The sequence below is a fragment of the Acinetobacter marinus genome, from assembly GCF_900096915.1.
GTDB lineage: Bacteria > Pseudomonadota > Gammaproteobacteria > Pseudomonadales > Moraxellaceae > Acinetobacter > Acinetobacter marinus.
This window is the reverse complement of record NZ_FMYK01000001.1, coordinates 1-115343: the sequence shown is the minus strand read 5'-3', so window position 1 is coordinate 115343 and position 115343 is coordinate 1. Positions and strand designations below refer to the sequence as shown.

Annotated in this window: 117 protein-coding genes (1 of these 117 running past the window's edge); 39 read left to right on the top strand and 78 right to left on the bottom strand. The window is 42.6% G+C overall.

The features are described from left to right. From ppk1 to rpsB, 7 genes are all read right to left on the bottom strand, one after another. Positions 1-447, bottom strand: the 5' end (the start) of a protein-coding gene (ppk1, locus tag BLQ60_RS00580) for a polyphosphate kinase 1 (protein WP_092614505.1). The gene continues 1656 nt to the left of window position 1, outside the view; 447 of the gene's 2103 nt are visible here — the first part of the coding sequence; its start codon is at positions 445-447; its stop codon lies off the left edge, out of view. Positions 448-626: 179 nt separating this feature from the next. Further along, a complete protein-coding gene (locus BLQ60_RS13940; protein ID WP_143005161.1) occupies positions 627-1022 on the bottom strand; it encodes a hypothetical protein in 396 nt (131 codons plus the stop codon). Between the two features lie 23 nt (positions 1023-1045). Then, positions 1046-1723, bottom strand: coding sequence for a monofunctional biosynthetic peptidoglycan transglycosylase (mtgA, locus tag BLQ60_RS00575; protein WP_092614502.1), 678 nt, complete (start codon positions 1721-1723; stop codon positions 1046-1048). A gap of 242 nt (positions 1724-1965) precedes the next feature. After that, entirely contained in the window at positions 1966-2355 is a 390-nt protein-coding gene (locus BLQ60_RS00570; RefSeq protein ID WP_092614499.1) for an Mpo1-like protein, read from the bottom strand. 46 nt (positions 2356-2401) lie between these two features. Then, on the bottom strand, positions 2402-2572 hold the full coding sequence (locus BLQ60_RS00565; RefSeq protein WP_092614496.1) for a hypothetical protein: 171 nt from the start codon (positions 2570-2572) through the stop codon (positions 2402-2404). Positions 2573-2728: 156 nt separating this feature from the next. Next, the gene (tsf, locus tag BLQ60_RS00560; RefSeq protein ID WP_092614493.1) at positions 2729-3604 is read right to left on the bottom strand and encodes a translation elongation factor Ts; all 876 of its coding nucleotides are present in this window, start codon (positions 3602-3604) and stop codon (positions 2729-2731) included. A 183-nt stretch (positions 3605-3787) separates the two neighbouring features. Beyond that, positions 3788-4540 carry a 30S ribosomal protein S2 gene (gene rpsB / locus BLQ60_RS00555; RefSeq protein ID WP_092614490.1) on the bottom strand — a complete coding sequence of 251 codons (753 nt, stop codon included), beginning with the start codon at positions 4538-4540 and terminating at the stop codon, positions 3788-3790. A gap of 302 nt (positions 4541-4842) precedes the next feature. Between rpsB and map the strand changes: the two genes are divergently transcribed. The 3 genes from map (at position 4843) to BLQ60_RS00540 (ending at position 7629) form a co-directional block, all read left to right on the top strand. Next, complete coding sequence (gene map, locus BLQ60_RS00550; protein ID WP_092614487.1) at positions 4843-5670, top strand: type I methionyl aminopeptidase; 828 nt, start codon at positions 4843-4845, stop codon at positions 5668-5670. 349 nt (positions 5671-6019) lie between these two features. Continuing rightward, entirely contained in the window at positions 6020-7120 is a 1101-nt protein-coding gene (locus tag BLQ60_RS00545) for an OmpW/AlkL family protein (protein WP_378235157.1), read from the top strand. 104 nt (positions 7121-7224) lie between these two features. Beyond that, positions 7225-7629, top strand: a complete 405-nt coding sequence (locus BLQ60_RS00540) for an NUDIX hydrolase (RefSeq protein ID WP_092614484.1) — start codon at positions 7225-7227, stop codon at positions 7627-7629. A gap of 40 nt (positions 7630-7669) precedes the next feature. Here BLQ60_RS00540 and BLQ60_RS00535 read toward each other — a convergent pair whose 3' ends face one another. The 9 genes from BLQ60_RS00535 to prpB form a co-directional block, all read right to left on the bottom strand. Continuing rightward, a complete protein-coding gene (locus BLQ60_RS00535; RefSeq protein WP_092614481.1) occupies positions 7670-8107 on the bottom strand; it encodes a 2-amino-4-hydroxy-6-hydroxymethyldihydropteridine diphosphokinase in 438 nt (145 codons plus the stop codon). After that, entirely contained in the window at positions 8076-8459 is a 384-nt protein-coding gene (gene folB / locus BLQ60_RS00530) for a dihydroneopterin aldolase (protein ID WP_092614478.1), read from the bottom strand. Before folB ends, BLQ60_RS00535 begins: the two co-directional genes overlap by 32 nt. Positions 8460-8507: 48 nt before the next feature. After that, entirely contained in the window at positions 8508-9812 is a 1305-nt protein-coding gene (locus tag BLQ60_RS00525) for an ABC1 kinase family protein (protein WP_092614475.1), read from the bottom strand. Between the two features lie 166 nt (positions 9813-9978). Beyond that, positions 9979-10749 carry a HesA/MoeB/ThiF family protein gene (locus tag BLQ60_RS00520; protein ID WP_092614472.1) on the bottom strand — a complete coding sequence of 257 codons (771 nt, stop codon included), beginning with the start codon at positions 10747-10749 and terminating at the stop codon, positions 9979-9981. A gap of 31 nt (positions 10750-10780) precedes the next feature. Further along, complete coding sequence (locus BLQ60_RS00515) at positions 10781-11260, bottom strand: tRNA (cytidine(34)-2'-O)-methyltransferase (RefSeq protein ID WP_092614470.1); 480 nt, start codon at positions 11258-11260, stop codon at positions 10781-10783. A gap of 170 nt (positions 11261-11430) precedes the next feature. After that, a complete protein-coding gene (gene cysG / locus BLQ60_RS00510; protein ID WP_092614468.1) occupies positions 11431-12804 on the bottom strand; it encodes a siroheme synthase CysG in 1374 nt (457 codons plus the stop codon). Between the two features lie 135 nt (positions 12805-12939). Next, on the bottom strand, positions 12940-14211 hold the full coding sequence (serS, locus tag BLQ60_RS00505) for a serine--tRNA ligase (RefSeq protein ID WP_092614466.1): 1272 nt from the start codon (positions 14209-14211) through the stop codon (positions 12940-12942). 171 nt (positions 14212-14382) lie between these two features. Next, complete coding sequence (gene prpC, locus BLQ60_RS00500) at positions 14383-15510, bottom strand: bifunctional 2-methylcitrate synthase/citrate synthase (RefSeq protein ID WP_092614464.1); 1128 nt, start codon at positions 15508-15510, stop codon at positions 14383-14385. Positions 15511-15630: 120 nt separating this feature from the next. Beyond that, a complete protein-coding gene (prpB, locus tag BLQ60_RS00495; protein ID WP_378235125.1) occupies positions 15631-16509 on the bottom strand; it encodes a methylisocitrate lyase in 879 nt (292 codons plus the stop codon). Positions 16510-16880: 371 nt separating this feature from the next. Here prpB and BLQ60_RS00490 point away from each other — a divergent pair, with 371 nt between their 5' ends. Beyond that, positions 16881-17519, top strand: coding sequence for a TetR/AcrR family transcriptional regulator (locus BLQ60_RS00490; RefSeq protein ID WP_092614462.1), 639 nt, complete (start codon positions 16881-16883; stop codon positions 17517-17519). Between the two features lie 172 nt (positions 17520-17691). Further along, entirely contained in the window at positions 17692-18609 is a 918-nt protein-coding gene (argF, locus tag BLQ60_RS00485; protein ID WP_092614460.1) for an ornithine carbamoyltransferase, read from the top strand. Between the two features lie 69 nt (positions 18610-18678). Here the strand turns inward: argF and BLQ60_RS00480 are convergent, their stop codons facing one another. After that, positions 18679-19833 carry an FAD-dependent monooxygenase gene (locus BLQ60_RS00480; RefSeq protein WP_092614458.1) on the bottom strand — a complete coding sequence of 385 codons (1155 nt, stop codon included), beginning with the start codon at positions 19831-19833 and terminating at the stop codon, positions 18679-18681. Between the two features lie 87 nt (positions 19834-19920). Further along, a complete protein-coding gene (locus BLQ60_RS00475; RefSeq protein WP_092614456.1) occupies positions 19921-20574 on the bottom strand; it encodes a TetR/AcrR family transcriptional regulator in 654 nt (217 codons plus the stop codon). 348 nt (positions 20575-20922) lie between these two features. On the opposite strand from BLQ60_RS00475, the gene BLQ60_RS00470 reads away from it, so the two are divergent. Beyond that, complete coding sequence (locus BLQ60_RS00470) at positions 20923-21975, top strand: SDR family oxidoreductase (RefSeq protein WP_092615921.1); 1053 nt, start codon at positions 20923-20925, stop codon at positions 21973-21975. A 78-nt stretch (positions 21976-22053) separates the two neighbouring features. On the opposite strand, the gene pssA is transcribed toward BLQ60_RS00470, so the two are convergent. Then, on the bottom strand, positions 22054-22908 hold the full coding sequence (pssA, locus tag BLQ60_RS00465) for a CDP-diacylglycerol--serine O-phosphatidyltransferase (RefSeq protein ID WP_092614453.1): 855 nt from the start codon (positions 22906-22908) through the stop codon (positions 22054-22056). Positions 22909-22963: 55 nt separating this feature from the next. Then, positions 22964-23818 carry a 23S rRNA (adenine(2030)-N(6))-methyltransferase RlmJ gene (locus tag BLQ60_RS00460; protein ID WP_092614450.1) on the bottom strand — a complete coding sequence of 285 codons (855 nt, stop codon included), beginning with the start codon at positions 23816-23818 and terminating at the stop codon, positions 22964-22966. A 257-nt stretch (positions 23819-24075) separates the two neighbouring features. On the opposite strand from BLQ60_RS00460, the gene BLQ60_RS00455 reads away from it, so the two are divergent. The 3 genes from BLQ60_RS00455 to BLQ60_RS00445 all read left to right on the top strand — a co-directional run bounded on the left by BLQ60_RS00455 (position 24076) and on the right by BLQ60_RS00445 (position 26678). Then, a complete protein-coding gene (locus BLQ60_RS00455; RefSeq protein ID WP_092614447.1) occupies positions 24076-24687 on the top strand; it encodes a 2OG-Fe(II) oxygenase in 612 nt (203 codons plus the stop codon). 157 nt (positions 24688-24844) lie between these two features. Continuing rightward, positions 24845-26026: a hypothetical protein gene (locus tag BLQ60_RS00450; RefSeq protein WP_213030451.1), complete on the top strand. Its 1182-nt coding sequence runs from the start codon at positions 24845-24847 to the stop codon at positions 26024-26026. 124 nt (positions 26027-26150) lie between these two features. Then, a complete protein-coding gene (locus tag BLQ60_RS00445; RefSeq protein WP_092614445.1) occupies positions 26151-26678 on the top strand; it encodes a hypothetical protein in 528 nt (175 codons plus the stop codon). Positions 26679-26722: 44 nt separating this feature from the next. On the opposite strand, the gene BLQ60_RS00440 is transcribed toward BLQ60_RS00445, so the two are convergent. From BLQ60_RS00440 to BLQ60_RS00425, 4 genes are all read right to left on the bottom strand, one after another. After that, complete coding sequence (locus BLQ60_RS00440; protein ID WP_092615915.1) at positions 26723-27130, bottom strand: GFA family protein; 408 nt, start codon at positions 27128-27130, stop codon at positions 26723-26725. Between the two features lie 174 nt (positions 27131-27304). Beyond that, the gene (locus BLQ60_RS00435; protein ID WP_092614442.1) at positions 27305-27904 is read right to left on the bottom strand and encodes a YceI family protein; all 600 of its coding nucleotides are present in this window, start codon (positions 27902-27904) and stop codon (positions 27305-27307) included. 255 nt (positions 27905-28159) lie between these two features. Then, the gene (tkt, locus tag BLQ60_RS00430) at positions 28160-30145 is read right to left on the bottom strand and encodes a transketolase (protein ID WP_092614439.1); all 1986 of its coding nucleotides are present in this window, start codon (positions 30143-30145) and stop codon (positions 28160-28162) included. Positions 30146-30368: 223 nt separating this feature from the next. Next, the gene (locus BLQ60_RS00425; protein ID WP_092614436.1) at positions 30369-30803 is read right to left on the bottom strand and encodes an OsmC family protein; all 435 of its coding nucleotides are present in this window, start codon (positions 30801-30803) and stop codon (positions 30369-30371) included. 192 nt (positions 30804-30995) lie between these two features. Between BLQ60_RS00425 and crp the strand changes: the two genes are divergently transcribed. Next, complete coding sequence (crp, locus tag BLQ60_RS00420; protein ID WP_092614433.1) at positions 30996-31721, top strand: cAMP-activated global transcriptional regulator CRP; 726 nt, start codon at positions 30996-30998, stop codon at positions 31719-31721. Between the two features lie 129 nt (positions 31722-31850). On the opposite strand, the gene BLQ60_RS00415 is transcribed toward crp, so the two are convergent. The 4 genes from BLQ60_RS00415 to mtlD all read right to left on the bottom strand — a co-directional run bounded on the left by BLQ60_RS00415 (position 31851) and on the right by mtlD (position 37054). Further along, positions 31851-32450: a protein tyrosine phosphatase family protein gene (locus tag BLQ60_RS00415; protein WP_244515919.1), complete on the bottom strand. Its 600-nt coding sequence runs from the start codon at positions 32448-32450 to the stop codon at positions 31851-31853. Between the two features lie 97 nt (positions 32451-32547). After that, entirely contained in the window at positions 32548-33639 is a 1092-nt protein-coding gene (locus BLQ60_RS00410) for a 3-deoxy-7-phosphoheptulonate synthase (RefSeq protein ID WP_092614430.1), read from the bottom strand. Positions 33640-33821: 182 nt separating this feature from the next. Next, the gene (locus BLQ60_RS00405; RefSeq protein ID WP_092614427.1) at positions 33822-34706 is read right to left on the bottom strand and encodes a sulfite exporter TauE/SafE family protein; all 885 of its coding nucleotides are present in this window, start codon (positions 34704-34706) and stop codon (positions 33822-33824) included. A gap of 167 nt (positions 34707-34873) precedes the next feature. Next, complete coding sequence (mtlD, locus tag BLQ60_RS00400) at positions 34874-37054, bottom strand: bifunctional mannitol-1-phosphate dehydrogenase/phosphatase (RefSeq protein ID WP_092614424.1); 2181 nt, start codon at positions 37052-37054, stop codon at positions 34874-34876. A gap of 388 nt (positions 37055-37442) precedes the next feature. Between mtlD and lpxB the strand changes: the two genes are divergently transcribed. After that, a complete protein-coding gene (lpxB, locus tag BLQ60_RS00395; protein WP_244515918.1) occupies positions 37443-38672 on the top strand; it encodes a lipid-A-disaccharide synthase in 1230 nt (409 codons plus the stop codon). A gap of 58 nt (positions 38673-38730) precedes the next feature. After that, complete coding sequence (locus BLQ60_RS00390; protein ID WP_092614418.1) at positions 38731-39699, top strand: hypothetical protein; 969 nt, start codon at positions 38731-38733, stop codon at positions 39697-39699. 16 nt (positions 39700-39715) lie between these two features. On the opposite strand, the gene BLQ60_RS00385 is transcribed toward BLQ60_RS00390, so the two are convergent. Genes BLQ60_RS00385 through BLQ60_RS00375 form a run of 3 tightly spaced genes read right to left on the bottom strand, consistent with a single transcriptional unit; the run spans position 39716 to position 42366 of the window. Continuing rightward, positions 39716-40051 carry a DUF3325 domain-containing protein gene (locus BLQ60_RS00385; protein WP_092614415.1) on the bottom strand — a complete coding sequence of 112 codons (336 nt, stop codon included), beginning with the start codon at positions 40049-40051 and terminating at the stop codon, positions 39716-39718. Next, the gene (locus BLQ60_RS00380) at positions 40048-42006 is read right to left on the bottom strand and encodes a PepSY-associated TM helix domain-containing protein (protein WP_092614412.1); all 1959 of its coding nucleotides are present in this window, start codon (positions 42004-42006) and stop codon (positions 40048-40050) included. The genes BLQ60_RS00385 and BLQ60_RS00380 overlap by 4 nt, the downstream gene beginning before the upstream one ends. Positions 42007-42009: 3 nt before the next feature. Continuing rightward, positions 42010-42366 (bottom strand): DUF3649 domain-containing protein, encoded by a 357-nt coding sequence (locus BLQ60_RS00375; protein WP_378235156.1) that lies wholly within the window; start codon positions 42364-42366, stop codon positions 42010-42012. A 372-nt stretch (positions 42367-42738) separates the two neighbouring features. On the opposite strand from BLQ60_RS00375, the gene BLQ60_RS00370 reads away from it, so the two are divergent. Further along, positions 42739-43281 carry a DUF2059 domain-containing protein gene (locus BLQ60_RS00370; protein ID WP_092614409.1) on the top strand — a complete coding sequence of 181 codons (543 nt, stop codon included), beginning with the start codon at positions 42739-42741 and terminating at the stop codon, positions 43279-43281. Positions 43282-43387: 106 nt separating this feature from the next. Here the strand turns inward: BLQ60_RS00370 and BLQ60_RS00365 are convergent, their stop codons facing one another. Further along, entirely contained in the window at positions 43388-43903 is a 516-nt protein-coding gene (locus tag BLQ60_RS00365; RefSeq protein ID WP_092614406.1) for a chromate transporter, read from the bottom strand. Continuing rightward, entirely contained in the window at positions 43900-44541 is a 642-nt protein-coding gene (locus tag BLQ60_RS00360) for a chromate transporter (protein ID WP_244515916.1), read from the bottom strand. The genes BLQ60_RS00365 and BLQ60_RS00360 overlap by 4 nt, the downstream gene beginning before the upstream one ends. Positions 44542-44658: 117 nt before the next feature. Here BLQ60_RS00360 and BLQ60_RS00355 point away from each other — a divergent pair, with 117 nt between their 5' ends. Continuing rightward, on the top strand, positions 44659-45552 hold the full coding sequence (locus BLQ60_RS00355; protein WP_092614400.1) for a LysR family transcriptional regulator: 894 nt from the start codon (positions 44659-44661) through the stop codon (positions 45550-45552). A 48-nt stretch (positions 45553-45600) separates the two neighbouring features. Here BLQ60_RS00355 and BLQ60_RS00350 read toward each other — a convergent pair whose 3' ends face one another. Then, positions 45601-46197: a LysE/ArgO family amino acid transporter gene (locus BLQ60_RS00350; RefSeq protein WP_092614397.1), complete on the bottom strand. Its 597-nt coding sequence runs from the start codon at positions 46195-46197 to the stop codon at positions 45601-45603. A gap of 162 nt (positions 46198-46359) precedes the next feature. On the opposite strand from BLQ60_RS00350, the gene BLQ60_RS00345 reads away from it, so the two are divergent. Further along, positions 46360-47247, top strand: a complete 888-nt coding sequence (locus BLQ60_RS00345; protein WP_092614394.1) for a LysR family transcriptional regulator ArgP — start codon at positions 46360-46362, stop codon at positions 47245-47247. Positions 47248-47506: 259 nt separating this feature from the next. Beyond that, a complete protein-coding gene (locus tag BLQ60_RS00340; RefSeq protein WP_092615906.1) occupies positions 47507-47821 on the top strand; it encodes a DMT family transporter in 315 nt (104 codons plus the stop codon). A 114-nt stretch (positions 47822-47935) separates the two neighbouring features. On the opposite strand, the gene BLQ60_RS00335 is transcribed toward BLQ60_RS00340, so the two are convergent. The 7 genes from BLQ60_RS00335 to BLQ60_RS00305 all read right to left on the bottom strand — a co-directional run bounded on the left by BLQ60_RS00335 (position 47936) and on the right by BLQ60_RS00305 (position 55512). Then, positions 47936-48781: an SDR family oxidoreductase gene (locus BLQ60_RS00335; protein ID WP_092614391.1), complete on the bottom strand. Its 846-nt coding sequence runs from the start codon at positions 48779-48781 to the stop codon at positions 47936-47938. A 4-nt stretch (positions 48782-48785) separates the two neighbouring features. Continuing rightward, the gene (dmpG, locus tag BLQ60_RS00330; RefSeq protein ID WP_092614388.1) at positions 48786-49814 is read right to left on the bottom strand and encodes a 4-hydroxy-2-oxovalerate aldolase; all 1029 of its coding nucleotides are present in this window, start codon (positions 49812-49814) and stop codon (positions 48786-48788) included. Next, positions 49811-50770 (bottom strand): acetaldehyde dehydrogenase (acetylating), encoded by a 960-nt coding sequence (locus BLQ60_RS00325; RefSeq protein ID WP_092614385.1) that lies wholly within the window; start codon positions 50768-50770, stop codon positions 49811-49813. Before BLQ60_RS00325 ends, dmpG begins: the two co-directional genes overlap by 4 nt. A gap of 73 nt (positions 50771-50843) precedes the next feature. Then, on the bottom strand, positions 50844-51647 hold the full coding sequence (locus BLQ60_RS00320; protein WP_092614382.1) for a 2-keto-4-pentenoate hydratase: 804 nt from the start codon (positions 51645-51647) through the stop codon (positions 50844-50846). Further along, positions 51616-53463 (bottom strand): bifunctional 3-(3-hydroxy-phenyl)propionate/3-hydroxycinnamic acid hydroxylase MhpA, encoded by a 1848-nt coding sequence (gene mhpA / locus BLQ60_RS00315; RefSeq protein WP_092614380.1) that lies wholly within the window; start codon positions 53461-53463, stop codon positions 51616-51618. Before mhpA ends, BLQ60_RS00320 begins: the two co-directional genes overlap by 32 nt. 126 nt (positions 53464-53589) lie before the next feature. Beyond that, positions 53590-54588, bottom strand: coding sequence for a VOC family protein (locus BLQ60_RS00310; RefSeq protein WP_092614377.1), 999 nt, complete (start codon positions 54586-54588; stop codon positions 53590-53592). Between the two features lie 9 nt (positions 54589-54597). Continuing rightward, a complete protein-coding gene (locus BLQ60_RS00305; protein WP_092614374.1) occupies positions 54598-55512 on the bottom strand; it encodes an alpha/beta fold hydrolase in 915 nt (304 codons plus the stop codon). 278 nt (positions 55513-55790) lie between these two features. Here BLQ60_RS00305 and BLQ60_RS00300 point away from each other — a divergent pair, with 278 nt between their 5' ends. Then, entirely contained in the window at positions 55791-57089 is a 1299-nt protein-coding gene (locus tag BLQ60_RS00300) for an OmpP1/FadL family transporter (RefSeq protein WP_244515915.1), read from the top strand. A 56-nt stretch (positions 57090-57145) separates the two neighbouring features. Here BLQ60_RS00300 and BLQ60_RS00295 read toward each other — a convergent pair whose 3' ends face one another. Then, positions 57146-57649 carry a DUF2147 domain-containing protein gene (locus BLQ60_RS00295; RefSeq protein WP_342028121.1) on the bottom strand — a complete coding sequence of 168 codons (504 nt, stop codon included), beginning with the start codon at positions 57647-57649 and terminating at the stop codon, positions 57146-57148. Positions 57650-57836: 187 nt separating this feature from the next. Here BLQ60_RS00295 and BLQ60_RS00290 point away from each other — a divergent pair, with 187 nt between their 5' ends. The 3 genes from BLQ60_RS00290 to BLQ60_RS00280 all read left to right on the top strand — a co-directional run bounded on the left by BLQ60_RS00290 (position 57837) and on the right by BLQ60_RS00280 (position 61291). Next, positions 57837-58916 (top strand): amidohydrolase family protein, encoded by a 1080-nt coding sequence (locus BLQ60_RS00290; protein WP_092614368.1) that lies wholly within the window; start codon positions 57837-57839, stop codon positions 58914-58916. Between the two features lie 63 nt (positions 58917-58979). Further along, complete coding sequence (locus BLQ60_RS00285; protein WP_092614365.1) at positions 58980-59930, top strand: fumarylacetoacetate hydrolase family protein; 951 nt, start codon at positions 58980-58982, stop codon at positions 59928-59930. 407 nt (positions 59931-60337) lie between these two features. Further along, positions 60338-61291, top strand: a complete 954-nt coding sequence (locus BLQ60_RS00280) for a fumarylacetoacetate hydrolase family protein (protein ID WP_092614361.1) — start codon at positions 60338-60340, stop codon at positions 61289-61291. A gap of 83 nt (positions 61292-61374) precedes the next feature. Here the strand turns inward: BLQ60_RS00280 and tsaD are convergent, their stop codons facing one another. Then, the gene (gene tsaD / locus BLQ60_RS00275) at positions 61375-62382 is read right to left on the bottom strand and encodes a tRNA (adenosine(37)-N6)-threonylcarbamoyltransferase complex transferase subunit TsaD (RefSeq protein ID WP_092614358.1); all 1008 of its coding nucleotides are present in this window, start codon (positions 62380-62382) and stop codon (positions 61375-61377) included. Between the two features lie 166 nt (positions 62383-62548). Between tsaD and rpsU the strand changes: the two genes are divergently transcribed. From rpsU to BLQ60_RS00245, 6 genes are all read left to right on the top strand, one after another. After that, a complete protein-coding gene (rpsU, locus tag BLQ60_RS00270) occupies positions 62549-62764 on the top strand; it encodes a 30S ribosomal protein S21 (protein ID WP_087620690.1) in 216 nt (71 codons plus the stop codon). 63 nt (positions 62765-62827) lie between these two features. Continuing rightward, positions 62828-63274, top strand: coding sequence for a GatB/YqeY domain-containing protein (locus tag BLQ60_RS00265; RefSeq protein ID WP_092614355.1), 447 nt, complete (start codon positions 62828-62830; stop codon positions 63272-63274). A 482-nt stretch (positions 63275-63756) separates the two neighbouring features. Next, positions 63757-63921, top strand: coding sequence for a rubredoxin RubA (rubA, locus tag BLQ60_RS00260; protein ID WP_092614352.1), 165 nt, complete (start codon positions 63757-63759; stop codon positions 63919-63921). 153 nt (positions 63922-64074) lie between these two features. Beyond that, the gene (locus BLQ60_RS00255) at positions 64075-65268 is read left to right on the top strand and encodes an NAD(P)/FAD-dependent oxidoreductase (protein ID WP_092614349.1); all 1194 of its coding nucleotides are present in this window, start codon (positions 64075-64077) and stop codon (positions 65266-65268) included. A 189-nt stretch (positions 65269-65457) separates the two neighbouring features. Beyond that, positions 65458-66408 carry an alpha/beta fold hydrolase gene (locus BLQ60_RS00250; RefSeq protein WP_092614346.1) on the top strand — a complete coding sequence of 317 codons (951 nt, stop codon included), beginning with the start codon at positions 65458-65460 and terminating at the stop codon, positions 66406-66408. 6 nt (positions 66409-66414) lie between these two features. Further along, entirely contained in the window at positions 66415-67350 is a 936-nt protein-coding gene (locus tag BLQ60_RS00245) for a hydrogen peroxide-inducible genes activator (RefSeq protein WP_092614343.1), read from the top strand. 136 nt (positions 67351-67486) lie between these two features. Here the strand turns inward: BLQ60_RS00245 and BLQ60_RS00240 are convergent, their stop codons facing one another. The 3 genes from BLQ60_RS00240 to BLQ60_RS00230 all read right to left on the bottom strand — a co-directional run bounded on the left by BLQ60_RS00240 (position 67487) and on the right by BLQ60_RS00230 (position 70437). Next, the gene (locus BLQ60_RS00240; RefSeq protein ID WP_092614340.1) at positions 67487-69373 is read right to left on the bottom strand and encodes a SurA N-terminal domain-containing protein; all 1887 of its coding nucleotides are present in this window, start codon (positions 69371-69373) and stop codon (positions 67487-67489) included. Between the two features lie 170 nt (positions 69374-69543). Beyond that, the gene (locus BLQ60_RS00235) at positions 69544-69816 is read right to left on the bottom strand and encodes an HU family DNA-binding protein (protein WP_092614337.1); all 273 of its coding nucleotides are present in this window, start codon (positions 69814-69816) and stop codon (positions 69544-69546) included. 156 nt (positions 69817-69972) lie between these two features. Then, complete coding sequence (locus tag BLQ60_RS00230) at positions 69973-70437, bottom strand: phasin family protein (protein ID WP_378235155.1); 465 nt, start codon at positions 70435-70437, stop codon at positions 69973-69975. Positions 70438-70859: 422 nt separating this feature from the next. Between BLQ60_RS00230 and BLQ60_RS00225 the strand changes: the two genes are divergently transcribed. The 8 genes from BLQ60_RS00225 (at position 70860) to fdx (ending at position 77243) form a co-directional block, all read left to right on the top strand. Next, on the top strand, positions 70860-71504 hold the full coding sequence (locus BLQ60_RS00225; protein ID WP_092614331.1) for a hypothetical protein: 645 nt from the start codon (positions 70860-70862) through the stop codon (positions 71502-71504). A 183-nt stretch (positions 71505-71687) separates the two neighbouring features. After that, positions 71688-72176 carry an Rrf2 family transcriptional regulator gene (locus BLQ60_RS00220; protein ID WP_092614328.1) on the top strand — a complete coding sequence of 163 codons (489 nt, stop codon included), beginning with the start codon at positions 71688-71690 and terminating at the stop codon, positions 72174-72176. Position 72177: 1 nt separating this feature from the next. After that, positions 72178-73395, top strand: coding sequence for an IscS subfamily cysteine desulfurase (locus BLQ60_RS00215; RefSeq protein ID WP_092614325.1), 1218 nt, complete (start codon positions 72178-72180; stop codon positions 73393-73395). 106 nt (positions 73396-73501) lie between these two features. After that, positions 73502-73885, top strand: coding sequence for a Fe-S cluster assembly scaffold IscU (gene iscU / locus BLQ60_RS00210; protein WP_092614322.1), 384 nt, complete (start codon positions 73502-73504; stop codon positions 73883-73885). A 54-nt stretch (positions 73886-73939) separates the two neighbouring features. Further along, positions 73940-74260, top strand: coding sequence for an iron-sulfur cluster assembly protein IscA (gene iscA, locus BLQ60_RS00205; RefSeq protein ID WP_092614319.1), 321 nt, complete (start codon positions 73940-73942; stop codon positions 74258-74260). A gap of 102 nt (positions 74261-74362) precedes the next feature. Beyond that, the gene (gene hscB / locus BLQ60_RS00200) at positions 74363-74884 is read left to right on the top strand and encodes a Fe-S protein assembly co-chaperone HscB (protein ID WP_092614316.1); all 522 of its coding nucleotides are present in this window, start codon (positions 74363-74365) and stop codon (positions 74882-74884) included. Between the two features lie 100 nt (positions 74885-74984). Next, positions 74985-76901 carry a Fe-S protein assembly chaperone HscA gene (gene hscA, locus BLQ60_RS00195; protein WP_092614313.1) on the top strand — a complete coding sequence of 639 codons (1917 nt, stop codon included), beginning with the start codon at positions 74985-74987 and terminating at the stop codon, positions 76899-76901. A gap of 3 nt (positions 76902-76904) precedes the next feature. Next, positions 76905-77243, top strand: coding sequence for an ISC system 2Fe-2S type ferredoxin (gene fdx / locus BLQ60_RS00190; RefSeq protein ID WP_092614310.1), 339 nt, complete (start codon positions 76905-76907; stop codon positions 77241-77243). Positions 77244-77356: 113 nt separating this feature from the next. On the opposite strand, the gene BLQ60_RS00185 is transcribed toward fdx, so the two are convergent. The 22 genes from BLQ60_RS00185 to BLQ60_RS00080 form a co-directional block, all read right to left on the bottom strand. After that, entirely contained in the window at positions 77357-78826 is a 1470-nt protein-coding gene (locus tag BLQ60_RS00185) for an adenylate/guanylate cyclase domain-containing protein (RefSeq protein ID WP_092614307.1), read from the bottom strand. A gap of 39 nt (positions 78827-78865) precedes the next feature. After that, on the bottom strand, positions 78866-79300 hold the full coding sequence (locus tag BLQ60_RS00180; protein WP_092614304.1) for an HIT domain-containing protein: 435 nt from the start codon (positions 79298-79300) through the stop codon (positions 78866-78868). Positions 79301-79457: 157 nt separating this feature from the next. Beyond that, entirely contained in the window at positions 79458-82907 is a 3450-nt protein-coding gene (gene mfd, locus BLQ60_RS00175) for a transcription-repair coupling factor (protein ID WP_092615899.1), read from the bottom strand. A gap of 122 nt (positions 82908-83029) precedes the next feature. After that, the gene (pyrF, locus tag BLQ60_RS00170; RefSeq protein WP_092614301.1) at positions 83030-83710 is read right to left on the bottom strand and encodes an orotidine-5'-phosphate decarboxylase; all 681 of its coding nucleotides are present in this window, start codon (positions 83708-83710) and stop codon (positions 83030-83032) included. A gap of 62 nt (positions 83711-83772) precedes the next feature. Further along, positions 83773-84126: a lipopolysaccharide assembly protein LapA domain-containing protein gene (locus BLQ60_RS00165; protein ID WP_092614299.1), complete on the bottom strand. Its 354-nt coding sequence runs from the start codon at positions 84124-84126 to the stop codon at positions 83773-83775. 75 nt (positions 84127-84201) lie between these two features. After that, positions 84202-84507, bottom strand: coding sequence for an integration host factor subunit beta (locus BLQ60_RS00160; RefSeq protein WP_092614296.1), 306 nt, complete (start codon positions 84505-84507; stop codon positions 84202-84204). Between the two features lie 150 nt (positions 84508-84657). Then, positions 84658-86343 carry a 30S ribosomal protein S1 gene (gene rpsA, locus BLQ60_RS00155; RefSeq protein ID WP_092614293.1) on the bottom strand — a complete coding sequence of 562 codons (1686 nt, stop codon included), beginning with the start codon at positions 86341-86343 and terminating at the stop codon, positions 84658-84660. Between the two features lie 132 nt (positions 86344-86475). Continuing rightward, on the bottom strand, positions 86476-87159 hold the full coding sequence (cmk, locus tag BLQ60_RS00150) for a (d)CMP kinase (RefSeq protein ID WP_092614290.1): 684 nt from the start codon (positions 87157-87159) through the stop codon (positions 86476-86478). 47 nt (positions 87160-87206) lie between these two features. Continuing rightward, entirely contained in the window at positions 87207-87656 is a 450-nt protein-coding gene (locus tag BLQ60_RS00145; RefSeq protein WP_244515914.1) for an SRPBCC family protein, read from the bottom strand. Positions 87657-87699: 43 nt separating this feature from the next. Next, positions 87700-88230, bottom strand: a complete 531-nt coding sequence (tadA, locus tag BLQ60_RS00140) for a tRNA adenosine(34) deaminase TadA (RefSeq protein ID WP_092614287.1) — start codon at positions 88228-88230, stop codon at positions 87700-87702. Between the two features lie 21 nt (positions 88231-88251). After that, complete coding sequence (locus BLQ60_RS00135; RefSeq protein ID WP_092614284.1) at positions 88252-89370, bottom strand: enoyl-CoA hydratase/isomerase family protein; 1119 nt, start codon at positions 89368-89370, stop codon at positions 88252-88254. Between the two features lie 15 nt (positions 89371-89385). Continuing rightward, the gene (gene ung, locus BLQ60_RS00130; RefSeq protein ID WP_092614281.1) at positions 89386-90156 is read right to left on the bottom strand and encodes a uracil-DNA glycosylase; all 771 of its coding nucleotides are present in this window, start codon (positions 90154-90156) and stop codon (positions 89386-89388) included. A gap of 202 nt (positions 90157-90358) precedes the next feature. Further along, positions 90359-90955 carry a 6-pyruvoyl trahydropterin synthase family protein gene (locus BLQ60_RS00125; RefSeq protein ID WP_092614279.1) on the bottom strand — a complete coding sequence of 199 codons (597 nt, stop codon included), beginning with the start codon at positions 90953-90955 and terminating at the stop codon, positions 90359-90361. Positions 90956-91090: 135 nt separating this feature from the next. Next, a complete protein-coding gene (gene gspM, locus BLQ60_RS00120) occupies positions 91091-91579 on the bottom strand; it encodes a type II secretion system protein GspM (protein ID WP_244515913.1) in 489 nt (162 codons plus the stop codon). Between the two features lie 12 nt (positions 91580-91591). Next, a complete protein-coding gene (gspL, locus tag BLQ60_RS00115; protein ID WP_092614273.1) occupies positions 91592-92770 on the bottom strand; it encodes a type II secretion system protein GspL in 1179 nt (392 codons plus the stop codon). A gap of 61 nt (positions 92771-92831) precedes the next feature. Further along, complete coding sequence (gene sixA, locus BLQ60_RS00110; protein WP_092614270.1) at positions 92832-93290, bottom strand: phosphohistidine phosphatase SixA; 459 nt, start codon at positions 93288-93290, stop codon at positions 92832-92834. Between the two features lie 161 nt (positions 93291-93451). Further along, positions 93452-94555: an NAD(P)H-dependent glycerol-3-phosphate dehydrogenase gene (locus BLQ60_RS00105; RefSeq protein ID WP_092614267.1), complete on the bottom strand. Its 1104-nt coding sequence runs from the start codon at positions 94553-94555 to the stop codon at positions 93452-93454. Positions 94556-94701: 146 nt separating this feature from the next. Beyond that, positions 94702-95313 carry a nitroreductase family protein gene (locus BLQ60_RS00100; protein WP_092614264.1) on the bottom strand — a complete coding sequence of 204 codons (612 nt, stop codon included), beginning with the start codon at positions 95311-95313 and terminating at the stop codon, positions 94702-94704. A 215-nt stretch (positions 95314-95528) separates the two neighbouring features. Next, positions 95529-96782 (bottom strand): serine hydroxymethyltransferase, encoded by a 1254-nt coding sequence (gene glyA / locus BLQ60_RS00095; RefSeq protein ID WP_092614261.1) that lies wholly within the window; start codon positions 96780-96782, stop codon positions 95529-95531. 225 nt (positions 96783-97007) lie between these two features. After that, the gene (locus BLQ60_RS00090; RefSeq protein WP_092614258.1) at positions 97008-97580 is read right to left on the bottom strand and encodes a TMEM165/GDT1 family protein; all 573 of its coding nucleotides are present in this window, start codon (positions 97578-97580) and stop codon (positions 97008-97010) included. A 408-nt stretch (positions 97581-97988) separates the two neighbouring features. After that, positions 97989-99605 carry a phospholipase D family protein gene (locus BLQ60_RS00085; RefSeq protein WP_244515912.1) on the bottom strand — a complete coding sequence of 539 codons (1617 nt, stop codon included), beginning with the start codon at positions 99603-99605 and terminating at the stop codon, positions 97989-97991. 84 nt (positions 99606-99689) lie between these two features. After that, the gene (locus tag BLQ60_RS00080) at positions 99690-100172 is read right to left on the bottom strand and encodes a DUF6231 family protein (protein WP_092614256.1); all 483 of its coding nucleotides are present in this window, start codon (positions 100170-100172) and stop codon (positions 99690-99692) included. A 28-nt stretch (positions 100173-100200) separates the two neighbouring features. On the opposite strand from BLQ60_RS00080, the gene BLQ60_RS00075 reads away from it, so the two are divergent. Next, entirely contained in the window at positions 100201-101043 is an 843-nt protein-coding gene (locus tag BLQ60_RS00075; protein WP_092615890.1) for a DUF2797 domain-containing protein, read from the top strand. A 30-nt stretch (positions 101044-101073) separates the two neighbouring features. Here BLQ60_RS00075 and BLQ60_RS00070 read toward each other — a convergent pair whose 3' ends face one another. Beyond that, positions 101074-101838, bottom strand: coding sequence for a hypothetical protein (locus BLQ60_RS00070; protein ID WP_092614253.1), 765 nt, complete (start codon positions 101836-101838; stop codon positions 101074-101076). A gap of 121 nt (positions 101839-101959) precedes the next feature. Continuing rightward, on the bottom strand, positions 101960-103489 hold the full coding sequence (gene lysS, locus BLQ60_RS00065; protein ID WP_092614250.1) for a lysine--tRNA ligase: 1530 nt from the start codon (positions 103487-103489) through the stop codon (positions 101960-101962). Positions 103490-103663: 174 nt separating this feature from the next. Here lysS and BLQ60_RS00060 point away from each other — a divergent pair, with 174 nt between their 5' ends. Further along, positions 103664-104113, top strand: coding sequence for a universal stress protein (locus tag BLQ60_RS00060; RefSeq protein ID WP_092614247.1), 450 nt, complete (start codon positions 103664-103666; stop codon positions 104111-104113). Between the two features lie 73 nt (positions 104114-104186). Next, positions 104187-104570 carry a nuclear transport factor 2 family protein gene (locus BLQ60_RS00055; RefSeq protein ID WP_092614245.1) on the top strand — a complete coding sequence of 128 codons (384 nt, stop codon included), beginning with the start codon at positions 104187-104189 and terminating at the stop codon, positions 104568-104570. 39 nt (positions 104571-104609) lie between these two features. Here the strand turns inward: BLQ60_RS00055 and dusB are convergent, their stop codons facing one another. After that, positions 104610-105635 (bottom strand): tRNA dihydrouridine synthase DusB, encoded by a 1026-nt coding sequence (gene dusB, locus BLQ60_RS00050; RefSeq protein ID WP_092614242.1) that lies wholly within the window; start codon positions 105633-105635, stop codon positions 104610-104612. A 196-nt stretch (positions 105636-105831) separates the two neighbouring features. On the opposite strand from dusB, the gene BLQ60_RS00045 reads away from it, so the two are divergent. Together BLQ60_RS00045 and BLQ60_RS00040 are read left to right on the top strand one after the other, a co-directional pair. Next, positions 105832-107031, top strand: a complete 1200-nt coding sequence (locus tag BLQ60_RS00045; protein WP_213030450.1) for a DUF1615 family protein — start codon at positions 105832-105834, stop codon at positions 107029-107031. Positions 107032-107055: 24 nt separating this feature from the next. Further along, complete coding sequence (locus tag BLQ60_RS00040; protein ID WP_092614240.1) at positions 107056-107757, top strand: SIR2 family NAD-dependent protein deacylase; 702 nt, start codon at positions 107056-107058, stop codon at positions 107755-107757. Between the two features lie 26 nt (positions 107758-107783). Here the strand turns inward: BLQ60_RS00040 and BLQ60_RS00035 are convergent, their stop codons facing one another. The 7 genes from BLQ60_RS00035 to BLQ60_RS00005 all read right to left on the bottom strand — a co-directional run bounded on the left by BLQ60_RS00035 (position 107784) and on the right by BLQ60_RS00005 (position 114776). Beyond that, a complete protein-coding gene (locus BLQ60_RS00035) occupies positions 107784-109679 on the bottom strand; it encodes a sigma 54-interacting transcriptional regulator (protein ID WP_092614237.1) in 1896 nt (631 codons plus the stop codon). 38 nt (positions 109680-109717) lie between these two features. Next, the gene (locus BLQ60_RS00030; protein WP_092614234.1) at positions 109718-110485 is read right to left on the bottom strand and encodes an SDR family NAD(P)-dependent oxidoreductase; all 768 of its coding nucleotides are present in this window, start codon (positions 110483-110485) and stop codon (positions 109718-109720) included. A 77-nt stretch (positions 110486-110562) separates the two neighbouring features. Continuing rightward, a complete protein-coding gene (locus BLQ60_RS00025; RefSeq protein ID WP_092614232.1) occupies positions 110563-111726 on the bottom strand; it encodes an acyl-CoA dehydrogenase family protein in 1164 nt (387 codons plus the stop codon). A gap of 43 nt (positions 111727-111769) precedes the next feature. Next, positions 111770-112474 (bottom strand): histidine phosphatase family protein, encoded by a 705-nt coding sequence (locus BLQ60_RS00020; RefSeq protein ID WP_092614229.1) that lies wholly within the window; start codon positions 112472-112474, stop codon positions 111770-111772. Then, positions 112467-112811, bottom strand: coding sequence for a hypothetical protein (locus BLQ60_RS00015; protein WP_092614226.1), 345 nt, complete (start codon positions 112809-112811; stop codon positions 112467-112469). The genes BLQ60_RS00020 and BLQ60_RS00015 overlap by 8 nt, the downstream gene beginning before the upstream one ends. 2 nt (positions 112812-112813) lie before the next feature. Then, positions 112814-113800, bottom strand: a complete 987-nt coding sequence (locus BLQ60_RS00010; protein WP_244515911.1) for a phosphotransferase family protein — start codon at positions 113798-113800, stop codon at positions 112814-112816. Positions 113801-114437: 637 nt separating this feature from the next. Beyond that, the gene (locus BLQ60_RS00005; RefSeq protein WP_092614223.1) at positions 114438-114776 is read right to left on the bottom strand and encodes a hypothetical protein; all 339 of its coding nucleotides are present in this window, start codon (positions 114774-114776) and stop codon (positions 114438-114440) included. Between the last annotated feature and the right edge of the window lie 567 nt (positions 114777-115343).

The window sequence follows — 115343 nt, the reverse complement described above, 5'->3', positions numbered from 1 at the left end:
ATATCGTTTTAACCAGACCAACTGCTCATCGGTCAGCTCATCACGCTTGAGAAAACAAATATCTTCATCACGAAGTTGTGGCAGGATTTCTTCATTCAAAATACGATATTGGCGTTCGATCGCCGCATGCGCAGTTTGAGAAATACGATCCAGCACTTCACGTGGCGTTAACCCATCTGGGCTATGGCTTTCATTGCCCAAATACAATTGCTCAAGCACACCCGCCACACGGATTTCAAAAAATTCATCCATATTGCTTGAGAAGATCAACAGAAAGGTTAAACGATCAAGTAGCGGATGCGCAGGATTAACCGCTTGCTCCAAGACACGCAAATGAAAATCTAAAATGGAAAGTTCACGATTGATATATCGATCATGAAAAGTATAGTTATTGCTCGCTTCGGTCGCTGAATTTGAAGTCGCATGATTTGATGGAGTTGAATTCATTGAAATACTGCCTTAAATTTATCAATGAGAGTGTTTTGTTTATTATGCGACAGAATTATGACAATTCGGTAAAAATCGTAAAAACATTTCCTAATTTCGATCAAAAGAATTGTGTTTTACGCAATGAAATCATGCAATTCCTCAAATTTTAAAATGGAACTCAAAACTAAACATTGATCTCAAAATCTAGCTTCGTAATAAAAACTGATAAAACCAGCTGAAATTCCTCCAACAAAGCAATAAGCCAAAAAATCATGTGAGTATTGAATCAAGTAAAAGAAAAGCCCCAATACACAAGCTGTTAATAGTGAGCACATCACTGGCGCAATCCTTTGTTCAGCATGATTTAGTTTTCGATGTGCATACACAATATTTGGCTTTCTAATCACATAATATTTTCTAAAAATAGGTAATCTTCGAATGACCACTGGCATAAAAATGATGCCAAAAATGCAACACAAAATCAGAATGGCAAGATTTACCTCAAAACCTTTTAAAACAAAAAGATAGGCAAAGACACTACACAACAAAATATCCAATATAAGATAAACGAGATAGTTCTTTGCTCTAAACATCAGGACACCGAGTTTTCTATTTTTTATTCAGGCAATGCGCTATGCGACATATAGCGTAAAATCATACGCTTGCGTGCTTTAAACTTGGCATCAGGTGCATGATCTTGATAATAACGCGGATTCGGCAACATTGCCGCCAAATGTGCAGCTTGATCACGACTTAGATTTTTGGCACTTTTACCATAATAATGTCGTGTTGCTGCCTCCACCCCGTAAATCCCTTTTCCAAACTCCACCGAGTTGACATAGACTTCCAAAATGCGCTGCTTCGACCACATGCGCTCCATCATCCAAGTCGCTACAGCTTCTTGACCTTTGCGCACATAAGAGCGCTCGTTAAATAAAAATAAATTCTTCGCCAATTGTTGTGAAATAGTCGAACCACCTGCAACCACCTCTCCTTTTTTCTCATTTTTCTTGATGGCGTCCTCAATCCCTTCCCAATCAAAGCCATGATGCTCAAGGAAACGCCCATCTTCTGCGGTAATCACCGCACGCTTAAAGTTATCACTGATCTGATCATTGTCTTTCCACTCATGGATAATCTTGGCATTCGGCGTGGTCCAATAATAGGTGCGCATAAACATGGTCGATTCGACAGGAAAAAAGCGCCAATAGGCTAAGCTGGTAAAGATCCAAATTTGTACCAATAAAACGACACACACCAAACCCAATAGGCAACGTAAAATAAATTTTTTCATATCAATCTAAAACTGCAAAGTGAATGAATAATCAAAAAATAAGCCCACACATTGAGTAGGCTCAAATCATCAACTCAAACATTCTAACCAAAATTCATGACATAAAAACAGCCATTTGGCAAAACTGAGGACAGTTGTGTATCGGTTGGCACTAAAATCACAAGAAATGACAAGCAAGTTGAGCAAATCCCTGATTAATAGTTATGCATAATCTTGAGTTAAAAAAGTTTAGTGTGGGAAACTTAATGCGGAAATTTATCTTTGGCTTGATCCGTCAAACTAATCTGCCCTGTGGCAATGTGATAATACATGCGCCAATCTGAAACAAAGCTATACAACGGCTGTTTAAAAGACGCAGGTTTATTCTTTTCAAAGCCAAAATGCCCCACCCATGCGCATGCATAACCCGCAAAAAAACCCAAAGCGACATAACGCTTTTGACGTGTTTTGATCGCTTTACGAAATGCCAAAAGCCCCAAACTACTGCCAAGAAAGTGTAAACGCCGACAATTCAAATCATGATGCTCCGTCAGATAAAAGCGATAGAACTGCTGATAATCTTTGATCGGCATTTGTAGTTTTTCAAGCTGTATTGGCGCTGGATGTTGACTAAAATCCTGTTGCATATTCATCTGACTTTCTCCTTAAAATCATCATGCACGCTTAAATAAACGCAGCTTAGCGCTTACCCATAGAGCGACGTGTACCACGTGGTGGCATCCATGTCCGATCGGCATATTGCTCTGGTTTTGGGCGCACATGACTATGTGTATCTTGTGCATCAAGTGCTTGCTGGTCATCGCTTTGCGACGGCATTGGAAACGGTAATTTCACCGCTTTCTTTTTCATCACTGTTCACCTGTAATGCTTACTAACATAACGCTAGCATAGTTTGACTAGAAATAAAAAGGACTAAACATTCACAATGTTCAGTCCTTTTGGTCAAAATGAAACGATTTTTAGAAATTTATTTCGTCAATCTTTCCATTTTTAAAATCAGCGTGCTTATTTTGCAGCAGCTTGAGCAGCAGCAACTTCTTCAGCAAAGCTCATTTCAGCTTTCTTCTCAATCCCTTCACCCACTTCGAAGCGAACGAATTGTGCAACAGTTGTACCAGTCGCTTTAAGTACATCAGCAACTTTCTTGTCGTTGTCCATCACGTACATTTGACGATCAAGAGATACTTCGTTCAAGTATTTTTCAACTGAACCAGTCACCATTTTTTCGATGATGTTTGCAGGCTTACCAGATTCTTGTGCTTTTGCTTCTGCGATTTCTTTTTCTTTCGCAACAAGGTCAGCAGGAACATGTTCAGCAGATACTGCAACTGGGTTGAACGCAGCAATATGCATTGCCAAGCCTTTACCTGTATCCGCATCACCAGCATAAGATACCACAACACCGATTTTCAAACCGTGTTTGTACACAGCCAAGTTGTCGCCTTCAACGATTTTTGCACGACGTACTTGGATGTTTTCACCGATTTTTTGAACCAAAGCGATACGTGTTTCTTCAACAGTTGTACCGTCTTCAAGTTTAAGTTCAGCGATTTTCGCAGCATCAGTTTCGCCAGCAGCAAGTGCAGCGTTTGCAACTTTGTTTGAGAAGTTTGCAAAGTTTTCGTCTTTAGCAACGAAGTCAGTTTGGCAGTTTACTTCAAGAAGAATCGCTTTATTACCTTCTTGAACAATAGTAATTGCGCCGTCAGCTGCGATGTTACCCGCTTTTTTAGCTGCTTTTGCTTGACCAGATTTACGAAGGTTATCAATCGCAAGTTCGATGTCGCCATCAGCTTCGGTCAATGCTTTTTTGCATTCCATCATAGCAAGACCAGTACGGTCACGTAATTCTTTTACCATGCTTGCAGTAATTGCAGTCATGTCGTTCTCCTAATTCGGATGATTGATTTAACACAAAATCTTTGATGAATACTACATGCAAAAACACGTAGTAAAAAACGACCCATGGAGTCGTTTTTAAGGTTGCGCCGAGCTTGGCATATCAACATTGCATGCGCATGACATCTGATGATCACCATACGCTACAAGCTCAGCACATGTGCATTAAGCCTCTTGAGAGCCTTCTGCAGCTTCTTCAACTTTTGCTTGTGCATTTGATTGAGTTTGAGCGTACTCTTTACCCGCCAAGATTGCATCAGCCATTGCAGAAGCGTACAAAGTTACTGCACGGATCGCATCGTCATTACCAGGAATCACGTAATCAACGCCATCTGGATTAGAGTTAGTATCAACGATACCGATCACTGGAATACCCAAGTTGTTTGCTTCTTTAATTGCAATCGCTTCGTGGTCGACATCGATCACGAAAATCGCATCAGGCAAACCGCCCATGTTCTTCACACCGCCCAATGAACGCTCTAGTTTGTCCATTTCACGAGTACGTTCTAGCGCTTCACGCTTAGTCAATTTCGCAAATGTACCATCTTCAGATTGAGTTTGAAGATCTTTCAAGCGGTTGATTGATTGACGTAAAGTTTTCCAGTTAGTCAACATACCACCCAACCAACGGTGATCAACGTATGGTTGACCTGCACGTTGTGCTTGTTCACGGATGATGTTAGACGCTGCACGCTTTGTACCAACGAAAAGAACTTTGTTCTTTTTGCTTGCAAGACCGTTAACGAAGTTCAATGAATCATTCAATGCAGGCACAGTGTGCTCAAGGTTGATGATGTGAATCTTGTTACGTGCACCAAAAATGTATTGACGCATTTTTGGGTTCCAAAAACGTGTTTGGTGACCGAAGTGCGCACCAGCTTGAAGAAGGTCACGCATACCAACGTTATAATCTGCCATTTTCTTTACCTTAAAAGTTTGGGTTAGGCCTCCATATGTCCGCATTCTCCACTTTGTTCAATCTTGCATTTAGCAAAAACTAACTGCTTGATTTAATAAAAGCACCCAGAGGAATGTGTCGACATATGTGCGGATTTTTTAACTCATGATGATCACAATGTTCGTCGCTTTGCTTTGATCAGATCAAAACGCAATGTTTTGTCTTAAGCTGTGTTCTAAAAAACACACGAAAAACCATTTGATAAAATGAGGCGCTCTTTATACCATAGTCCTGTTTAAATTACCAAAAGTTTTTATAAATCATGAATAGTTATCAATCTGCTCCAAGTCGCCTAATTAAATCTCCCGAAGCCATCGAAAAAATGCGTGTTGCGGGACGACTGGCGGCAGAAGTGCTGGATATGATCAAACCCTATATCGTACCTGGTGTAACGACACTTGAACTCGACACTCGCTGTCATGACTATATTGTCAATGTGCAAAATGCCATTCCAGCATGCTTGGGCTATGGCGGTGGTCATGGTCGTCCAGCATTTCAGCACAGCATCTGTACCTCGGTAAATCACGTAGTTTGTCACGGCATTCCCGCAGACAATAAAGTCTTGAAAAAAGGCGATATTCTCAATATCGACGTCACGGTGATCAAAGATGGTTATCACGGCGATACCAATATGATGTATGTGGTCGGCGGTGAAACCACGATTTTGGCGGATCGTCTCTGCAAAGTTGCCCAAGAAGCGATGTATATCGGCATGGAAACGGTGCGTGCAGGCTCATTTGTCGGTGATATTGGTTATGCCATCCAAAAATATGTCGAGAGCCAACGCTTTAGTGTGGTGCGTGAATATTGTGGTCATGGTATCGGCACAGTATTCCATGATGACCCGCAAATTTTACATTATGGTCAAAAAGGCACTGGCATGCGCTTAGAGGCAGGCATGACGTTCACCATTGAACCGATGGTGAATGCAGGGGTTTGGCAAACCAAAACCCTAGGCGATAAGTGGACGGTGGTCACTAAGGATCATAAATTGTCTGCACAATATGAACATACCCTGCTCGTCACCGAAACTGGGCTGGAAGTACTGACCGCCCGCCCAGATGAAGATTTATCACGTTTTCATGGCTAATATAGAACCTGTTGGCAAATAGCGCATTACATTGGCAGTATTTTGCCAACAGCCGTCAAAAAGATCACTGAAAAGTGGTCTTTTTTTCATTGCAGTGGCTGTAGCGATTTAAATCACTTTACAATCTAGTCACTTACTTAAACATTATCTTAATATTATGTTTTTAAAACAATTATTTATTAATTACAAAACTACTTATTTCAAGATATTTCATTAATAAAACGCATAAATTTGATCACAGTGCATGTATATTTTTTTTCGAGATGATCACAGTGTAAACAAAATCACTTGCCAATAATGTCAACACAAAACAAATAACGACCTAATGAAATGGAGTTCGATCATGCCGATGATTTTGCAGCCGACTGCGATGTCTACACGTTATCCTTTTAACAAAACTTTATTGACTTTATCCACTAGCGCCTTGCTCTGTGTGCCGATCTTTGCCCATGCAGATTCACCCTATTTTAGCTTGAAAGATGGCGATGGCTTTAAGCGTTTTTCGGTATCCATCGGTGCACTGCACGTGATGCCGCAAGGCAAAGCCCAGCCAATCCGTGTCAATACCTCTGTCGAAGATGGTGAGGTTGCCGATGTTGGCGAGATTCAATCACAAACCGTCAAAGATAATCTCAAAGAAGGCTCTGATGTCTCTACCGTATTAGAGCTGGCGCTGAATACTTTGGATACCATTCCTGCGGGATTGAGTGGTACTGCGGAAATCTACGGCTTAGAACAGTGGGATAATCCCGGTACAGGGCTTGAAGCGGACGATGTCACCACACTCGGTATCATGACCAACTATTTCTTCACCGATAATGTCTCATTTGAACTCAAGGCAGGCGTTCCGCCAGAGGTCGATATTCAGGGTAAAGGTAAAATCTATGCACCATTTTCTGCAACAGCTTATCCGCTTGGTGGTGTTGCAGGTACGCTAGAGTTGGAAAATGACATACTGATCACCGACCTTGAAGCCTATGGACCCGTTGCCTCTACTCGTGCATGGACGCCCGCATTTGAATTTCAGTATCACTTTGGCAAAACAGGCGTGAATAAATTCCGCCCCTATGTCGGCTTAGGTTTGATGTACGCTTATTTCAATGAACTCGAACTCAATGATCAGACTGAGCAAGACTTAATCGCCGCTGGACACATGATCGCCAACATTAAAGAAGGCAAAGCGGGTGCATCACTTGAAGATAAAACCAGCTCGGCTGATCCAAAAGTGTCATTAGAAACTGAATCGGCGTTTGCCCCTGTTGCGACCGTTGGTTTTACCTATGATTTTAATGATAAATGGTTTGCAGTGGGCTCGGTCAGCTATGCGCATCTAAAAACTGAATCGACCATCACCGTCAAAGATGAAGAATTTGGACAATTGATTAAATCTACCAGTGATGTCGAAATCAATCCGCTACTGGCTTATGCTGGTGTTGGGATGCGTTTCTAAGTTTTTGCATCTTTCATCAAAGCATTCTTCGGAGTGCTTTTTTTGCACGTGTAAAAATTTAAGTTACTATAGAAATTAGAAAATAATACAGTTGAGCTAATATTATGGGCTATCACGATCTATACCGAATGAGTTCACATGCAGTGATCCTCAACGATCAACAACAAGTGCTATTACTGAAAGCCACCTATGGTGATAAGGCTTGGGGCTTACCTGGTGGTGGGCTTGACCCCAATGAAACGATTCATGATGCTTTACATCGTGAGTGCCTTGAAGAGCTTGGCTGTGCCATCGATGTGGACTATCTCAGCGGTGTCTACTATCACCAAGCACTCAATGCACATGCTTGTATTTTTCGTTGTCAAATCGAAGAAGATCAACAGATTCAACTCAGCGAAGAGCATTCTGAATATGCGTGGTTTAATCTTGGCGACTTAAGTGAAGTGCAGAAAATCCGTGTGCTGGATTGTCTAAGTTTTGAAGGGATCGTACAAAGCCGAATATTTTAAAGCGTCCTATCGATTCAAGCGACCAGCGTATTAAAGCGTATTAAAGCGTATTGATTTGTGCGAGATCAATGCATAAAAAATCATGTGTGACTTGTTTTAATCGTTGATCCTGCCAAATCTCAGCCAGCGGAATCACCACATCATCAGCCAGTGGACATTTCTTCGGATTGAATTGCATACTTTGCAAAGAATCTCCCCAAGCAATCAAATCTACATCCAGCGAAATGCTATGTGATGGACGTTTACGCCCTGCATCATTTTCAAGTTGTTTTAGTGCACTAAACACATGATCAAGGGGCATAGGCGATTCAAGTAAACAGGCGGCATTCCAATAATCTGCCCCAACTTGATCACGACATGGCATCTCATAAATCGAAGATACTTGGCAAGCACCCCAAGTTTTCAAGGTATCTAGACAAAGTTGGAGATGTTTGGCTTTTTCCAGATTAGTCGCTATGGCGATGGCGTAAGTAGTCACGTTGACGCTCGATTTGGATTCCGACGGATTGTGCAGCGGGAATGATAGCAGGCTTACGCACAGTAATGTTAATTTTTTCAATGGCTTCAAACTGTTGCATCAATGCCACCACCACTAAATCCGCAACATGTTCAATCAGTTTTGGTTTGGCATCGACAATGACTTGCTCGCAGATTTCACAAATTAGCGCATAGTTCAAGGTATCTTCAAGCGCATCGCTTCGACACGCTCGATCAAGATCACATGAGATTTTCAAATCTAACAATAACGGCTGTAAGATTTGCCGTTCCCACGTAAAACAACCGATCACGGTCTCGACTTTTAATCCATCAATGACGATCAGATCGGTCATGCTGTGTCCTTTTTCGTTCAAGTCAGTGAAATGAAAGTGAATTAATAATTAATGCATCAATTTTGAAGCAGGTTCGATATCGTGCAACATCTGTAAGCGGTTGTCTGCATAAATATCGGTATATGGTGCAAGCACTCGCATAAAGCGATCGAAATACAGCATTTGTTTGAATAATAAGGCAAAATCACGTGGGAATCGGATGCCGTGACGCTCCCCAACGCCAACAATGTCGAGCATAATATCGTTGAGGTCGGCAGGTTTGGTACTGAGCAATTCTTGCGGATCAGACAGGAGCACGCCACTAAATAGACGCTGTAAATCTTCTGATAATACTGCCGTATCAATATTTTGATCAGTCATACCCATTTGTAGCATGTACTTCGCCATGTTGTCGTAGTCAGTTTGTTGTAGCGCATCCATAAATTTCATGCACGCCGACCATACTTCAGGTTGCAACTGCCCGACAATCCCAAAATCAATAAAGCCAATTCGCCCATCACGCAGCAACATGAGATTGCCCGCATGCAAATCCGCATGAAAACTCGGACACATCATCAGACTACCAAACCATGTATTCATCGCGCCGATTAATACTTGACTTGGATCTTTGGCATATTTCTTCACGACGTCAAGATCGGTCAATGGTACGCCATATAGACGTTCCATCGTGAGTACCCGACGAGTTGAATGTTGATGATAGACTTTTGGCGCCGTGGCAATGGTGTTTTGGCTCGCTTGTAGATATTGCTTAAAATCTTCAAGGTTTTGCGCTTCTTCGATGAAGTCCACTTCACGCACCATGCGTACACGAATTTCATTGACGATGTCGGACAAGGACGCAAATTTAACTTTCGGCACGATACGTTCAAACATTTTTGCTGCAAAATGCACCACACCCAGATCGGTATAAAGAATGGTTTCTACATTCGGCTTTTGTACTTTAATCACCACATCTTCGCCAGTTTTTAGTACGGCAGCGTGGACTTGTGCAATAGAAGCCGAAGCCAGTGGCTTTTCTTCAATACTTTGAAAAATATCGTTTAAATCTTGCCCTGCAAATTCTTCTGCAAGCACTTGCTGAATATAGCTAAATGGCAAAGCAGGCGTTTGGTCTAGGCATTTTTGGAATTCTTCGACATACTCACGGGGGAATAATGACGGCGTACTGGCAATGAACTGACCGAGCTTGACGTAAGTTGAACCAAGCTCTTCAAAAGTTTCTCGCATCAACTGGGCTTGATTGGGTTGTTCGGTCGCATATTTAATGCCTGCTTTCGCCGCAACGACCGCTGTCTCGCCCATACGTGCGATCGAACGTAAGCCTGATAATAATTGTTTTTTTCTTTGATTCATGATTCATCTCAAATCGTTAGACCAAAAGTCTGGATATGAATAGTCCGACTGTGAAAGTACAACTGTATAATGGAGCGCTCAATCTATCACATTTTGCCGATGTTGCACTGTCAAAACCGTCCAACAATCATCAACAAATTGTAGGACTTTTTAAACGATGATCTGGTCATTCGCTGGATTGGCAAACAGGACAGCTTGGATCAGCACTGACCTTGACCAAACGCTGTTGCATGTTTATCCCATCCCACAACAATAATTTATTCAAAAGTGGTGACTTGTCTAGACCTAAATATAATAAGGCATGATGTGCTTGCAGACTTGCCATCACTGCTGGCGTAGTGGTGAGTACACCAGAATTGGCACAGCGCCGTTCATCAGGATTTTCATGCGAGGACTGCGGAAATACGCAGTGGTAGCATGGCGCTGATTTTAACATCATCAATTGCCCTTCCAAACCAATGGCAGCCGCAGTCAAGAGTGGAGTGTTACGTGCGACGCAGAACTGATTCACCGCATAACGCGTGGCAAAATTATCACAACCATCCAGCACTAAATCAAAATGATCTGAGAGCTGTGAAGCCAACTCATGATCAAACTTGTCACGAATCGCTGTGACCTTGACCAGTGGGTTGATGCTTTTTAAGTGATAAGTCAACACATCCACTTTGAGCTGACCGATTTGATAAGGATCAAAGGCAATCTGTCGTTGGATATTGCTCAGCTCGATTTTATCAAAATCAATAATCGTAATCTGTCCAACACCCGCACGCACCAACATTTCACTTGAGGTACAGCCGAGTCCACCTGCGCCGATAATCAACACATGACTATTTTTTAAATTTTGCTGTGCATCAATATCCCACTCATCGAGCAAAATATGCCGACTGTAGAGATGTAATTCTTCATCTTTAAGTTGCGCTGGTGCTGATTCATTCATAAAAAAATTGAATATCTTGAAAAATAAAAATTTAAGCTAAATTGGCAAAGCCTTGTTGACGCCACGCTTCATAGACAATCACCGCAGTGGCGTTGGATAGATTTAAACTGCGTGAATTTTCCGCCATAGGCAAACGAATCCAATTTTCTTGCGGGAATAATAAGCGAACATTTTCAGGTAAGCCACGTGTTTCAGGTCCCATCAGCAGTGCCACAGGACGATTCAAATTCACGCTATGCGGTGTAGAAAAGCCTTTGGTCGTGAGCGGAAAAATTGTATTTTCATCAATACCTTGTGCTTTCAATTCTGCAAGACAACTTTGCAAATCATCCCAAATTTTCATTCTCGCCCATTCGTGATAATCCAATCCCGCACGTTTGAGTTTTTTATCATCGAGTTCAAAACCAAGTGGCTTGATGAGATGTAACTGCGCACCTGTATTGGCACATAGTCGGATGATATTGCCCGTATTGGCAGGAATTTCAGGCTCAAATAAAATAACGTGAATCACGCAAACACTCAACGTTGTCAGACTAAAAACGAGGTTTATTGTACATGATTTTTAAGTCAAAACCCTATCTCAGCTTCTGAAAGTCCCCCTTTGCAAAGGGGGATTTAGGGGGGATTGACTATATAATTTTTGTTGAATCTAACCATGCTACTTCATTATTATTACATGAATCATTGCCACTGCAATTGTTCACGCAAATTCACCACTTCACCAATAATGGTCAAAGTCGGTGCAACAATTTCATGCTCAGCCACTTTCGAAGCAATATCGGCAAGTGTACCGACCACGACTTTCTGCTCGGGTGTCGTACCTTTAGACACCAACGCCACAGGCATACTGTCACGCTGACCATGTGCGATCAGCTCCTGACAAATCCGCTCTAAGCCAACCAAACCCATATATAAAACAAGTGTTTGATTCTCATAAACCAACTCATTCCACGGCAGTTCAGGCGAACCTTCTTTAAGATGCCCAGTCAAGAAGCGTACACTTTGCGCATAGTCCCGATGCGTCAGCGGAATCCCTGAATAAGCCGAACAGCCCGATGCAGCAGTAACCCCTGGCACGACTTGGAAAGTGACATTGGCTGAGAATAGCTCTTGAATCTCCTCGCCACCACGACCAAAGATAAACGGATCACCACCTTTGAGACGGCAGACTCGTTTGCCTTGCTGAGCAAGCTCCACCAATAACGCATTAATGCCATCTTGCGGAACGCTATGATCTGAACGTGCTTTCCCCACATAAATCTTGCTCGCATCACGACGGCATAACTCTAAAATTGGCTTCGACACCAAACGGTCATAGACCACGACATCGGCTTGTTGCATTAGGCGCAAAGCTTTTAAAGTTAAAAGTTCTGGATCACCCGGTCCTGCACCAACTAAGTACACTTCCCCTTTTGGTGCTGTCCATTCTGATAAGGCTTGTTGAATTAGGTCATTCGCCACATCGAAATTGTCATTAAAGACTTGTTCTTTCAGCGGGCTGGCGTAGAGATTTTCCCAAAAGATTCGACGCTCATCAGGATTTTGAATTTTGGCTTTGACACGCTGACGCCAATCGCCTGAAAATGCCGCCAACTTGCCCATACCGTGTGGGATGGATGTTTCGAGTTGGGTACGAATTTGGCGTGAAAGCACTGGCGATGCACCATTCGATGCAACAGAAATGAGTAGTGGCGAACGGTCAATGATCGCAGGCACCATGAATCGACAGTTTGGAATATCATCCACACTATTGACGAGGATGTTGCGTGCTTCGCATTGCTCAAATACAGTGCGATTGACCTCAGCATCATCGGTTGCCGCAATCACTAAACGATAGGTGGTGTACAAATGTTGTGCATCGAATGACGCTTGTAGATATTGCCCTGCACTGTTTTGCACCACTTCAAGCAATTGCGAATCAATTTCTGGCGCAACCACATCAATGATCGCCCCCGCTTTGTGCAAAAGTGTCGCTTTACGCAGTGCAATATGTCCACCGCCAACGATCAGACAGCGTTGCTGTTGCAACTTTAGAGAAATTGGAAAAATATCCACAATTCGCCTCAATAAATATCAATCTGATCGGATGAATGCAAAAACTGTGCACACTTTCGATGCACAGTTGATTTGTTGATTAAAATTTCATCCCAAGAAACATCAGCAAGAATATCTCAGAAAATCTTTCAAGGATTAGTCAATAAAGGTTAAACCGCCCATATACGGTTGCAACACTTTTGGAATCTCAATCGAACCATCAGCACGTTGATAGTTTTCCATCACCGCAAGCAAAGTACGACCCACTGCAAGCCCTGAACCATTTAAGGTATGTACCAATTCAGTTTTCTTTTGATCGACACGATAGCGAGCCATCATACGACGCGCTTGGAAGTCGCCCATATTTGAACATGACGAAATTTCACGATAAGTCTCTTGGCTTGGCACCCAAACTTCCAAGTCATAAGTCTTGGTCGCACCAAAGCCCATATCACCACCACACAATAGAATCTTACGATATGGCAATTCCAACGCCTGCAAAATGCCTTCTGCGTGGGCAGTGAGCTCTTCCAAAGCCTGCATAGAGGTTTCAGGCTTAACGATTTGTACCATTTCAACTTTGTCGAACTGATGCTGACGAATCAGACCACGCGTATCACGACCATACGAACCTGCTTCACTACGGAAACATGGCGTGTGCGCAGCATATTTCAGTGGTAGACGATCAGCATCAATGATTTCATCACGCACGAAATTGGTCACTGGCACTTCAGCAGTTGGAATTAAGTAATATTCCTTTTCACCTTGTAGTTTGAACAAGTCTTCCTCAAACTTCGGCAACTGACCTGTACCACGCAAGCTATCCGCATTGACCAAATACGGCACATAAGCTTCGGTGTAGCCATTATTCAAGGTGTGTGTGTCGAGCATAAACTGTGTCAACGCACGCTGTAGACGCGCCAAAGGACCTTTGAGTACGCTAAAACGTGAACCTGACAATTTAGTCGCCGTTTCAAACTCTAAACCACCCATCCATTCACCAAGATCGGTATGGTCTTTGATTTCAAAGTCAAATGTACGTGGTGTACCCCATTTTAGGATTTCCACATTGTCATTTTCATCTTTACCCGCTGGTACAGATTCATCAGGTAAGTTTGGAATATTTAAAGACTTTTGAGCGATTTCGTCTTGAAGCTCTGCCAAAGCGGTTTCTGCGGCTTTGATCTCATCACCGATGGCTTGCATGCGAGCCATGATTTCCGAGGCATCGCCACCTTCACGTTTAATCTGACCGACTTGTTTGGCACCTGCATTACGCTCAGCTTGTAGACTTTCGGCTTTGGATTGGATGTCTTTACGACGAGTTTCTAATGCCGTCCACTCGGCTGTATCAAGCTGTACGCCACGTTTTGCCAATGCTGCATTGACAGCGTCGATATCATTTCTTAAAAGTTTTGGATCAATCATGAGGTGCTAAAGTAGATAAAAATTTGAATGCGCATAGTGTAAGCGCTGTGAGGGGAAAAATACAGTGCTACGATGATAGATACCACATGGCTTAAATAGAAAAAATAAGCGCAGATTCCTCCACGCTTATTTCACTGCTTAATGACTTGGAATCAAATGAGTTAGAACCAATTAACGCTCAGCAATCGGCACCACTTTACGCAAATCATAGCCAGTATATTCCGCACTTGGGCGAATGATACGGTTATCTGCACGTTGTTCCATCACATGCGCAGCCCAACCCGTCAGACGACTCATCACAAAGATTGGCGTAAACAGTTTGGTTGCAATCCCCATAAAGTGATATGCCGACGCATGAAAGAAGTCTGCATTACAGAACAGCTTTTTCTCACGCCACATCACTTCTTCACAGCGCACAGATACAGGATACAGCACCGTATCGCCAACATCATTGGCTAGCTTCTCAGACCAAATCTTGATGATCGCATTACGTGGGTCGCTATCTTTGTAGATCGCATGACCAAAGCCCATAATCTTTTCTTTACGCTCAAGCATGCCCATCATTTCACGTTCTGCTTCGTCGGCAGATTTCCAATTTTCAATCATGTCCATCGCTGCTTCATTTGCGCCACCATGTAATGGACCACGTAATGTGCCAATCGCACCTGTAATGCACGAATGCATATCTGATAAGGTCGAAGCACAAACCCGAGCGGTAAAGGTCGAGGCATTAAATTCATGCTCTGCATAAAGAATCAATGACACATTCATCACTTGCTCATGCAAGGCATTTGGCTTTTTACCGTGAAGCAAATGTAAGAAATGCGCACCGATTGAATCATCATCGGTATTTTCATCAATACGCACGCCATCATGGCTAAAACGATACCAATAGGTAATGATCGACGGAAATACAGCAAGTAAACGATCGGTCGCATCGTGTTGCTGATCAAACGAGGTTTCTGTTTCGAGATTACCGAGCATCGAACAGCCTGTACGCATTACATCCATTGGGTGCGCATCGGCAGGAATGCGTTCGAGCACTTCTTTGAGTGCCTGTGGCAGACTGCGTAGACCTTTTAATTTTGTTTTATACGCATCGAGCTGTGCTTGCGTCGGTAGCTCACCGTACAGAATCAAATACGCCACTTCTTCAAACTGACAATGTTCTGCCAAGTCTTGTACGTCATAACCACGATAGGTCAGCCCTGCACCACTTTTACCTACAGTTGAAAGCGCAGTTTTCCCTGCGACTTGTCCACGTAAACCTGCACCTGATAAGACCTTTCCTTCAGCCATGTTTTACTCCAATTCAATTGTTCTATTGATGATTTTTAAGATCAGTTCAAGGACTTTTCCACATTGTCCTTGATTTAAAAACAATGATTTCACAATGAAATCACTTCATTCACAGCTTGATTATTTCTCTTGAAACAGCTTATCCAAAGTCTGTTCAAACTCATGATAATTCAAGAATTCATACAACTCTTTACGCTCTTGCATGGTGTCTAATACATTGACTTGCGTGCCGTGTTCACGCACCGAACGCATCACTTGTAATGCGGCTTTTTGCATGGCACGAGTTGCAGACAGTGGATAGAGCACCATTGAAATGCCTTGTTCTGCCAGCTCGTCTTTGGTGTAGTACGGTGTATCACCAAATTCAGTAATATTGGCAAGCACTGGCACCTTGACCGCATCGCAAACGGTTTTGTACATGGTGATGTCAGTCATTGCTTCGGCAAAGATCGCATCGGCACCCGCTTCCACGCAAGCGCAAGCACGGTCAATCACTGCTTGTAAGCCATCTTTTTGTAGCGCATCAGTACGAGCCATCAGGACGAAATCAGGATCAGTTTTGGCATCAGCCGCCGCTTTAATCCGATCAACCATTTCCTCAAGGCTGACGATTTCTTTATTCGGGCGATGACCGCAACGCTTTTGCGCCACTTGATCTTCGATATGCACTGCTGCTGCTCCCGCAGAAATCATCTGTTTGATGGTACGAGAGATATTAAAGGCACCGCCCCAACCTGTATCAATATCCACCAAAAGCGGGGTATCGACTTGACTGGTGATACGGCGTACATCCTCTAATACATTATCAAGGCTGGTCATGCCAAGATCAGGCAAGCCATATGAGTAATTGGCAACACCTGCACCTGAGAGATAGATGGCACGATAGCCGACCTGCTTTGCCATCATGGCGGCATAGGCATTGACTGTACCCATGATTTGTAAAGGATTTTCTTCTAACAATGCGGCACGAAAACGTGCTCCCGCTGAACTCCGTGACATAATTTCTTTTCCGTTAAATTCATTGTTTAGAGACTGCCTAATCAAAAACAGTCCCAAGCAGTATAGGAAGATCGTTCAAAAAAGCTATGGCATTATCATGTTATTGTGATCGATTTAGACCAAAGTGTGACTATTTTTGCCAATCACCTCACAAATAATTTGCAAAACATTTCATGATTTCTTTCATGATTATCCGCACCTAATATGTGGATGAATTGCAAAAATCAATTTAAATCCACATAGATGAATTAAAATCACCGTAAACGAAGCGGATCAGCGATCACGGTCAAAACCATGCTAAGATATGCCGTCGTGTTGCTGTCGATTTGATACGACACCTTTGATTTCGCCACAACTGTTAAGCCATCTCTATGAAAGCAAAACTCGTCAATCCACCAAATACCCAGCGTGCCGTAGACCGTTGCACGGTTTTGTTTGATGCGGCGACAGATTTGTTTATTCAATACGGTTACGATCAAGTCAGCCTTGATCAGATCGTCGAGCGTGCTGGCGGCTCCAAAGCCACCATTTATAAATATTTTGGCAGTAAACAAGGGCTATTTTTGGCGATTTGTCGTGATCGTAGCGATAAATTTATTTATCAAATCGAACTTGCCTGTCAAAAAGACAGTGACGATATTCGAGCGAACCTCACTGCACTACTGCAAGATTTGTACAGCATATTTACTGATGAAAACAACATGTCATTTGATCGTTTGCTGATTAGCATTTCCGCAGAACATCAAGATCTGGCAATCGAATTGTACAATCAAGGACCACAACAATCTTACAATCTGTTGGCAGCGTATTTGGAAAAAATGCACCTCGCTGGCTTATTGGATTGCCCTCGTCCACTCGACTCAGCAGTCACTTTTTTTGGCTTTTTTCAAGATTTGCACTGGCGCACTTTGATCGGTTTGCCGATTGATAATAAAGATGATGCGCAGATCGCTTATTTCGTGGATCGCTTTATCCGTGGGCATCAGCACTGTCACCCAGATTCAAAATAATCTCTGCAAAAATGATTCCTTTTGGGAATATATACCTTGAAATATATTTATTGATTTAATATTTGCATTTTTAAAATGAACGGTTGTACACTCGAGGATTGTTTTTTTCATTCCTTTTCGTAAACAACTCACCAACTCACTGGTTTGTTACAGATATTTTGTGGTACAAGCTATGGCGCTACGGCATTTTCTCACCCTGCGTGATCTCACTCCTTTTGAACTCAAACAACTGCTTGCTCGTGCAACAGAGCTGAAACAACTTCAGCAAAAATCCGAAGCCTATCAGCCTTTTGTCGGCAAAGTGATGGGCATGATTTTTGAAAAATCCAGCACACGTACACGAATTTCTTTTGAAGCAGGCATGTGTCAATTTGGTGGGGATGCGATTTTCTTGTCGCCTCGAGATACACAGCTTGGTCGTGGCGAACCGATTGAAGACTCGGCACGAGTGATTTCTCGGATGCTCGATATTGTCATGATTCGTACCTTTGGTCATGATATTGTTGAAAAATTTGCACAATATTCCGCCGTTCCTGTGATCAACGGTCTGACGGATGATCATCATCCGTGTCAGCTCCTCGCCGATATGCAGACCTATTTTGAACATCGTGGCGATATTGCAGGCAAAACCGTAGCGTGGATCGGTGACGGCAATAATATGTGTAATTCCTATATGGAAACTGCACAAATGCTCGGCTTTAAACTACGCATTGCATCGCCAGAAGGCTATACCCCAAATCCAAAATTCTTGGCTGAATTTGCAGATCATGTCGAGTTGGTTGACTCACCTGAAGCCGCTGCCAAAGATGCCGATCTGATCGTGACTGATGTCTGGGCGAGTATGGGGCAAGAAGAAGAGCAAAAATTGCGTGAAAAAGCCTTTGCTAACTATCAAGTCAATGAAGCCTTAATGCAGCTGGCACATCCAGATTGCTTATTTATGCACTGTTTACCTGCGCATCGTGGCGAAGAAATCTCTGAAAATATGCTCGATCATCCAAATGCTGTGGTTTGGGATGAAGCAGAAAATCGCCTGCATGCACAAAAGGCTTTGGTTGAATTTTTACTCAATGAACATGGTAAAAAATAAATCATTGCCTCAAATGAAAAGCTCACCGATCGGTGAGCTTTTCATTTATGGCAAAATATGCAAAGCAATTTATGCCGCTTTATTTTTGTTAAATAGCTTTCTTCCACCAACTCTTAAAACAATTCGACGTAGCATTGAAGCAACAGGATTACTCGGCACAAAAAACTGTGATTTCAACCGCACCAGTAAGCGTTGTTTATTGATAAATGGACGCATGCCCTTTTCCCAATCTTTCAGTGCAGCTTCGATATCATCATTTTTTTCTAAGGCACATGCCAGTTCATAGCCACCTTTAATCCCAGCCGTTGCGCCCATGCCTGAATACAGCGTCAAACACCATGCCGCATCACCGACCAACACCACACGACCTTTTGACCATTTTTTCATTTTCACGGTATGTACCGAGTCGAATAAATAATCTTTGCTCTGCTCCAAATCACCTAATGCTTCAGAAATAATATTCATCTGATCCATCCCCGCAAATACTTTGCGTAAGGTTGCCACTGGATCATCTTTAAACTGTGCATCGATATCATCGGTTCGATAGGTAAATAGCGCAGTCGGTGTATGATCTGCTAATGGGAATACCCATAAAGCACGATTTTCCTCACAGATCATGATGCCATCGTGTTGTGGAAAATTAGTAATTTCATCTTTGAGCTGGTAAGCACAAATCATTGCACCGAGCGAATGCATAAAGTATTCATGCGGCCCAAACACCATCTCACGCACCGATGAGCGCAAACCGTCTGCACCGACCACAAGATCAAACTTCTCTTCGCTTTCGGTCACTTGACCATCAACCTCATGCTTGAGCTTAACAATCACGCCATCAGACACATTTTCAATCGACGTTGGACGTGTACCGAAGCGTACTTCAATCTGATCTTCTACGCCTTTCCACAGCCCCGCTTCAATATCACCTCGAAGCAATACCGTCGGCTGTGTCACCTGATCCGCAAAGCCACCGACACGTATGCGACTACCATCATCCAAGATATCCCAGTTTTGTGATTGCGTTGGGGTGCGACCATGAATTTTATCGAGAATACCGAGTTTTTCAGCCGCATCTTTGCCAGCTGCATGCAATCCTAGAAAATAGCCTCCCGTACGACGCTCAGCTGATTTTTCTACAATTATCGGTGTCCAGCCCTTTTGCTTAAGGGCAATCGCCGACGCCATACCTGCCATACCTAAACCAACGATTAAAACTCGATGTGTCATTTCATTACCTCTCTGTTCATTTTAAGTTTGAATTAATCTTAAGATTTAAACATTTGATTAATTCATGGATAAAATTTTTTGCTGAGTTTAACCCTCAGCAATATCCGCTTCTAGCATCGCATTGACCCAGATCGGGATCAATTTTTTGCGCTGTTGCATCATTTTGGAAAATTGCCCTTCATCCAGTCGATGCTCTGTAAGTAATACAGGTTTCATCAAGAACGGCACCAAAATCAAACCCAATAAATTCATTAAGAAATTTAACGGATCAGGCTCTGATACTTTGCCCTGTACCACTTCTGCCAAATACTGTTGCATAAAAACGGTTTCTTCAATGCGCTCCCGAAAGGGTAATTTCTCGGCAAAATTGGCGACATCATTACGCATCTCAGTGAGTAGAAAAACGGGAATATCTGGATGTTCAGACATAAAATCAATATAGTGCGCTGCGATCATTTCGACTTTTTGCGCTAAATTGGTGTCGACATCATTTAAATTCTTCATCAAACTTTGTAAAAAATCTGCCATGGTATCGATCATCACGATTTCAAACAGCTTGGCTTTTGAGCGGAAATAATAATTTAACAGCGCCAAATTAATCCCTGATTCTTCAGCAATATCACGGGTACGTGTTGCCACAAAGCCTTTTTTATGGAACACCGTCCGTGCTGCCAGCAAAATCTTTTGCTCTGTGCTTAAATCTGCATTGTCTTCAATGTCACGGATTAATGTGCCAACCATATTACTTACTCAAAACCTGCTTGATCGTGACTATCATAGACAAGGTTGAGTTGCTTTACAATAGATTTAATCAATTGATTAAATCGAAATACATTTTCACAACATTTACTGCTTATCTCGCTTGAAGCACTGCGCATCAGTCGCCAGCGAACAATTTGCTATTGAGCAATCCGTATTAGAGAAATGTGGAAATCCCACAGCTATTTCTTGTTGTTGTCATCACAGTGCTTTAAGATAGTGTGAAGGCGATGCTCCTAGATGATAAGTAACTATAGAATCAACGTCTTAGAGCATTGTTGCAAAGATTTATAATACATTGAATTAAAATTTAGGTGAAAAATGGCGATTATTGATCAATCAAAACCTGTATTAGTCACTGGTGCAACGGGCTATGTTGCAGGGTGGATTATTGAAGGTTTACTCAAACAAGGTACGCCTGTGCATGCCACAGTCCGTGATCCATCGAAAAAAGAGAAATTTGCCCATTTAGAAGCCATCGCCAAGCAAAACCAAACCCCGATTACATTTTTTAAAGCGGATTTGCTCACTCCACAAGCCTTTGATGAAGCAATGCAAGGCTGTGAAGTGGTGATTCATACTGCGTCGCCTTTTGTGGTGAGCAATTATAAAGATGCGGTAAAAGACATTATCGAGCCAGCGATCCAAGGCACACGCAATGTGCTCGAATCTGTCAATCGCACCAATACGGTCAAACGTGTGGTACTCACTTCAAGTATTGCTTCGACTTATGGCGATGCCGCAGAGATCAAAGATACCGAAAATAATAGCTTCGATGAAAGCCACTGGAACAAAACCAGTAGCGCTGACCATCAACCCTACCCATACTCCAAAGTCGCTGCCGAACGTGAAGCATGGAAAATGCAATCTGCACAAAGTCGTTGGAATCTGGTCTGTATCAACCCTGCACTGGTGATGGGACCATCGCTCACTTCAAGTACGCAATCTGGCAGCGTCGAAGTGTTACAACAGTTTGGTGATGGCACATTGAAGTTTGGCGTGCCTGCGATGTGGAATGGTATTGTCGATGTGCGTGATGTGGCGGATGCACATATTGCAGCGGCTTTTTCTGAAAAAGCACATGGGCGTTATATTGTCAGCGGTGGTACGCTCAGTCTGCTGGAAATGGGCAAAATCTTAGCCAATAAATTTGGTTCAAAATATCCATTTCCAAAAATGGAAGCGCCAAAGATTCTGTTCCAAGCCATCGCTCCGATTTATGGGTTAAGCCGTAAATTTGTCAAACTTAATATGGGTTATCCAATCTACTTTAATGCCGATCGTAGCATCAAGGAATTAGGGATTCATTATCGTGATATTAAAGTCAGTGTGATTGAACACTTCCAACAAATGATTGATGATGGCATTGTGAAAAAACGCTAATTCACATCGATTTCATCCATGAAAAAACGGTCAATTAATTTGCACAATTGACCGTTTTTTATCACAACATTTTGGATTTTAAGCCGTTTGTTTACGACTCATCAACGTGGTCACAATGCCAGAGAGTGCATAAATAATCGACACGATCAAAATACCCACAGGAATATTATAAGTAATCGCAGAGAAAATCAGAATCACAGGAATCATCATCACAAAAGGTACACGCTTGCGATCCATGACTTTGAATGAATAATATTTCAAGTTAGAAATCATCAGCAAGCCGATAATCACCATAGTCGCTGCATTCAAGACTTGTAGCCACGTCGCACTGAAATCCAGCATCGCTTTAAAATCTTGCTGTACCCAGACTGAGCAAATCACGATGATCGCAGCAATCGGACTGGCAATCCCGATAAAGTAGCGCTTATCGACGATGCCAATTTGCACATTAAAGCGTGCCAAACGAAATGCCGCACAGACAGTATAGATAAAGCAACACGCCAAGCCGATGCGCCCCAGATCATGCGTACTCCAGCTATACATCAAAATCGCTGGCGCCACACCGAAAGCCAAAAGATCAGAAAGCGAATCAAACTGCTCACCAAAAGCACTTTGCGCACCAATCGCCCGAGCCACACGCCCATCCAAGCCGTCGAGTAAAGCTGCGATGATAATGGCATAGACTGCTTGCAGATATTGCCCATTCATACTGGCAATGATCGAGTAAAAACCACTCAGTAACGCTGCCGTAGTAATCAGATTCGGCCAGAGGTAGATGCCCCGACGACGTACTTTGCCATTGGCGGTATGCTCTTCTTCCACCACTTCAAAGGTAATGCCATCATAATCCAAAGCAGATGGTTCATTTTTTGAAGGCGTAGGCTTTGCATTATTCGCTGAAGTCGTTGCTTTACTTTCGTCAGACTGTTGCATTCGCACTCCTTGATCAATTTATTTTATTTATCCAAAATTTATGGATGATAATGCGCTATTCACCTACCAACCATTTCACTTTTGCCTGCGCACCTTCAGCCATTTTCAGGTGTGGCAATAACCATTGCAAGGCATCATCGGCATGTTGGTCGAATTGCCACGGCGGATTAATCACCAGCAAACCGCAACCATTTAAACCGACTGGCGTATCATCAGGCCACACGCAAATCTCACAGACTAACTGACGGCGAATACCTGTCTTTTGCATTTTCTTTTCAAAACGCTCAATCATGGCACGATCTTTAATCGGATACCAAATCGCAAAAACGCCTGTAGACCACTTCTTATAAGCACTTTGAATCAGCTCGACCAACTGCGGAAAGTCTTTACGCTCGATTTCATAGGGCGGATCAATCATCACCACGCCACGCTTCTCTTTCGGTGGAATCACCGCCAGCAAACCTTCATAGGCATCACGTTGATGACTCTGTAAACGCCGATCATACAAATTGTGGCGCAGCTGTGCATAGACATCACTTTGCAATTCAAACACCGTTGCCACATCTTGCTCACGCATAGTATCTAGGGCAAACCACGGAGAACCGGGATATACACCCTTGCCTTCTGTTTCACGCAAATTTTCAACCGCTTTGAGATAATCTTGAACGATTTCAGGAGCTTCTTTGCGTGCTTTACTGTTGAGCTGCATCAAACGATGAATGCCTGACAAATATTCACCCGACTTTTGCGCAGGTGCATCGGCAAGATTATATTTACCTGCGCCCGCATGGGTATCGACATAGCGATACGGCTTATCTTTGGCATTCATTTGTTGTAAAAGTTGCATCAGCAAAACATGCTTCATCACGTCGGCAAAGTTACCTGCGTGAAAATGGTGACGATAATTCATGGAGCTTAAATTTAAATGATTGAATATCTGCTATTTTAGCATGAAATGATTTGCAATATTGTGCGTCCGTTGTACGACTTTGTCGATGACATTTGTTATCGACATACATTACAATAGCTCGGCTGATTCAAAGCGTTGTCTACGAGCGGTCTATTATAGCCTGTAGAATTCGTCTGATATGTGATGAAAATAAGCAAAATTCGTTTTAGACCTATTTCATGATTAGTTCATGATAATACTTTTGCACGGCATTTGTTATGAATCAGCACAGCGATGCGCTCAAAACATTTTTTCATCTCGATAAAATTCTTGATGAGATGCAAACACAAGGCTTTAGTATCATTGATGATCTCTATCCTGTTGAGTATATGCAGACATTACAACAAGAATGCAGTGATCATCTCGATCAGTTTCGTAAAGCATCGATTCAAGATGGCGTGATGACTGAGATTCGTAGCGATCATATCTTATGGATTGAGCCAGATTTAACGCTCGCATCGCAACATATTGCACAACTAGAACATTTATCTCAGGATTTAAACCGTTATTTTTTTGCAGGCATTCGAGATATTGAAGCGCATTTTGCTTGTTATCATGCGGGTGAATTTTACGCCTTGCATCGGGACAATCCACAACAAAAAAATGGTCGAGTATTTTCCACCGTATATTATCTACATTCTGAATGGCAGAATGATTGGCAAGGTCAGCTTCGCCTACAAGACATTCAAAATCAATGGCATATCATCGAACCCAAAGCCAATCGCATGGTACTTTTTCAAAGTGATTTATTGCATGAAGTGCTGGAAACCAAGCAGGATCGACTCTCGATCACCGCATGGATGCGAAATAGTGACCCTGTTTTGGGCTAAATCATATGAGCAGAATAGACCAAGAATTGTCGCAGGCAAGTCATTGACAATCTTGGTGAGAATTTTGTTATATTAAAAACCACCAACAAGGTATTGCAGATCAACTGACTGCAATGCATTTGTTTATTTTTCATGACAATAACAACAGGAGCAAGACATGCACGATCAAGACGATGATCAAAAGTATTCAGACATGTCGACGACTCAAAGCAATACGTCAAATGCGCAGCAACAGAATGCACCTAAAAAACCGCATAAAAACCAGCAATATACCGATGCAACGCTTAGCGACTCGGCGGATTTCACCACGTCAGCGAGCCAAGAAACGGCCATCGAGCCTGATCCTGAGATCGAACCCGAAATCAGTCGAAGCGTCGATTATTTCGATACGGGCATTGACCTACATCAGCCCAATTCACGTGAACTGCTCAACAAAACTTTTAGCTCGACCTTAAAACGTGCCAAGATTGCCGTGAATTTTGCCACTGATACCACCACGGATATCGTCGGTGCACTTGGGCACGTCACCAATACTACGCTCGATACACTAGATCAAATTAGCCAACACACCAAAAATAGCGTACTGGGCATGAAGAGTTATTCCAGCAAGGCAGTGCGTGGCTTGGTCACTGAAACCAGCGAAGTCGCTCGAAGTGTTAGCCTGAATATGGCGAAAAACTTCCTCGGTAATAATCCGATTACCCTGTATCTGCCCGAAGTTTTGCTGAACAAACAAATCCGTAGCCGAGTCGACTCCAAAGATATTGACAATATCACGGTGCAATGCGGACAGGATCAATTTCAGATCGAGATCGATGGGCATTATCGTCGTGTGCTGTATCGCCTGACGTTAAAGTTTGATGTACTGGAATGTGGCATCGGTCAAGAAAAATTCCTGCGCCTAAAACAAACCGATGAACAGCTCGATGTGCAGGTGCGCCATGCAGGCACCATGACCAACTGGGCGACTCGTCGTGTCGGCAAGGTTGGCTTTGAGGTGATGAATCGCATTCCTGTGGCAAAGATCATGAATCATCTGATCCGAGATATTCCTGGGATTCGTCAGGAAAAGCATCGGCTGTGGTACATTGATCTTGAGCAAGCGGGTTTTATCGATTTTATTAACAATCGTTCGTGGATGACGGAGCGTTTGATCAGCCTAACCGATTTTAGCATTTTACCTGGACTGAATATTTTACGTGAAAGCAAAGAGTTGGTACGGCAATTGGTCGATCAATTTGAAATTTGCGGACTTCGAGTGCAACAAGGTCGGCTTGCCATCCAAGTCAGCATTAGTCCGCCCAAAGATGCGATTTTATCTTTGACCCTAAATGGCTGATCACACAGCGCATCTAGTTGATTTTTCGGATTTCGCCCTCATTATTTGCTGTGCTAGACACGTTAAGCACAGTGTGCTTCGTGCTATCTGTGCCACGCCACATTAACCATCAGAGGGTTTCGATATGAATGATACAAGCAAATTACTCATCAGCAGAATTGGGGAAACGGATCAAGCATATCTACAGCAAAATACCCCTGAACTCGCTTTAGAACGTGGCAAATTGCGTATCGAACTGGTGACCTTGAGTCTTCTCAAGTCTGAGCAAATCCACTTTTTGCAAGAGGCGATTGTGATCCTTGAACAAGGACGCATTGAAGTGGATGAGATGCCACTGCAAGTCTATCTGGATTTATCTTTGCAGCTTGCACAGGCATATATGATCTATTTTGAGCTGACGAATGAAAAACGTTTTGCACTCATTACCCAGCAGATCTTAAAACCGCTCGCACATTATCAAGATGCTGATATTTTCTTGATGCTTGGCTATGCAGCGATTGCTCAAAACGAAGTCGCCATGACCCGACATTGGTTGAAAAAATACGCTGATCATCCTGCGTTTGATCTGAGCTTATTGATCGAACATGCAGCATGGCAAGCCTATCATCAGGAAAGTTGGTGGATTGATTTAGTCAAACGTAAATCAAGCTAACTTTGATGGCTGGCGTTTTTATATAAGACAGCCCCTCAGCCCGCTTAGTCACCACCAGCAAACAATGACTCAACGTCTTGTTGGGTCATTTTCTTACTCTGTATCGAGAAAAAAGGATAATACGCTGGTTTATGATCCGTATATATTTCTTGAGCAACTTCTATTGGTAGTTCTAAATCAAACAATTGTGCATTGAGATAATAAGTGTGTTGATCTGCATTGAGTTGATAATACAGATGTGTACCACATTGCTGACAAAAACTGCGAGATGCCCACGTTGAAGATGCATAATGCTGAATTAAATCTTTACCCGTGATATCAACTTGAGTTGATTCAGTCGATACAAATGCCCCGCTACCCCATCGCCGACACATCCCACAATGGCAAACATTGAGTGTAGTGACTGTGGTTGTTTGTATTCTTACTGCTCCACATAAACATTGTCCATGCATGGCTTTCTCCTTTTTGCTGTTTTTATTGAAGTCTTGCCATAACATAACACGGCATAAAAAAAGCACAAACCAATCATGATTTGTGCTTTTTATAGCGATTTGAATCAATCGCTATGATCTGATTGAGATGGGAAACTGTTAAATTTCGACATTCCCATCTATTTCAATCTTGGATTATTTCTTCGCTGCTGCAGGTTTTGCGACAGATGCTTCAGTGGTAATGTTCACAGTGATTTGATCACCAACATTCGGTACATAGTCAGCGATACCAAAGGCAGAACGATCAAAACTTGTGGTTGCATTGAAGCCCACTGTGTCGAGTTTGGTCATTGGATGTGCGCCTTTTTTGTTCAGCACCGCATCAAGTACGACGGGTTTCGTTACACCTTTTACCGTCAAATCGCCTGTGATTTTAAAGTTTTTGCTATCACGTGTTTCGACTTTGGTACTTTTAAAGGTAATGGTTGGATATTTTTTCGCATCAAACCAATCCGCACCGAGTAGATGCTCATCCAATTTACCCACATTGGTATTGATGCTCTCTAAAGGAATAGTGACATTGACCGATGATTTTTCGGGATTTTTTTCATCGACTTTGATCACGCCTTCAACATCACTGAAGTTACCACTTGGCGTTGAAAAACCAAAATGATTCCACGTAAATACTGTTGCCGTATGAGTCGGGTCAATTTTATAGTCCACAGTCGCCGCATAGCTGGCAACCGAGGTGAATGCCAAAGCTGTACTAAATGCCAAAGCGTGTAAAGTTTTCATTATCGCACTCTCTTCTTAATTTCAGGTTAATGTCAGTTGAACGAGTTAATTATAGATAAACAATACCGCATTTATAGGACAATCGACACAACACTCTGTGCTAATTTTGCAACGAAGTTTATCTAAGTCACGACAAATGTAGATAAATTATTCTCAACTTTTATTTTAAAAGCATTGGATAAAAACGAAAAAAGCGCCCTTTAGGACGCTCTTTAAGAGACTCGAACTTTTACAATTTTAGATGAGGTGATCGGCTTAAATTAAGCTATTTACCGCTTCTACAACCGCTTCTTTGGTAATACCAAAGTGCTTAAACAAATCTTTGGCAGGCGCTGATTCACCATAAGTCGTCATGCCAATCACTTTGCCGTCTAAGCCAACGAATTTCCACCAGTAATCGACATGTGCTGCTTCTACGGCAACACGTGCACGAATATTGGCTGGAAGCACCGCCTCACGATATGCCGCATCTTGTTGCATGAAAATTTCCGCACATGGCATCGACACCACACGCACACCGTCAAGCTCGGCATGGGCTTGCATTGCCAAGTCGACTTCTGAGCCTGTTGCAATGATGATGGCTTTCAGCTCACCTTTCTCTTTTGCAAGCACATAGCCACCTTTAGCAATATCTTCAATCTGTGCTTGATCACGTGTTTGGAAAGGCAAGTTTTGACGAGACAAGATCAATGCCGTAGGACCGTTTTGGTATTGAAGTGCAGACAACCACGCTACCGCAGTTTCCACGGTATCGGCTGGACGCCACGTGTGTAGATTTGGTGTACCACGTAGTGATGCGATTTGCTCTATTGGCTGATGCGTTGGACCATCTTCACCAAGACCGATCGAGTCATGGGTATAGACATGAATCACACGTTGCTTCATCAATGCAGACATACGCACTGCATTACGGGCATATTCCATAAACATCAAGAATGTTGCCACGTAAGGAATAAAGCCACCGTGCAATGCTACACCGTTAGCAATTGCAGTCATACCAAACTCACGTACACCATAGTGTACATAGTTGCCCGCAGGATTGTCTTGGACGCCTTCTGCGCCTTTCCAAAGGGTCAGGTTTGAACCTGCCAAATCCGCAGAACCACCAAGTAATTCTGACAATAGTGGACCAAATGCTTGAAGCGTATTTTGGCTTGCTTTACGAGTTGCAATGGTTTCAGCTTTAGCATTAGTATCTGCGATAAATTGCGCTGCTTTTTCAGCGAAGTCCGCAGGTAATTCACCTGAGATACGACGTAATAACTCTTTTGCCTCAGTTGGATATTTCGCTTGATACTGCGCAAAAACATCGTTCCAAGCAGATTCAGCTTCGCTACCTTTTGCTTTGGCATCCCATGCGCCATAAACATCTTCAGGAATGACAAATGCATCTTCAGTCCAACCCAATGCTTCACGGGTTAATGCAATTTCATCATTACCTAACGGCGCACCGTGACAATCTTCTTTACCTTGTTTGTTTGGTGAACCGAGTCCAATCACGGTTTTACAGATAATCAGTGTTGGTTTAGCAGTTTCCGCTTTTGCTTCTACAGTTGCTTGACGGATCGCATCGGCATCATGACCATCGACACGAAGCACTTGCCAACCATACGCCTTAAAGCGTTGCTCAGTATCATCGCTGAACCAACCTTCAACCTCACCATCAATCGAGATGCCATTATCATCATAATAAGCAATCAATTTACCGAGTTGTAACGTACCTGCCAAAGAACAGACTTCATGCGAAATACCTTCCATCAAACAACCATCGCCCAAGAAGCAATAAGTGAAATGATCTACAACCTGAATGTCGTCTTTATTAAACTGTGCTGCTAAAGTTTTTTCTGCGAGTGCAAAACCAACCGCATTGGCAATGCCCTGACCAAGTGGACCTGTAGTTGTTTCAATGCCTGGCGCATAGCCATATTCAGGATGACCTGGTGTTCTTGAATGAAGCTGACGGAACTGTTTAATGTCTTCAATCGACAAGTCATAACCTGTCAAATGTAAGAGCGCATAGTGCAACATTGAGCCATGACCGTTCGATAATACAAAGCGATCACGATTCGCCCACTGTGGGTTACTTGGGTTATGCGCTAAAAATTCACGCCATACCACATCAGCAATGTCCGCCATACCCATCGGTGCGCCCGGATGACCAGAGTTGGCTTGTTGCACCGCATCCATCGCTAATACACGAATCGCATTGGCAATACGACGTTCATTCAGTGGGGTTGTCATAGATCAGATTCCAAAAAATTAAAAAAACAGTATCTCTGTAAGCTGTGCGATATTGTCCTAAAAAAAGTTTGTGGGGTAAAGCCTTGTATCGCTATTTTGTGCCACGAATCACACAGTTAATCGAATAAATTTTACAGCTGTATAAAAATCAATGCGGTAAATCAAAAAAGACCAGTCCTTAAACTGATCTTGCTGATGTAAGCATCACTGAAACCATACTTACTTATGCAGATTCGCTAGCCGCTTCGAGGATTTCAAAATCATGCGTGATGATGACACCAGCGTCCATCAGCATTTTACTTGCAGAGCAGTACTTTTCCGAAGATAACTCGACCGCCTTTGCCACTTGCTTTTCTTTGACCGCATTACCAGTCACGATGAAATGCAAATGAATCTTGGTAAATACCGCAGGAATGCTATCGGCACGTTCTGCTTGGAGCTCACATTTCACATCGGTAATGTCTTGGCGTGCTTTTTTCAAAATGGTCACAATGTCAAATGACGCACAACCACCCAAGCCCATTAAGATCAATTCCATTGGTCGAGCACCACGGTTTTCACCACCGTATTCGGCAGAACCATCCATTATCACATCATGACCACTGGCAGAAGTGGCTTTAAATGATACATTCTCTAACCATTGAACTTGTGCGTGCATTGCAACTCCGTTTAAAAAAATATACATTTAACAGGTTCTATATTTTAACATATCGTTATACTATTTCGGCATCGAATCGTCTGCCTATTTCACTTTTATATTCATTGCGTATTCTGAAAATGAAATATGTGCAGTATGCTCTGCCTACAGTATTTTTGCTTTGGTATCTCTTTTACAGCTTGGGGTTAAATCATGCTCACTTCTGATTTTTCTAGATTAAGTACAGACGCATTGTCACCTGGTCAATTGCCAGAGTCAGTCAAAGCCTTACTTAAACGTGCAAAAATCAATCGTTTTCCGAAGAAAACAACGATTGTTCACGCAGGCGCTGAATCAAATTCGCTCTACCTGATTTTAAAAGGATCAGTTTCGATCGTTATCGAAGAAGACGATCAACGTGAAATCATTGTCGCTTATCTCAATGCGGGCGACTTCTTCGGTGAAATGGGATTGTTTGAAACCCAATCACAACGTACCGCTGAAGTGCGTACCCGTGATGTCTGCGAGATCGCCGAAATTGATTACGACACCTTCAACGAGCTCTGTCAGCAATATCCTGACCTCAGCTATGCTCTATTTGCACAGCTTGCTCGCCGTCTAAAAAATACTACACGTAAAGTCACCGATCTTGCGTTTATTGATGTGTCGGGTCGTATTGCACGTTGCTTGATCGATTTGGCAAGTCAACCTGAGGCGATGATGTTGCCAAATGGTCGTCAGATTCGTATTACTCGTCAAGAAATTGGTCGCTTAGTAGGTTGTTCTCGTGAAATGGTCGGTCGTGTACTGAAAACTCTTGAAGAGCAAGGTATGATCGAAACCGAAGGTAAAGCGATTTTGATCTATGATGCGTCACTGAATGCCATCGAAAGTAACAACGAATCGGCTAGTCAAGATGACTATGATGATGAAGAATAAATTGTAATGATTTAAAAAACAGCCATTTATGGCTGTTTTTTTTTGCTGCTAATTTTACGCGATCATTTTTTAGTTGCATTTTTATAGCACAATTGTTCCCACTTAATTATCCCAAACTCAGTCAGAATATTAACTCAATTGCGCCAACTCTTTGGTCGACTGTCTTGCTTGTAGTTGCAATCGCACGGCATGGATTAACCCCGTCCATGTTTCATTAGGCTGCCAGATTTTTTCCAGCAAGGCATCGGCGTCCGACATGTCCATACCCAGATAAAACTGACGATACAGAAAAATCAAACTACTGACCCGCATATTCTTGGCACAGTGCACCCAGATTTTCTGTTCTTGTACCAGATGATCGATCAAATCAAGGACAAACAGTGCCCCACTACTGCTCGGACATTCCCACAGTAATGGCACTTGAATATAGTCCAGTCCAAGCTCAAGACAGAGTCGATCTTCATTGGGTAAATGGTTGGAAGCATCGCTTAAGGCGAGATTAACGATGGTGCTGTAGCCTTGCGCTTTGATCTCAGCCAATTGCTCAATCGTAGGCTGTCCCGAAGTTGCCAAATGCGCATGAATCCATTCAAACTGTTCTATGTCTTGCAGTTTTTTGAGCAATTCATCGTGTGAGTGGTCTGAAAAATCGTCTTGCGACTGATTTTGTAAATCATCGCTTTCAACTTGCGAGTCGATGTCTAAAGGTTTGTCGTGATCAGTCATCATTTTCTGTCTATAAACTATCAAAAGTGTTGGTACTTATTTCTTCTCATACATCAATTTTGCTATATAAAAAACGCCATCATGAGATGGCGTTTTTCACTTAACGATTTGGCAGTACGTCTTTTAATGCCTCGTGCATGTCGAGCAAGACTTTTTCGGTGGTTTCCCAGTCGATACAACCATCCGTCACAGACTGTCCGTAAACGAGGTCATTGAGATCTTTTGGAATGTCTTGACGACCGCCTTTGAGATGACTTTCCACCATCACACCGACGATGGTTTTATTGCCATCAACGATTTGATTGGTCAAGTTTTGCAATACCAACGGCTGTAAGTACGGATCTTTGTTAGAATTGGCATGACTAGCATCAATCATGATTTTATTACTGACTTTAGCTTTGTTCAGCGCATCTTCCGCCTGAGCTACCGAGCTTGCATCATAGTTTGGTTTGCCATTACCACCACGTAGTACCACGTGTGCATACGGGTTGCCACTGGTACGAATAATCGCCACTTGACCGTCATTGTTTAGACCAAGGAAACTATGTCCTGATTGCACCGCTTGCATGGCATTGGTTGCCACAGTTAGACCACCATCTGTACCATTTTTAAAGCCAACTGGTGATGATAAGCCAGATGACATTTCACGATGGGTTTGGCTCTCCGTAGTCCGTGCGCCAATCGCAGACCATGCAATCAAATCTTGTAGATATTGCGGTGAGTTTGGATCAAGCGCTTCGGTTGCACAAGGCAGACCTTTTTCATTGAGCTCAAGCAAAAGCTGACGACCGATATGTAACCCTTTTTCAATATCAAACGAGTCATTCATATCTGGATCGTTGATTAAGCCTTTCCAACCGACTGTGGTACGTGGTTTTTCAAAATAAACACGCATGATGATATACAGCGTATCTTGGATTTTTTCACGTAGTGCAAGCAAACGATCTGCATATTCATGTGCTGCTTTTGGATCGTGGATTGAACAAGGACCAATCACCACAAATAGGCGTTTGTCTTTGCCATCTAAAATATCGCGTACCGTCTGACGACCATTGACCACGCTATTGCGGGCTTGATCTGACAGTGGTAAATCTTTTTTTAATTGAGCTGGCGTAATCAAGGCTTGTACGCTGGCAATATTTAAATCATTAACAACGGTATTCGCCACTTCTTGGGCGGTTAAATCACTCATTAGTCTTCCAAACTTTTCAATAATACAACTTGGCTCGAATATAGCATGATTCGATGGCTTGATCATTACAACAGCACATGAAAAACTTAATTTTCATGTGCTTTTTTTCAATCAAATTCAACTGATTTTCCAATCATTCATTTTGAGCACACATTTTGGGGTAATTCGCTATAAATGCCTGCTTAGACCTGATGCGTAGTATGTGCTGTGTGCATGATGACTTGTGCTGTTTCCGCTTTGACAGGTTTGGCTTTAATGGGGTTGATAATAAAGTTGACACCCAAAGCAAATAAGGTCACACCCAAAATACGGCGAATCAATTTTTCAGGCATTCTTGAGCTGAGCAAAGTCCCCACCACGATCGCAGGAATCGAACCGACCAATAGCCACATCAATAGATGAAAATCGACATTGCCCGAACTCATATGTCCAAGACCAGCCACCAAGGTTAGTAGCACCGCATGCACCACATCCGAACCAATAATGCGAATCATCGGCATATTCGGGAACATGATGATCAATGCCATGATGCCAAATGCGCCCGCACCGACCGATGACAAAGTCACAAACACACCCAGAATCACACCCATGATGATGATATAAATGCGTTTATTTTTAGAAATGGCATTCGGATCAATTGCTGTGTCAACTGAATTTGGTTTGCGATATTTGCTAAAAAATTTCTCGATCTGCGGACGGAAAATAATCGAAATCCCTGTAATGGTCAGCATAAAGCCCAAAAACATGGTCAAGACCATTTTATAATGCGTCGATTGACTCAAATAATGATCTAGCACCCACGTGGTGGCAAAGGACGCTGGAATACTACCCAATGACAAAAAGATCACCAAAGGCCAAATAATATTGAGCTTCTTGGCATGCACCATCGAACCACAAAATTTGGAAATCGCCGCATAGAGCAAATCTGTACCAATGGCGACATGGGGTTCTATCTTAAACAAACCAATCAAAATCGGGGTCATCAACGAACCACCACCGACACCAGTCACCCCGACACAGAAGCCAACAACGACACCTGCCAAGATAAAATGAATGACATCGAGCATGTTTTTTCCAGAATCTTTAAAACTGTGCGCATCTTATAACTTTTAGTGCTAAGTCGTTGTAAGCAAAAATGCATAGCTTATGAAGAATTATGCTAAAGGCGAAGCCCCAGCCTCACCTTTGCATTTCATTGTTGAAAGATTGAATCAACGATGTGAGATGTATGCTGTTAGCCTTCAACAATGCCCTGCATACATTGTTGCCAATCCCCTAAAAATGCCGAAACATCTTGCTGCGCTGCTTGTAGATGCTGGGCAATATGTTGCATGACATCAAGATATTGTGCTTCAGAGATGCTCAATTCGCTTCGGTCATGATGAAGTAACTTTGAAAGCATCTCCGCATTGATTTCTGGGGATTGTTCAAGTGCCTGTTTAATTTGCTGCGCTTCTTCATCTTCGGCGGATTGAGCATGCTGTGCATATAACAGCGCCAAAGTCGCCCCATAAACCAAGCCTTCAGTCGATACACCATATTCGACATTCATCTGAATCGAACCGAAAACCCGATCATTGAGTTGTAGCTTACGAATCGGATCACGTCCAACTCGGGTACATGGATCTTTATAGGCGTATTTACATGATTTCAAAAAGCTAGCCTTAAGCTGCGGCAAGATTTCAACAATATTTGGATATTGATGTGACAGTCCAAGCCCAACTTCATGATCGACCAATTGCTCCGCCAGTGCCAAAACCCGCTGATCACCCATCGCAATCCCAATGGTGTCATGTCCAAGCAATACGCCATACCAAGCAATGATGCTATGCACACCATTCCACAGGCGATTTTTCACCGTTTGAATCTGACGAATATCATCCACGGTGATGACTTGACGCAGTTGCTCGAGGATTGGACTGCCTTTCTCGGCATACAGTGGCATATCACTTTCACTATGGAACAAGATCAAATCCATCGACTGCAAAACATGGCTCGGTTGAAAATTCTCTTTCAAATCGGCAATGGTATTGGTCATAAATTTGGCTTGATCACTGTTCAATGAGGTCGTATCTTCAATGTCCACAGGATCATCATCCACACGATCAGACTGATATTGTTGGAACAGATGATATTTGATGCGAAGCTGACGATACAGTGCCTTATCGGTAAACTTCGAGACCATGCGATTGACTACTGTATCTACAAAGTAATTACGCTGTATTATCTTTTGCACCACATCTTTAGATGTAATCGCATCTAAGGCGGTTTCGATATGCGCCATCACGAACTGCTTTGCGCCGACTTTGTTTAAAATCATCATTAAAGTCAGTGGTTCAGCATTCGACTCATAACGTTTTAATAAGGCTTTGGCAATGATCGGACTTACCGCTTCGATCGCTTGCTCAGGTAAACACAGCGCAACAATATTGCTTTGCTCATACATCTCGATCACGGCGTCATCATCATGCCCATCAATGATCTCAATGCCATCAATGGTTTCATCATAGGATTCTTGGTGATAGCGAATACAATATTTGCCAAAGGCTTGAATCGATTCTTTGTATAGCGCATTGCTAGTGGTTGCCAAAATTTTCGCTGGGCGTGTATAACCATCCCAATGTGAGAAAATCTGTGCGACATAACCGCCACCAATTGCCCCAAAGCCATGAATACCGACAATATGTTGATTATGTGACGCTGGAAAACGCTCCATCGGCTGTGGCATATCTTGTGGATCAAGATGCTGATTCAGTTCGTTTAAAAATAGTGGCATTTCTTCATAGAAGAATTCAGCCATGTCTTGCATTTCGGCGGTTGGCACTTTTAAATCTTGAAATAGTACAGTATGCCCACCTGCTTGATGCGCAGACTTCAAGCCATTGTCCGAATCCTCAAACATCAAACAATGTTGCGGATCGATATTAATCCGAGAGGCAGCCAATAGGAAGATTTCTGGATCAGGCTTACCCTTTTCCACATCATCACCGCAGACCACCACATCGAAATATTTATAGACATTGGCATTGATCAGATATTCTTCGGCGATCACTCGCTTACTTGAGGTCGCCACCGCCATGCGCAAACCTGAACGGCGCAAACGCTCTAGCACTTCGACCAAACCCGACTTCATCGGTACGCCATGATGACGCACATGGGCAATTTCAAACTCATCGGCACGTTTACGGATGTCGGCGTAGTTGACGTTTTCACCGTAGATTTGCTCGGCAAGCTCCTGTGCACGTTTGGCACTTAAGCCCAAACATGACATGAGATAGTCATCCGAAAATTCTTCACCGATCAATTCTTTCGATGCCTGTTTCAATGTTTGAAACCGCAACCGCTCGGTATCAAACATTGTGCCATCCATATCAAAAATTGCACCCAAAATGGCATTGCCATGAAAATTTAACATGCGCCCTCCAGCTCTATTTATACATCACTCACACACAACGGTAACTGACCTAGCAACATCGGCGAACGTCAGCTTTGTGCGATGAAAATTACAGTACCTAAAACAGCAAACAATATTCACGCCATGTCGTACCTTACAACATGAATATTCAAAAATAATGAAAAAAAATAAAGAGATAACCGATCAAACATAACCCATTTTTACCGTAAAAACACTCCTCACCCCAGAATTGGCTGAAATTCACCAAAATTTCAGAGCTAATGCTCTAGATTTGTGCAACTTCTCAACAAAATATTTCAGAATTTCCGACATCGCATCAGAATATTATTTGTGTTATCAACATGCTAAGATGCCGTGATTCAACCTTTATATGCCAAGCGAGATCAGCGTGTCAGATTCCAATCCATCGAAACCACTCAGAATCGGTATCGTCGTCGGTGAAGTGTCTGGAGATACGCTTGGCGCAGCATTAATTCGTAGCTTTAAAGCGCAAGGCATCGACGCTGAATTTGAAGGCATTGGCGGACCGCAAATGATTGCCGAAGGCTTCAATAGTCTCTATCCGATGGATACGCTGTCGGTGATGGGCTTGGTCGAAGTGTTAAAACATCTCAAAGAACTGTTTGCGGTGCGTGACGGCTTGCTCGCACATTGGCAAGAAAAACCAATTGATTTATTTATTGGGATTGATGCGCCTGATTTTAATTTACGGGTTGCCAAATCCATCAAAGATTTAAAACTGCCCACCAAAACCGTACATTATGTCAGTCCGTCGGTGTGGGCGTGGCGTCAGAAGCGTGTCTTTAATATCAAATATGCTTGCGATTTGGTGTTGTGTTTATTTCCCTTTGAAGTAGATTTCTATCAGAAATATGACGTGCCTGCGGTGTTTGTTGGACATCCATTGGCAAAGTCTTTACCGCTTGAAACCGACACGCTAGCCGCCAAGCAACAGCTCGACCTCGATCCGCAACAGCGATACATTGCACTCTTGCCGGGAAGTCGCTCAGGGGAAATTGAACGCTTACTGCCCGTGATGCTTGATAGTGTGGCATTGATGCAACAGCAAAATAACAACACTGCAAACTCAAGCACAGATTTTCATTATTTAATCCCTGCGATCAATGCCAATCGTGCCAAGCAGATTCATGAACTTTTGGCGAACCAAGCAACAGCGATACAAGACAAAATCACGGTGATTGATAATCAAAGTAGCGAGTCCAATATTGGGCGTTTGGTGATGTCGGCAAGTGATGCGATCGTGTTGGCATCGGGGACGGCGACTTTGGAGGCGTTGCTACTGCATAAGCCGATGGTGGTGGTGTATAAGTTGCACTGGCTGACGTATTTTATTGCATCAATGATGGTTAAGATTCCGCACTATTCCCTGCCGAATATCATTGCGAAAAAGGCGTTGGTGAAAGAGTTGATTCAGTCGGATGCGACTGCGAAGAATATTTATCAGGAGTTACAGCAGTTGTTGACGACGGCTAAAGGCGATGAGCAAATACAGGAGCTGTTGGCGTTGCATCGTTTGCTGACTTCTGATGATTCGATCCAAGATCCTGCTAAGGCGATTATTGGGGAGTTTGGTCTAAGTTCATTTAATAAACATTAAGTGTTTTCGCACGTTAAAAATGTAATTCAGCAATAATAACTTAAAAAGGTAGAATAAAATGGGACAAAGAGCTAACTATATTGTCTTAGACAAAAATAAAATTACTATTCACTACAACCATTGGAGAGCAAACTGTATAGCCAAGGATTTGTATCTTGGAGAAAAAATATTTTTAGATTTTGTTAATAATTGCACAATTGTTGATGAAATAATGGAAAATAATTGGATAGAAGGATGTGTGATTATTGATAAAGATAACAAAGAATTGTCATTTTGGACTCTTGAGTATTCAAGAGAATATTCTGTAATTGACTATTATTTAAAGCAGTTAGTTTTAAAATGGAAAGGATGGAACATAAATATATTAAAAAACAGAATGTATGATGTGGAAAAAATACTCGATATTGATTACATGTCAAAACAAAAAATTTATCCGATAAATATACCATCAACAGAACAAATTATTTCAGATCATGTGAATGAGTGGATAAGCACTACTATTATTATAAAAGAAAATGCATCTCTTTTCGTAACTAGAACTGGAAGTATACCTTATGAAAGCATTCTTAGTTATGGTCAAAAAGTTATTACATTAATCCAAAATAAAAAAAGCTATGAACTTCTTAAAGAAGGCGAAGATGGGACTTATGAAAGTGTATTGATTGATATTGATCATAAAAAGGTTTTCATCAATGAAAATAACTCAGATGTATTAAAATCTTGTAAAGAGCTTTGGAGCGATTATGAAATAGTGAGTTCGGATTTTGGTTATATAGAAATTCTCCGCATTGCAGGCTTGGATACCGCTAATTTAGAGCTATCAGTTCATGATGTTAAAACTCAATTTGAAGAAATGGTGCGACAAAATAATGATTTTAATCCTTATGAAATGGCGGACAAAATTGAACAAGAGTATGGAAATGTTCAATTTAGTGCTAGTTTCTCCGACTCAGCAAAACCGAAAACAACTGCTCTTAATAAGCTCATAAGCAGCTTAAAAAGATTCTTTGGAAAAAAGAATCAATAGACTATTTCGTTCTACCCTAGACGAAACTAACAACCAGGAAAACCCCAAACAAACCGCCCACAACCACATTTAACCATTTAATTTTCTTTGGGAAGTAAGTCATACACAGCCCAACCATTAACGCTGAGAAGGTCAGACAACCCATCCATTCGGACAGTCCAATAGATGCGCCTTTCCAAAAGATCGCTACAACAGCCGTTAAGCCAAGTAATAACCAACCCACAACCTGAAAGAGTCTACTCTGCTTATCAGAGATTTTCGCAGTGAAAATATCACGCTGATGCTTCTGCATACTGCACGCCAGACAGCTAAACGCAAATACCGACACACAAATCAATAACCATGCACTCATGCGCTCTGCTCCTCTGCGGTTGAAGCATCATTTGATGTCACGGTTTTATCTGTTTTAGAAGTCGCTTTCACGGCTTTCTTTTTGGGTGGTGTGGATTGATAGCGTTTCAGCTTGTAGTAGCTATAGGCAAAGATCGCCGCCAAAATCAAACAAACAATGTCAAAGCTTGCCACCACCCATTGCCCATGATAGATACTGCTCCACAGCGCACGACCACCTGTCGCCAAGTTGATGATCGGCGTGAATAAATACATCGCCGTCGCCAATGCCAATAGCTCTAGCCAAGCCTGACGATGTTTACGCAACATGGCATAGATCAAAGTCAATAGCCATACGATCAGGAAGGTGCGAATCTCCCAATCTGTACGATCCGCCATCTGCGCAGGGATAAAGCGATTCGCCCAAAAGTAACCTGCACAGGCAATCGGTAAGCCGATGATCGAAGCAATATTCAACACTTCGACCACACGATGCCCGAATGGCGTATAGCCGAGCTTTTGAATATTTGGCGTGCGTTTCACGACCCACAACACCAGACCAGTCGCCACCATCATGGTACCGATCACACCTGACAGGAACAATAGCCAGCGCATTGCCGTATCGACACCACGAGCCATATGTAGCCAAGTGAGTAAGGTATAAACTTTCGACGGCGCAAGGCTTGGTGTCGCCGCTTCCGCAGGTAGGAGCTCACCTGTTACGCCATTGAACTTCAAAGTTGGCGTGCTATTTCGATCGAGTAAACTATCGCTATGTGTGGCACGGAATTCGACCTCGCTCGCCGTGGTATTTGGATTGACCACGGTAATGTTGGATACTGGATTATCTTTCCACTGGGATTGTGCATACTGCAACATCACAGACAGATCAGCCATTGGCGCAGGAGGAAATGCAGGAGCTTCTTCTCGCTCGCCACGATCACCCTCACCCTGACCACGTTCGCCTCTATTTTCCGAGTTACGATTTTCAGCGTTTTGATGTGTTGCGTTCTGATTAACTCGTGCCTGATTTTCTTCACCACGATTGCCATTTTGACGACTTTGCGCCTGTTCTCCACGACCTTGCTGTTCAGCATTTCTGCGCTGTGGATTTTCACCAGCTTGATGATTTTCAGCTCGTTGCTGTTGCCCTGCTTGTCGTTCTCCTTGTTGCTGGTTTTGTTGCTGGTTTTGTTGCTGATTTAGTTGCGGTTGGTTCTGTTGCTGTTGATTTTGGAATCGTTCAGGATTCAGCTCACGGAAAAACTCGTCTCGTCCACCTTGATATGCCGAATTCATCGCCCACGGCATAAACATATACATCAGCAATAACAAACCACTAAAAGTAATCATGATATGAAAAGGTAAAGCAAACACTGCCGTCGCATTATGCGCATCCAGCCATGAGCGTTGCCCTTTACCAGGACGGAAAGTAAAGAAATCCTTAAAAATTTTCTTATGCGTGATAATGCCACTGATGATCGCCACAAACATAAATAACGTCGCCACACCAACGATCCAACGTCCCCAAATCCGTGGCATACCGTACAGCTCAAAATGGAAACGATATAAAAATCCTCCGCCACGTGTTTCCCGAGCTTCGATGATCTGACCTGTGGCACTATCGAGTACCATTTGATTGCCACCACGGCGACCACGTGGATTTTCCCCGACGGCACGTGCCGATACATCAATGGTGGTACTGCGATCACTCGGTAAGCGAATATTCCAACTGCCTGCGTTTGGCTCTTTTTGATTAAGCACGGTCAAAGCGGTATGTAATTGCTGTTGTTGGCTTTGATTCGTTAAAGATTGATGTAGTTCAGGCTTCATCCACACGCTGATTTCATTTTGAAAAAAGCTCAACGTGCCTGTGAAGAACACCACATACAGCAACCACCCCAATAGAATACTAATCCAAGTGTGAAGCCATGACATCGACTGACGAGGACCCTCGACTTTTGCATCTACACGCATGACTTAACCCTTCAACCACAGATTCAATAGAAAAAATACTACGCATGGGATTAACACACCGAGCCATGCTTTGATGGTCGAATTGACCAAAAACACCCAGATAAACACCGCACAATGCACCACGAAAGAAAGCATGGTTGCGCTAAGCACCGCACTAGCACGCATCTCAGGAAAGGCATTGGCAATACACATCGATAACAACGCTGAAAACGCATAACCGCCGAAAATCGCAAGTACAAAACGCCCAAAGATCATCCAGCGGTATTTGGTTAACCCTTCTGGTTTTGGTTTTACTTTGCTGGTTTTCTGAGCCTTCACTGGCTTGGATGGTGTTGCTTTTATATCGTGCTCAACAGTCATATTGGGTGTGGTCATGGGAGAAGTCACATCGATCGGTTGCAAAAAAACAAAATTAATAAATAATCCTATTTGTTAATGATAAATATTATCATAAGCAACATTAAAACAACAGCATCTTTGCGCGTACTTTTCTTGGCATTCATCACAATATATCGAAATAACAATGTACTAAGCCCATCAAATGTATTGGCAATTTTACAGCCGATTGTGCAATTTCATCCTTGCCACTACGAACATGTGGAGATTTGATGATATTTCGGCATTGTACTTTTGTATCTCTTGGCTTATTTTATCTGTGGATTTGGCGACGATTTTTTAATACGACATTTCCTTAGCGCTGTTTTATTCCATCACGATATTTAGAGTAAACTTATGAAAAAATTAATGATTTCTGCCGCACTCAGCCTCAGCATGTTGACGCCAATGTATGTTATGGCAGCACCTGCAACGGATGCATCAGTCAAAGAATTATTAAAAGTCACCAATTCTGAGCAAATGATGGATCAGATGAATGCGCAGATGGAAAGTGTGTTTTCCCAATCTATTCAAAGTGCGCAAGCGCAACAAGGCGAACCGCTCAATCCTGAACAAATCAAAGTCGTGGATAAATATTCTAAGAAATTGACGACGACAATGAGCAAGGCGTTAAAATGGTCAGATCTAGAACCAGAATTAATCAAGATTTATCAAGGCAGTTTTGATCAAGCGGACATTAATGCGTTGATTGAATTTTATAAAACCCCACTGGGCAAAAAAACCATTGAAAAAATGCCGATCATCATGCAACAAAGTATGACTGTCGGGCAAAATGCCATGTTCAAAATCATGCCTGAACTGACTGAATCCATGAAAGGCTTTGATACCGAACTGCGTCAAGCAGCGACCAAATCGAAAGGCAAACTCGTCGCAGAATAAAGCCAATAAAACTAACGCATGTCATCTTATTGAACTCAAACAAAAAACGGATTGACCGATCATGGTCAATCCGCTGAGTTTCATCACTGCTTAGAGAAATGAAATCTTATAAAAAACATGCGCCTGCAATCGCACCAAATAACATCACCCACAGCGGATGAACTTTTTTAAACATACTGAGAATGGTCGATATCACCACCACACCCACCAATAATGCATTATGCGCTGATGCGTCAGCAATAATCCAAGCACTGACCAAAACTAGACCGACAGTAATTGGCTTGAGCGCTTCTTCAAAACGGCTACGCCACGGATGTGCTTTAAAGCGATTCCAAAATTGTAAAGCAAAAATTGCCAACACAGAAGATGGGACAAACTTAGCAAACATTGTCACCAGCAAGCCTGAGAGCCCCGCCACGTGCCAACCGACCAATGGCACAATCATCATATTTGGACCGGGCGCCGCCTGCGCCATGGCAAACATGGCACTAAATTCCGAGGCGCTCATCCAATGATGCACCTCGACCACTTGATGTTGCATTTCGGGTAAAATCGCCGCACCACCACCAAAAGCCAGTAGCGAAAGTTGGGTAAATACCAGTGCCAAGGTGACAAGAATCATGCTTTTTTCTCCTTATTTTGAAGGCTTAACACGGTAAAGTTGATCGCCACTAAAATGATTAAGGTCAATGCCAAAGGAATCTTGACCCAGAGCATAAAGACAAAAGTCATAGCAATGGTGAACACGGTCATATATCGCTTATAGATCGGGCGCAACATCTTAAATGCCATGGCAAAGAGCAAGCCCGCTGCGGCGGCTGCCAGACCTTCAATTAAATGTTTAATCATCGGCACAGACTGAAATTCGGCATAGAGCTCATACAAGGCAATCACAATCGTGGTCGGTACGGTAATCAAACCAACAATACTACTGATTGCGCCACGCACACCTTGAAATTGATAACCCAAAGAAACTGCCAAATTGATAATATTGCCCCCAGGTAGAATCTGACACACCCCTAATAAATCGGTAAATTGTGCATCATCAAGCCACTTTCGATCTTCGACAATCATGCGATGTGCCAAAGGCAATACCCCACCGAAGCCCATCATGCCCAGTTTCAGAAAGCCCCAAAATAATTGTTTGCTGCTTGGATGAATGGTTTGAGTTGATGTTGCTGTAGTCAATTCATTGATCTCTGGAAGCGGTGTTTCAATTAATGGTGCTGGTGTGGCTTTGCTGTACATGATCGTTGGCATCCGAGTGGAACATGCGACAAGTATGCGTCTGTACAGACATAATGAAAAATGCTATTTTTGATGCCATCCATACTTTTAAAGTATACTTATTTTGATTAATGCCTTTGGTAATTGTTGATGATCGATATTTATAAACTCAATGCCTTCGTTGCTGTGGTTGAAGAAAGTAATATTTCAAGAGCTGCTGTTCGCCTGAACATGAAACAGCCACCGCTCACCCGTATCATCAAAAGTCTAGAGCAGGATTTAGACACGATATTATTAAAACGACTGCCTCGTGGTGTCGAGATGACCGAGGCTGGTAAGGCACTTTATCAAGAGGCGCAGAGCATCTTGGCGCATGCACAGGCGATTCCCAAACGGGTACATAACATTGCGCAAGGTCTGGAGGGTCAGCTTAATATTGGCTTTACCAACTCGGTCAGTTTGCATTCTTTTTTGCCGATGTTACTGCGAAACTTTCGTGAACGCTTTCCTGCGGTATCGATTCAGCTTGAAGAAGATGGCAGTAGTGCGCTGATCGACTCGATTATCAATGGTAAAAATGATATCGTGTTTTTACGTAAGCCTGCACCCATCGGCTTTGAACTAACCAATTTACATGTGCTGGATGAGCCCTTAGTGGTTGCCCTGCCAAATAATCATCCGCTGGCAAACGATCAGAGCGCCATCAAACTCACCGACTTGGAAAGTTACGATTTTGTGCTGTATCGACGATTAGCGGGACAGGATTTATTCGACAATATTATGGCGAGTTGCTATCAGGCAGGTTTTAGCCCACGTATCGTCCAAGAAGCGCCCCGCCTGACCTCGAGTTTAAACCTCATTGCAGCGGGTATCGGACTCTCGATCGTGCCCAAAGCCATTGAGGATTTTTGGAATAAGCAAATTGTCTATCGTCCGTTTAGTCCAGACACCCCGTGTATTGCGCCGATTTTTGCGGTCTATAAAGCCGATCAAAATCATATCCGCCTGCAACATGTCTTACAGCTTTTACAACATTTAAAATAAGCGCTTAATAAGTGTTGCGTGAATTATTGATTTGAGATTGCGGTTGCTTTACAACAGCAATAATCGAAGCGCAATCGCCCACATCAACAGCCCGATACAAAAATTCAATACTTTCCATGCCTTAGCACTGGCAAAAAATGGGCGTAAATAGCGTGCACCATAGCCAAGCAAGAAGAAAAAGATCCACGATGCCAACATCGCACCGAGGGTAAAAGCGATGAGGTTGTCATGGAACTGCAAGGCAATTGCCCCCATCAACAGCACCGTGTCCAAATACACATGCGGATTCAGCCACGTCAGCGCAAGACATAGCCCTAATACTTTGAGTAAACTATTCTTTTGAATGTCGCTTGGATTCAGTGCAGACTGATCGGCATACGCTAGGTAAAAACTGCGAACCCCATAAGCCAGTAAAAATGCTACGCCAAAATATTTCACGGCGAGCAAGACATTGGGAAAATTCTGCAACTGGGAAAAACCAGTCACCCCGATATAGAGGAGTAGGCAATCTGAAAGCGCACAGACCAAGCACACCCAAAAAATATATTGTCGGGTTAGGCCTTGTTTCAGCACGAAAGCATTTTGCGCACCGAGTCCAACGATCAAAGAAAAACCCGTGCTTAAACCATAAATGAAATTCGACATGATGCGCTCCTACACATGTCGGAATTATCTGTTAAAGTGTTTTAAAATTCATTATGATTAAGTTTTTATCATCCAAACTAAATTTAATTTAGTTTGTTAGATTCAAAAAATGATCCTAAAAATGGTTGGCTAAAATAAATTGGCAGAATAAATAGGTGCACGATGCTCGATAGTAAACAATGCGATGCGTTCTATGCGGTGATTGAATCAGGCAGTTTCGAACATGCCGCCAAAAAATTAAACCTAACCGCTTCGGCGGTGTCACTGCGTGTGCAAAGTTTGGAAAAGCAACTTGGTCTATTATTACTCAATCGCACCAAACCCTGTACCACGACTAAATCTGGGCAAATTTTACTGGAACATCTCAGACACACACGCTTACTCGAACAGAATTTGCATCAAGAGCTTGGCGGAAAAATCCATGATGAGTTTATCCAAATGAGCATTGCAGTCAACGCAGACACGCTTGCCACATGGATTCTGCCCTTATTACACAAGATATTGATCAAAGAAAAAATCACACTCGAATTTTTGATTGATGATCAAGATCATACCTATCAGTTGCTCGAAACAGGTGTGGTTTCTGCTTGTTTATCTACACAGCATAAAGCTATGAATGGCTGTGAAGCCAAATATCTCGGTGCCATGCAATATAAAATGTATGCTTCAAAAAATTTTCAGTCACAATGGTTTGCTGATGGCGTTACTCGGCAAAGCCTTCGCGCAGCTCCAGCGATTATTTTTAATGAAAAAGATCAACTGCATATCGATACTTTACTCAAGTTATTTGGGCTACCCAAAGGCACCTATCCATTTTTCTCGATTCCCACCTCGGAGTCTTTTGTCGAAGCCATTCATTTAGGCTTAGGTTATGGCATGGCGCCTGTACAGCAGATTGAACAATTGAAATATCAACATGATTTAATTGAAATTCTGCCTGAAGCATGCACCGAAATTCCACTGTATTGGCACTACTGGAAAAAACAATCCCCTGCACTGCATATCCTGACACAGCATTTATTAGAACATGCACCATCGCAAATTTATTAACCAAATTTATTAACCTAGTTATTGATCTGCTTTACTGCGCCAAATAAATCCAAGCCACATTAAACTACCTAAATTTATTTTAGGATCACTGAGTTTTATTGAGGAAATATGGACTTACCCATAAACAGATATACAATGTGAATGGAAAGGACGACCTTTCTTCTCAATATTGATTTCAATCCATATTGAAAATCTCAATGATTCAGGACGACCTGAGCCACTACTTTTCATTCATGAATCTTTTTTAGAGGTGAATATCATGGCTTGGGGTTTACTGATCCTTGCTGGAATCTTAGAAATCGTTTGGGCATATACGATGAAGCTGTCCAAAGGGTTTACCCTTTTGGTTCCCTCAGTACTCACAATCGTTTTATTAATTGCAAGTTTTGCTTTACTCGCACAGGCAATGAAAACCATTCCTCTCGGCACAGCCTACGTGATTTGGACAGGTATTGGCGCGATTGGTGCATTTGCTCTGGGTATTTTCGTGCTTGGTGAACCCGTTTCGATGCTCCGTATCATTGCAGGGATTTTGATTGTTTCGGGCATGTTGTTGATGAAATTATCAAGTTAATTATTTAGTCCAACAATCATATTCTATTGATTTCAATATTATTTCCATTAAAAAGTGCTGATGTGACTGATCTATCAGCACTTTTTAACTTCCTAAGCCCCTAGATTATTCTGCTCAGCCCACCCACTGCACAGACCTCTCCCATAACCTCCTCGCCAGTTCCATATCTTGTGCGACATGTGATGAGGCTTTGACTTTACAGTCTTCATAATACATGCCAGTTTCACCACTTAGATGCGGTGCAGTGGCACAGTACAGCGTGGTCTGTGCGCCTTGTTCAGGGGAAATCATCCACCGTGATAGCGCTTTGACCATTGGTTTTGGCAGACTGCGCCACACATTGGTCGATACCACACCAGGGTGAATCGCATACGTTGTGACACCTGTCCCATACAGACGACGCCCAAGTTCTTTGGCAAAGAGTACATTCGCCAGTTTTGCTACGGCATATTCTTTTAGTCCGCCGATGCTTTGTGTTGGCTTTAATACTGCATCAAAATCAATGGTTTTGGCATGACGATGTGCCTTGCTCGACACTACAATGACCCGTGCAGGTTGTGATGCGATTAATTTCTCAGTGAGTAGCTCTGTCAGTAGAAAATGTCCGACATGACATACACCAAAAGTCAGCTCAAAGCCCGAAGCCGTCATACCTTTGTGCCCTGCCAATCCTGCATTACAAATCAACAGATGCAAAGGTAAATTACGCTGTAAAAATTGCGTTGCACAGCTTCGCACCGAATCCAAATTTGCCAAGTCCAATTCAATAAACTCAGCCTCTGCCTGACCGTTACTTTCTGCATAAATCTCTTGAATGACTTCATACGCCTTATTGCGATCACGGCATGCCAAGAACACATGATAGCCTTGCAAGGCAAGTGCTTTTGCCGTGACCGCACCAATGCCTGAGTTTGCACCCGTCACTAAAGCCACTTTGCCATTTAGTTTAAATTGGGACATGCTGTTATCCTGCCTGTTGTTGTTTTAATAAGTCTAAAGCGACATCGACGATCATATCTTCTTGACCACCGACCATACGATGTTTCCCGAGTTCGACCAATATATCTACTGCACTAATCTCAAACTTTTTCGCAGCCGCTTCGGCATGGCGCAAGAAACTCGAATAGACGCCTGCATAGCCGAGTGCTAAAGTTTCACGGTCAACACGTACAGGACGATCTTGCAAAGGTCGCACGATGTCATCCGCAGCATTCATCAAGGTAAATAAGTCTGTACCGTGATTCCATCCAAGTCGCTCCGCCGCTGCGATAAAGACTTCAAGCGGTGCATTACCCGCACCTGCGCCCATACCTGTTAGGCTTGCATCAATCCGATCACAGCCCTCTTCAACCGCAGCAATCGAGTTTGCCACACGTAAGCTCAGATTGTGATGTGCATGGATACCTGTTTGCGTTTCAGGCTTTAAAATGGCTTTCATAGCACGGAATCTCGCACGAATATCTTGCATGGTCATGGCTCCGCCTGAGTCCACGATATAAATGCACTCGGCACCATAGGACTCCATCAATTTACCCTGTTTTGCTAAATCTTCAGGTGAGGTCATATGGCTCATCATCAAGAAGCCCACCGTGTCCATGCCAAGCGAACGTGCATATTCGATATGCTGTTTGGAAATATCTGCTTCGGTACAATGTGTCGCCACACGAACCACACGAGCACCTGCATGATAAGCATCCTTGAGATCGTGAATCGTGCCGATTCCCGGTAAAATCAATGTGGCAATTTGTGAATGTGTCAACACATCGGCGGCGGCTTCTATCCATTCCAGATCACTATGCGCAGCAAAACCATAATTAAAACTCGAACCTTGTAGTCCGTCGCCATGCGCAATTTCAATACTATCTACTTTGGCACGATCAAGTGCCGAAGCGATGTCCTGTACATTCTGAATGGAATATTGATGTTTAATCGCATGACTACCATCTCGCAAAGTCACATCGGAAATATAGAGTTTTTTATTTGTGACTGTCATGCCGATGCTCCCGTTGACGATTGATGATTTCTTAAGGCTTGGGCAATTTTCTCAGCTGTTGCCAATGCAGCTGATGTCATGATGTCCAAATTGCCCGCATAAGCAGGTAAATAGTGCGCTGCACCCTCAACTTTTAAAAACACAGTAGTTTTTAACCCTGAAAACTCACCGACTGTTGGGATTTTTAACGGTGTATCCTCAGGGATCACTTCAAACTGAATGGCTTGTTTCAGTCGATAACCCGGTACATATTGACTGACGGCTTCGACCATTTTTTCAATCGAGGCTTGCACTTGGGCTTGCTCGGTATGCGCTGATAAAACATAGACCGTATCTCGCATCAATAACGGTGGCTCAGCAGGATTCAGCACGATCATGGCTTTGCCCTTGCCTGCACCACCAACCGATTGAATGGCTTGTGCTGTGGTTTCGGTGAATTCATCAATATTGGCACGAGTCCCAGGTCCTGCGGATTTACTACTGATCGAGGCAACGATCTCGGCATAATGCACTTGAGCAATTTGCGATACCGCAGCGACGATGGGAATGGTGGCTTGACCGCCACAGGTCACCATATTGACATTGAGCGCTTGAATATTTTGCTCAAGATTAACCACTGGGACGCAATACGGTCCGATCGCTGCAGGCGTCAGGTCGATCATTCGTACATTTGGTTTTTTCAGTCGGATCAGCGCATCATTGTGAATATGCGCACTGGCTGAAGTCGCATCAAAAATAATATCAATCTCTGCAAACTCAGGCATTAATACCAAACCCTCAACACCTTGATGCGTGGTTGCAATATTTAGTCGCTTTGCACGCTGTAAGCCATCAGATTGTTCATCAATACCGACCATGACAGCGAGTTCGAGATGTTGACTGCTTCGAATGATTTTGATCATCAAGTCACTGCCGATATTGCCACTACCGATGATGGCTGCTTTAATTTTTTTCATGGTTTACTCTTTTCAATTTACTCTTTTCAATTTGCTCGTTTAATTAGCTCGTTCAATTCGGCATTCAATTTTCTTATTCCATCACACAACCGAATGCACCCAACTTACCAAGATTGACATGGAGCACATCACCCTTCTGCACGTTGACCATCGGACCTAAAGCACCTGAGAGAATCACTTCGCCTGCTTTGAGTGGAATACCACGTTCAACCATTGTTTTGGCAAGCCACCATGCCGCTCGCAAAGGATGACCTAAACATGCCGACCCTGTACCAATCGACACCATTTCCCCATTCTTTTCTAAGTGCATATCGAGCTTAGAAAAGTCAAATTGATCAATGGCAATCGGCTGTTGACCGAGGACAACTAAGCCACATGAGGCGTTATCCGCCACAGTGTCTTCAAGGATAATTTTCCAGTCATGAATCGCACTATCAACGATTTCAAGTGCAGGCAAGGCATAAGCGATCTTGGTCAGAAACTCTGTCCATGTCGGTACAACATTTTCAATATCTTTTGATAGCACAAAGGCCACTTCAGCTTCGGCTTTGGGTTGAATCAGTTGACTGACTTGGACTCGATCACCTTCAAGCACCATCATGTCTTCAAACAAAATGCCAAAATCAGGCTGATCCACACCAAGTTGCAGTTGTACTGCTTTTGAGGTTAAACCAACTTTTTTGCCGATGATGCGATGCCCTTGTGCACGTTTTGCATCAGTATTTATTTGGGCGACTGAATAGGCTTCGTCGAGTCCTTGTATGCCATGTGTGATGGATACTTTCTCAATGGTTTTGCGTTGCTGCCGTGCCTCTCGAAGTGCTTTGGCTGCATCACGGATTCGTTCATTCGCTGGCTGTTGCACGTTCTGATTCATGGCTTAGTTCCTGTGTGACTTCGACGGATTTAGTCTGTGTTTTATTCAATGTGCTTTTTTGCACGTTGCTTTGCTCAGTGCTTTTTTGCATGGTGCTTTTGGCATTGACAAGGTCAAGTTGCAGTTTGAGCTGTTGAATTGCACCATCCAATTCATCTTGCGGTACAACGGCAAAGCTGAATTTATCTGGACGAAGTAAAGCCACTGGATGCTTAACATGACAGGCTTTGCGGAACCAATGCACCATATGCCCATCAATATCTTCCACCTCGATCACTTGCGGATTGAAATTTGTCTGCGTGTCGCCTTGTGGACGTTCTGCAAAAGGATATAAAGTGACAAAGGCACAACCGAGCTGATTTAAAACTTGCCGACTGCTTTCGGATAAATGTGCTGATGGATCACAGGACAGTCCGACTAAGGCATAGTTTTCACCTGTGAGTTGATCAAGCAAGATTCGCTTGCCCGCAATGGTACGCACAAATGGCTGAGGTGACAGACTGCCTTCAGGGCTAGATTTATTTTTGCGAGGCAGTCCCAAATACTGACCTCTGGTGTAAATCGGTTGAGGTTTAAAGCCACCTTCCTGCGCCCAATCTTTGAGCTTTGGTGTCGATAAAATGCCTTTGATGGCAAGATCACGCACCTTACTACCGACTGGACTGGTCATTGACACCATATCTTTCATCAGTACCGAACCTCTGATCATTGCTATGGCATGATCACGACGTTCAGACTCATAGCTATCTAAAATTTTCTCACTCGCTTTACCTTCAAGTACGGCACTAAGTTTCCAACCCAAATTTGCGCCATCACGCACACCTGAGCTTGCCCCTTGCCCCATGAATTGTGGTGTCATATGTGCAGCATCGCCTGCAAGCAACACACGACGGTCACGCCATTGATTGGCAACGAGCGCATTAAAGGTGTAGACCAATTTTCGTTTTACTTCGAACAAATCAGGATCGACATATTTCGACAGGAGCATGCGTACCGTATCGTCTTGCTCCATATATTCCTTGCTTTGTCCTTTTTTCAGCATAAATTCAAAACGATGAAAGCCGTCAGGTTGCACACAGCTCACCACTGGCAACTCTGGATCAACCACAAAGTTGAAATATGGCAAATGACGTAAGCCTTGATGTGGATCTTTTTGCTTGAGATCGACCACGAGCCACGGTTCAGGGAAATTTTTACCTGTCATTTCAATGCCGAGATTGGCACGCACAGTACTGCGTCCACCATCCGCCCCAACAAAATATTGCGCACGAATGCTTTGCAGATCTTGCTCAGCCAGTTCTGCATTCACAGCGACTTTGGCATCGTTGGCATCACTAAAACGATAGCTTTGTGTCGCTTGATGTTGAATATCGACGCCATCTGCATCTTGCTCAAAATTCACCACTTCACGACCACGTAAAATGCTGACATTTTCATAACGAGCCAAACCTTCGGTGAGTGTGGTTTCTAAATAAGGCTGATAGAAGAAATTGACAATCGGCCAACCAAATGGACGCTTTAAGGGCTTGTACTGTGCGATCACTCGTCCATCGGGATAAGCAAGTTGCACAGGTGTTTCCAGTAACATGTCTTTTTGCACATCTTCCGCCATGTCGATGGACTGAAAAATCCGCATACATTCATCATCGGTATAGACCGCACGTGCATTGCCGTAGAACACAGGTTCACGTTCTAGAACGACGACGTGATGACCTCGTTTGCCGAGTACATGCGCAAGCACCAAACCTGTCGGTCCTAAACCTGCAATCACAACATCTGCCTGCGTTGGGTGGCATTGCTTTATTGACTTTTTCATGTTGATTATCCTTTTTTCGGGTGCAAAAACCCGAAGCGATCTATTGATCACTTTTTTCATTTGGAAATTACTTAGGTGTTTAAAACGATTGGTGCGTAGCTATTCATGTAAAGCTAAAGGCTGATGCTAATCAATCGGTGAATATTCATCTCGTCGCAGTTTCTTCAAACTCTCGCTGATTTGTCCAAACTCGTGCATTAACTTATGGACTTTGCTCGGCGGTTTTGGCTGATGTCCCCACACGCTGATGGAGGTGTGTTTGATCGGTTGCCACGTTGCTTCATCAATCTTGATCGGCGCCCAGCCCAATTCCACTTCAAAGCCTGACGGACTCGCCACGTAGAACGATACTTCCCGATCATTGGTGTGCTGACCCACTTCCCATGCCACAGCGAAGCCATTGTCCTTACAGCGCTGATACGCCATCGTGACATCTTCCAAATCGAGCACTTGCAGATTCATGTGTTGAATCGAAGTACGAATCGGATCGAGGTGCACACCACGTGTTTCAGCCACAGCGATCGAATGGTGGCGTTCATTTAATCGCAAAAAAGTCACATCCAAGGTCACGCCATTGATCTTTTGCTCCACCGTATCCGTTAAACGAGCATCGAAAAACTCTTGCCAAAATCGAATCATTTTTTCAGGCTTTTGTGAGGTGATTGCCACATGCCCCATGCCACTGTCTGCGGTATAAAAACCACTGCTTTGCATAGTTAAAGGTTGATCTGTACGCACTTCATCAATGAATAATTCCAGTTGAATGCCTTTAGGTCCTTGCACATACCAAAATGCCTGCACTCCACGAGCCTGTGCATCCGTTGTCTCACCGATCGCATACTGAATCTCACGTTGATCAAAGCGACCTATAATCTGTTCTAAAACCAACTTATTTTCTACCTGAAAACCAATATGGGTGACATCTTCGGCATCGCCACGTTGTACGATAAAGCGTTTTTCATAATCATCAATCCGAAAGCTCAACTGTTGTTCAGTATGCTCAGCCAAATGCAAACCCAAACATTTCTGCATAAAGCTGATCCATTCATCGAACTTCTGCGACTCGGCGATCACATAGCCGAGTTTGACTTGCCCGAAAATATTCTGATATTCAAATGTTGCCATGTCATCACCTCACGACACAGATTGATTCTGTACAGCAGACTGGTTCTGTACAGCGGTTTTGGGTGTGTGCTGTTGCAAGAAGCTCTGGGTCAGCGCATTAAACTGCTGTGCACGTTCCCACTGCACCCAGTGTCCAGTTTGTGCAAACAGATAGACATCGCAGTTCTTCATGGTTTTTTGCAAAGTATCTGCGCCACTTGGACGGTTGACTTTATCGTCCACACCCCAGACCACGAGCGTTGGCGTATTACAGCGTTTTAAGCGAGGATCACGGCTAAAGTCCATACGGATCGCACCTTTCAAACTATTTGGACGTTGCAAAGGTGGTGACGCCAATACCTCAGGGTCGATACTGGCTTGATAGCGCAGTTCGATCAAATCCTCCGCCACTTGACTGCCGTCATAGACTAGATATTCACGAATAAAAGTACGCAATTTTTCACGGCTTGGTCCTTCGCCTGAATAATAATTTAGCAACTGATTGAGTCCTTTGGTCGGTAAACCACGTGTAGTATTAATACCGCCAGGCCCCATCAACACCAAACTTTGCACACGTTCAGGTCGGTCAAGTGCCATGCGTAACGCACAGGCACCGCCATAAGAATTCCCCACGATATGCACTTTTGGAATATTCAACTGATCCAATAAACCCAACATGGTATCCGCCAAATCGCCAAATGGATCACTACGCTTGACGCCTTTGCTCGACTGCCCATAACCCTGCATATCAGGTATGAGCACCCGAAAATGTTTGGCTAAGGCATCAATATTTTTTGCATAATTCGAGAGTCCTGTTGCGCCTGCACCACCACCATGTAGCAATAACACAGGAAATCCCTCACCTGCTCCACTCAAGAAAATTTTACGATTGCCAAACTCGACCATGCGAGAAGTAACATTTGGGGATGTAGTTTGCTGTGACATAGGAAATCTCGAATTATTTTAACTTGTATTTATTTGAACACTATTGTTCAATTTAGTCAATAATTGCTCAATATTTTTAATTTCTTATTATTCAAAATCTTATCTTCATTTCACGAAATAATTACAAAATCTATTGCTCAAATAGCATTCAATTTTTAGTTTTTTTCTATTTTTTATTCAACTTTTGATTGACACATTTGGCAATTAGATATTTCATACCATGAATTGAACATTTATGTTCAATATTTACCTCAAAAGTTCAATGGAAGGATTTCCCTGTGAAAACACGCTACGGATTATTGTATTCATCAATGCTATTAATTGGCACCTCCTACTCCGCATCTATTTATGCTTCTGGTATTTTTATTGATACACAAACAGCGTCGGGTGTTGGATATGCTTTTGCGGGCTCTACTGCACTCGCTGAAAATGCAAGTGCTATTGTCTACAATCCAGCCACAATGACTGCGCTTAAGCAAGGTCATCATATTTCAGGTTCTGCGACTTATGTTGTCGCCGAAACAGAATTTCAAAGTCACAACACCTCTCCAATCTCACCAATTGTCCCTTTGGGAAATACAACAGAAACTTTGGAACGAGAAGCTGCTATTCCAAGCGTACAGTATGTTTTCAATAGTGCAGATCGTTATGCTTTCGGTTTTGGCATTTCACCAATGTACGGCAATCAGGGTGAATGGAGCAACCAATTCATCGGGAGATATCAAGGACTGAAAACTGAAGTCACTGGGATTAATGCGAATGCTTCACTGGGCTATCAATTCAGTCCAAATTTGAGTGTAGGTATTGGCTTGAATTATCTCGATTTTGATGCAACACTTTCTCGTAATGTCGCACCTATCATTAATACCAATAGCACACCACCTATGTATTTAACTGATGCGCAAGGTGAACTGGCTGGTGATGGCGATGGTTGGGCGGTGAACTTGGGATTGCTATGGCGTCCAACCAATCAGCTTGATGTGGGTTTCAACTACCGTAGCGAAACAGAACTAGAATTAGATGGTCAGTTAAAAGTTAGCTCACCTCAGGGCATACGTTCCATTCCAGCTGAAATGGAAATTTCTATGCCACAAAGTGCAAGCCTCGGTTTTGCGTACAAACTATCTCCGACTTGGACAGCACTCGGTGAATTGAGTTGGTACGATTGGTCAGTTTTGCCTTCATTTAGTGCTGTAAGCAAACAAGATGGCAGTATGGTCTATGAAGAAACACTGAACTTTGAAGACGGCTTAAAAGCAAGTTTGGGTGCAATGTATCAGCTCAATCCAACAACGCAACTTCGATTTGGTACAGCTTATGATCGTTCTGTAGTGACAAGCTCCTCAGATCGAACCGTGCGCTTTCCTGATGCCGATCGGATTTGGTTATCTATTGGTGCAGGTTTTCAGCTCAATGATCAACTCAGTTTAGATTTGGGCTATGCACATGTATTCTCAAACCAAGCCACAATAGAAAGTCCAACAATCATATCAGGCAATCCCACCATGCAAAATTTGCAAGGGACATTTGATACAGATGCCGATATGTTTTCAATTCAGATGAATTATCATTTTTAATTTAGAATTTATCAGCCCTTATCTCATGTAATAAGGGCTGATTGTGAAATCACGAATTATTCCGAACGAATCCACGTCTGACTACGACCAAGGATACTCGTTCCTACATAGCCTCGTAATGTGATTCGATTTTGATTGCGGCTTAATCTGATTTTTCCTTTATAAATATTTCCAGAAATGGGATCAACCACTGAGCCACCGATATATTCTGACGTCTTTTTCGGATTTAATTTGAAGTTTTTAATCACATTTAAACCAATAATCGGCTTATTTTTAAGTTCACCCGTACAGCGTAAACACTTCTCTGGAATATGCTCTGCACTTTGTTGCGGTATTGGAAATACTTCAATGATTTTCCCACTGAACGTACCATCACTTTCCTCGCTAATTTTTACTTTTGCTCGGGCAAAACCGCTTTTATCATCAATTGTTTTCCAAGTACCTACTGTATCTGCCGCATATGTAAAGGAACTAAAGCATAGCCCTGTACAGAGCACCATTGAATTAACTTTTTTCAAAAATATTTTTGTCATCATTTCTCTATCCATCACATCATCCATAACCGCATCATAAAAAATCAAGTACATTATTTGTACTAAAATAATTTATCATAATGAACATTTGTGTTCAATATTTATCATTATTGTTGTATAGTAATTCCATCCGTGGGTTGCTTAGAATCTCGGACATAAAACCTTAGATATGTCCAAACAATGCAACTTGATTAAATATGAAATGGTAAAAAACATGACAAACACAGTGATTCAACAAGGTCGGATTGATGTCCATCATCATATCGTGCCACCAATATTTAGACAGACAATGCTTGAGAAAGGCATTGAGAAAGTTGCAGGTGCTCCTTTGCCAAAATGGTCACCTGCACAATCCATCGACATCATGGATCAGATCGGTACACAGACTGCGATCGTATCGCTCTCAGCTCCGGGCGTATACTTTGGCAATGTGCAAGAAGCCTGCACTTTAGCTCGTGAAGTCAATGAATATAGCGCACAAATGCGTCAAGACTATCCCAAGCGTTTTGGCTTTTTTGCGGTCTTGCCCATGCCTTTTACCGCAGAATCCTGCGCCGAAGCGATCTATGCACTTGATGTATTAAAAGCAGATGGCATTGTGCTCTTGGGCAGTACCCATGGTGTATTTCTAGGTGATGCACGTTTCGAAGAACTCATGGTAGAGCTGAATCAGCGCAAGGCAATGGTATTTATTCATCCCAATCTGCATGAAAGCAGTGAGCAACTCGGACTCAGCACACCGGGATTTATTCTTGAATTTCTGCCTGATACCACACGTGCAGCGGTCAATTTGATTACCTCTGGTGTGATGGAGCGCTATCCTGATATTCAGTTTATCTTGGCACATGCAGGTGGATTTTTACCTTATATCGCATGGCGAGTGTCACTGGGCAATCTCATGCCTGAAATGAATAAAAATGCACCGCAAGGCATGTTGACTTATATCAAGCGTTTTTATTTCGATACCGCACTGTCCACCTCGCCCTATGCGATGTCTGCACTTAACGCCTTAGTCGGTTCAGAGCGGATTTTATTTGGCAGTGATTTTCCCTTTGCGCCTGCACCAGTGTCACATATGCAGACAAAGAATCTACAGGAATTAGACGTTTTCAACGAACAAGACCTATACCGTATCCAACGTGGCAATGCACTTGGACTATTTCCGCAATATCAACAAGGCGATGAAATCGTGACGCCACGCCCGATCTATCAACACGAATCTTTTGGTAATAAGTTTAAACGCTGGATGACTCAACCGATCGTTGCCATCGCCGATAAAAAACGTCAGCAATAAGGCTTGCATTAAAGGTTTTAGTTTAATCAATCCAATGAATTTGAAAATTAAAGGGAATAGAAAATGGCTTTAGCAATTGTACGATTTACCCAGCAAGCACAGACGTGTTGGGGCATACAAGATCAGGATCAAATTCGTATTTTAGACATCAACGCAGATTCGACCGCTGACTTGATTCAGATCGGCTATGCACAATTATCCGCATTGGCTGAACAATCCACAATTACGGTCAACGCACAAGACGTCAGTTTGCTGAGCCCAATCACAGAACAAGCGAAAGTGCTCTGTCAGGGCGCCAACTATCGGCAACATATGATCGACTCAGGCATGGATCCTGATGCCAAAGCCTTTAATATGTTTTTCACCAAATCTGCCGCCTCGATACACACGCCAACAGGTCAGATCGTTAAACCAAAACATGTGCAACTGCTCGATTATGAAATCGAACTCGCATTAGTGCTCGGGAAAAATACCCATGATGCTGTGCAAGTCACCGCTGAAAATCTACATGAATATGTCGCAGGAATTTGCATTGCCAATGACGTATCAGCACGAGATGTACAGATTCCACAAATGCAATTTTTCAAAGGCAAAAGCTATCGCACATTCTGCCCGCTTGGTCCTGTACTACTTCTATTAGATCGAGATGAAATGCACTATTTACATCAGCTTAATCTGACACTTACAGTGAATAACGAAGTACGTCAACAAGACAACACAGCCAACCTCGTATTTAAACCCGCAGAAACGCTGACGGAATTTTCCAGTGTATGCAATTTTGCAATTGGTGATGTGATATTAACAGGGACACCATCAGGTTGTGCTTTAGGCTTACCACCAGCTGCAGTCGTGCGAGCGACAGGATTATTACCTGAACATTTAAAATGGAAATTGTTCTTAAAATCCCAAGCCAAGCGTAGACAGTATCTACAGCATGGTGATGTGGTTGAATCGCACATCAAAAGTACAGATGGCAAAATTGATCTTGGACGACAGCATCATGTCGTTAGCTAAGCCCAGTAAATATGCCCAGCCAATAAATATGGTCAGAAAATACGCTCAATAAATATTCCATTTCATTCCGCATCGACGCACGACACTGTGTAATCGATCTATATACACTTTTTTGCAAAAACCTCCCGATCTTTTGCAGATACAAACATTGCTGTAAATTTTGAAATTAATCATTGCAATATATTGATAATCTTCCCACAATATATCCGAAATGATAGAATCATCAAATTTCATCAGATCACTTTTTCGGCACAATGTAGAATAGAAAAATTCTTGGGGAATGTGCTGGTTTGTGAGGTTACAGCGTGAGAAATAACATTGAAATTTGAATGATCTCATTGCTGGCAGTGGTTGTACAATAAAGTGTTTTTTATGCAAATGTGCATAGATTGATTAGGGAAAAATTCATGGCTTTACCCATCTTACGTTTTCAATACCAAGACAAGATTTATTGGGGTCTACAAAAAAGTGATGTAGTCATCTTTTTGGCAACCAAGGTGGAAACAACCGCTGAATTTATCGCCCTCGGCTATGAGACCATTGATCAACTGGCGCAAAACTCGACCGACACCGTGCTTTTAGATCAAGTTGAAGTACTCAGCCCAATCACCGCCGAGGCACAGGTACTTTGTCAAGGCATGAATTATCGTCAGCATGCGATTGAATCAGGCATAGACCCTGATCAGAAAAAGCACAATATGTTATTCACTAAATCGGCTATTTCTAAGCATGCGCCAAGCGGTGAAATCATCAAACCTGATCATGTTCAGCTCCTTGATTATGAAATTGAATTGGCACTTGTGCTTGGTAAAAATACCGACAGTAGTGTACAAGTCACCGCCCTGAATTTGCATGAATATGTGGCGGGGATCTGTATCGCCAACGACATCACTGCCCGTGATATTCAGATTCCGCAGATGCAATTTTATAAAGGTAAAAGCTATCGTACCTTCTGCCCACTTGGTCCAGTGCTGTGCTTACTCAATCAACATGAAATGCATTATTTGGAACAGCTCAATCTGACCTTAAAAGTCAATGGTGAGATGCGTCAGCAAGACAATACCGCCAATATGCTGTTCAAACCTGCGGAAACATTAACCGAGTTTTCTGAGATTACCGATTTTCATATCGGTGATGTCTTGCTCACAGGTTCACCAGCGGGATGCGCTTTATCTTTACCTGCCTCGAATGTCGCACGTATGACCGACCTGATGACTGAGCCAATGATTTGGAAATTATTCTTAAAATCACAATCGAAGCGAACACAGTACCTTCAATCAGGAGACCAAATCGAATCTTATATTACCAGTAATGATGGTAAAGTTGATCTCGGCTTACAACAGCACACGGTCAAAGCCTAACTCAAACACTACGCCAACGGCACAGTGCTTCTAACAGCATAGTGCCTCTAAACATACTGACTGAGTTCAATATACAGATCACTTTATAAGGCAGTCAGTTCAGTCATCGGCCAACGTGGAGTGGTGGTGACTGCCAAATCATCCTGTTGCCCTGCTTTTAAGCGTTGATAACCTGCAAAGGCGATCATGGCACCGTTATCGGTACACAGCGCAGGCTCAGCGTAATAAACTTTTGCGCCCATACCACTGAGTGATTTTTCCAACTTTTCACGCAAGCGCAGGTTGGCACTGACGCCACCAGCGATGACCAGTTGTTTTAATCCCGTATGTTTGAGTGCTTTAATGGATTTTTTCACCAAGGTATCGACCACAGCTTCTTGGAATGACGCTGCAATATCCGCCTCACGCCCTTGTCCTGCAACTGCTTTAATCTGACTGAATACGGCTGTTTTTAAACCACTAAAGGAAAAATTCAACGCCTGTTGCATCAATGGTCGTGGAAATGCGAATGCATCAACCTCGCCTTGTAGCGCCAGTTTGGCAATTTGAGGCCCACCGGGATACGGTAAATTGAGCATTTTTGCGACTTTATCAAAGGCTTCGCCTGCCGCATCATCGATCGACTCACCGAGTAATTCATATTCACCCAACGCATGCGCTGCCATCAGTTGGGTATGACCGCCTGAAACCAACAATGCCACAAAAGGAAACTGTGGTGGCTGAGCCGACAACAGTGGCGCAAGCAAATGCCCTTCCATATGATGTACGCCGATCGCAGGCTTATTTAAAGCAAATGCAAGACTTCGCCCAAATAACGCACCCGTCATCAGTGCACCCATTAGACCTGGACCACGTGTATAGGCGATCGCATCAAGATCGTGCTTAGATAAATCACATTGACTCAGCAACTGATCCAGTAGTGGAATCAACTTGCGTACATGGTCACGAGAAGCGAGTTCTGGCACCACACCACCATATTCGGCATGCAACTTGATTTGACTATATAATACCTGTCCTCGAAGCCCTTGTTCGCTATCATAGATCGCCAGACCTGTTTCATCACAAGACGTTTCTAAACCCAGTACAATCATTTTCACCACGACCTAATGCAAGCAATAACTTTAAAATCAACACGTCCAAGACGATGACGCACATTATAGACTTGTACTTCGCCAAGGAAAAGCGTAAAATGTCGCACTCATTCACCGTATGTACATAGGGTACATACAACATTATCCATATCTTAGAGGATTCTATATGCCACAAGTTAAATTGAAAGAAGGTGAACCAGTTGACGTAGCGATCCGTCGCTTCAAACGCTCTTGCGAAAAAGCAGGTGTTTTAGCTGACGTACGTAAGCGTGAATTTTACGAGAAACCAACTCAAGAACGTAAACGCAAAAAAGCTGCTGCTGTTAAGCGTTATGCGAAAAAAGTTGCTCGTGAGTCTATCCGTACAACTCGCCTCTACTAACTTGTTCCAACTCGTTGTTTCAATGAGTTGATTTAGATTGAAATTTGTAAATTGATTAATGCTATGACCACTTTAAAAACGCAAATTACTGACACACTCAAAACTGCCATGAAAGCTAAAGATATGGCAACTGTGACGGTAATCCGTGGTTTACAAGCAGCAATCAAACAAATTGAAATCGATGAGCGTATCGAACTTGATGATGCGCAAGTGTTGAACATTGTTGAAAAACAAGTCAAACAACGTAAAGAATCGATCAAGGCCTTTGAAGGCGCTTGTCGAGAAGATTTAGCTAGTAAAGAACAAGCCGAACTTGAGGTTATTTCTCAATTTCTACCTGAAGCTATGTCAGAGGACGAGCTTGATTCTCTCATTGCGCAAACGATTGAAGCGCAAGGTGCTACTAGCATGAAAGATATGGGTAAGGTGATGAATTCTCTACGTCCGATCATAGCCGGACGTGCCGATCCAGCCCAAGTCTCCAGTAAAATTAAAGCCAAACTCGGTTAATTCTGATTTAAGCGCTACCCTTTTTTTTCCAAATCTGATTTTTTTCACACTGATCAGTAGTTTTCTATTGTTGGTTCGCATTTGATGTGTGCTCGTCCAAAATCAGATTCTTGTTATTATTCCTTTTCGCACTTTAATTATTGTGCCATCAAAGTACTACTCGCTTTTTAACATCTGCGATTTATTGCGATTTCACAATTTTGCGATCAAACCAAAATTATAATTACACGTTCTCGCCCTGATCCATTGTCTCAAAGTCTTCTTACTATTGTCTTAAAATGATAATGAATATCCGTCATATTTGCTTTAAAGTCAGCACCGATTTGCACATTTTAAGCACACTGAACTTGGCGTGCACATATTCTGACTTTATTTTCTATTGCACACACTTTAATATGATTGCTGATGGAAACTGAGTGAAAACATCATTTACTCAATATGATAGGCAGAACTTACCACCGAGTCAGTGCACGGAGATTTAAATGAAGAAGTATCAATGTATCGTTTGTGGTTGGATTTATGACGAATCACAAGGCTGGCCAGAAGATGGCATCGCCGCTGGTACAAAGTGGGAAGATATTCCAGACGATTGGACTTGCCCTGACTGTGGCGTGTCAAAAGTCGATTTTGAAATGATTGAAGTTTAATGTGTTCAATCGATCAGCCATGCCTTGCATGGTTTTTTTATATGCTATTAAATTACAGCAAATCATGATGATACGGCAACACAATACGTTGCTCAGATTTTCAGTAAATGGCTTTGAATGCATGGCTTTTATAATATAAGTATGGAGAGAAGGATGCGCCCGATCATTATCATTGGTTCAGGTATGGCTGGATACACACTGGCTCGTGAGTTTCGCAAACTCAATAAAGAGCAAGCGCTGATCATGATCAGTGCAGATGATGCCAGCAATTATGCCAAACCGACCTTGTCTAACGCCTTTGCTGGAAAGAAAGCGCCTGAACAGATTGCGCTGGGTGATGCAGAAAAGATGCGTAGCCAACTGGATATGACCATTCTCACTGAAACTTGGGTGAAATCCATCGATGCTGAACAACAACAATTGGACATCGAAAGCAGTGGTCAAATCAGTACGCTAGATTATGAAAAATTGGTACTGGCTGTCGGCGCAAATCCTATTCGTCTTGCGATTTCGGGTGATGGCGCAGATGATATTTTTGTCGTCAACAATCTCAATGATTACAAGGCATTCCGATCTCATTTGGATCAACGTGCGCAAAAGCGTGTACTGATTCTTGGTGCGGGTTTGATTGGCTGTGAGTTTGCTAATGATCTGAAAAATACTGAACATGATGTGACTGTGGTTGATTTGGCGCCAAAACCACTTGGACGGCTGTTACCTGAGCACATTGCACAAGCCTTTCAAGACAATTTAGAAGAGATTGGCATTCAGTTTGTCCTTGGTCATACGGTCGACAAAGTGAATAAAATCAATGTCACCGATCAAGGTAGTGATTATGAGGTAACTTTATCTAATGGACAGCGCTTTGTGGTTGATGTGGTGCTGTCTGCGATCGGTTTACAACCGAATATTAATCTCGCAAAATCGTCCAAAATTCATACAAGTCGTGGTATAATTACCAATTCGCTTTTGGAAACCAATCAGCCACAAATCTATGCCATCGGCGATTGTGCAGAAGTACAAGGCACACTGCTTCCGTATGTGATGCCTTTGATGCAACAAGCACGTGCTTTGGCAAAGTCGCTGAACGGTGAAAGTACGCACGTTCATTATCCTGCAATGCCTGTGGCGGTGAAAACACCTGCGGCACCATTGACCGTTTTACCTGCGCCGACCGATGTCGAGGTCAACTGGGAAACCGAGGAATTGGATGACGGCATGCTTGCCAAAGCCATTGATGTCGATGGAACTTTACGTGGTTTTGTTTTGCTCGGTGCGACCGCAGGCAAACAACGTCTTGCACTTGCAAAATTGGTTCCAGATTTGATCCCTGCACAGTCTAACTAAAACATCGCTTGTCGAATCGCTATTGATAGATTGTCGCAGACCAATGTGAAGGTAAGTTTACAACGTGAGCTTACCTTTTTAATTTTTACGTTTTTTCGTTAGCCTACGTTGGCGCTTTATGCTTTGGCTAACTGAAATGATTTTAGCTTCATGAACTTTAGCTCAAAATGATGTATCGAGGACATTGCCATGACTGCGACTGCTTTGCAAATGAATCAATCTCCGTATAGTGACTTCATGCAAGAAACTGAGGTTTTACTGCCCAATAAGCAACGCCTACATGTTGAGATGGGCGGCAATCCTGCACATCCAACCATTGTCTTGATTATGGGTTTGGGGGCGCAAATGTTGGTGTGGCCTGATACATTTTGTCGTTTACTCATTGATGCGGGCTATCAAGTGGTGCGTTTTGATAATCGTGATATCGGGCTATCGAGCAAAACCAAACGCAAAGGCGAACGTCTAAATACCCTAAAGCTGATGGGGCGCTTTAGTTTAGGGCTTGCCAATCAAGGCGCTCCCTATACGCTCTATGATATGGCAGAAGACGTCAGCTTGCTGATCGAAGCACTGCGTTTAAAAGAAGTTCACTTGATCGGTGCATCGATGGGTGGGATGATTGCGCAAATCGTGGCGGCTCAGTATCCTGAAAAAATTAAATCGCTCGGCTTACTCTTTACCAGTAATAATCAGCGCTTCCTACCACCGCCATTTCCAAAGCAATTGATGAGTCTGATCGGCAAACCAAAATCACATGATGAGGATGGCATCGTTGAACACTCGATTCGTCTATTTAATGTGATCGGCTCCCCTGGTTTTGTCGATCCGATTCTCTCAGCAGAACATGCTCGCAAGCTCTATCAACGTAGTTTTTATCCTGCAGGCGTATTACAGCAGTTCCTTGCAATATTGTGTACTGGGTCACTCTTAGAACTTGACAAACAAATTCAACAGCCTACGATAGTGGTGCACGGCAGTCGGGATCGATTGTTGCCACCTGCACATGGCAAAGCAGTGGCAAAGGCAATTAAAAATGCAAAATTTGAGCTCATCGATGGTATGGGACATGATTTGCCGTTATATTACATCCCAAAGTTGGTGCATATTTTTACTCAACAGATCAAATCACTGACCCCTTAGGACATTATGGCTGCTCTACCTTCTCTCCGTCAGCTTTCTTATTTAGTTGCATTGTCTGAAACACTCCATTTTACTGAAGCCGCACGACGTTCTTTTGTCACCCAATCCACCTTATCAGGTGGCATTATGGAGCTGGAACGTCTGCTTGGCGGGGTTTTGGTCGAACGTGATCGACAAAATGTCAGGCTCACGCCACTGGGCGAGCAAGTGGTGGCACGTGCTCGTGTGTTACTTGCAGATGCACAAGATTTAATGCGTTTAAGTCGTGAGATGAGCGAGCCATTAACGGGTGATCTTCATCTTGGCGTGATTCCGACCATTGCGCCATTTATCTTGACACAGCTACTCCAAGCAGTTCAGAAAGAATTGCCACGTATTCGTTTGCATCTCCATGAAGCCCAAAGTGAAAAAGTGCTAGAGCGCCTGGAACATGGTCAATTAGACATCGTGCTACTGGCTTTGCCTTTTGATACCCAAGGCTTGAAAGTCAAAGAAGTTAACACTGAAAAATTGTATGTAGTCTGCAACAAAAATGACAAAGACACCATCAAAGCCAAAAACCTTGATGATTTAGATTTATCCAAACTAATTTTGCTCGAAGAAGGACATTGCTTGCGTGATCACGTACTCAGTGCATGCCCAATCAAAGAGCAAAAGAATGATTCACGCCTTAAAGCCAGCTCATTGCCAACACTCCTCGAGATGGTCTTGGCAAATCTTGGCTTTACCATGTTGCCTGAGATTGCCATTCAAAATGCCAGCTTAGTCACCAATGATGAATTGATCATTCACCCGATTGACAATCCACCTGAGCGTACACTGGCGTTAATCACGCGTAAAAGCACACCACTACAAACTGAATTTGATATTCTGCACGGTATTTTAACCAGCATCACCTCACAAGTTTTGGCAGATAATCAAAAATACGTCGCAGCGCAATAAAATACGTGATTGCACCGATCTATTTTTAGGTCTGTTGATCTTTGTAAAGAAATTGATGTGGCAGAAATAGTACATATTAAAAAAAGCGTTGGGTTTATCCCAACGCTTTTTTGTGCAATTGAAAAACTAAAACCGTTTAGTTTTTCGCTTGATCTTTACGTTCAATTTTCGCAGTGCTACGCAAGTATTCAATATAGTCGTTTAATTCTTGCTGACCACGTGCATCAAAGCGATTCACGACCTGTGATTTTTGTTCATCAGAGAGGTTAAATGCTGGATTTTGACCGACAGCAGATACCGCCACGACAAATAAATAATCACCTGAATCTGTCGCTTTTGCTGACCAGAAGCCGTCTTTGGTTGGCGCTGGAATGCTATAAGCAACTTTTTCCAGTGCATCTGGTAAAAGCTGGCTAAAACGAGGTACAGGTCCTAAGTTTTCAAACTTCACCGTACTTGACGCCAGCGCTTGTGTCGCAGGTTTTGCTTTAAGATCTGCCAAAAGCTGTTTCACGCTCGCTTCTGCTTGCTTGACTTGCTCTGCACGTTTCAGCTTGGCTTGAATATCTGCTGTCGCCTCAGCAAGTGTCTGCGGACGCTGGGCACGATAATCCAACACTTTAAACCACATGGTCGAGCCATCTTTCATGCTAATGCCAGTTGAAACATTACGGTCACCTTCAGCAACTTGCTCGGAAAACAGTTTTTGCTTCACTTGCGCATCAGATAACACCACATCAGTAGTATTCGCCTGAACATTTCGTGCAGTCTGTACTTGCACTTTATATTGCTCAGCCAAAGCGTCCAGTGAGTCATTGTCCAGTGCTGTTTCATTGGCTTGACCAATCGCATCTTGATACATGTTTTCGACTTTCTTGGCTTTGGCATCCACCATCAATTGATCACGCACACTCGCTAGTGAAGGCACATTCACCCCACTTAGACTATCAAGACGAATGATGTGATAACCAAACTCTGTTTTTACAGGTGCAGAAGTCTGACCTTGTTGCAAAGCAAGCACAGCCTGGTCGAATACATCACCGAACATTCCTACCGCATAGCCATCAACATGACCCTTTACATCTTTCGATGACGAATCTTCAGAATATTTTTTCACCAAATCTTCAAACTTCGCCCCTGCTTTGAGTTCCGCTTGAACTTTTTGTGCAAGTGCAGCCGCTGCTTCATCGGTGCGATCATCTGTAGTGATTAAGATATGGCTAATTTCACGTTTGGCATCTTTAGCAAGCGTTGCGCTGTAGGCTTGATACGCCTGTTGTAAATCTTGCTCAGTGACTTGTGCTTGGCTTTCAAACTGCGCTTTGTTGAGTACTACATATTGCACATCGACATTGGCAGCACGATTATAAGCAGCAACATTTTTGTCATAATAGGCTTTGACTGCCGCATTTGAGGCAACAAAGTTTTGCGCAAAATTAGCCAAAGGAATTTCCGCCAGATGCGTGGTACGTTCTTGGCTAATTAATTTAATCAGATTATCCGCATCTTTCGCACTGTAAATCGACGTTGATAAAATGCCTTGCGTCATCAAATTCAGTGCTGTCTGCTGTCTAAAATTGGTGAGCAACTGATTAATGGTCGAATTTGAACCCGCCAAATAATTATCTAATAACTGCTGCGAAAACTTTCCATCTTGTTGAAATGCTTGTTGTTGACGAAGCAATGATCCCAGTTGTTCATCACTGAGTACCAAGCCTAACTTTTCCGCCTGCTGAATCAACAAAGCCCGCACAATCGCCGCTTCATAGACCTGATCTTCGATCACTTTGGTATTGAGTAGGGTTTCATCACCACCAACACCTTCGAGATATTGTTCTTTTTGTGATTTGATCCAATTGTCGAGTTCAGTTTTGGTGATCTCTTGATCATTGACCTGAACAGCAACATCTTTGCTACCGCCTGCAAAATAACCTTCAATACCGACTAATGCCAAAGGCGCAAGGAAGATCACCAAAAGTACCTTCCCTAACCAACCTCGAATTAATCTACGAAAAGTTTCCATAAATATTCCCAAAAAAACCTTAACACGAATACTAGCCAAAAACTGTCAAATGACAAGTAAAAACAGCGCAAAATCATGCAAAAATCATGTTGTATTGCATAAATGCATCCATCAAATAAAAAACGCGCCATCCCGGCGCGTTTAAGTTACTTCAATGTATATCAAACACATTAAGCAACAGAATCTTTCAAACCTTTCCCTGCTTTGAAGCTTGGTACTTTGCTTGCTGGAATTTTTAGCTCTGCGCCAGTTTTCGGGTTACGACCTGTACGTGCAGCACGCTCTTTCACAGTAAAAGAACCAAAGCCAACTAAAGTTACGGTATCACCTGCTTTCAAGGCAGCGCTGATAGACTCAATTGTTGCGTCAAGAGCTTTACCAGCGTCAACTTTAGTAAGCCCCCCTTTTTGAGCAATCGCATCAATTAATTCTGATTTATTCATGCAAAACATCCTCTAAATTTGATCGTTTGAATATTTAAGCCAAATTTTTAAACTAGCCGTAGAAGCCTTTATAGCAACGACATCCTGTATTGGCAAGCCAAAGTTAAAGCATTTCCCGAAAAAAGTCGCAAGTTTTTACAAATTTTCATGAATTGCTTACTTTTTACCCTGCTTTAACATCGCTATTTCAGATTGAAGTTGCTCATTACTATCAATTAAACGATCTACTTTTTCATTGAGATTTTTTAAAAGCTGTTCAATCAGCAAAATATCTTTGGGGGTCACGATACCGAAGCGATTTAAGGTTTGATGGGTATGTTGATCGATGATTTTTTCCACCTTTTCACGGGTATCGACCACACGCTCATAGGCTTTGCCTGTCACTTCACCGACTTTTTCCACCGTCTGGTCGGCAACCATCGTGGTTTTTGCTTCCAGTTCTTCGCCAACTTGCACTAAAGAATCGAATAATTTATTACCTTCTTCTTCTGCACGAGAGAATGCGCCCAAGCCTGCCAACCAAATTTGCTTGGTATATTTGCGTAGTTCCAATGGTGTTTTGCGTTTTGCTTTCGACTTTACCTGATCTTGAGATGTATCATCGCTTAGCGTCTGTACCACGGATTGATTGTCTTGATTTTGATTGTCTTGATTTTGATTGTCTTGATTTTGATTTTCTGGATTTTGATTTTCTGGATTTTGTGCTTTTACATCGCCATCTGTATTACTGCTCAGTTGTTGTGGCTTTTCTTCCATGATGAACTCCTATGGCTACACGCTGATTTTTAAAGCAATCAAAATATTTAACTATTTAGCATAGCAACATTTTGAAGGATATGTATAAAATCTGTCTAACAATCCCGTATAGATTGCAAGTTCTAGTTGACAGTTCTATTCAGTTGTTCTTAAATCAAAACTTCAATCACTTACCGTCATGTTTTCGGTAATTTTTCAGTAACTTCGGCGGAATGATTTTGCACTGGCAAAATAGCGGTACGCTAACAATGGATTGTTAACGTTTTTCAATAAGGGTTTTGATGTACATGAATGACGAAACGCAACAAAGCAATACTCAGCCTCATTTGTTGCACTCTCTGGTTCTGATTTTTTTAGAAACTGTCGTAACATTTATCTTAAAACATGATCGTGGCTCACGAATTCATGCCAAAAGTTTTGTCCAGCACAATGTCATTGTTGCCTTTAAAACCTATTTACCTGCATCAGATTTTTTTATTACTTTTGATAATAAAGGGATTCTGTTCGATCCTGAGTTGACTGATCCTACTTTGCAACCGGTACTCACCGTATCGGCGTCAAGCATTGATTTGGTTCGATTTTTAATGACTGGCAATGAACGCCATCTACGTCGTATTCGCCTAAATGGCGGAGAACAATGGCACGATCAATTTCGTCTATTCCTGCACAGCCTAACTTTGCCGATGTTGTTCGCCGACTGGAAAAATTGGTTTTCCAAACAGCAATCAGCACCACTTCCGCAGCGCAGTCTAGCGCCATTATTGGCAAAGCTCGAAGCGCAACAAGACACCATCACACAGCTCAAATTTGACAACAAAGCACAGCGCAACGATATCAAAGCACTTGAGCGTAAATTAAAAAACACCCATCGCTTGTATTTATCACTGATCATTGTCATTGCGGTCTGTATATTATTATTTATTCTGTTATAATTTGCCCTGCTCAAAATTGAGCCATGATGCGTCATACATTTTTATAAATCATTTCAATACATTCCTTTTATTTGCATTCTGAATATTCAACATCAAATTAAACAATGATAATAAACTTGACTAAATTAGTCGGAATTCAATATAATTCACCTATCGTATTTGCCAGTTAGTATAGATCGGATTATGCGCCTCACTACTCGCGGTCGCTATGCTGTGACTGCAATGCTCGATTTAGCACTTCAGCCACTCGACCAAACGATTACCCTTGCGGAAATCGCTGCTCGACAGACGATCTCTGTCGCCTATCTCGAACAGTTGTTTTCAAAATTAAAACGCCGTCACTTAGTTGCCAGTGTGCGTGGTGCCAATGGTGGCTATCATCTTGCACGCCCAGCCCAGAATATTACGGTGCTTGAGATTATCGAAGCGGTAAATGAGTCCGTCGATGCGACCCGTTGCGATCACAAAGGCAACTGTCAAAATGGCGCAATGTGCTTGACTCATGATTTATGGCACGAGCTGTCTAACCATATTTCAAGTTATTTAGAACGGATTTCACTTGCCGATCTGGTTGATCGAGACAATGTGCAAACGGTCGCTTTACGCCAATCATCAACTGATGATCTAGCCTCCCTAATCGCCAATCAAAAGTCTGTTACAGGAATGATTTAACATGAAGCTCCCAATTTATTTAGACTATGCTGCGACTACACCTGTGTTGCCAGAAGTCGCCGAACTGATGATGAGCACGCTGACCTTTGACGGTAATTTTGGTAATCCTGCGTCACGTTCACATGGCTATGGTTGGAAAGCTGAAGAAGCAGTGGAATATGCACGTGAACAAGTTGCAGACTTAATCAAAGCAGACCCACGTGAGATCGTGTGGACTTCTGGTGCGACCGAATCAGATAACTTAGCCTTGATCGGTGTTGCCAATTTTTATAAGAATAAAGGCAAACACATCATTACCTCTAAAATTGAACATAAAGCGATTTTGGATACCTGCCGTTTTCTAGAAACTGAAGGTTTTGAAATTACCTATATCGAACCAGAACCACGTACTGGTTTAATTACTCCTGATATGGTGGCAAAAGAACTTCGTCCTGATACCATTCTCGTGTCATTGATGATGGTCAATAATGAACTCGGCACTGTGACTGATGTGGCTGCAATCGGCGAATTGACTCGTGCCAACAAAACATTCTTGCACGTTGATGCCGCACAAGCTGCAGGCAAAGTCGAGATTGACTTGTCGACCATGAAAGTAGATTTGATGAGTTTCTCAGGTCACAAAGCCTATGGCCCGAAAGGAATTGGTGCACTCTATGTCCGCCGTAGCCCACGTGTCCGCTTAAAAGCATTGATCCACGGTGGTGGTCATGAGCGTGGTATGCGTTCTGGCACACTCGCTACGCATCAAATCGTTGGTATGGGTAAAGCCTTTGAAATCGCTGGCAAAACCATGCAAGCTGAACAAGCTCGTCTACGTGTACTGCGTGACAAGTTATGGAATGGCTTAAACGATATGGAAGAAGTCTATCTCAACGGACACCCTGAACATAACGTCGCAAACTATCTCAACGTGAGCTTTAACTTCGTTGAAGGTGAATCATTGATGATGGCGCTCAAAGATGTTGCGGTATCAAGTGGTTCGGCATGTACTTCGGCAACACTTGAGCCATCGTATGTGCTCCGTGCTTTAGGACTGTCTGATGAATTGGCGCACAGCTCAATCCGTTTTAGCTTTGGTAAATACACCACCGAAGCTGAGATTGATCATGTCATTGCCATCACCAAATCTGCAGTAGAAAAATTACGTGAACTCTCTCCACTTTGGGATATGTACAAAGATGGCGTAGATTTCTCAAAAGTCGAGTGGGCAGAACACTGATTTCACTTGAAAAAGTAAATCAACACCCATATTTATTTATCATGGTTGATTGAAAATTTAAACCATTTCATCAACCCCAGCTGACCCCGAGGTATGGAGAAGCATCATGGCATATAGCGAAAAAGTAATCGACCATTACGAAAATCCACGTAACGTCGGCGTATTAGACAAAGACGCAGCAAATGTTGGTACAGGCATGGTGGGTGCACCTGCATGTGGCGACGTCATGCGCTTGCAAATCCAAGTCAATGACAATGGCGTGATTGAAGAAGCCCGTTTTAAAACTTACGGCTGTGGTTCTGCGATTGCATCAAGCTCATTGGTCACTGAATGGCTCAAAGGTAAAACTTTGGACGAAGCACAAGCAATCAAAAACATTGATATCGCCACAGAGTTGGCTTTGCCACCTGTAAAAGTCCACTGCTCTGTTTTGGCAGAAGATGCGATCAAAGCAGCGGTTGAAGACTACCGTAGCAAAACTGCAAAATAATTTTTTGCAGTCGCCATTCTCAATTTACTACACGCAAACAGTTTAGGAGTAAACATGATTCATTTAACTGAAAGTGCTGCACAGCATGTTGCAAACTTTATTGCGGGTCGTGGTAAAGGTGAAGGCATCCGTTTGGGAATCAAAACTTCTGGTTGTTCTGGCTTGGCTTATGTACTTGAGTTTGTTGATGAAACCAACACACATGATCAAGTCTTTGAACAGCACGGTGTCAAAGTCTTTGTTGATCCTAAAAGTCTGGTCTATCTCGATGGTGTTGAGATGGACTATGTCAAAAATGGTTTAAACGAAGGCTTTGAGTTTCGTAACCCGAACCAAAAAGGCGAATGTGGTTGCGGTGAGTCTTTCACTGTTTAATCCCCTTTTGCCGATATCAAAAAGCCAATAATTCCCCTGTCTTATTGGCTTTTATTACATATCTCGTATCATCCTTTACTGACTAATCAATGAGCCGTTGCAATGAATCACTTTGAATTATTTGAACTTGAACCTGCGCTTGAGATCGACTTGACGCAACTCAAAGCCAAATTTCTCAAACTGCAACAGCAATATCATCCTGATAATAATCAAGATCAAATCGAACAAGCTATTGCCAAATCAAGCCAAGTCAATCAAGCCTATGATGCGTTGAAGCATGTGGATAGTCGTGCTGCATACCTGTTGCAACTGCAAAAGCAAGATGGTGGGATTGAGCAGTCGATTCATGATTTTGAATTTTTGCAATCGGCATTAGAACTTCGTGAACAGCTTGATGAGGCGACTTCAAGTGAACAACTGCAAGGTTTGCGCACTGAAGTTGAGCAATGGGTCAATGCCTTGATCAAAGAGTTTCAGATTGATTATGCCGAGCAAGATTGGTCAGAAGCACGAGATACTGTGCGAAAATTACGTTTCTTCCGTCATGTGTTGATGGACATTGATAAAGCAGAAGAAAAATTATTCGATGATGAGGATTTTGCTGGTTTTGATGACGACTTTTAAAGATCAGTTTGAATAACTGGTTTTAAAGATCAAGTTTGAATAAACAACATTCATCAATTGGCATTCTCATTTTTGACTGAATTTAAACTGCGGATAGATTATGGCTTTATTGCAAATTGCAGAACCTGGACAATCCAGTAATCCACACGAACATCGTATTGGGATCGGTATTGATCTCGGCACTACCAACTCATTGGTGGCGACTGTGCGCTCTGGTGTGCCAAAAATCCTCCAAGATCAACATGACCATACGCTTCTGCCATCCATTGTGCATTATGGCAAAGATGAAAATGGTCAAGCACAAGTGACTGTTGGGCATGATGCCAAAGCATCGATTGCCACCGATCCAGCCAATACCATCGTTTCAGTGAAGCGTTTTATGGGACGCTCAAAAGCCGATATCCGCTTCCAACATCCTTATGAATTGGTCGGTAGCGATCAAGATATGCCAACATTTGTTACGGCACATGGCAATCAATCCCCTGTGGAAATCTCTGCGCAAATCTTAACGGCACTCAAAAACCGTGCTGATCTACATCTTGAGCACGAAATCAATGGTGCAGTGATCACTGTGCCTGCCTACTTTGATGAAGCACAGCGCCAAGCCACCCGTGATGCAGCCAAACTCGCAGGATTAAATGTCTTACGCCTATTGAATGAACCAACCGCAGCGGCGATCGCTTACGGACTCGATCAAAATAGCCAAATCGTCGAAGATCAAAATTTTGCGATTTACGATCTTGGCGGTGGTACTTTTGATATGTCGATTTTACGCTTTAGCAAAGGCGTGTTTGAAGTCCTAGCGACTGGCGGTCACACGGCGATGGGTGGTGACGATATTGACCGCTTATTGGTAAAATTTTTAAAAACTAAATTTGAAATTGCGGAATTGAGCAATCAACAACATGCACAGCTTGTCCAAATTACTAAATCTGCTAAAGAAACACTGACAACTGAAATGCAAGTTGATATTCAATTTGATATTGAAGCCCAGACTTTCCAAACCACACTCACCCAAGCAGAACTTGCAACCGTGATTCAGCCTGTGGCAGATCGTACATTACAAGTTTGCCAACGTGTACTACGTGATGCCAAGCTGAAAGTTGCCGATGTAAATGCCATTATTTTAGTCGGTGGTTCGACACGTTCGATGGCGATTCAAGACGCTGTTGCTAAGTTTTTCGAGCAAACGCCACTGTGTAGTATCAATCCTGATGAAGTGGTGGCACTTGGTGCTGCGATCACTGCGAATCAATTGGTTGGCAACAGCAAAGACGGTACGCTATTACTCGATGTCACGCCATTGTCTTTGGGCTTAGAGACCATGGGCGGATTGGTTGAGCGTGTGATTCCACGTAACTCACCAATTCCTGTGGCACGTAAGCAAGAATTTACCACCTATCAAGATGGTCAAACTGCCATGCTGATCCATGTTGTGCAAGGCGAGCGTGATATGGTGGAACATTGCCGATCATTAGGTAAATTTGAACTGCGTGGTATTCCTGCAATGACCGCAGGTGCTGCACGCATTGAAGTGACCTTCCAAGTCGATGCGGATGGTTTACTCAACGTGTCTGCACTCGAAACCACATCGAATGTCAAAGCCAATATCACCATCAAACCGTCTTATGGTTTGTCGTCGTCAGATACTGAACGTCTACTTTTAGAAGGCTTTCAACATGCCGAACAAGATAAACAATTGCGCCATCTGAATGAATTAAAAGTCGAAGCGCAACGAGAGTTAGAGGCTTTAAAACAGGCACTCATTCAAGATCAAAGTTTGCTTGAGCCATCGCAACAGCAATCTTTACATGAAGCTGTCGCAATACTGGAAAAGACATTGCAAACTGATGATGCGTCAGCTATCGAACAAGCAGTAGAATCCCTCAAAGTGCATAGTGATGCATTTGCTGCGATGCGTATGAATCAGCATATTGACCATGCACTCAAAGGCACTCGCCTTGATGATTGGTCAAATTCAACCAATACTTCTTCATCAAACCAGTCCAAGGAATAAATTATGCCACGTATCAAAGTACGCCCACATGCGCAATTCTGCCCTGAAGGGACTGAGTTTGAAGTCGAGAAAAATGCCAATCTGTGTGAAAGTCTGCTGAAAAATGGCGTAAAAATTGAGCACGCATGTGATATGTCTAAAGCATGTACCACCTGTCACGTCGTTGTGCGTCAAGGTTTTTATGAGCTTGATGAAATGGACGATGTCGAAGCAGATTTGCTTGATCGTGCTTGGGGATTGGAGGCGGAATCACGCCTGTCATGTCAGGTGAAAATCGAAGATGAAGATTTGGAAATTGAAATTCCTAAATACACCATCAATCACGCTTCAGAAAACCACTAATCGATCATTCTCAGATGAGAAAAAACGCTCAATGTATTTGGGCGTTTACTATTGGAATGACTTTTTTGAATGATTATTTTGCAATGCTTTTGAAACTGTTTCTTTAAGGATAATCACTTTGACGATGCTTGATCAGATTGAGTAATCTGCACCATGTGTTCTTTGGAAAGCATCACCGCACCTTCTTGATCGGTACGTTGTTGTTGTAATTTAATCCGCTCAATCGCCTCTTGCATGACTTGGATTAACTCTGGATAATCATAGATTGGCGTCTTGTCCAAATTCAATAACAGATTAAAACCTTTCGATTCAAAATCAAACCATGTGCGATATTTTTCGATCGACTCATGATAGCGCTCAACCACTTGCCAAGATTTTACGGGCTCACTGATGCCTTTTAAAATCAAAGGTTCGTGCTTGATACAAAGAAATTCATCTTTAACCAGATTAAAGGTTTCCTCGGAAATCAAAATCTGATCAACCTGCGCCGCTGTTTGTAAACGTGAAGCAATATTGGCATCCCGCCCAACGATAGTATAGGACATGCGATGTGCCGTACCGTAGTTACCGACGTGGCAATACCCCGTAGCGATCCCCATCCGCACATTGAGCGAGGTATAGCCCATTTTAATCCAGCGCTCTCGCAAAATACGCATCTGCTGACGCATGGTGACCGCCATATCCAAACACGCCAAAGCATCTTCTTTTTCACCACGGCTATTCGGATCGCCATAAAAAATCAACATGCCATCGCCCATAAACTTGTCGATGGTGCCACCATAATGTTTGGCTATTTCGGTCATATGACGCAGATAATCATTCAGCAAAAATGCCAAATCATCAGGTATTAGATTTTCTGATAGATCGGTAAAGCCTTGAATATCTGAGAAAAAAATCGTTAATTTACGGTGTTTATATTCGATCCGTGCCTCAAATTCACCACGCATGATCGATTGCCACAACTGTACAGGCGCATAGCGAGCCAATTGATTATTCAGTTTCAGATAACGGTTGAGCTCATCGAGTTGATGGCTATTTTCTTGTTGCAATTGTTCATATTGATATTGCTGATAATAAATAAACAGCGAAATATAAATCATAAAAAAGAGCAGTGACAGAATATTCAACTCACGACTCGAAGATTGTAAATACGGTTCGAAGCCAAAAAATAAAACCGACGAAAAATAAAAGGTCGCCACCGCAATGATGGTTGAACTTAATACGATAAATTTGGGAACTTTGGTATAGGTCGCAAAAAACAGTAAGGCACAAATCAGCACAAAACTTGGAATAATTAAAGCGTGAATGGCCGCAACAAATAATGAACAGAGGAAAATATCAACTAAAAATATGGCACTTTGCCGTGCTTCTTTACCGTAGTGGTATTCAACTTTTTGATAAATTTTTTCTTCAAAAGCCAGCGCAAGAAAGATAAATGGAATCAGATAGAGACTTTCAAGCCCCACGACAATTTCAGTAATAAAACTGACGCAAAGCAATAAGCATAAAATGGTAAAACCAAGATAACGTAAAATCTGAACCAATTGGTATGGTGCTTTATGCTCAAATAGTTTTTTGACCATACCCTACCTCAAATGCACTGCGATCTATATTGGCTACGCTTAATCCATACGCCAGTCAAATGGCATTTCACCCTGCCCACGCAATGCAAGCATCAAAGTCTGGCGCATATGTGCCAGTACTTCAGATGAATAAGGCACGGCTGGTGTTCCCCAAACAGGTTTTGGCCAAGCACTGTCATTCTGATAACGCACCACATGATGAAAATGCAGTTGTGACACCATGTTACCAAGTGCAGCAACATTCATTTTATCCGCACGAAAAACCCGTGAAAGTTGACTAGACAACCAGCTTGATTCACGTAGAAATTGAGCTTGATCAGCTTCACTGAGTTCGTAGAGCTCAGTCACGCCCGGCACACGTGGAATCAAAATCAACCACGGAAACTGCATATCATTCATTAAACGACAGGTACAAAGCGGAAAATCACCAACAAAAAAAGTATCTTGGGCAAGTTGTGGATGCAAAGTAAACATATCAATCAATGTTGCAGTTAAGGATGCAGCAATACTAACATAGCTGACTTAGATAAACTGCACTTTCCCAAAAAGATTTCAGCAATTCGACTGATTTCATACGGATTTCGTTGATGTTTTATACGAACCATGGCTTGCAAGTGCGGTCATTTCAATATCAATGCAATGAGGCTAAAAGCTGATCCAACAATGCTTCGACAAAAGACAAACGCTTGTCTGATTCTTCAAGCTGAACCGTGACTTTTAAGCGCTGTCCACCTTCCATCCGATAATAGGTCGGTTGCTTTTGCATCATTTGAATGATGGTAATGGCTTGCAATGGTGTATCAGGCAAGAAATCAATGAGACCGCCTCCTTTCGCCACATCAATTTTGGCGATGCCTAACTCTTCAGCTTTCAAGCGAATTTGATGCACCGCAAAAAGATATTTTACAGGCTGTGGAAGCAAGCCAAAACGATCAATCAACTCGATACGAATATTATTGAGTTTATCGGCATTCACTGCATTACTGATGCGTTTGTAAAACAACAAACGCTGATGTACATCACCAAGATAATCATCAGGAATCAGCGCAGGCAGATGTAAATTAATATCTGCGGTGAGATTCAACGGTTGATCGAAGTTTGGTGATTTACCTTTTTGAATGGCTTTGGTGGCTTTTTCCAGCATTTCCATGTACAAGCTGTAGCCAATCGCTTGCATACTGCCGCTTTGTTGCTCGCCGAGTAATTCGCCTGCACCACGAATTTCTAAATCTTCTGTAGCAAGGACAAAACCTGCGCCCAAAGTATTGGCACGTTGAATCGCATCCAGACGTTTTTCCGCATCGCCTTTGAGATGTTTAACTGACGGCACAAGTAAATACGCATAAGCCTGATGATGCGAACGCCCCACTCGACCACGTAATTGATGTAACTGCGCCAAGCCGAGTTTATCCGCGCGCTCAATGATAATGGTATTGGCATTCGGCACGTCAATCCCAGTTTCGATAATGGTCGAACACACCAAAACATTGTATTGCTTATGATAAAACTGTTGCATGACGTGTTCGAGTTCTTTCTCTCGCATCTGACCATGCGCTACCGCCACACGAGCTTCAGGCAAAAGTACCCGTAAATTTTCCGCAGTACGTTCAATGGTTTCCACTTCATTATGCAGAAAATACACTTGACCACCACGCAGTAATTCACGAAGCACCGCTTCTTTGATCACCGCATCGGTTTCATCCATGACAAAGGTTTTCACCGCCAAACGCCGTGCAGGTGGCGTCGCAATAATGGATAAGTCACGCATTCCAGAAAATGCCATATTTAACGTTCGTGGAATCGGTGTTGCCGTCAAGGTCAGCATATCGACATCGGCACGCATGGCTTTGATGCGTTCCTTATCACGTACACCGAAACGATGTTCTTCATCGACAATCATTAAACCCAAATTTTTGAATTGTACAGATTCTTGCAAAATCTTATGTGTGCCAATCACGATATCGACTTTGCCATCAAGAATATCGACAATGATTTTTTGATGTGATTTATTGCTGCCAAATCGAGATAACACTTCGATACGAATCGCCGTATCGGCAAAACGATCTTTAAATGATTCATAATGTTGCTGTGCAAGCAATGTGGTTGGCACAAGTACCGCCACTTGTTTTTCATTTTGTGCAGCGACAAAAGCGGCTCGCATCGCTACTTCCGTTTTCCCAAAACCAACATCACCACAAACTAACCGATCCATCGGACGAGCTTGTTGCATATCATGTAATGTCGATGTAATGGCATTGTGTTGATCTATGGTTTCTTCGTACATAAAGCCACTGACGAATTGATGATACAAACTTTCATCAAACTCAAAAGCAAAACCTGGCTTGGATTGTCGTCTCGCATGAATATGCAAAAGCTCTGCCGCCACATCATGAATTTGTTCAAGGGCTTTGCGCTTCGCTTTTGACCACTGGTCTGTACCGAGTTTGTGCAATGGCGCAAGATCAGGATCACCACCACTAAAGCGACTAATTAGATGCAAATTAGTCACAGGCACATAGACTTTGGCATCATCCGCATAATTCAACTGTAAAAATTCATGAGTTTGATCGTCAATATCTAAAGTCACCAAACCCGCATAACGCCCTACGCCATAATCGATATGTACCACAGGTGCGCCAATTGAAAGCTCGGTTAAACTACGAACTAAAAATTCTTCCGACACTTCTTTTTGATGCTTACGACGACGCTGAATCACCCGTTGTTCATAAAGCTGACTTTCGGTAATAATCGCCAATTGATCAGGCAATAATAAACCACGCTCTAAAGGCGCATCGGTAATGGCAAGTTGACATTTTTCATTTAAAAATTGTTGGATTGAATCAACCACTTTGAGCTGATTTAGCTTTAACGATTCTTTTAAACCTTCACGACGACCTGCACTTTCAGCCACGATCAGCACAGGATAGTTTTGTGCAGCAATAAATTGTTTGACCTGACTAAACGGATCGTCGAATTTATGATCAACGCTCAACTTCGGCGGTATTAAACCATCCAAATTCAGCGTCCCTACTCGATCAGTCGCCTCATCAAAGCTCACAATGATTCGTGGATGTTGATTGAGGCGTTGTGCGATTAGCTGTGCATTTACAAAGAGCTGTTCAGGTGGCAAGATCGGTTGATCTATATTTGATTTACGATCGTCATAGCGTCGCTCGACTTCTTGCCAAAACTGCCCAATATCCTGCTCAAGATGGGTTTCATTGACAATCAAACTGTCTAAAGGCAGATAATCTAAAAATGTACTTTGCTGTAATTGTTCTGCGCTAAAAAACAGTGGGAAATAATATTCCAAACCTGGGCTGGCAAGACCATCCATGACATCTTGATAGATCGCATTACGCTTTGGATTAGATTCAGGGAATAGCTCTGCATAACGATCGCGAAATAGACTACGCCCTTCTTTCAGTGGAAATTCTTTGGCTGGCAAGATTCGAAATTGTTCAATTTTTTCAATGGTGCGCTGTGTTTCTGGATCAAAAAACCGTAGGCTTTCCACCTCATCATCAAACAAATCAATCCGTACAGGCGCATCCTGACCCGATGCAAAAATATCCATGAGGCTGCCACGCACCGCAAACTCACCATGCTCATACACGGTATCCACCGCATGATAACCCGCTGCAATCAGTTGCTCACGTTTACGCTCGACATCGAAAGATTCACCTTGTCGAATATCAAAATGTTGCCCATACAGCCAGCTCGGCGGTGCAACACGCTGTGCCAAAGTCGTTGCAGAAATTAAGACAATCCCCGATTTGGGTATATTAGTGAGCAGCGTTAAGCGTTCAGAAATAATATCTTGATGCGGTGACAATCGATCATAAGGCAAAGTTTCCCAATCAGGAAACACATGGACGTTTTGCCCATAAAATTCGATTTCACTTTCAAGCTGAGCAAGATGTTGATGATTGCGGGCAATGATGACGATCAGTTTGTCATGTTGCTGTGCAATCTCACTAAGTAGTAAACTGCCAATCGAGCCTTGTATCTGCCCAATCCAACGCTTTTCTCCTTGTTTTAATTGAGATAATTTGAGCTGTTGGATCGCAGATTGTAGCAACATAATTTTGAATAAAGTAATAATGAAAACCGCATTATGCTAGCATTTTTCAGTACGAAGAAAAAGGCGATTGATCGCATGCACCAACCACCTACAACAATTGATACAGTGAAATTTTAGGATTAAATGCTTACAAAAATATCATTCAATACTTGTTTCGGATTTTCTGCCTGAGTAATTGGACGCCCAATCACTAAATGTGTTACACCATCTTGCATTGCTTGCACTGGTGTCACAATCCGTTTTTGATCATCTGCACTACTCCCGACTGGACGAATCCCAGGGGTCACTAATTCAAAATCTGCACCAATTTCGGCACGTAGCATTTTTGCTTCTTGCGCTGAACACACCACACCATCTAAACCGCATTCATGAGTGAGTTTTGCTAGGCGCAATACTTGCGCTTGCGGATCAATATCCAAACCAATATCACGCAAATCCTCACGCCCCATGGAGGTCAGTACCGTCACAGCAATCAGCTTGGTTTGGTGCTGATGCTGTGCTAGACGCTCAGCACAGGTTTGCATCATCTTGCGTCCGCCACTGGCATGTACATTCACCATCCACACACCCAGATCGGCAGCCGCCAAAACCGCTTGTGCAGCTGTATTTGGAATATCATGAAATTTTAAATCTAAAAAAACCTCAAAGCCACGCTGATGCAAGGCTTTCACCACATCTGGACCTGCATGCGTAAATAATTCTTTTCCAACTTTGACACGACACTGCGCTGGATCAAGCTGATCCACCATCGCCAATGCTTGATCATGACTTTTTGCATCTAAGGCAACAATAATACTCAAAACGACAACCTCTAAAAATTCGCCACATCATGGCGAAAATCAATACACGAAAAAAAAGCCCATTATAAAGGGCTTTTGTCGTTTGGATGTACATCCAAGACAGTTTTTTCATGTCTTGCGGCAGCGGCGGCGTCAGCTGCAGCATTTTGTGCTGATTGGATCTGCTGTTTACGCAAATAATCAATGTCTTTACGCAAGCGCTTGATTTCCCAACTTTTTTGTATCACTTTAATGGATAACAACAATAAGCCTAAAATGATACCCAGCACTAAAGTCAGTAATAATAATAAACCGAGACGCATTGCAGGAACTTGTACAAATAACAAATTCACCGCAAGCTCAGCTGGGTTTTGTAAAACCAAACCCAGTGCATAAGCAAAAATTGCCACTGTCAGCGCAATCAAAAAAATACGCATTTCATTTTCCTTTATTGTTTACATACTTTGGTATTTTAACTCAAATCGATAGATCAAATGAATTCGTGCAAGTAATTATGGTGCAACTTGTTCATTGACCGCATCACGTAACGCCTTACCAGGTTTAAAGTGCGGTACAGCTTTGGCTGCGACTTGAACTTTTTCACCTGTTTTTGGATTACGTCCAACACGTGGTTGACGATGATGTAATGCAAAACTACCAAAACCACGAATTTCGATACGTTGATTATTTGAAAGTGCATCAATCATGTGATCAATCATGATCTTAATGGCATCTTCTACTAAGGGCTCTGCCAAATGTGGATTTTTTTCTGAGATTTTTACAATAAGATCGGACTTATTTAATGCTTCCGTTGTCATGAGATCTCATCTCCATGTGTAATGTTCTAATTTTAAATAATAACCTGTTTAAATACAAAAAGGTAGCACTAGATCTGTATCTAATGCCACCTTTTACAGTAAAACTATAAACTTTTAGTAAAAAACAAACAAACTAAAAGTCAACATGACTTACTTGTTTTGAGCTGCTTTGATCAAGTCGCCCAAAGTTTTAGGACCATTGGCATCGCCACCAGCTTGTGCAGCCGCTTGACGTGCATTGTTCAATGCTTCTTTCTCTTCAGCTTCGTCTTTTGCTTTGATCGACAAGTTAATCGCACGAGATTTACGATCGACATTGATGATCTTCGCTTCAACTTCTTGACCAACTTCTAAGAATTTAGTTGCATCTTCAACGCGATCACGGTTGATTTCAGATGCTTTCAACTGTGCTTCAACTTCGTCAGCCAACTTCACAGTTGCGCCTTTGGCATCAACAGCAGTCACAGTACCTTTAACCAAAGCACCACGTTCGTTAGCAGCAAGGAAATCATTGAATGGATCGCTGTTCAATTGCTTGATACCTAGGCTGATGCGGTTGCCTTCAGCGTCTACAGACAAGATCACAGCTTCTACAGTGTCACCTTTCTTATAACGACGGATTGCATCTTCACCAGACTCATTCCAAGAAATATCTGACAAGTGAACTAGACCGTCGATACCGCCATCAAGACCGATGAAGATACCAAAGTCAGTGATTGACTTGATTGAACCAGATACTTTGTTGCCTTTCTCATTGTTTTTCGCAAACTCTTCCCATGGATTCGCACGAGTTTGTTTGATACCAAGCGAAATACGACGACGCTCTTCGTCAACTTCAAGTACCATCACATCAACTTCATCACCGATCTGAACAACTTTAGATGGGTGGATGTTTTTGTTGGTGTGATCCATTTCTGAAACGTGAACAAGACCTTCTACACCTTCAGCAATTTCTGCGAAGCAACCGTAGTCAGTTAAGTTGGTTACACGTGCTTTCACGATAGAGCCTTTTGGATAACGGCTCATGATTTCCATCCAAGGATCTTGACCCAATTGTTTCAAGCCCAAAGATACACGGTTACGTTCTTTGTCAAATTTAAGGACTTTCACAGTCACTTCTTGACCAACTTCTACCACTTCAGATGGATGCTTGATACGTTTCCAAGCCATATCTGTGATGTGTAGAAGACCGTCGATACCGCCAAGGTCAACGAATGCACCGTATTCTGTAAGGTTCTTGATTGTACCTGTAACAGTTTGACCTTCCTCAAGTTGAGAAAGTAGCGCTTCACGATCAGCTGAAGATTCAGCTTCCATCACTGCACGACGAGATACAACTACGTTATTACGTTTTGCATCTAATTTGATGACTTTGAACTCAAGCTCTTTGCCTTCAAGGTGTGTAGTATCACGGATTGGACGAGTGTCTACCAATGAACCTGGCAAGAATGCACGAACTGGACCGATGTCAACAGTGAAACCACCTTTGACTTTACCAGAGATGAGACCAGTAACGATTTCACCATCTTCAAAGATTTTTTCAAGTTTCGTCCAAGTTTCAGCACGTTTTGCTTTTTCACGTGATAAAACAGTTTGACCCATACCATTGTCAAGTGCTTCAACAACAACATCTACGTTGTCGCCAACAGCAACTTCAAGCTCACGTTGTTCATTTAAGAATTCTGCACGAGCCACAACGCCTTCTGATTTAAGACCTGTGTCAACGGTTACCCAGTCGTCGTCAATACTAACAACAACACCTTGGATGACTGCACCCTTTTCGACGTTAAGATTTAATTCACTTTCTTCAAAGAGGGCTGCAAAAGATTCGGTCATGATATACCTAGTAATAAATAACGCCTTGGATCAGTTCAAGAGCGGTTTCGTTGAGTTTCAAATTTGACCTAGCACTGACCGTCAAATCCAAAACTTGATTTAAATATGTATTAGCAAACACTGAACTCGTGCTTATTGAGCGAGTTGCTGATCGATATATTGACGCATTTCCTCGAACACTTGTTCGATAGATAATGCTGAACTATCAATCACTTTGGCATCGTCGGCAGGCTTAAGTGGCGCAACCGTTCGTTCCCTATCACGCTTATCACGTGCTTCGATGTTGGCTAAAATGGCGTCTATTTTAGCATCAGCACCCATACCTTGCAACTGTTTTACACGGCGCTCTGCACGCGATTGTGCTGAAGCTGTGAGATAGATTTTGGCAATTGCATGCGGAAAAACCGTAGTCGCCATGTCACGACCATCAGCAATTAAACCTGGGGCTTGTGCAAAATCTTTTTGACGTTGTAATAATGCATCACGTAGCGCAGGAATCGCTGCCACTTGTGAGGCAAATGCGCCGACTTCTTCAGTACGAATTTGCGCAGTCACATCTTGCCCGTCAAGTAATACTCGGATGCCATCAAGGCTAGGTAAAAACTCAATCGCCAAGTTTTTTGCTACGTCTACACACTGATCGAGCGCCGTATCCAACTGATCAAGCAACTGACGCTGATACAAACTCAATCCAAGTAAACGATAAATCGCCCCTGAATCCAGCAAGTGATAGCCATAATGCTCAGCCAGCATAGTGGCTAAAGTGCCTTTGCCTGAACCACTTGGACCATCAATGGTAATAATGTGTATAGACATGCAACATCCAAAAATAAGGAGAAATCCAAAAAATAAGGCAAATCAATTTATCGCATTGATTTTGCCAACCCAGCCATACCACGTCCGACAGCAAGTTTTAATTGCGATAAGACAATACGACTCGAAAAAGGGATTCTACCATCAAACTCGATGCTGTAAACCAATTGCGTTGTATTCTCATTGATTGCAGTAAACGTTAAACGTCCCAAATGATGGCGTACCAGTGGATTATTAATGATTTTATATTCGATCAACTCATTTGGTATCAGTTTGGTAATTTGCTCTTGCAGCGGTTTGATTGCAGCAAAACCCATTTTGCGTACCGAACCGACGCCGTCTGGTCGCTGTGGATCTGCCGAGTCTTTAATACGCACCACTTGAATCGGTTTAAAAATACGATTATACGAGGCATGTTTTGATAAAATGTCAAACACCTCAGCTACTGGACGATTGAAAGTTTGTTCAATCACAATCATTTTTGACGATTTCTTTGTCATAACATTATTCCTTTACATCGGTTTAGACAATAATCCATTCATTTTACGGTTTTATTTTGTTGTTTGCTTGGCTGTTCTGACGGCGAGCCTTAAAAAATTGTCGAAGTAGCTCAGCGGATTGCTCCGCCAAACAGCCCCCTTCGAAGGCAAAAAAATGATTATAAAAGCCATCATTCATCAATTGTCTGGCACTCACCAAAGAACCAGCTCTAGGCTCAGTTGCAGCAAAAACCACACGACTGATCCGTGCATGCACCAACGCACCAACACATTGTGTACACGGCTCTAAGGTTACATACAAGGTTGAGCCTTCTGGCAATCGATAGTTTTGAAGATTTTGGCAAGCATGACGAATCGCTTGAATCTCTGCATGTGCAGTTGGATCATTACTGGAAATTGGACAGTTAAATCCCTGACCGATGACTTGCCCTTGGTGCACAATCACTGCTCCAACAGGCACTTCCCCTTGCGCTTCGGCGAGTTTGGCTTGTGCTAAGGCAAGATGCATCCACTGTTCATCAATGTTTTGATGTGTATCGACATCCCGTTTTTCATGAAATTCAGCGTCTTGCATAGCAAAAAAACAACTCAGCGACTAATCGATCAAAATACCATATTGACGCAGTAATGCGTTCCAGCTGTCAATATGTTCGCTCTTTGGTACAGAATGTGGAAATAACTCTCGTAGTGTTTGATAATCCTGCGCCTGCCAAGCTGGCTGAAGATCTTTATCCACCAAACGTGCACGCACTCCTTCAATGAAGTCCGCATGCTGGATTTTCCATGCAGAGATTTCTTCTTCTAAGGTAAAAACATCATTCCAAGAACGATGCTGTTTCGCCCATTGCCATAACAGCCACGTAATTGCTGCTGTGGTTGGTGAGCCATTGCTTAGGTTTTCACTGGCTTGACGAAGCCAATCACTGCGAGCCGTAGCCAGCCCTTTGATGGCTTGTACATCTTGCATAAAATCTGAACCACGACACACGCTATGAATCACATCCAGTGAATCCTGCAAAGGTCCTGCCGCCAGCGGACGATGCAAACTATTCAAGGTATCATCAATGGCACGATAATCGCCCGCAGGATAGTCCTGCCAACGAATGTGGGTCAAGCGTCCAAGGACATTCTCACGCCCTTGTTCGCACATGTGGGTCGCCCAGCCGATACTATAGGCACCCGCTGCCGTCATGATTGAGCCAGTCATGCCGATGAATAAACCAATTGCCCCTCGATCCGCAAGAAAACGTGTCGCCCCGACATCAGGATACAGTCCAATATTGATCTCAGGCATAGCAAGCCGTGAATGTGGTGTCACTAGACGAAACGGTGCTGCCATAAATAAACCAAGCCCACCACCCATCACATAACCTTCACCCCAGACCACAACAGGCTTAACATAATGATGCAGCAGTCGATCTAATGCATATTCATGGTGAAAGAATGCCTTGGCTTGCTCGACTTCTTCATTAATCACCAATTGGCGCAACTTACGCACATCACCGCCTGCACAGAATGCTTTCGGCGTAGTAGAATCAAACCACACCGCTTTGACTGCATCATTGCTATGTAAATATTCAAAAATCGAATGCAAAGCAATAACGATCTGCTCATCTAATGCGTGCAACGACTTTGGGCGATTTAAACGCACCGCCCACCAGCCATTTTTCAGTTCTTCTACTAAAATATCAGGGTGATTGATATAGTCAGTCATGATGTCAATATTCCGTTATGCGTCGAGTTGCCAGTCGATTGGCGCAATGCCTTGAGATTGAAGATAATGATTCGTTTTTGAAAATACTTTACAGCCAAAAAATCCGCCTCGATTGGCAGATAATGGCGAGGGGTGTGCCGCTTTTAACACCAAATGTTTACTGTCATCGATGCGTTGTCCTTTGCGCTGGGCATAAGCGCCCCACAAGATAAACACCACCGATTGACGCTGTTCATTGATCACATCAATCACCGCATCGGTAAATTGCTCCCAGCCTTGCTTTTGATGTGATGTTGGTTTGCCTTGTTCCACGGTCAACACACTATTTAAAAGCAATACACCTTGCGCAGCCCACTGGCTCAGATCGCCATGCGCTGGTGGTTGAATCCCCAAATCTGTACGCAACTCATGATAAATATTACGCAGTGAAGGCGGTAAAGCGATGCCTTTATTCACAGAAAAACTCAGACCATTCGCCTGCCCAGCACCGTGATAGGGATCTTGACCCAAAATCACCGCTTTGACTTGATCGAGTGGCGTGTCATTTAACGCACGAAAAATCTGTGCATTCGGTGGATAAACGATTTGTTGGTCTTGCTGTGCTTCTGCCAAAAAATCACGTAAATTTTGCATGGTGTCACTGAGCAAGAATTCCGACAGTGGCGCTTTCCAACGATCATCGATTTTGACCCGTGACAAACGGGCATCATCTTGCGCCACATTTGCTGACTGTGTTGCGATATCTTGGCTTGAGAATTGAAGGTCGGTTGCCCCGCTATCCTGCATTGATTGCTTTCCCTAATTTTTAAAAACACCATTTGAGTGACGTATTCAATGTCAATTTTTCAATGCACAATGGTCATTGCTACCTGCGCATAAAAACCACTCAAAACGATGTTAATTTAAGCAAATTTTTTAATCAGTGCAAATTGCTATGCTGATTTTTACGCAATCTACGACTAAAGAAAAAGAAACGATAACGGTTATATTAAACCTTGACTTGCAAATCAACCAGAGGATTGTCGAACAACTCGCCATTTTTTAAGCGATCGTACATATCAGGCATTGCCCACTCATTTTTCACTTGTTCAGAAAACACGATTTCGGCAAGGGACAATTCGCCCATTTGTACATTTTCAATATCTTCACGGAAACACTGCGCATAACCTGTATCTGTTTCATGCACGATCACAGAATGCAGTGTGACATCGCCTTCGCCATTTTGCATATTGGTATGTTTGAGCACCGCATCAACGAGGAAGAAAAACACTCGGGAAAACTGCTCTGCCGATGGCGAAACAGGTAAGGCAATCCAACGTGCACTAAAGTTTTTACAGGCGGTCACATAATCTGCGTCATCTTTATCCCAAAAAGTAATCGCATGGTCAAAGCTATCAATTAAGTCTTTAATAATGCCTTTCATCAAACCAAAGTCATAGACCATCTGCCCATGATCAAGGCGATTCGCTTGCAACAATACCTCGACCTTATAACTGTGTCCATGAATCGAGCGTTTGCAACGATCTGAACTACAGTTACGGACGATATGCGCATTTTCAAACTTAAATAACTTGCGAATCAGCATAATAAATCAATTCAACTTGGCAAATAACGAGATTATTCCTTTAAGTATAAAGCATTCAATGCCGATGTAAACGCAGATTTAGCGATTGTGCTGATCGTATTCGGCACTTAGACAACGTTCTGATTACACCTTATGCTACTGTACTGTAGTAGACAGTTGAATCTCGCCACTTGGTTGTTTTTGCATATCTAGGCTGACAATGGTGACGCCTTGCTGGGCAAGTTGCGTCAGGAAATTTGCAAGCACGGCATAGTTCTGATGTGACACGATCAGTTTCAATTGATTATTACTTTCTTGGCTTTGTACTCTTAAACCCAGTTGTTGCGATACACGTTGTACTTTGTCACGTGCAGTCGTCATTTCAGCCGATTGATTCGACATTTTCACTGCATTGCTTTGCATCCAGTGAATGGTTTCTTTCATTTCCACAAGGCGTTGTTGCTGTTTTTCTGCCGAACTATGGCTAAACCACAGCATGAGCCCGATCGCCGTCACAGTTAAAAAAATCGTCAAAATAATAATGGCAAAACGATCACGAGGTGGAAGTTGATCAAGTTTCGCTTGAATCGTTTCTGTGATTTGATCAAAGCGATTACTGAGTGCATTGAGGTTCATTTTCATCATTCTTTTCCCTTTTTATTGCACTTTGACCATGCCAATCACTTGGCTACCTTGATTACGAATCGCACCTAGCTCCACAGCAAAACCTTGTTGCTTAAATTGATCCGTGAGTCGAGTCAACGCATCACTATTTTGTGCAAGCAGATTCATCGTCAAACCATTATTACGATATTGCACTTGTTCTGCACGAATATTGGATTGTTGCAAAATCGGTCCGACTCGACTGATGAGTTGCAATGCTTGCGTGTCCGCATTGGCGTTCAATTTCATTTTTGCAGAGAACTGTGAGCGCAGATTCTTTTCATTGACTCGGGTTTCATTGGGAAACCACTGTTTATATTGTTCCACAGCGAGTTGTGCTGTTTGATTGGCGAGTTGCTTATATTTCCACCAACGCAAGGTATCATAGGTGATTTGCGTAACGATACAGATGGCAAGTAATGCAGCACAGGCTTTCCAATAATTAAATCCTGTTTTGGCTTTTTTAGTTTTACTCAGTGCATTAAATGGATGTTGACGGAATTTGCCTAGATCAATTGCAGGTAATTCTGCTTGGATAAATTCCACGTCTTGCCCAACAAACATGGTACTCATCGCTTGATCCATTTCATTATTGTCTGCACTATTGACCGCACTTCCTGCAGGATAATAATGATTAATTTTTGCTACATTGTCCGCAGGCAATAAACTCAGCACATTCAAATCATGTTCATGCCAACCACGCAATCTCGCCCAGCGAAAAATGCGATGTTGAAACACATCAGCGATATTCACTTGGTCGATTTCAGGCTCAGGCGCAATCAAAAAATCTGGTAATAAGGATTGAAATTGCCACGGCATCAGCGCCAAACTTTGCTGATAAGTTTCACGAGTGAGCCGTGAAATCGCCATGATATTCAGCTGATCTTTGTGAAATTCATGGAAAATATCGAGTTGATCGATCGGCTCAATACAATATTCTTCCATTAAATATTGCACGCCAGTAACACCAAGCTGTTTGTACTGCGCTTTGCTGATCGTTTGACTATAAAATTGCGCACTGTTACTTGGAAAAAAAACCACTGCCTCTTTGTGTTGATAGGTCAGCTGTACCGTTTGAATCAATTGTTCTAATGAGTCAGCCAATTGCCAACCTTGATCATCAACTTGCCACAACCATTTGCCTTGACCCTCAGGCATCCACAAATACAGCATATGCTTTCCTAATGCGTTTTAATTTTCAGTTTTATTCCAAATGATTTAGCAAATCAACACATTATTCCACATGTGGTACAAACCGTGATTGCTCTTGCGACAATCCTATCATAATTGCAGGATGTTCATATACTCTTGCTTCCGCTAAATCGAACGGTTCAGGGCTGTCTTCAGTGAGTAAAGCCGCAATATAGGCAATAATATTCATATGACAGACTACGACCACCGTTTCTTCAGTGAGCTTTGCAAGCCACTGTACCGCTGGCGCTGCTGGATCATCAGGAGTAATGTCTTGATAAACTTGCGTCGGCACATCATCAAACTTGGCTTGAAGATAAGATAAAGTCTGCTGTGCTCGAATATACGGACTGACTACAAATAAATCGGGCTTAAACTGTTCCGCAATATACTGTGCCGTCAACTCTGCTTGTCTGTGCCCTCGCTCAGTCAGTTGGCGTGCTGAGTCAAGACCCAAGCGATTCGGATCAGCTTCGCCATGACGCACTAAAATCAATCTCATCATTTTTCCTTATTTATTGTTGAAAAGTAATTACAACCATCTACATTTCAAATGTTAAACCATCGTTGATAAACTTTAGTGACAGCAATATTTTGAATATTAGAAATGATTTATCACCCATGCACATTTAAATCTCAAAATTTGAATCTCAAAACTTTAATTCATGATTCAGATTGATGCGGTAAGACAAATTCCACATCACTACGATGTCCATTTTCCATCAATGACAATGCCACACTTAACGGTGGCGCATGATTAAAAATCACCTCATACAACGCACAAGTGATTGGCATATAGACCTCAAGTTCTTCTGAACGCGCTTTGACTTGCTCAATGGTATTGATCCCTTCTGCGGTTTGTCCAAGCTCTGCAACCGCCTGATCCAAAGACTTGCCTTGTCCAAGCGCAAAACCAACTTGATAGTTACGACTGAGTGGACTATTACAGGTCGCAAATAGATCACCTACACCTGATAAACCGAGGAAAGTCAGCGGATTCGCACCCAACCGTACGGCAAAACGGCTCATCTCTGCCAAAGCTCGTGTGATGAGCATACTTTTGGTATTTTCACCGACATTGTAGGCAGCACCCATACCCATCGCCACAGCATAGATATTTTTCAAGGCACCACCAAGCTCGACACCATGTACATCATCACTAGCAAAGACACGGAACAATGCACTATGTAGCGCACCTTGCACCGCATTGCGGAGTTGCTCTGAATGGCTTGCGATCACAGTCCCCGCAGGCATGCCTTGCACAATTTCTTTGGCAAGGTTTGGACCTGACAATACACCATAAGGCACTTCTGGAAGCTCCTGGCGGATAATGTCGCTCATAAAGCAAAAGCTATCTTTTTCAATGCCTTTGGTTAGCGATACAACAGCTTGTGCTGTGATGAGTGGTGCAATTTGTTTGAGCACTTTACGGAAAGAATGGCTTGGAATCGCCACCAAAATCAAATCACGATCTTTCACCGAAGCTTCTAGGTCTGAGCTGACTTTAAGCTTTTCTTCGAGTTTAAAATCAGGCAAATAACGCTTATTAATTTTTGTTTCTTGAATTTCTTTTGCGGCATCTTGGTCACGAATCCACATGATGGTGTCACAGCCGTTACGTGTGGCAAGATTTGCCATCGCTGTGCCAAAGCTCCCACCGCCAAGTACCGTGATGCGTAGATTGCTATTATCCTTACGTTCAGATTTCGCTTGATTACGCTGTTGCTGATATTGGGCTAATACATCGTTAAAATTGGCTTGGCTCACACGCTGTCCTTATTCATCTCAATCGTGCTGAAATTTCAGCAGTAAAACGCTTTAAGCAAACTATAAAAATCTTTTGCCTGAAAAGCCAATCGATAATGTAAGAAATTGCTCAAATTTTATATATTTAGTCAACACTCAACATTCAATCATGATTCACTTTGCCAATCACTGAGAAAATCCGCCACATTTAATGGCGTTCGTGGCGCAATCTCTTTGCTCGCTGTACCGATATACACCAAACCAGCGATTTCATCACTGCCAGCACAGCCGAGTGCACGTTTTAAGTGTGCTGACTCCGCTGCCGCCCCACTACGCCACATGCTTGAAAAGCCTTGCGACTGCAATACCAACAACAGATTTTGAATCGCCGCACCACAACTCAACACTTGCTCATAATGTGGTACTTTGAGATGTGGATGATCTTGCATAATGCAGACCAAAATCATTGGCGCTCGCATTGGATGTTGTTTCACCCGATCCAATTGCACAGGATCAATTTCCCCACCTTCTGCCAAACTGTTTGCTAACAATTCACCAAAGGCAATTCGCTGCTCGCCTTGAATGGTGATAAAACGCCACGGATGCAAGCGATGATGATCAGGCGCAGTGAGTGCCGCTGCGATCGCCAGTTCTAGCTGTGCTGTGTTCGGTGCAGGCTCTACCAACAAACCAATCGACTGACGGCGATTGATAAAGTCATAGAGTTGATCTGGGGAGAACTGAGTTGCTGAAGATGACGTTGAAAAATCAGAGGACATAAATAAGATCTTTGTTGTTGTGTAGCGATCACACGAATGTAGCATAGATTGGAATTCTTGACTATTTCGCAATGAGTATGATACATACCATAAACTCTAAAACTTTGAATATAATCAACGAAAAAAACGGCTAAGCATTTTACTTAACCGTTTTTTATTTCAACATTTTAGAATCAGCATGTGAGCATCAATGTACTCACATGAGCATGCTGAATTTAGTTTGCATACACTGGGAATTTTGCACAAACCGCTGCAACTTTGCCACGTACTTCTGCAATCACTGCTTCGTCACCTTTGCTATCAATCACATCAGCAATCCAACCCGCCAAGTCACGCACTTCTTGCTCACCGAAACCACGCGTCGTCACAGCAGGTGTACCGATACGAATGCCCGAAGTCACAAATGGAGAACGTGGATCGTTTGGTACAGCATTTTTATTGACTGTAATATGCGCATCACCAAGCCAAGCATCGACTTCTTTACCAGTAACGTCTTGCTTGATCAAAGACAATAGGAACAAGTGATTGTCTGTACCACCAGAAACAATATCAAAACCACGTGAAATCAATACCTCAGCCATTGCTTGGGCATTTTTCACCACTTGTTGCTGATAGGTTTTAAACTCATCTGACATCGCTTCTTTGAAACAAATCGCTTTGGCAGCAATCGCATGCATCAACGGACCACCTTGATTACCTGGGAATACCGCCGATTGTAATTTTTTCTCGATTTCTTCATTGGCTTTAGCCAAGATCAAACCTGAACGTGGACCACGAAGTGTTTTGTGTGTCGTCGTTGTAGTCACGTCAGCGATTTGCACTGGGTTTGGATAGACACCCGCAGCAACCAAGCCCGCAACGTGCGCCATATCAACAAATAAATATGCGCCGACTTTATCAGCGATTTCACGGAAACGATTCCAGTCCATGATACGGCTATACGCAGAGAAACCTGCAACGATCATTTTTGGCTTATGCTCAAGTGCCAAACGCTCAACTTCGTCATAATCCACTTCGCCAGTTTCAGGGTTTAAGCCATACTGAACGGCATTATACGTTTTACCTGAGAAACTGACTTTTGCACCGTGCGTCAAGTGACCACCATGCGCCAAGCTCATACCCAAAACGGTATCGCCTGCATTAAGCAAAGCCAAGTAAACCGCTGAGTTTGCTTGCGAACCTGCATGTGGTTGCACGTTGGCATAGTCTGCGCCAAACAATGCTTTCGCACGGTCAATCGCCAACTGTTCGATCACATCGACATTTTCACAACCACCGTAGTAACGCTTGCCTGGATAGCCTTCTGCGTATTTGTTGGTGAGCTTAGTGCCTTGCGCTTCCATCACGGCTGGAGAAGTATAGTTTTCAGATGCGATCAATTCGATATGCGCTTCTTGACGTTGGTCTTCAGCGGTAATCGCTTTCGCTAATTCTGGATCAAATTCAGCAATCGAGATATTGGCAAACATGGGCAAGTTTCCTATGTGGTCGAAAAATGTTTCGGCTTCGAGTCAATTACCACAGTCAAAATTAATCATAATCAAAAGCAATCAAGAACAATTAAAATCAACTACAGTAAAAATATAAAAATTTGGCGCACATTGTAGCATGAAGTGCGCCATGAAATAGACTGATATTGATTAAAATCACGTTGAATTTTATTCAATGGAGTCTGTAGAAAACTTCAGCTAATTTTATAGTAATGCTCTAACAACAATTACCAAGCCAAACACGATAAAGAGCATCGCAGCAAAGCGTTGAATCCATAACATCGGCAAATGATCAGCCAGCTTTTGACCAATAAAAATCATCGGAATATTGGCGATCAACATACCGAGTGTCGTTCCCAATGTGACCAACAAAACACTTTGAAATTGTGCAGCTAATGCGACAGTGGCGATTTGAGTTTTATCACCAATTTCCGCCAAGAAAAATAAAATAAATGTGGCAAGAAACACGCCGTATTTTTGCCAGCGTTCGAGATAGTTTGCACCTTGATCAAGTTTATCTGGGATCAATACCCAAATCCCCATCGCAATAAATGTGCCTGCTAAAATCCATTGCAACACATCAGCCGAGAACCATTGCATTAACCAATTGCCGATCAGCGCAGCCAGACCATGATTTAAAATCGTGGCAAATAAGATCGCAAAGGCAATCGGAACAGGCTTTCGAAAACGAACCGCAAGCAGCAAGGTGAGTAATTGTGTTTTGTCACCCATTTCAGCGAGGGTAACAAGAGAGGTAGAAACAAGAAAGGCTTCCATAACATACACTTCAGGTCGGCGAAGACGGCATTAGACAACTATTTTTTGCCGACCAACTGGCTAGTCTGAAGGCACTTGCCCACAAACATCGCTTGCAAAAATAGTGTCAATGGTCTTGCCAGTCTTAACCTCCGCCACATTGCGTGTGCATGGTCAAGATATAAACGCCATGTGAACCACAATCAAAACCATTTTAAAAAATACAGCATATAAATAGTTTGAAATCACAAGTATGTTGACGCTTACCACAAAGAAAATCGTTGAACAATTCGCTTTGCGAGGCTACTCCCCAAAGGAAATCCTAGTGTAACAGGATCACTCGATACTGTCGATTGAAAAATCAGATCGTCTTTTGGCGATATATTTTTCTGAATTTTCATGTTCAGTCGGCTCTATTGCATTATCGAGCTACATCATCGATTCGATCGGAAGCCACGAAATGATTTTCACCAGACCACGTTGAAATGCTGTGGTTTGCGGTTCTTGATGATGAGTTTTTGACTGTCCATTTTCAAAGCGCTCCAGCCAAATTAACTGCCCTTGATTATCTAACTGCACTTGATAAGCAATATAAGGCAAATATTGCTCAAGCTGTGTTTCAATGGCATTTGCCAGACTCGGCGATCGTATCACCAAACCCACTTCGGTATTCAGATTCATCGAACGTGGATCACAGTTAAAGGAGCCAATAAATACCTGATCATCACTTAAGAAAAATTTGGCATGCAAACTAGAACGATCTCGACTTTTTGCAGGCAATACATTGCCTGTTAAGACTTCGTACCACGACTTCTCCTTGCGATGAATATAGGGTTTGAACTCATATAACTTCACGCCACTTTCGACCAAGTCACGACGATACTTCTGATAAAAGGCATGCACCATGGCTACATCATTGGCGACCAAACTATTGGTTAAAATCGTACTTTTCACCCCTGCTATGCTCTGCGCGGTCAGATTTGCCGTACCTGCTTTTTGTGGCACGAAATAGGCTGAAACTATTGAAATCCGTTGCGCTGGTGTGGCGATCAAATGCGAGATTTGATTGGCAATCAAGTCATCGTCTTTGCCATTTCCCTTGGTTTTGCTCGGATTATCCCCGACAAAATGTGCCTCAGTCCATTCATATTGTCGACCTTGACCATACTCCCGAATCATTTCTTCGACTTTCTGTAACCGTGCACTTGAACGCTGCTCGCTCAGAAATTCTTGATAATGTTTGCGCTGCGTTTCTAGTGCATGATCAGCAGGTTTTTCAATCATCTGCGTTACAGGATAGCTCAGCTCATCCGTCCAAAAGTTTGCAAATACTTGGCTGGCTTGCGCAACGGCAGTCCCCACAAACATCACATCCATATCGGAAAATTGAAAATCCTGACTCGCTTCAAAATATTCATTACTGACATTACGCCCACCCGTCAGTGCCACAAAACCATCGGCAATGAGTAGTTTATTGTGCATTCTTCGGTTGATTTGCTTCGCACGTAGCAAATAATCCGCCACACGAAAATACCGATATTTATACGGGTTATACAGTTTGATTTGAAAGTTCGGATGTTGTGACAGTGCAATCAACGTTTGATCCAGATCGGTGCCATTTTGATCATCAATAATCAGTCGCACCTGTACCCCACGTTCAGCAGCGTTGAGTAATTCTGCGAGCAAAATATGCCCAATTTCATCATCCGCCCAAATATAATACTGCACATCAATTTGATATTTTGCATGACGAATCATATGGATACGTGAGGCAAGGCTCAAAAAGGAATTATCTAAGGCATAATATCCCGTGAGCCCCTGCGCCACATTATTTTGATAGTTATCTGCATCGAGCCAGACATTATAGTTTTGTAGCACCTCAGCGGTACTTTGCTTAGAAAGTGACAGTTTTGGACGTGATTCCTCACTGGAGAGCGCTTGATTCTTCGGCAATTGACAAGCAGTCAGACAAATACAACTCAAAAACATCATCCAGAGCAACCGTAGATGATGCGTTAAAGAAAAAACCTGCGCCTGTCCTTGCATGATGCTGTGCCATTTAATCAACTGTTCAGAATTAGCCTAGCATTTTTTCGATGATCTGTTCAGTTTTAACAATGTGTTCAGTGCTTACCAGCGGAATTTATTCCAATTTTCAGGATTCGCCCAAAACTTCGAATTAAACCAATCGGGAACATGTTTGTAGGTGAGAATATTAAACTGCCAAATCTGTACTGGACTATCCTCTGGGACGATTTCCAGCAGTTGATTAAAACCGAGTGAACGCAATTGTTTAGTCCGCGCTAATGGAGCGAAAATAATAATTTTTTTGGCGAATAAATCACGCATGCGCACTACGGCATTGTTGATCGTGGTGTCGGTGATTTCTAAGCTCTCCAAAGCGCTTTCTACAGTCTGCTGTTTAATCAAATTGACAATGGCTAAATCATAGCGTTGATCAAACGGCAGACTTGCCACCGCATTTAAGCTACAATATTGCCACTGTCCGCCCCAGTTTGACTGTGGTTGGATGTCGATCGCAATCGCTTGATCAATTTGTTTTTCTTCTGCCAAAAGCTGAAGCAATAAGGCAATAATATCTTGATCTGGCATAAAAAATCCTTCAATGTCGAGCACAGCAATGGAATATCAAGGCATTTGCCATAAAATGCAGGCACGTATCAATCCTGCATCAAACGCCACCCTTCCTAGCCATGTCGAGTATAAGTTTGTTTTGGATCAATTCAATACCGATTTGATGCAATGTCTTGGAGAAAAGCTCCAACTCGAATGGACTGGTCGAATTTTCTGCGTTTCTTGTGGCAATGCCACACCAAAGTCCTATTCGCAAGGTCACTGTTTCAAATGCTTTAAAACCAAGGCCGAATGTGACATGTGCATCTTGAAACCTGAAACATGTCATTACCATCTGGGTACTTGCCGTGAAGAAAGTTTTGCTCAGCAAGTGTGCTTTCAGCCACATATCGTGTATTTGGCAAATTCCAGCGCATTAAAAGTTGGCATTACTCGTCAAGTGAATATGCCGACACGTTGGCTCGACCAAGGTGCAACACAGGCTTTACCGATTCTACGTGTTGGCTCTCGCCGTCTGTCTGGTCAGGTGGAGATTCTTTTTGCTGAAATGATCGCCGATAAAACCAACTGGCGTGCCTTACTCAAAGGTGAAGCTGATCCTGTGGATTTGGTCGAGGAAAAAGAGCAAATTCTTGATCAATTCCATATGGAACTGGCGAATCTGAGCAATGAATATAGCGAAGAAGAATTGGTGTTTTTAGATGATCAAGCACTGGAGTTTCAATATCCTGTACAGCAATATCCGCAGAAAATCACCAGTCACAATCTGGATAAAACCCCAGTTATCGAAGGGAAACTTCAAGGCATTAAAGGACAATATCTGCTGATGGATACTGGCGTGATCAATATTCGTAAATATACAGGTTATGAGATTATTTTAAGGATGTAATTTTCAATAAAGGCTTTACAAACAAAGCCTTTATTTATTTAATTTTAATGACATTAGATCTTTTGCTTCAACAACAAGGATTTGGGCGTTACCTTGATCATTTGTTATTTCATAAAAAGCGTAATCTCTATTCATATATAAAAATTTAGCAGAGTTACCATATTTTTTACTAAACACCTCAATATTGCTAAAATTATCTAAGTGATTTATGTAATTATTCCAAGATACAATCTCACGCATTAATAAAATAACAAAGATAATTGCAAAAAATGTTAATAAAACCTCAAATTTTGCTTTAAAACTATTCGAGATATTACCCAAACTTACCCCAATACAATTAAACAATATTATAACATTATGTATCATAATATTAAAAGAAAACAATAAAAACAATATAATCACATAAGTAAATATTTTATCCTCAGCAAAAGAAATATTTTTTGGATAGAAAAAATATTTACCCACAAACAATAAGGAAATAAATATCAATGAACCAATTATATACATTAAAGATGTTTTCAAAGTATTTCTAAAAACCTGATCAATTTTGCCATTTCTCTTATTAAAATAACCATTTATGTAGAATTTAAATATAAAGAAAATTAGTAATGAAACGCATAAAGAGACTAATATCATCAACCCATCAGGTACAACTTGTGAAATTGAAAAAAATCTAATGTATGGCAATCCTATAATAGTAAGAATATTTAATACTTGATATATCCCCCCAAGAATCGTGGGAATAAGTATGATTAGACTTAAATTTTCTTTAATAAACAATAGATATTTTGACATTTTTAACCAGTATATGTAAGCACGCTTATCTTAACTAATTTCCATGAAATAAAATATAGATATGCACATTCAGAAAAGCCCTCAAACGAGGGCTTTGTCTTAAAATAACAGCTAAAAGAAGTTAACCTTCTTTACGACGCATATGCGGGAACAAGATCACATCACGGATACTTGGAGCATTGGCGAATAGCATCACCAAACGGTCAATCCCGATGCCTTCACCTGCGGTCGGTGGCAAACCGTATTCAAGTGCTTCGATAAAGTCTGCATCGTAATGCATCGCTTCATCATCACCTGCATCTTTCTCAACCACTTGTGCTTGGAAACGCTCTGCTTGGTCGATCGGGTCATTCAACTCCGAGAAACCATTGGCAAGCTCACGACCACCGATAAAGAATTCAAAACGATCAGTAATGTGTGGATTGTGATCATTACGACGTGCCAGCGGTGAGGTTTCCGCTGGATATTCCGTAATGAACGTTGGCTGACGAAGTTTGGTTTCTACGGTTTCTTCAAACACGATGGTTTGCAACTTGCCCAAGCCAAAGAACGGTTTGACTTGTTCTTTCAGCGTGTTTTTCACATAGTCCGCTAAGAATTCACGATCACCGACATTTTCAGCAGTAAATTCAGGATTATGTTCTAAGATCGCATCGAACATAGAGATTTTCTTAAATGGCCCTTTGAAGCTAAATACTTCTTCACCATACGGCACATCAGTCGAACCTAGAATATCGATTGCCAATTTCTCCAGCATATTCTCAGTCAATTCCATCAAATCCTTATAATCTGCATAGGCTTGATAGAACTCGATCATAGTAAATTCTGGATTGTGACGGGTCGATACACCTTCGTTACGGAAGTTACGATTGATCTCAAACACACGCTCAAAACCACCAACCACAAGACGCTTCAAATACAGCTCAGGCGCAATACGCAAGAATAATGGCATATCCAATGCATTATGATGTGTTTCAAACGGTTTCGCCGCCGCACCACCGGGGATGACGTGCATCATTGGTGTTTCGACTTCCATGTAGCGCTGTGCTGTCAAAAATTGACGGATACCTGCAACGACTTGTGCACGAATTTCAAAAGTTTTACGTGTTTCTTCATTGACGATCAGGTCAAGATAACGCTTACGATATTTCGCTTCAGTATCCGATAAGCCGTGGAATTTATCAGGCAATGGGCGCAATGATTTGGTCAGTAACTCAAACTGTTCGATATGCACATACAAATCGCCCTTGCCCGAACGACCGATATAGCCAGACACTGCAATAATGTCGCCCAAGTCCAAGCCTTTGATGGTTGCCAGTGTATCTTCATCAAGCTCTTTACGTGCAACATAAAGCTGAATGCGCCCTGTCATGTCCTGAATGACGATGAACGAGCCACGATTAAGCATGACACGCCCTGCGACTTTGACATAGACATGCTCTGCCGCTTCGATTTGTTCTTTGGTTTGCTCGAGGAACTGCGCTTGCAAATCGCCTGCATAGTGCTCACGTTTAAAACTGTTCGGATACGGGCTGAGATTAGACTGTTCCGCTTTTTCCTGAATTTGTTTTAATTTGGCATGACGCTGTGCGATTAAATCGTTTTCAGAAATTTGTGGTTCGGAAGTCGATTGAGCGTTATTTTGCGTCATCTTTGCCTCGATATCTAAGAGAATGAATAATTTGAAAGTGCGCTATTCTAGCAGAAAAGCATCGGATTTCGCACTTTTGCACGGCGATACAATTTAAAAAATTTGCAAATTGCATCCAATCCAGCCATGTGTTATCAATAAATTAGATAAAATTTAAAATGTAAGGAAATAATGATGAGCTACCAACATATTCTTGTCCCTGTGGATGATTCACCGATTTCTTATGCTGCCATCGATCATGCTTTAGAGCTGGCAAAATTATGCCAAGCCGAAGTAACTATCCTCAGTGTGGTGGCAGTCGACCCCTATGTTGGCGTGGATTTTTATAAAGTTGCACCATCGATTACCGAACATTTCATGGAAGCTGAAGCTAATGCCAAAGCACAGTTGCATGATATTACCATGAGTTTTGATCGTGAGAACATCGAAGTCAATTCCAAGATTTTCCATGGCAATCCTGCAGAAGGCATTATTCATGTGGCAGACGAAGTGGGTGCGGATTTGATTATCATGGGTTCACATGGTCGTACTGGGGTAAAAAAACTGGTCTTGGGTAGTGTGGCGCAGTCGGTGCTCTCTCAGTCGCCGATTCCTGTGATGGTGATTAAACATCAGTCGAGCTAAACGTTATTGTTTGAAATTTTTTCAATGAAGCGATGATTAAATCAGGACAATATCCAATCATGAATAGATCAACATGACCAAAGTAACGATTCAAACGAGTTGTGCCAATTCGCCCAAGCGAGAATTTCTAAAAGACTTTAATGTGGCGTTTGGCACGGGCGACACAGCATTTATTATTGCCAATGTCACTGATGACATTCATTGGCAGATTTTGGGTGACAAAATCATTGATGGCATTGAAGATTTTCAAAAAAATATTCAAGACATGACATCCACCACAAAAGTCACTGAAATCACGATTGATCAAGTCATTTCACATGGCAAAGAAGGTGCGGTGAACGGCTTAATCACTTTGCAAAATGGCGAGCAATATGCCTTTGCAGACTTTTATCTTTTTAAAAATACCAAATCGACATTGATACAATCGATCACGTCTTATGTGATTCAAGTAAAATAACGTAAACTCGCAATTGCGTCGATAATGGTTTAAAGCGCTTTAATGTGTTGCTAACAGATCCACTTGCTCAACTTGCACATCAGCAAGATTTTGACCATGATGCAATAGTTGCTCAAAATAATCTGCCACCACTTGCGCTTGCTCGGCAGTCGATTCGACTTTGTACATGGCTTGACGAAAGGCATTACTCTCTCGCAAGCCTTTGCTGTACCACGCAATATGTTTGCGCGCGATGCGACAGCCTGAGTATTCCCCATAAAATTGATAGAGCTCTGACAAATGCCCTAATAGCACGTCTCGGATTTCGGTAATTTCTGGGGCTTGTAAATGCGTTCCTGTCTGCAAAAAGTGTTGAATCTCTCGAAATATCCACGGACGACCTTGCGCCGCTCGACCAATCATGATCGCATTAGCACCTGTATAGTCCAGCACATATTTGGCTTTTTCAGGGCTGTCGATGTCGCCATTGGCGATCACAGGAATATTGATCGATTGTTTGACCGCTTTGATCAATTCATAACGAGCGGTATTCAGATACATATCTTCACGAGTACGACCGTGTAAAGCTAGTGCTGCAATGCCCGCCTGCTCTGCATATTTGGCAACTTTTAAGATATTTTCTTCGCCATTTTTAAAACCAAGTCGAGTCTTTAAGGTCACAGGCACATCAACCGCTTCAACCACGGCATTTAAGATTCGCTGTACCAATTCTTCATCTTGCAGTAGTGCTGAGCCAGCGAGTTTGTTGCAGACTTTTTTGGCAGGACAGCCCATATTAATATCAACGATTTGCGCACCATTAGCGACTTGATAACGTGCAGCTTCCGCCAGTTGTTCAGGGTCTGAACCTGCGATTTGTGCAGAGATTGGGGCAAGTTCACCGTCAAAGTTAGCACGATACAGACTCTTTTTTGACATACGCAGGGTCTTATCCGCAGTCATCATTTCACTGACCGCATGCCCTGCACCAAAGTGCTTGCACAGCGTGCGAAATGGACGATCTGTGACACCCGCCATCGGTGCCACGATCAGAGCATTGTCAAGTTGATAAGAACCAATACGCATAAGTAATGCAAACTCGCCAAATAATTCATCAAAAAGGAATCCGCTTAAAATGCACAGCCAGCCTCTCGGCAAATACAGCGCAGTTTTAATGCGATTTCACTGGGCGCATAGTATACTGCATCATCGAATTTATTCTATAATTCCTTTTTCGTCCTTCCTTTCTTTTCAGTTCGTCTGCTGGAATCATCGCTATCCTATGCCACATTTGTATTTTTCTAAAAAAGTCATGTCGACTTTTCAACGTAGTGCATTGACTATTGCAAGCTGTTTGCTTTTGACGGCCTGTGATGGCAACTGGTTTCAACAAGATCATGAGCCGCAACTCGATGCCGAGCAGATCAACACACTGATTCCAAATCGTGTCAAAGAAAGCCAAAGCTGGGCAGATGATATTTTTGCGATTAGCCAAGAGCTGGGCATCGAACGTGATAAAGAAAATGTCTGCACCATGATTGCGGTGATTGATCAAGAGTCGAACTTTATTGCCGATCCAAAAGTACCAGGACTCGGTGCCAAAGCGGTGAAAGAAATCAACGCTCGCCTTGAGGACAAACTCGGCAAAACCATGGCAACATATTTTGAAAATATGCTGAAAACCCAGCCTACGCCAGAAGACAACTACTTGATGCGCCTTGAAAAAGTGCATACCGAACGTGAACTTGATCAGCTCTATCGTGAAATGTTTGATTACTTTGCCAAGCATTATCATGTCGGTATGGTCGCAGGTGCGGCTAAGTTAGTCGGACAAGACATCGCTGAACATTTCAATCCGATTACTACGCTCGGTTCGATGCAAGTGCATATTCGCTATGCCAAAGCACATAAACGTAGTTTTATGTCGATCAATCAACTGCGGGATGACCTCTACACCCAGCAAGGCGGCTTGTACTACGGCATACACCGCTTGATGATGTACCCTGCGGAATATGAAAAGCCGTTGTATCGTTTTGCCGACTACAACTCTGGCATGTACTCTAGCCGTAATGCAGCTTTTCAAAAGATGCTGAATCGTTTGACCGATGCCAAGCTCGATTTGGATGGTGATCTATTACTTTATAACAAAGACAATGATATTCGCCTGCAAAAAAGTAGCAGTGAAAAAGCCTTAATCGAATATTTCTCCACCAATCCAACCGCTCCATCGCCACGACAGATTCGCAGTGATTTGAAGTTGGAAAAATCCATCGACTTTGAACAAACCGACACCTATCAACTGATCAAAGCAAAATTTGAAGAAAAAACAGGTGAAAAAGCACCGTATGCCATCATGCCCAAAGTGGTGATTTCTGGACCAAAACTGAGCCGAGATTATAATACCAATTGGTTTGCCGAACGTGTCAATGGGCGTTATCAGAGCTGTATGTCCAAAGCGAAACGCATTAAACTGGACGAATAATTCATATTTTTTGAGCAAAAGCTGATGAAAAAACTCGTGGTCTTTTCAGGTGCAGGCATGAGCGCCGAAAGTGGGATTAACACCTTTCGGGACAGTGATGGACTCTGGGAAAATTATCGCATCGAAGATGTCGCAACGCCTGAGGCTTGGGCAAAAAATCCAAAATTGGTTCAGCAGTTTTATAATCAACGGCGTAAACAAATCATCGAAGCCGAGCCTAATCCTGCGCATTTAGCCATTGCTCAGTTTGAAGCGCATTTTAACGTCCATGTCATCACCCAAAATATTGACGATCTACATGAGCGAGCTGGCAGTGCCAATGTGTTGCATCTGCATGGCAATATTCGACTTGCTAAATCATCTAAATTGTCCTTAGATGCTGAAGAAACCTACTATCCCATCGAGGGTTGGGCGCTCGATGTCGAGTCTGATCTTTGCCCAAATGGCTATCCGCTACGTCCACACGTGGTGTGGTTTGGTGAGGCAGTGCCTGCCTATGAACAGGCAATTCATATCGCACGTGATGCGGATATTTTTATTGTGATCGGTACCAGCCTTGCCGTGTATCCTGTGGCAGCCTTAGTTCATGAAATTCCAGCACACTGTCAAGCATTTTACATTGATCCGAAAGCGGATCAATCCAGCATCCCTGCGCAATATCAACGACTCAATATGAATGCCAGTGATGGCATGGCGTATTTACAATCACATCTTGAGCGCACTTAAACACTCATAGGTTACGATTCAGTTATCTAGACCCTATTTTTTAATAATTTCATGCGTCGCCACAACGTGGTTCGACTAATGCCTAATCTTTGCGCCGCCAAATCTAGATCACCATCGACTTCCTCTAGCATCTGCTGGATGAGAGCTAACTCTTGTGTCGTTTTGAGGGTTTTAAGTGGCGTGGAATGCTCTATAGGCTGATCATGCGCCTCTATGAATAATTCAGGCAGTTGTTGCTGTAAAAAATCAGATTGCAACCACTGTTGATCGAGTTGTAATAGCACGTGTATCCGTTCGATCATATTTTCTAACTCACGAATATTAACTGGCCAACGATATTTAAGCAGTGCTTGTTGTAGTTGCTTGGGAAGATCGTCCAGCGTGCGTTGAAAGCGCATTAAAAATAATGACGAAAGATAGAGAATATCATGCTGGCGTTGCCTTAAGGCAGGCACAAAGATGCGTAAAATATTCAGACGATAATATAGATCGGCTCGAAATTGCCCTTGCTTCACCAATGATTCGAGATCAGCATGGGTCGCAGCAATGACTCGAATATTGACCATGTGGCTCACCACCGAACCTAAGCGATGAATTTGGCGCTCCTGTAGTACCCGTAAAAAGCGAGTTTGCAAATGCAACGGCATATCGCCGATTTCATCCAAAAATAACGTGCCATTATGGGCAGTTTCGATCAATCCAATTCGTCCATTTTTCTTGGCGCCTGTGAATGCACCTTCAGCATAACCAAATAGCTCACTCTCCAACAAACTTTCAGGAAAAGATGCGCAATTGATCGCCACGAAAGGCGCTTTGCTACGTTGGCTGATCTGGTGAATACTTTGCGCCAAAACCTCTTTACCTGTACCACTTTCACCTGTGATTAATATGGTGCTATCCGTTTTGCCATAGGCTTTGGCTAAGGCAATGGTTTTCTGAAAATTTTCATCGTGACTCTGCAGCTGATCGAAGCGGTAACGGGTACTAAAATGCTGTGTTTTAACCTTTCGAAATTGACTACTTGAGTGCTCTAAGGCATTTAATTCTTGCACCCGCAAAATATAACCATTGAGATGATCATTTTTTAACTTGGAAATATATACAGCCAGTTTTTTTTGTTCAAATTGAATCAGTTGATGCGCATTGTCCTCATCAACTTCAAAATGAATGCCTTGAAAAAGCACTTGTGCTGACTGACCAATAATCTCAGCTAAATCTCGCTCCAACAGTTGACTCATGGCATGATTGATAAAAGATATTTTCTTTTGCTTCGTGATAAAACCAATGCCTTCGTGCAAATGATTATATATTTCAGTCAGTCGTAAGGTGGTGTTCTGCTCTCTTTTGAGTTTCTCAAGGGTACGCAATGCATTTTTGAGTAACAGCTTTAAAGATGGCACACTCATTGCCAAGTAGCCGACCATGCCTTCATTGATGGCAAGCTCGACCACAACAGGTGAGCCAATAATGGCATCAAAGCCAAGATTTTTGATGCGTTGTACCGTCTGCTTAGCAGACAAGTAGGAATCATAATGAAAGTGCTGAATATCTAATGCAAAAATGTCCGTGAAATCTGCCAGATTCACAGTAGAGGCATTTCCCATTAATGCGATACGCTGATATTGCTTTAAATTGGAAATCGCTTGAATCACATCAAAAGCGCCAGCACCAAGGGTTTGCACATCGATATTTATTTTGTTTTGTAGATAGCTTGCGGTTGCTCCTGTGCACAATAATATTTGACATCCCTGCGCAACGAGATCTTTGGCAACAGATTCTACATCGGCGATATGGCATTCCACCACATCGATTTGATCGGTTTCAACTGCGGCAATCGCTTGCCAAAGTAACGAACGAAACCCATTGATATTCGGCTGTTTGAGGTAGGTCACCAAAATATTAATCGGCTTTCGTTCAAGCATCACATCACTCCATGCAGGTTAGACATTCATATACCATATCAGATCGGTGCACAGCTATGCCCCCCATCGACCTTAATTTCAACACCAGTCATTCCTTGACCTGCTGCTGATGCCAGCAATAATAAAGGACCATTTAAGTCGGAAAATTCAACAAACTTGCGCAGGGGAATTCGTTTCAGGAGCTGCTGACCTGCGTCACTATTTAAATAATCGGTATTAATTTCAGTCACCATATAGCCTGGTGCAATTGCATTGACTCGGATTGCATAGCGTGCCAATTCTACCGCCATGACTTGAGTCAAATGCTTTAACCCCGCCTTAGATGCGCAATATGGACTGACGCCTAAATTGACCGATTCAGACAACACAGAAGTGATATTAATAATCGCCCCTGCATTGTTACACCGAATCATATGCTGAACCACTTCCTGTGTACACTGCCAAGGCGCTTTTAAGTTGGTATTTACAATCTTGTCCCAGTCTGCATCGTTGTAGTCTAAAAAGCGCTTGCTATCACTGACCCCTGCATTGTTAATCAACACATCAATATGCACCCCTTCGCTTTCCAAATGTGAAATCATCGCTTGCACTGCAGCACGATCATTGACATCCAAGACAAAATAACGAATATCCACCTGAAATTGGGCTTGTAACTGAGTTTGCAGTGCTTGCAATCGATCTTCACGTCGAGCGCATATCACCAGATTGGCACCTTCTTGGACAAATAACTGTGCAATATGATGCCCCAATCCACTGGATGCACCTGTAATTAATACTGTTTTTTGACTGACATCAAATTGATTCATTGTCATATCCTCCATCATGTAAACTGTGCTTGATTTATCGGTCTGTGCTTGCGATGTACGTGCTTAATGCCTGTACTTTATGCCTGTGTTTGATCTAATAATTTGCGCGCAATGCTCATTCGATGCACTTCATTGGCGCCATCGTAGATACGAAAACCTCGAGCATCTTTAAAAATTTTATTGACAATAGATTCATCCGTCATCGCTTGTCCGCCGAGGATTTGTACACTCCGATCGATGATGCGCCAAATGCCTTCAGCACTGATCACTTTCGTCAAGCTCGACTCATAATTTCCCCGTTGACCGAGATCTAAGACTTGAGCGCAATAATGGGTGGAAAGCCGAACACTCAGCAGATCCATTTCATTGTCTGCAAGCATGAAACCGACGCCTTGATGATCGCCTAAACGCTGACCAAAAGAATGACGCTGCTGCGCATATTGTGTTGCCATATCATGCGCTCGGCGTGCCTGACCTAACCAACGCATACAGTGCGTTAACCTCGCTGGAGCAAGACGAATCTGTGCATATTTAAAACCTTTGCCAATTTCACCCAAGACATTGTCTTTCGGCACTCTCAAATTCTCAAAGAGCAGTACACCATGCCCACCAGCAAAACAAGAATCCATCGCATTCATATTGCGCTCGAGGATAAAGCCCTCCACATTGGTGTCAGTTAAAAACATCGATGCGCTACCATCCTCCATCTTTGCCATGATAATGGCGACACTTGCGCCATCAGCACCCGTGATCAACCATTTACGTCCATTAATCAAATAATCATCACCGTCTGACACTGCGGTGGTTTGCAACATTGACGGATCCGATCCTGCACCAGGCGCAGGTTCAGTCATGGCAAAACAAGAGCGAATCTCGCCTGCAACCATCGGCTGCAACCACCGTGCTCGCTGAGCGTCACTGGCAACTGCTTCCATCAAATGGATATTCCCCTCATCTGGCGCATGAATATTCATCGCAATTGCACCGAGTGTAGAATAGCCCGCCTCCTCAAAAGCCACTGCTTTTTGCAAATGTGACCAACCTTGCCCACCGAGTTCAGGACTGGCATGTGGGGTAAGCAGTTGCCAATCACGTGCTCGAGCGATTAACTCCTGACGTAAAGCATCACTTGGACCATGGCTATCCTGTCTGGGATCTTGTTCAAATGGGATGATCTCTTGTGCGATGAATGCTTTGACTTTCGCCTGTAGTTCCAACAACTCTGTAGATAATGTAATCATGATCTAACTCCTTTTATCTCAACGTTTACTTCAAATGTTTACTTCAATTTTTTACGTCAAGCATTTGCACATAAGATTGATAAACATCATCCATAGCACTCTGCGACAAGTTCAATTTCACTGGGTTGTACGCCGTATAATTTTGTAGTTTTATTCGTTTATGCCGAATACGCCCTTGATAGATTTCAACATCGATAATGTTTAAACACGCATAGTCTTGCTCTTGCCCATACACGTCACGCCCCAACTGATCATAAACCCAATGAATCAAAACACGATTCACCACATCATGTGAGGAAATGAGAAAGGTGCGTTGCCGATCGGTACTTAACAATAACCGTTCAAACCATGTGACCACCCGTGACATAAAGTCATCCCAGCGCTCGCCATGTAAAAAATCTTGCATGCCTTGTGACTCAAAGCAGTAGCCATATTTGATCAACTGTAGCGCATGTTGCGGACTAATTTCACGCAATCGACCCGCACGAATCTCTCGAATCTCATCATATGACTGGATTGTTTGCGCATGCCTGTTCAAAATCTCTGCCGTCTGAATAGATCGGGGCATAGTCGATGAAAAAATCCCATCAAACTGAATATCTTGGATCAACTCGGCTAAAGTCGTGACTTGTTCAACACCCGTATCAGATAAGCTCGCAAATTTAGGATTAATCGGACGATGTGCCTGATCAAAATAATTGACATGACCATGGCGAACCAAAAACACGCGAACCCAGTAACTATCCATGTGATGCTCGCTTTGATTCGGTGATGTTCAGTTCATTTTCATTCAGCGATTTGAGTAAAACATGAATATTTTCAATCGGCGAGCCCTCCCGAATATCCATACACAACTGCGCTCGGGCATCATCTATATTGTCAATCGGAAATTGGAAGTAACGCTCAAGTGCTTTTTTTTCACTCATCGCCAAAGTGCTGCCATGCGTAATATACTGTTTTAAAATTTCAAAACTTTTGATCAACATCTGAAGTTGATATTGATGTGTGGATGTATTCGGTAATAATTCAGATTTTATGCTGGCTTGTGAGGCATTGATCAGCTCAATAATTTTTTCTGCGTGCATGATTACTCTCCTAAAAGATCTAAAATATGCTTTTCCAAACGTGGCACCATAAACTCCGTTAAAGCCAGCTCTAAGGATGGCAATTGCATCTCGTTATTACGATTTGACTGTTGCATCGCAATAATTGCCCAGCGCACATGCGCCAAAACATGCCAAAATTTCAGCTCAAATTCGGGAATATAGACGCTAGACGCTTCGGCATAGGACTGCATAAAATCCTTATAGCTGCCGATGCCACCAGCGATATTGTGATCCTGTCCAAAGCGCCAACATTTGGCAGTAAACCAGCCAATATCCTCTCGACGATCACCCCATTGCGCAAACTCCCAATCCAGAATCCCCGTCAACACATCACCATCCACCATCAAATTTCCAGTACGAAAATCACCATGTATCAACACCAAATCATCGACTTTAGGTTGATTTTGTTGCAACCAGCGGATCGCATACTCAAGCACGGGACGACTGCGTTGTAATATATCTAGCTGTGCTCTAAAGGTCGCAATTTTGCAATCAAGATAGTCTGCACTCGTCGGCTGACCGAATAATTGTTGCAACTGCTCATCGGGCTGCACGGCATGAATACGAGCCAATTGCGAGCCAATGGTGGTGACCAGTGTTTGAGATTGTTGATGATCTAATTGTTTGACGAGCTTATGCCCTTCTGCACTGCCAGTGATTTTCTTCATCATAAAAAAATCACTATTGAGCAGGTTCGGTGCTTTCTCAAAATAAAGTGGTTCAGGTACCAAAATACCTGCCTGATATAATCGAACTAATAACAAAAATTCTTGTTCACGGCTTGAGCTCACATCCATACTGGATTCAGCATTTTTTCGTAGTACCAGCGCAAGATCAGCGTTTTCCAACAACCAATTTTCTTGAATTGCACCGCCGCTCATTTTTTTTATATATAAATCATCTGCTCGAGCTAATCCCAGTTCGTTGCATAAACGTGTTTGTACATAATCTACTTGATCCGTATTCATCACTTACTCCCTTTGGTTTATCGGTTAGAGCAAGTTCAGTGCCAATTATTTTATATATAAATATCAATACTTTATAGAAATACACTAAATTTCAAATATGAAATCTAATTCAGTTTTGAAATGATTTTAGTCAGAAATGATACGTTAAATGATTAAAATATACTCTGCAAACATAACAATTAGTGATGAGTCATTTTCCTCAATTTATACAAATATATTCCTTATTATTATCTACTTTTTAGTAGCTAAGCTATCACGAGTAGGTTGCTTTGCTACTTTTGGTGGCGTAGCAGACCGTCAACCTGTTTGGCATGACACCGCACAGCGGTGTCACGAGGCAATTCTTATCTACGTTGTAGTGGCTAAGTTATCAAGAAGTAGGTTGTTTGGCTACTTTTGGTGGTGTAGCAGAGCATCAACCTGTTTGGCATGACACCGCACAGCGGTGGAACCAGACAAGCGCTGTTTCGGAACGATGGAACCAGACAAATGAGTTCTTTTTGATTTGCAGTGGCTTTGGAGACGGGGACTTAGAAATAAAAACCGCTTGGCAAGAGTTAGCTTAGCAAGCGGTTGGGTATTTTAAGATACCTGATTGTACGTCAGGCGGTAACCATATATCACGAGGCAAAAACTTTCAAAAAACATAACATTCTTTGCGCTTTTTATAGTCCACAAACTCCCAAGACAAAATCGTACCATCTGGAGCGACAAGTAAAGAATATTGACACCGATTCTGATATTTCCAATCAAAATAATAGCGTGTATTTGGTGGCTCTTGTGCTTCTTTGTAAAGTGCTCCACGTTTTTTAGCTTGTTCTAAATTGCCAGCAAACACCACATGTAGTTCAGGATCATTGATGTTTCTTCCAATATCTTGGTTAACATTAGATTTCCATTGCAGGTGATAACATCCTGAAGACATTAAAACTGACATCACAATAACAATGATTTTAAAATGATTTTTTATATTCATTTTCTCTTTACCTCACCGATTTGGTTGACTAAGTAATAATAGTCATTTGCTATGGTTATATAGTTACTCAGAGAATCTATTTTCATTTGATGTCACCTCGCTCCATCCTTTTCAGGGTTGGAATGCTAAACTATCGACGACATGATTTTCTCAAATCTCATTTGTACTTCATTTGAAAATTTAAGCAATAAAAAAAGCCTTTGTAAATCATATAAAGGCTTTTCAAAATTTGGCGGAAGCGGTGAGATTCGAACTCTCTAAATAACTTTTTAATAGATTCTATCTAGGTTTAATTCATTATTTATCAAATAATTAAATTCTAATAGAATCTTATAGATTTTATAATTTGTGCCAAATTTTGTGACAGAATTTTCCATGACATTACGAACTTGCCCCTTTAACTTAAAGGTAATGAGACCTTCACTTAGTAATTATTTTACTTAATCTTAATAGTCTCCAATAATGTAGACACTGAATAGCCACCGATTTTGTAGACACCTTTTAGTTAGATAAAATGGCTAATTAACGAGGTGCTTATGAGCAGTAAACGATATACTCCAGAATTTA

Excerpts from the sequence above, each read along its gene's own strand:
- BLQ60_RS13940 (WP_143005161.1), bottom strand. The coding sequence starts at position 1,022 with ATGTTTAGAGCAAAGAACTATCTCGTTTATCTTATATTGGATATTTTG.
- mtgA (WP_092614502.1), bottom strand. The coding sequence starts at position 1,723 with ATGAAAAAATTTATTTTACGTTGCCTATTGGGTTTGGTGTGTGTCGTT.
- BLQ60_RS00570 (WP_092614499.1), bottom strand. The coding sequence starts at position 2,355 with ATGAATATGCAACAGGATTTTAGTCAACATCCAGCGCCAATACAGCTT.
- BLQ60_RS00565 (WP_092614496.1), bottom strand. The coding sequence starts at position 2,572 with ATGAAAAAGAAAGCGGTGAAATTACCGTTTCCAATGCCGTCGCAAAGC.
- tsf (WP_092614493.1), bottom strand. The coding sequence starts at position 3,604 with ATGACTGCAATTACTGCAAGCATGGTAAAAGAATTACGTGACCGTACT.
- rpsB (WP_092614490.1), bottom strand. The coding sequence starts at position 4,540 with ATGGCAGATTATAACGTTGGTATGCGTGACCTTCTTCAAGCTGGTGCG.
- map (WP_092614487.1), top strand. The coding sequence starts at position 4,843 with ATGAATAGTTATCAATCTGCTCCAAGTCGCCTAATTAAATCTCCCGAA.
- BLQ60_RS00545 (WP_378235157.1), top strand. The coding sequence starts at position 6,020 with ATGATTTTGCAGCCGACTGCGATGTCTACACGTTATCCTTTTAACAAA.
- BLQ60_RS00540 (WP_092614484.1), top strand. The coding sequence starts at position 7,225 with ATGGGCTATCACGATCTATACCGAATGAGTTCACATGCAGTGATCCTC.
- folB (WP_092614478.1), bottom strand. The coding sequence starts at position 8,459 with ATGACCGATCTGATCGTCATTGATGGATTAAAAGTCGAGACCGTGATC.
- BLQ60_RS00525 (WP_092614475.1), bottom strand. The coding sequence starts at position 9,812 with ATGAATCAAAGAAAAAAACAATTATTATCAGGCTTACGTTCGATCGCA.
- BLQ60_RS00520 (WP_092614472.1), bottom strand. The coding sequence starts at position 10,749 with ATGAATGAATCAGCACCAGCGCAACTTAAAGATGAAGAATTACATCTC.
- serS (WP_092614466.1), bottom strand. The coding sequence starts at position 14,211 with ATGATTGATCCAAAACTTTTAAGAAATGATATCGACGCTGTCAATGCA.
- prpC (WP_092614464.1), bottom strand. The coding sequence starts at position 15,510 with ATGGCTGAAGGAAAGGTCTTATCAGGTGCAGGTTTACGTGGACAAGTC.
- prpB (WP_378235125.1), bottom strand. The coding sequence starts at position 16,509 with ATGTCACGGAGTTCAGCGGGAGCACGTTTTCGTGCCGCATTGTTAGAA.
- BLQ60_RS00490 (WP_092614462.1), top strand. The coding sequence starts at position 16,881 with ATGAAAGCAAAACTCGTCAATCCACCAAATACCCAGCGTGCCGTAGAC.
- argF (WP_092614460.1), top strand. The coding sequence starts at position 17,692 with ATGGCGCTACGGCATTTTCTCACCCTGCGTGATCTCACTCCTTTTGAA.
- BLQ60_RS00480 (WP_092614458.1), bottom strand. The coding sequence starts at position 19,833 with ATGACACATCGAGTTTTAATCGTTGGTTTAGGTATGGCAGGTATGGCG.
- BLQ60_RS00475 (WP_092614456.1), bottom strand. The coding sequence starts at position 20,574 with ATGGTTGGCACATTAATCCGTGACATTGAAGACAATGCAGATTTAAGC.
- pssA (WP_092614453.1), bottom strand. The coding sequence starts at position 22,908 with ATGCAACAGTCTGACGAAAGTAAAGCAACGACTTCAGCGAATAATGCA.
- BLQ60_RS00460 (WP_092614450.1), bottom strand. The coding sequence starts at position 23,818 with ATGAATTATCGTCACCATTTTCACGCAGGTAACTTTGCCGACGTGATG.
- BLQ60_RS00455 (WP_092614447.1), top strand. The coding sequence starts at position 24,076 with ATGAATCAGCACAGCGATGCGCTCAAAACATTTTTTCATCTCGATAAA.
- BLQ60_RS00450 (WP_213030451.1), top strand. The coding sequence starts at position 24,845 with ATGCACGATCAAGACGATGATCAAAAGTATTCAGACATGTCGACGACT.
- BLQ60_RS00445 (WP_092614445.1), top strand. The coding sequence starts at position 26,151 with ATGAATGATACAAGCAAATTACTCATCAGCAGAATTGGGGAAACGGAT.
- BLQ60_RS00440 (WP_092615915.1), bottom strand. The coding sequence starts at position 27,130 with ATGCATGGACAATGTTTATGTGGAGCAGTAAGAATACAAACAACCACA.
- BLQ60_RS00435 (WP_092614442.1), bottom strand. The coding sequence starts at position 27,904 with ATGAAAACTTTACACGCTTTGGCATTTAGTACAGCTTTGGCATTCACC.
- tkt (WP_092614439.1), bottom strand. The coding sequence starts at position 30,145 with ATGACAACCCCACTGAATGAACGTCGTATTGCCAATGCGATTCGTGTA.
- BLQ60_RS00425 (WP_092614436.1), bottom strand. The coding sequence starts at position 30,803 with ATGCACGCACAAGTTCAATGGTTAGAGAATGTATCATTTAAAGCCACT.
- crp (WP_092614433.1), top strand. The coding sequence starts at position 30,996 with ATGCTCACTTCTGATTTTTCTAGATTAAGTACAGACGCATTGTCACCT.
- BLQ60_RS00415 (WP_244515919.1), bottom strand. The coding sequence starts at position 32,450 with ATGATGACTGATCACGACAAACCTTTAGACATCGACTCGCAAGTTGAA.
- BLQ60_RS00410 (WP_092614430.1), bottom strand. The coding sequence starts at position 33,639 with ATGAGTGATTTAACCGCCCAAGAAGTGGCGAATACCGTTGTTAATGAT.
- BLQ60_RS00405 (WP_092614427.1), bottom strand. The coding sequence starts at position 34,706 with ATGCTCGATGTCATTCATTTTATCTTGGCAGGTGTCGTTGTTGGCTTC.
- mtlD (WP_092614424.1), bottom strand. The coding sequence starts at position 37,054 with ATGTTAAATTTTCATGGCAATGCCATTTTGGGTGCAATTTTTGATATG.
- BLQ60_RS00390 (WP_092614418.1), top strand. The coding sequence starts at position 38,731 with ATGGGACAAAGAGCTAACTATATTGTCTTAGACAAAAATAAAATTACT.
- BLQ60_RS00385 (WP_092614415.1), bottom strand. The coding sequence starts at position 40,051 with ATGAGTGCATGGTTATTGATTTGTGTGTCGGTATTTGCGTTTAGCTGT.
- BLQ60_RS00380 (WP_092614412.1), bottom strand. The coding sequence starts at position 42,006 with ATGCGTGTAGATGCAAAAGTCGAGGGTCCTCGTCAGTCGATGTCATGG.
- BLQ60_RS00375 (WP_378235156.1), bottom strand. The coding sequence starts at position 42,366 with ATGACTGTTGAGCACGATATAAAAGCAACACCATCCAAGCCAGTGAAG.
- BLQ60_RS00370 (WP_092614409.1), top strand. The coding sequence starts at position 42,739 with ATGAAAAAATTAATGATTTCTGCCGCACTCAGCCTCAGCATGTTGACG.
- BLQ60_RS00365 (WP_092614406.1), bottom strand. The coding sequence starts at position 43,903 with ATGATTCTTGTCACCTTGGCACTGGTATTTACCCAACTTTCGCTACTG.
- BLQ60_RS00360 (WP_244515916.1), bottom strand. The coding sequence starts at position 44,541 with ATGCCAACGATCATGTACAGCAAAGCCACACCAGCACCATTAATTGAA.
- BLQ60_RS00355 (WP_092614400.1), top strand. The coding sequence starts at position 44,659 with ATGATCGATATTTATAAACTCAATGCCTTCGTTGCTGTGGTTGAAGAA.
- BLQ60_RS00350 (WP_092614397.1), bottom strand. The coding sequence starts at position 46,197 with ATGTCGAATTTCATTTATGGTTTAAGCACGGGTTTTTCTTTGATCGTT.
- BLQ60_RS00345 (WP_092614394.1), top strand. The coding sequence starts at position 46,360 with ATGCTCGATAGTAAACAATGCGATGCGTTCTATGCGGTGATTGAATCA.
- BLQ60_RS00340 (WP_092615906.1), top strand. The coding sequence starts at position 47,507 with ATGGCTTGGGGTTTACTGATCCTTGCTGGAATCTTAGAAATCGTTTGG.
- BLQ60_RS00335 (WP_092614391.1), bottom strand. The coding sequence starts at position 48,781 with ATGTCCCAATTTAAACTAAATGGCAAAGTGGCTTTAGTGACGGGTGCA.
- dmpG (WP_092614388.1), bottom strand. The coding sequence starts at position 49,814 with ATGACAGTCACAAATAAAAAACTCTATATTTCCGATGTGACTTTGCGA.
- BLQ60_RS00325 (WP_092614385.1), bottom strand. The coding sequence starts at position 50,770 with ATGAAAAAAATTAAAGCAGCCATCATCGGTAGTGGCAATATCGGCAGT.
- BLQ60_RS00320 (WP_092614382.1), bottom strand. The coding sequence starts at position 51,647 with ATGAATCAGAACGTGCAACAGCCAGCGAATGAACGAATCCGTGATGCA.
- mhpA (WP_092614380.1), bottom strand. The coding sequence starts at position 53,463 with ATGAAAAAGTCAATAAAGCAATGCCACCCAACGCAGGCAGATGTTGTG.
- BLQ60_RS00310 (WP_092614377.1), bottom strand. The coding sequence starts at position 54,588 with ATGGCAACATTTGAATATCAGAATATTTTCGGGCAAGTCAAACTCGGC.
- BLQ60_RS00305 (WP_092614374.1), bottom strand. The coding sequence starts at position 55,512 with ATGTCACAGCAAACTACATCCCCAAATGTTACTTCTCGCATGGTCGAG.
- BLQ60_RS00295 (WP_342028121.1), bottom strand. The coding sequence starts at position 57,649 with ATGGATGATGTGATGGATAGAGAAATGATGACAAAAATATTTTTGAAA.
- BLQ60_RS00290 (WP_092614368.1), top strand. The coding sequence starts at position 57,837 with ATGACAAACACAGTGATTCAACAAGGTCGGATTGATGTCCATCATCAT.
- BLQ60_RS00285 (WP_092614365.1), top strand. The coding sequence starts at position 58,980 with ATGGCTTTAGCAATTGTACGATTTACCCAGCAAGCACAGACGTGTTGG.
- BLQ60_RS00280 (WP_092614361.1), top strand. The coding sequence starts at position 60,338 with ATGGCTTTACCCATCTTACGTTTTCAATACCAAGACAAGATTTATTGG.
- tsaD (WP_092614358.1), bottom strand. The coding sequence starts at position 62,382 with ATGATTGTACTGGGTTTAGAAACGTCTTGTGATGAAACAGGTCTGGCG.
- rpsU (WP_087620690.1), top strand. The coding sequence starts at position 62,549 with ATGCCACAAGTTAAATTGAAAGAAGGTGAACCAGTTGACGTAGCGATC.
- BLQ60_RS00265 (WP_092614355.1), top strand. The coding sequence starts at position 62,828 with ATGACCACTTTAAAAACGCAAATTACTGACACACTCAAAACTGCCATG.
- rubA (WP_092614352.1), top strand. The coding sequence starts at position 63,757 with ATGAAGAAGTATCAATGTATCGTTTGTGGTTGGATTTATGACGAATCA.
- BLQ60_RS00255 (WP_092614349.1), top strand. The coding sequence starts at position 64,075 with ATGCGCCCGATCATTATCATTGGTTCAGGTATGGCTGGATACACACTG.
- BLQ60_RS00250 (WP_092614346.1), top strand. The coding sequence starts at position 65,458 with ATGACTGCGACTGCTTTGCAAATGAATCAATCTCCGTATAGTGACTTC.
- BLQ60_RS00245 (WP_092614343.1), top strand. The coding sequence starts at position 66,415 with ATGGCTGCTCTACCTTCTCTCCGTCAGCTTTCTTATTTAGTTGCATTG.
- BLQ60_RS00240 (WP_092614340.1), bottom strand. The coding sequence starts at position 69,373 with ATGGAAACTTTTCGTAGATTAATTCGAGGTTGGTTAGGGAAGGTACTT.
- BLQ60_RS00235 (WP_092614337.1), bottom strand. The coding sequence starts at position 69,816 with ATGAATAAATCAGAATTAATTGATGCGATTGCTCAAAAAGGGGGGCTT.
- BLQ60_RS00225 (WP_092614331.1), top strand. The coding sequence starts at position 70,860 with ATGAATGACGAAACGCAACAAAGCAATACTCAGCCTCATTTGTTGCAC.
- BLQ60_RS00220 (WP_092614328.1), top strand. The coding sequence starts at position 71,688 with ATGCGCCTCACTACTCGCGGTCGCTATGCTGTGACTGCAATGCTCGAT.
- BLQ60_RS00215 (WP_092614325.1), top strand. The coding sequence starts at position 72,178 with ATGAAGCTCCCAATTTATTTAGACTATGCTGCGACTACACCTGTGTTG.
- iscU (WP_092614322.1), top strand. The coding sequence starts at position 73,502 with ATGGCATATAGCGAAAAAGTAATCGACCATTACGAAAATCCACGTAAC.
- iscA (WP_092614319.1), top strand. The coding sequence starts at position 73,940 with ATGATTCATTTAACTGAAAGTGCTGCACAGCATGTTGCAAACTTTATT.
- hscB (WP_092614316.1), top strand. The coding sequence starts at position 74,363 with ATGAATCACTTTGAATTATTTGAACTTGAACCTGCGCTTGAGATCGAC.
- hscA (WP_092614313.1), top strand. The coding sequence starts at position 74,985 with ATGGCTTTATTGCAAATTGCAGAACCTGGACAATCCAGTAATCCACAC.
- fdx (WP_092614310.1), top strand. The coding sequence starts at position 76,905 with ATGCCACGTATCAAAGTACGCCCACATGCGCAATTCTGCCCTGAAGGG.
- BLQ60_RS00185 (WP_092614307.1), bottom strand. The coding sequence starts at position 78,826 with ATGGTCAAAAAACTATTTGAGCATAAAGCACCATACCAATTGGTTCAG.
- BLQ60_RS00180 (WP_092614304.1), bottom strand. The coding sequence starts at position 79,300 with ATGTTTACTTTGCATCCACAACTTGCCCAAGATACTTTTTTTGTTGGT.
- BLQ60_RS00165 (WP_092614299.1), bottom strand. The coding sequence starts at position 84,126 with ATGCGTATTTTTTTGATTGCGCTGACAGTGGCAATTTTTGCTTATGCA.
- BLQ60_RS00160 (WP_092614296.1), bottom strand. The coding sequence starts at position 84,507 with ATGACAACGGAAGCATTAAATAAGTCCGATCTTATTGTAAAAATCTCA.
- rpsA (WP_092614293.1), bottom strand. The coding sequence starts at position 86,343 with ATGACCGAATCTTTTGCAGCCCTCTTTGAAGAAAGTGAATTAAATCTT.
- cmk (WP_092614290.1), bottom strand. The coding sequence starts at position 87,159 with ATGTCTATACACATTATTACCATTGATGGTCCAAGTGGTTCAGGCAAA.
- BLQ60_RS00145 (WP_244515914.1), bottom strand. The coding sequence starts at position 87,656 with ATGACAAAGAAATCGTCAAAAATGATTGTGATTGAACAAACTTTCAAT.
- tadA (WP_092614287.1), bottom strand. The coding sequence starts at position 88,230 with ATGCAAGACGCTGAATTTCATGAAAAACGGGATGTCGATACACATCAA.
- BLQ60_RS00135 (WP_092614284.1), bottom strand. The coding sequence starts at position 89,370 with ATGACTGACTATATCAATCACCCTGATATTTTAGTAGAAGAACTGAAA.
- ung (WP_092614281.1), bottom strand. The coding sequence starts at position 90,156 with ATGCAGGATAGCGGGGCAACCGACCTTCAATTCTCAAGCCAAGATATC.
- BLQ60_RS00125 (WP_092614279.1), bottom strand. The coding sequence starts at position 90,955 with ATGCTGATTCGCAAGTTATTTAAGTTTGAAAATGCGCATATCGTCCGT.
- gspM (WP_244515913.1), bottom strand. The coding sequence starts at position 91,579 with ATGATGAAAATGAACCTCAATGCACTCAGTAATCGCTTTGATCAAATC.
- gspL (WP_092614273.1), bottom strand. The coding sequence starts at position 92,770 with ATGCTGTATTTGTGGATGCCTGAGGGTCAAGGCAAATGGTTGTGGCAA.
- sixA (WP_092614270.1), bottom strand. The coding sequence starts at position 93,290 with ATGAGATTGATTTTAGTGCGTCATGGCGAAGCTGATCCGAATCGCTTG.
- BLQ60_RS00100 (WP_092614264.1), bottom strand. The coding sequence starts at position 95,313 with ATGTCCTCTGATTTTTCAACGTCATCTTCAGCAACTCAGTTCTCCCCA.
- glyA (WP_092614261.1), bottom strand. The coding sequence starts at position 96,782 with ATGTTTGCCAATATCTCGATTGCTGAATTTGATCCAGAATTAGCGAAA.
- BLQ60_RS00090 (WP_092614258.1), bottom strand. The coding sequence starts at position 97,580 with ATGGAAGCCTTTCTTGTTTCTACCTCTCTTGTTACCCTCGCTGAAATG.
- BLQ60_RS00085 (WP_244515912.1), bottom strand. The coding sequence starts at position 99,605 with ATGCAAGGACAGGCGCAGGTTTTTTCTTTAACGCATCATCTACGGTTG.
- BLQ60_RS00080 (WP_092614256.1), bottom strand. The coding sequence starts at position 100,172 with ATGCCAGATCAAGATATTATTGCCTTATTGCTTCAGCTTTTGGCAGAA.
- BLQ60_RS00075 (WP_092615890.1), top strand. The coding sequence starts at position 100,201 with ATGGAATATCAAGGCATTTGCCATAAAATGCAGGCACGTATCAATCCT.
- BLQ60_RS00070 (WP_092614253.1), bottom strand. The coding sequence starts at position 101,838 with ATGTCAAAATATCTATTGTTTATTAAAGAAAATTTAAGTCTAATCATA.
- lysS (WP_092614250.1), bottom strand. The coding sequence starts at position 103,489 with ATGACGCAAAATAACGCTCAATCGACTTCCGAACCACAAATTTCTGAA.
- BLQ60_RS00060 (WP_092614247.1), top strand. The coding sequence starts at position 103,664 with ATGAGCTACCAACATATTCTTGTCCCTGTGGATGATTCACCGATTTCT.
- BLQ60_RS00055 (WP_092614245.1), top strand. The coding sequence starts at position 104,187 with ATGACCAAAGTAACGATTCAAACGAGTTGTGCCAATTCGCCCAAGCGA.
- dusB (WP_092614242.1), bottom strand. The coding sequence starts at position 105,635 with ATGCGTATTGGTTCTTATCAACTTGACAATGCTCTGATCGTGGCACCG.
- BLQ60_RS00045 (WP_213030450.1), top strand. The coding sequence starts at position 105,832 with ATGCCACATTTGTATTTTTCTAAAAAAGTCATGTCGACTTTTCAACGT.
- BLQ60_RS00040 (WP_092614240.1), top strand. The coding sequence starts at position 107,056 with ATGAAAAAACTCGTGGTCTTTTCAGGTGCAGGCATGAGCGCCGAAAGT.
- BLQ60_RS00035 (WP_092614237.1), bottom strand. The coding sequence starts at position 109,679 with ATGCTTGAACGAAAGCCGATTAATATTTTGGTGACCTACCTCAAACAG.
- BLQ60_RS00030 (WP_092614234.1), bottom strand. The coding sequence starts at position 110,485 with ATGAATCAATTTGATGTCAGTCAAAAAACAGTATTAATTACAGGTGCA.
- BLQ60_RS00025 (WP_092614232.1), bottom strand. The coding sequence starts at position 111,726 with ATGATTACATTATCTACAGAGTTGTTGGAACTACAGGCGAAAGTCAAA.
- BLQ60_RS00020 (WP_092614229.1), bottom strand. The coding sequence starts at position 112,474 with ATGGATAGTTACTGGGTTCGCGTGTTTTTGGTTCGCCATGGTCATGTC.
- BLQ60_RS00015 (WP_092614226.1), bottom strand. The coding sequence starts at position 112,811 with ATGCACGCAGAAAAAATTATTGAGCTGATCAATGCCTCACAAGCCAGC.
- BLQ60_RS00010 (WP_244515911.1), bottom strand. The coding sequence starts at position 113,800 with ATGAATACGGATCAAGTAGATTATGTACAAACACGTTTATGCAACGAA.
- BLQ60_RS00005 (WP_092614223.1), bottom strand. The coding sequence starts at position 114,776 with ATGAATATAAAAAATCATTTTAAAATCATTGTTATTGTGATGTCAGTT.